Genomic DNA, 115343 nt, shown 5'->3' with positions numbered 1-115343 from the left:
TCGCGCAGGGAGCGCCTGGCTTCCATCTGGCGCACACGACGGCGCTGCTCCCGCAGCTCCTGCTTGCTGGCTGCCACCCGTAACCTCCTGCGGCGCCCGGTGGCGCCGTCGTCCGTCTGACTGAAAGTCGCGCGTTCGCCGCGCACGCCAGCCGCGGCTTAAACTGGCTGACGCACCTAGTTTAGGCACGGCTTCCCCCGCAACAGGCGAAAAGCCGCACGTCAAAGGAGTTTCACAGCATGGCACGCACCCCCTCCCTGTCCGGATTCCCCGAGTGGCTCCCACAGGAACGCGTGGTGGAACAGCATGTGCTGGACACTCTGCGCCGCGTTTTCGAACTGCACGGCTTCGGTTCCATCGAGACCCGTGCGGTCGAGACGGTGGGTCAGCTGCTGCGCAAGGGCGAGATCGACAAGGAGGTGTACGGCCTCAGCCGCCTCCAGGATGACGAGGACGCCACCGGCAAGCAGGACCCCAACGCCCTGGCCCTGCACTTCGATCTGACGGTGCCGTTCGCCCGGTACGTCGTGGAGAACGCCGGCTACCTGGCCTTCCCGTTCCGCCGGTACCAGATGCAGAAGGTGTGGCGCGGCGAGCGTCCGCAGGAGGGCCGTGCGCGCGAATTCACGCAGGCGGACATCGATGTGGTGGGCGACGGCGAACTGCCGTTCCGCTACGACGTGGAGATCGTGCTGGTCATCGCGGAGGCGCTCTCCGCCCTGCCGATCCCGGAATTCCGCCTGCGGGTCAACAACCGCAAGCTGTCCGAGGGCTTCTACCGGGGGATCGGGCTGGAGGACACCGCCGGGGTGCTCCGCAGCATCGACAAGCTCGAGAAGATCGGCGCCGCGAAGGTGGCCGAGCTGCTCCAGAGCGAGCTCGGCGCCACCCCCGAGCAGGCCGAGGCGGCGCTCAAGCTCGCCACCATCCAGACCATGGACACCTCCTTCGTCGAGCAGGTCCGGGCGCTCGGCGTCGAGCACCCGTTGCTGGAGGAGGGCCTCACCGAACTGGAGCAGGTGGTGGCCGCCGCGTCGCTGCGCGCGCCGGGCAAGGTGCTGGCCGATCTCAGCATCGCCCGCGGACTCGACTACTACACCGGCACGGTCGTCGAAACGGTGCTGGTCGGGCACGAGCAGCTCGGCTCGATCTGCTCGGGCGGCCGCTACGAGTCCCTGGCCACCAAGGGCAACCGGACCTTCCCCGGCGTCGGCCTGTCCATCGGCGTGACCCGCCTGGTGTCCCGCATCCTGTCCCAGGAGTTCGCGACCGCCAGCCGCAGCGTGCCCACCGCCGTGCTCGTGGCTCTCAACGACGACGAGTCCTGGGCCGGCGCGCAGGATGTCGCCGCACAGCTGCGGAGCCGCGGCATCGCCACCGAGGTGGCCGCCAAGGCCGAGAAGTTCGGCAAGCAGATCAAATACGCGGACCGCCGCGGGATCCCGTTCGTCTGGTTCACCGACGCCGACGGCGCGCACCAGGTCAAGGACATCCGCAGCGGCGATCAGGTCGCGGCCGATCCGGCTCTCTGGTCCCCGGCCGCCGAGGACCTCCGTCCCCAGGTCATCGCCCGCCTCGCGGACTGATCGCCCTCCAGCCCGGTGGGTCCTGCTCCCGCCCGCCACCGCGCGCACGCGCCCGGTGGCGGGCGGGAGCAGGCTCACCGGGTAAAATCGTCTGCGTCGGACCGAGACGTCCTGACGATCCTTGAGTTTTCCCGCCCGGAGCATCTGCAGTATCTCGTCGGCGGCGGGAGGATCCGCCTCACTCGAAAGGAATGCTGTGCTGCGCACACATGACCTCGGCTCACTCCGGGCCGAGAACATCGGACAGACCGTCACCCTGGCAGGCTGGGTGGCCCGCCGTCGTGACCATGGCGGAGTGGCCTTCGTGGACCTCCGCGATGCCTCGGGCGTGGCCCAGGTGGTGGTCCGCGAGGAGGAGGTCTTCCACGGTCTGCGCAATGAGTTCGTGCTGCAGGTGACCGGCACGGTCGAGCGGCGTCCCGAGGGCAACGAGAATCCCGCACTGGCCACCGGCGAGGTGGAGGTCATCGCGGACAAGGTCGTGGTGCTCAACACCTCCGAGCCGCTGCCGTTCCAGATCGACGAGCACGTGGAGGTCGGTGAGGAGGCCCGCCTCAAGCACCGTTACCTGGACATGCGCCGTCCGGTCCTGTCCCGCAACCTGCGCCTGCGCTCCGAGGCGAGCCGCGTGGCCCGCGAGCTGCTGCACTCCGAGGGCTTCCTCGAGATCGAGACCCCGACGCTGACCCGCTCCACTCCTGAAGGCGCCCGCGACTTCCTGGTGCCCGCCCGTCTGGCCCCGGGGTCCTGGTATGCGCTGCCGCAGTCGCCGCAGCTCTTCAAGCAGCTCCTGCAGGTGGGCGGTTTCGAGAAGTACTACCAGATCGCCCGCTGCTACCGCGACGAGGACTTCCGCGCTGACCGTCAGCCCGAGTTCACCCAGCTGGACATCGAAGCCAGCTTCGTGGACCAGGACGACATCATCGCCCTCGGCGAGAAGCTCGTCGTCGCGCTCTGGAAGCTCATCGGCGTGGACATCCCCACCCCGATCCGCCGGATGCCGTACTCCGAGGCCATGGCCAAGTACGGCTCGGACAAGCCGGACCTGCGCTTCGGCCTGGAGCTGACGGATCTGACCGAGTTCTTCAAGGACACCAACTTCGGCGTGTTCAAGGCTCCGTACGTCGGCGCCGTGGTCATGCCGGGCGGGGCCTCGCAGCCGCGCCGCACGCTGGACGCGTGGCAGGAATGGGCCAAGCAGCGCGGCGCCAAGGGCCTCGCGTACGTCCTCATCAAGGAGGACGGCGAGCTCACGGGTCCCGTCGCCAAGAACCTGACGGATGCCGAGCGCGAAGGCCTGGCCGCCGCGGTGGGCGCCTCCAACGGCGACTGCATCTTCTTCGCCGCCGGTGAGAAGACCGCGTCCCGTGCGCTGCTCGGCGCCGCCCGCGTCGAGATCGGGCACCGCACCGGTCTCGTGTCGGAAGGCGACTGGGCGTTCGTGTGGGTCGTGGACGCACCGATGTTCGAGCCGGCCGCCGCAGCCGTCGCCTCGGGTGACGTCGCCGTCGGCGCCGGAAAGTGGACGGCCGTGCACCACGCGTTCACCTCGCCGCGTCCGGAATTCATGGACACGTTCGACACGGATCCCGAGTCCGCCCTGTCCTACGCCTACGACATCGTCTGCAACGGCAGCGAGCTCGGCGGCGGTTCCATCCGTATCCACCAGCGTGATGTCCAGGAGCGCGTGTTCGAGGTCATGGGCCTGAGCAAGGAAGAGGCCGAGAGCAAGTTCGGCTTCCTGCTGGAGGGCTTCAAGTACGGCGCCCCGCCGCACGGCGGCATCGCCCTCGGCTGGGACCGCGTGGTCTCCTTCCTGGCCGGCGCCGAGTCCATCCGCGACGTCATCGCCTTCCCGAAGTCCGGTGGCGGCTACGACCCGCTGACCGCTGCCCCGGCTCCCATCACGCCGCAGCAGCGCAAGGAGGCCGGTGTGGACTTCAAGCCCGCCCCGAAGGCCGCCGCTGAGAAGCCGGCAGGGGAGACCGCGGACGTCTGATCCCGTGGAGTCCCTTTCCTCCGTGTCAGGCCTGGCCGCGCTGCAGAACGCAGCATGGCCGGGCCTGACCACGTTCGACACCGGCGCCTGGCTGCTCCGCAGTGCCTCCGGCGTGACACAGCGGGCGAATTCGGTGTGGCCCTACGCGCCCGTGGATGACGTCGACGCCGCCATCAAGGCCGCCGAGTCCTGGTACCGCACTCAGCGGCTCCCGGGGCTGTTCCAGCTCACCTCGGATCCGGCGGACGCCGCTCTGGACGCCCGGCTCGACGAGCTCGGTTACCGGGCGCAGTCCCACACGGTCTTCATGGTGCGGGAGCCGTCCGCCGAGAAGGTCCCGCAGGCGCCCGGCCATGTCGAGATCCGGCCGGACCTGACCGAGGAGTGGTTCGACGCCTGGTGGCTCACCAGCGGACACGGCGGAGCCGACGCGGCCGGCACCGCACGGGCCATCCAGGAATCCATCCGGTCCACGTACGCGCTCATCCGGGACGACGACGGCGCCCCGGTCGCCGTCGGCCAGGCGATCCACGTGGGCGCGTGCTCGGGGATCTACGGCATGGTCACGCGCGAGGCGCACCGTCGCAAGGGCCATGCCCACGCCATCCTGAGCGCGCTCCTGGCCGAACCGGCCGCACCGCACGGATTCTGGCTGAGCGTGACGCGTTCCAACCAGGGGGCTGTGGCCCTGTACCGGGACCTCGGTTTCGTGGAGGCCGGGTCTTACTGGTACCGCAGTGCGCCATTGCGGCGCGCGCCCGGAGCGTGCTGAGGCAGCGGAGCCTGGTGGCTCGCCGGGCCCCCTCGCCCTGGGCCCACGGCGGCGAGGGGCCCCACCGAGGAACGAAGTTGGGGAGCCGCCGGGGAGAGCGCCTAGCCGGGCTCCCCACCCTCGCTCCGCATCGGCTGGGGCCCCTCGCCCGCTAGGCTGGGGAGCATGGCTGACCTCTTTTCCCAGGATGATTTCTCCCAGAGCGATCCGGGCGATTCCCCCTCGGGTGAGGGAACGTCGTCGTCCGCGTATCCGCTCACGCCGCTGGCCGTGCGGATGCGCCCCCGGACCATTGATGATGTGGTGGGTCAGCAGCATCTGCTGCGGCCCGGCCAGCCGCTCCGGTCGCTCGCGGAGTCGAGCGGCGAACCGTCCGCCGTCGGGCCGTCGAGCATCATCCTCTGGGGTCCGCCGGGAACAGGCAAGACCACTCTGGCGCACGTGATCGCCAACGCGCCGGGACGCAAATTCGTGGAGCTGTCCGCCATCACCGCCGGGGTCAAGGACGTCCGCCGGGTCATGGACGAGGCCTTGCAGCGCCGGGATCTGCACCGGCAGGGGACCGTGCTGTTCCTCGACGAGATCCATCGCTTCAACAAGGCGCAGCAGGACGCCCTTCTGCCGGGCGTGGAGAACCGCTGGGTGATTCTCGTGGCGGCGACCACCGAGAACCCGTCGTTCTCGGTCGTGGCGCCCCTGCTGTCGCGGTCGATCCTGCTCACCCTGAAACCCCTGCAGGACACCGATATCCGCGGACTCCTGGAACGGGCCATCGAGGACGACCGGGGGCTCGGCGGCAAGATCGAGGTCGAGGAGGACGCACTCGACTACCTGGTCCGGGTGTCCACCGGCGACGCCCGGCGCGCGCTGACCTCGCTCGAAGCCGCCGCCGGCGTCGCGCTGGGAGAGCATGCAGGCGGTTCCGGGGAGGACGGCAAGACCAAAGCCGTGCTCCACCTGGCGCAGGCCGAGCAGGCGATCGACAAGGCGTCGGTGCGGTACGACCGCCAGGGGGACCAGCACTATGACGTCATCAGCGCGTTCATCAAGTCGATCCGCGGCTCCGACGTCGACGCCGCGCTGCACTACCTCGCGCGCATGATCGAGGCGGGGGAGGACCCGCGCTTCCTCGCCCGGCGCATCGTGATCTCCGCGGCGGAGGACATCGGAATGGCCGATCCCACGGCGCTCCAGACCGCGGTGGCCGCGGCGCAGGCCGTGCAGCTCATCGGCATGCCGGAGGGCCGGATCATCCTGGCCGAGGCCGTCGTCCATCTCGCAACCGCGCCGAAGTCCAACGCGGCCTATGTGGCGATCGACAAGGCGCTGGCGGACGTCAGAGCGGGGAAGGGCACCGATATCCCTATGCCTCTGCGTGACGCCCACTATCCAGGCGCAAAGGGCCTGGGCCACGGCAAGGGGTATGTCTACGCCCACGACGCGCCTCATTCGATCGCCCGGCAGCAGTATCCGCCGGACGACCTCGTGGGCCGGAACTACTATGAGCCGACCGCTAACGGCTCCGAGCGGGAGATCGCGGCACGCCTGGAGCGGCTGCGGGGCATCGTGCGCGGGGAGCGCTGAGCAGCGCTGAACCAGGCAGGACCACCATGCTAGAATTGAGGTTTGTCTGGCATGATCCCGCCGGCAAGCACCCTTCTCACGGTTCTCCGCGAGGGTGGCGCGCGCCCGGGACCAGTAGCAAAAGGCGGCGGTTTGCCGATGCTCTCCATACGGGAGGCCAGTTAACACCACAAAAACCGCACCATTGGAAGGACACAAGTGGCTAACAGCACTCGTGCTCGCCGTCAGGCCCGCCTTTCGCGGTCCCTCGGCATCGCTCTGACTCCCAAGGCCGCCAAGTACATGGAGCGCCGTCCGTATGGACCCGGCGAACATGGCCGCGCCCGCAAGAAGCAGGATTCCGACTACGCCGTTCGTCTGCGTGAAAAGCAGCGTCTGCGCGCTCAGTACGGCATCCGTGAAGCTCAGATGACCCGCGTCTTCGAGGAAGCTCGTCGCACCAAGGGTCTGACCGGTGAGAACCTGGTCGAGCTGCTTGAAATGCGCCTGGACGCCCTGGTTCTTCGTGCAGGCTTCGCCCGCACGATCGCCCAGGCCCGCCAGCTCGTGGTGCACCGCCACATCATGGTTGACGGACAGCGCGTGGACCGCCCGTCCTTCCGCGTTTCCGAAGGCCAGCTGATCCACGTGCACCCGCGCAGCATCCCGATGGTCCCGCTGCAGCTTGCTGCCGCCGGCGCCCACCGCGATGTCCTGCCGGCCGTCCCGGCTTACCTGGATGTCAAGCTTGAGGCCCTTCAGGCACGCCTGGTGCGTCGCCCGAAGCGTGCTGAGGTTCCCGTGACCTGCGAAGAGCAGCTCGTCGTGGAATTCTACGCTCGCTAAGAGCCTCTGGAAGGAGCCCGTGGCCCTGGCCACGGGCTCTTTCTCTTTCCCGGGCCGTGCCGGCGGTCACGGGCGATAAGGTAGGACACGTGCTTGTCCACGAACCTCAAGGAGAAAAGTCATGAGTGGCGGTGACATTGCCGGTCTCATCGCAGCCGGAGTCTTCCTGCTGTTGGTCCTCTTCCTCGCAGTGCCCATCCTGAAGCTGGGCAAGGTGCTGGACGAGATCAGGGATTCCATCAAGGAGCTGAGCGACGGCGCCCAGCCCCTCATGACGGAGGTGACGGCCACCGTCACCACGACCAATGAGCAGCTCAAGAAGGTGGACGGCATCTCGAACAACGTCGCGGATGCCAGTGCGAACCTTTCGGCGCTCTCCTCCCTCATCTCGGCGACCGTGGGCGGTCCGCTGATCAAGGTGGCTGCTTTCAGCCACGGTGTCCGTTCGGCCCTCTCGGCGCGGAAGCAGGGCGCCCAGCGTCCCGCGGGCCGCCGCAGCCGCTGAACCGCGGAAAGGACAGACGATGAAACGAATTCTCTGGCTGGGAGTCGGCGCCGCGCTCGGCGTGGTGGTCTTCCGCAAGCTCTCCGAGGCCCGCGACGCCGTCGGCCCGGAAGGCCTGAACCGGGCCGTGGGGCGACTGAGCGACAGCATCTATCACTTCGCCGATCAGGTGCGGGACGGCATGCGCGAGCGTGAGGACGAACTCCGGGCGGCCCTCGCCCTGGACGACCAGCGGTCCTGACACGCACGACGGCGGCCGCCTCCCGCCGTCGCACCTCACCGCCGCGCCCCGGAACGGGCGCGGAAACCGGCCGCGGGATTGGCCCCCGGGGCGGCCATGAAGGCACAATTGAACGCGGCGGACAGCTGGTCCGCCACCATGCATCACCGGGCATCGGCCCGAGTCACGCCGAAGGGAACTCACTTCCTCATGAAGTCGCAGGAAATCACCAAGCGCTGGGTGGACTTTTTCGTCTCCAAGGGCCACACCGCGGTGCCGTCCGCCTCGTTGGTCTCGAACGACCCCAGCCTGCTCTTCACCGTGGCCGGCATGGTTCCCTTCATCCCGTACCTGACCGCGCAGGAGACCCCTCCGTACAGCCGCGCCACGAGCGTCCAAAAGTGCATCCGCACCGGTGACATCGAAGAGGTCGGCAAGACGGCCCGCCACGGCACCTTCTTCCAGATGTGCGGCAACTTCTCCTTCGGCGACTACTTCAAGGAAGACGCCATCAAGTTCGCCTACGAGCTGCTGACCAGCCCGGTGGAGGACGGCGGCTACGGCCTGCCCGAGGAGAAGCTCTGGGTCACGGTCTACGAGGACGACGACGAGGCCCGCGACCTCTGGCTCAAGCACACGGCGATCCCGGCCGAGCGCATCCAGCGCATGGGCAAGAGCGACAACTACTGGTCCACCGGCCAGCCCGGCCCCGCCGGCCCCTGCTCGGAGATCTACTACGACCGTGGCCCCGCGTACGGCATCGAAGGTGGCCCCGAGGCCGACGACAACCGCTATGTGGAGATCTGGAACCTGGTCTTCATGCAGTACCAGATCGACAATGTGAAGTCGAAGGTGGACTTCGACATCGTCGGTGAGCTGCCCAAGAAGAACATCGACACCGGCCTCGGCATGGAACGTCTCGCGATGATCCTGCAAGGCGTGGAGAACATGTACGAGACGGACCAGGTCCGCCCCGTGATCGACAAGGCCGCCGAGCTCTCCGGCAAGGAGTACACCTCCGCCGAAAGCCCCGAGGATCCGCACCACACCGACGATGTGCGCATGCGCGTCGTGGCGGACCACGTCCGTTCCGCCCTCATGCTGATCGCCGACGGCGTCACCCCGTCCAACGAAGGCCGTGGCTACGTGCTGCGCCGCCTGATCCGCCGTGCGGTCCGCTCGATGCGCCTGCTGGGCGTCGAGCAGGCCTGCCTGCCGGAGCTCCTGCCCGCCTCCCGCGACGCCATGAAGGGCGTGTACCCGGTGGTCGAGCTCGAGTTCGACCGGATCTCCCGGATCGCTTACGCCGAGGAGCGGGCGTTCCTGCGCACCATCGCCTCCGGCACCGCCCGTCTCGACGAGGCCGTGGACCAGGCGAAGTCCCAGGGCGCCTCGCTGTCCGGCGAGGATGCCTTCGCCCTGCACGACACCTACGGCTTCCCGATCGACCTGACGCTCGAGATGGCCGAGGAGGCCGGCGTCGCCGTCGACGAGAAGCAGTTCCGCGCTCTCATGCAGGAGCAGCGTCAGCGCGCTCAGGCGGACGCCAAGGCCAAGAAGGGCGGCCACGCCGACGTCACGGTCTTCCGCGACATCCTGGCCGACGGCGAGACCGTGTTCACCGGCTACGACGAGCTGGAGACCGAGTCCCGCGTCCGCGCGCTGCTCAGCGGCGGCGCCCGGACGGGGCACGCCTCCACGGGCGATGAGATCGAACTGGTTCTCGCGGAGACCCCGTTCTACGCGGAGGCCGGCGGTCAGGCCGCCGACACCGGTCTGATCACGGGTGACGGCTTCGTGGTCGAGGTGCTGGACGTCCAGCGCCCGGTCAAGGGGCTCTCCGTGCACAAGGCCCTGGTGCGCGAGGGGGAGATCTCCTCGGACGCCATCGTGCGCGCCGCCGTGGACGCCGAGCGTCGTCACGCCGGCGAGCAGGCGCACACCGCCACGCACCTGGTCCACGCCGCCCTGCACCAGATCCTGGGCAAGGAGGCCACTCAGCGCGGCTCCTTCAACAAGGCCGGCTACCTCCGCTTCGACTTCGCCTGGGGCGAGCAGCTCTCCGGCGCCACCAAGAGCGAGATCGAGGAAGTGGCCAACCTCGCCATCCGGAACAACTTCGAGGTGAAGACCTCGGTGATGGGCCTCGAGCAGGCGAAGGCTCTCGGCGCCATGGCCCTCTTCGGCGAGAACTACGGCAGCGAAGTCCGGGTCGTGGAGATCGACGGCGCCTGGTCCCGTGAGCTCTGCGGTGGCACCCACGTGGGCAGCACTTCGCGGATCGGCAGCCTGAACCTGCTGGGCGAGCAGTCCGTCGGCTCGGGCAACCGCCGTGTGGAGGCTTTCGTCGGCATGGAGGCGTTCCGTCACTTCGCCGCCGAGCGCGCCCTGGTCACCGAGCTCAGCGAGATGTTCAAGGTCCCCTCCGGTCAGCTGTCCGAGCGCATCGCCGCCACGCTGAGCAAGCTCAAGGCCGCGGAGAAGGAGCTCGACCGCCTGCGCAAGGAGCAGCTCGCCGCTCAGGCCGCCACGCTGCTGAACAGCGCCAGTGACGCCAACGGCGTCCGCGTGATCGCGCACGACGCCGGCGCGGTGGGCGGCGCAGATGACCTCCGCTCGCTCGTGCTGGACCTCCGTGGCCGCCTGGGCAGCGAAGCGGCCACGGTCGCCGTGGCCGGTGTCGCGAACGGCCGTCCCGTGGTGCTGGTCGCCACGAACGATGAGGCGCGCGCGGCGGGTGTCAAGGCCGGCGCCCTGGTCCGCACGGCCGCCGGGATCCTCGGCGGCGGTGGCGGCGGCAAGGACGACATCGCCCAGGGCGGTGGCACCGACGCCGCGAAGATCCCCGCGGCGCTGACCGCCATCGTCGACGCGATCCGCAACCGCTAGGCAGGGATGGAAGACCATGCACAGACGTCCCCGGCGGACGCTCCTCGGGGCGTCCGTCTGGGGATCGACGTCGGCCTGGTGAGGGTCGGGGTGGCCGTCAGCGATCCGGACGGGATTCTGGCCACCCCCTTCAAGACCTTGCAGCGTGACAGCAAGAAGAACTCGGACATCGCGGTGATCGTCCGGCAGGTCGTCGAGCGCCAGGTGCGCTGGGCCTTCGTCGGCCTGCCGCGCACTCTGCGCGGCGGGGAGAGTCAGTCCACGCAGATGGCGCTGGACTATGCTCAGATCCTCGCCGACCGGCTCCAGGAAGCCTCCGTGGAGTGCTCGGTGGCGATGCTCGATGAGCGTCTGACCACCGTCACGGCGCACCGGACGCTTCGCGAAGCTGGAATGGACGGCCGTGAACATCGTAAAGTGGTGGATCAGGTGGCGGCGGTGAACATCCTCCAGCATGCGCTTGACATGCAGAAACACCAAGGACCTGAAGTGGGGACGCCGGTGCGCGCCCATTCCGCCACCCGCGAGGAAAGTGATGGAGGCACCCGTACGTGAGCACGGACAACAAAGAGCCCGGTGACATGCCGTCCCGGGCTGACGGTCCCATGGCCGCGGAGGGCATGCCGCTGACCCGGCGGGAGCTCCGTGCGCGGGAACGTCTCCTCGCCCAGCGCGAGGAACAGGAGCGTGCCGCGCGAGCCGCTGCTCCTTTCGACCAGGAGCAGGACGAGCTGCCGCGACGACGCGACTCCTCGCCGCGCCAGGACAGCGCGACGGCGGATGACCAGGCCGCCGTCGAGCGTGCAGCAGAACAGGCTGCAGAACAGGCCGCCGCGGAGCGTGCCGCTGCCGAGAAGGCCGCCGCGGAGCAGGCGCGGGCGGAGCGGATCGTGGCCGAGCGTGTCGCCGCCGCAGAGCGAGCCCGGGCCGAGAAGGCTGAGGCCGAACGGGTCGCCGCGGAGCGCGCGGCAGCCGCGAAGGCGCAGGCCGAGAAGGCGCGCCTCGAACGCGCCGCGGAAGAGAAGGCCCAGGCTGAGCGGGCGGCTGCTGAGAAGGCCACGGCCGACCGGATCGCCGCAGCGAAAGCCCAGGCGTCGAAGGCCGCCGAAAAGGCCGCCGCGGAGAAGGCGCGCGCCGAAAAGGCCCAGGCTGACAAGACCGCCGCCGAGAGCGCCCTCGCCGCGAAGACGAAAGCCGCGCTGTCCCGCGACCTCCCGCAGGAGAACGCACGGGCCACGGAGCCGGCGGTCGACGGCGACAGCCGGACGGCGTCGTCGTCCACTGAAGGCGGCCACGGCCGCGCGGAGGCCGCGCCGGGTTCACGGATCGCGCCCGTCCCCGCCACCGCGCATGCCCAGCACTTCTACCCGGAGCCGACGCACACCCGGCTCAACCCGCTGGCTCACGGACACCGGCCCACCGGCACGGCGGCCGGTCGCACGGAAACGCCCGCGGAGACGGTGGACACCCCCTCCGCCGAGGACGCCGAGCCCCAGCACCACGGCCAGCATGAGGCCGCCTCGGCCCACAGTTTTCACTTCATCCACTCGGCGGAGCCGGGCCATGATGAGGAAGAACCCGTCAAGACCGCGTTCCAAGAGGAGGTGGCGAGCCCCCGCAAGCACCGGCGCGTGCGCGGCTGGGTGGCCGTCCTGCTGTCCTTCCTGCTCGTGGCCGGCGGAGCTTTCGCCGCCTTCCAGTTCATCGGGCCCAGCCTCGGCTGGGGCCGCGTGACCGACTACCCGGGCCCCGGAACGGGCTCCGTGTCCGTCGAGGTCGCGCAGGGTTCATCCGTCACCCAGGTGGCCAACTCCCTCAAGGAGGAGGGGGTCGTGGCCGACGCGGGCACGTTCATCAAGGCGTTCGGCGAGTCGGGCGTGACGCTGTCCCCGGGCAAATACACCTTCCGCAAGGAGATGAAGTCCGCGGACGCCGTGGGCGTCTTCGCCGCGAACGGCAATGACAAGGTCTCCTACGTCCCTCTGTCCGCGGGCCTGCGGCTCAACGAGTCCCTCGACGCGATCGCCAAGGGCACCGGGCTGGAGATCGCGGACCTGAAGAAGCTCGCCGACACGCCGGCGCAGTTCGGAGTGTCCTCTAAGGCCAAGAACCTCGAAGGCTACCTCTTCCCGGGGGAATACCGCTTCGCCATGGGCAGCACGGCGAAGCAGGTTCTCGGACAGCTGGTCAAGGCCACGCAGGACGAGCTCAAGGCTCAGGGCGTGACCGACCCGGACGAGCAGTACCGCATGCTGACCATCGCGTCGATCGTCCAGGCCGAGGCCGGCCGCGCCGACTACCCGACGGTGGCCGGGGCCGTGATGAACCGCCTGAAGCACAACGCGCAGACGGTCGGTTTCATCCAGTCGGACGCCACCGTGACTTATGGACTCGGCCGTAAGAGCTATGAGCTCACGCCCGCTGAGAAGGCCGACAAGAGCAACCCGTACAACACCTATGCGAACCCCGGCCTTCCGGTCGGTCCCATCGGTTCCCCGGGCAAGCTGGCCATCGACGCGGCCGCGCATCCGAAGGCCTCCGACTACCTGTTCTGGGTGACCATCAACTTGGACACGGGGGAGACCCGCTTCGCCAAGACCCTGGATGAGCACAACCGCAATGTGGCGCTCTACCAGGAGTGGTGCAGCGCCAACGCAGGACGTTGCCAATGATGCGCAGGGCCGCAGTCCTCGGGCATCCCATCTCCCACTCGAAGTCGCCCGCGCTGCACAACGCGGCGTACCGTGTGCTCGGATTCGATGCCGAATACACCGCGGTGGATGTGGACGAGCCCGAGCTGGCCGCCTTCATGGCCGGAGTTCGCCGCGAGCCGTCCTGGCTCGGGCTCTCGGTCACCATGCCGCTCAAGAGGGCGATGGTCTCCGAGGTCGATGAGTGCGTGGGCGCGGCGGCCGAACTCGGGGTGCTGAACACCGTGGTCATCGAGACCGGCGCCGACGGCTCCGCCCGTCTCACGGGCCACAACACGGATGTCACGGGTATCGTGAACGCCCTCCGGAACGCCGCGGGCCTGCCGACCCTCCACGGCGTGCCCGGCGACGGAGTCACCCTGGGACGCCGCGCGGCGATTCTGGGCGCCGGGGGGACTTCTGCGGCCGCCATCACGGCACTGTCCCGTCTGGGCCACCGGGACGTGGTCCTCTTCGCCCGGGATGAGAGCCGTGCTGCGGAGGCGTTCGGCGCCGCGGACGCGAGCGGGGTGCGGCTCAGCCTGCTGCCCTATGACTCGGCGACCGACAGCCTGGCGGAGTACGACGTCGTGATCTCGACACTGCCGCCGCGCGCCGCGGACGGCCTGGCGGCTCAGCTGGCGGAGCAGGGGAGCGCCGCACCGTCCGGTGACGTGCCGCCCGTCCTGCTGGACGTCGCGTACGAGCCGTGGCCCAGCGCCCTGGCGTCCGCGTGGTCCGCCCGGGGCGGGTCCGTGGTGCCGGGCCTGGAGATGCTGCTCTACCAGGCGGTCGAACAAGTGCTTCTCTTTACCGGAAACGGGCCCGAGAAGGCCCCTCGCGTCATCGACGCGATGTGTGACGCAGTGAACGCACCCCGACGCGGGTGACCGGGCACAAGCATGGCAGGATGGACATATGTTTCGTTGGTTAACCGCTGGTGAGTCTCATGGCCCCGCGCTCGTCGGGATTGTCGAAGGCGTCCCGGCAGGCGTCGAACTGTCGAGTGAGGACGTCCGTGACGCCCTCGCTCGGCGCCGCCTCGGCTATGGCCGCGGCGCCCGGATGAAGTTCGAGCAGGATGAGGTCACCATCATCGGTGGTGTCCGGCACGGCCTGACCCAGGGCGGCCCCGTGGCCATCGAGGTGGGCAACACCGAATGGCCCAAGTGGGAGCGCGTCATGTCCGCGGATCCCGTGGATTCGGAGGAGCTGGCCACCTCGGCCCGCAACGCTCCTCTGACGCGTCCGCGCCCGGGCCATGCCGACTTCACCGGCATGCAGAAGTACGGCTTCCCGGAGGCCCGTCCCGTCCTGGAGCGCGCCAGCGCCCGTGAGACGGCCACCCGCGTCGCCCTCGGCACCGTGGCTGCCAAGTTCCTCCGCCAGCTCGGCGTGGAGCTCATCAGCCACACCACCGCGGTGGGCACCGTCGCCGTCCCGGACGGCACCCCGCTGCCTGCGCCGTCGGACCTGATCGCCCTCGACGCCGACCCGCTGCGCTGCTTCGACCGCGAGACCTCGGACGCCATGGTGGCCGAGGTGGACGCCGCTCACAAGGAGGGTGAGACCCTCGGCGGCGTCGTCGAGGTCCTCGCCTACGGCCTTCCGCCGGGACTCGGCAGCTACGTGCACTGGGACCGCCGCCTGGACGCCCGCCTGGCGTCCGCGCTCATGGGCATCCAGGCCATCAAGGGCGTGGAGGTCGGTGACGGTTTCGCAACGGCGGCCCGACGCGGCTCCGCCGCGCACGACGAGATGGTCAAGGATGAGAACGGCGACATCTCCCGCCTGAGCAACCGCGCCGGCGGCATCGAAGGCGGCATGAGCATCGGCACCGTCCTGCGGGTCCGCGCCGCCATGAAGCCGATCGCCACCGTGCCCCGCGCCCTCCAGACCGTGGACGTCACGACGGGTGAAGCGGCGAAGGCCCACCACCAGCGCTCGGACGTCTGTGCCGTGCCTGCGGCCGGCGTCGTGGCCGAGGCCATGGTGGCGCTCGTCCTCGCCGAGGCCATGCTGGAGAAGTTCGGCGGTGACTCGGTGGCCGAGACGCGCCGCAACCTCCAGAACTACCTGGCGGCCATCCCGGAGGAGCTCAGCTCCTCCGGCCACTGATACGGCAACTGAAACACAGGGAGCCCCACATGCCTTCTGATGAGGCAGCAGACAGCACGGCGATCGTCCTGGTCGGCCCCATGGCGGCCGGGAAGAGCGCCGTGGGACGGGCCCTGGCGGCGTTGCTCCAGGGCGAGTACGTGGACACGGACGAGGTCTTCGTCCTGGAGAACGGCCCGATCACGGAGTACTTCGAGACCCATGGCGAGGACGCGTTCCGCGCCGTGGAAGCCTCGATCGTGGCGCGCGCCGTGGCCGGCGACGTCCCCATGACCCACCCCGAGGCGCCGCGGATCATCTCGCTGGGAGGCGGGTCCGTCGTGGCCGAGGCTTCGCGCGAGGCCATTGCGCCGTGCCGCGTGGTGTACCTCGAGCCGGATCTGGCCACGGTGCTCCCGCGCATCGCCCGGGACACCGGCCGCCCCATGCTCACGGGTGACGCGGCCGAGCGCTGGCTCACCCTCTTCGAACAGCGGCGTCACCTCTACCAAGCGGCAGCCGAGCTGACCGTCGACGTGCGCCATGGAAGCCCGGAGGACTTCGCCCTGGAGATCGCCAGGGCGCTGGACCTCCCCGGAATCACAGCAAAGGACAGCAGCGAGTGACGCATCCCGAGACGGTCATCAAGGTCACCGGCAATCGCCCGGACGAGAACTACGACGTCGTGGTGGGCCGCGGTCTGCTGGCGCAGCTTCCGGACCGCCTGGGGGAGCGCGTCAAGCGAGTCCTGGTGGTCCACCCCCGCGCGCTCCGGCTGACGGGTGACGCCGTGCGCGACGAACTCGCGGCCGCCGGTTTCACCGCCGTCACGGCCGAGATCCCGGACGCCGAAGAAGGCAAGCACATCCAGGTGGCGGCCTTCTGCTGGCAGGTCCTGGGGCAGAACGACTTCACCCGCTCCGATGCCGTCGTGACCGTCGGCGGCGGCGCCGTGAGCGACCTGGGCGGCTTCGTCGCCGCCACCTGGCTGCGCGGCGTCAAGGTCATCCACCTGCCGACGAGCGTGCTCGGCATGGTCGACGCCGCCGTCGGAGGCAAGACCGGCATCAACACGGCCGAAGGCAAGAACCTGGTGGGCGCGTTCCACCCGCCCGCGGCCGTGCTCGCCGATCTGGACACGCTGCGGACCCTGCCCCGCAATGAGCTGGTGTCCGGCCTGGCCGAGGTGATCAAGTGCGGGTTCATCGCCGATCCGACGATCCTGGACCTGCTGGAGGAGCACGGCCAGGACGTGCTGGACCCGGAGTCCCCGGTGCTGCGCGAACTGATCGAGCGGGCCATCGCCGTCAAGGCCAAGGTCGTCTCCGAGGATCTCAAGGAGTCCGGCCTCCGCGAGATCCTGAACTACGGGCACACTCTCGGCCACGCCATCGAGCTGGCCGAGCGGTACTCCTGGCGCCACGGCGCCGCCATCTCCGTGGGCATGGTGTTCGCCGCGGAACTCGCCCGCAGCGTGGGGCGCCTGAGCGACGCCGAGGCCGACCGGCACAAGGCCATCCTGGAGAGCTTCGGGCTCCCCACCACCTACCGCAACGACCGCTGGGCGGCGCTCCTGGACGCGATGCGGCGCGACAAGAAGTCCCGCGGCGACCTGCTGCGCTTCGTGGTCCTGGACGGCGTCGGCAAGCCCGGCGTCCTGGAGGTGCCGGACACGTCCCTGCTCTTCGCCGCCTATCAGGAGGTGGCCGAGGGATGAGCAGCGGCGGAGTCGACCTGGAGACCTCCGAGTGGCCGGAGTCCGGTTTCCCCGGCATCAAGGTCAACCCTCTGACACGCCGGTACGAGATCGTGGACGAGGAACTGGTGCAGGAGAGCCTCGCGGGAGATGACCGCCCGTGGGCAGGCGTCTTCGTCCTGATGGTCCAGGGCAAGACCACCGAGGCCGCCGAGCTGCTGGCCGAAGCGCGCATGGTGGACCCCGAATCTTTCGAGCTGCTGCTCCTGGACACGGAGATCCTCTACACGCGGGGCCGTCTTGAGGCCGCCTACGAACGTCTGCACCGTCTGCTCGCACAGTACCGGGGGACCGGTCACGAGGCTGAAGTGCTGCAGCACCTGGGCAACACCTACTACAGCTCCGGTGATTTCGCCCGCAGTGCCGACGCCTTCCAGGAAGCCCTGGAACTGCGGGTCGCATCGCACGCGAGTCCCGAGCTGATCTACTCCTCCACGATCGCGCTGCAGCAGGCCCGGCACGCGGCGGAGGCCAGCTGACACACGGCCATCCGGTCGTTTTCCGGGCAGTCCGCCGAACGCGGTAGACTGGATCTCGGTTTTTTGACAACTACATGGCTGTTCGCGCCCTCAGGGCCCCGGACAGTCCGCATCGGGAGAGAGGCTGCAGTGGCAACCACGAACGACATCAAGAACGGCACGGTCCTCAAGCTGGAGGGCAACCTCTGGAACGTGATCGAGTTCCAGCACGTGAAGCCGGGCAAGGGCGGCGCGTTCGTGCGCACCAAGCTCCGCAACGTGCTCTCCGGCAAGGTCGTGGACAAGACCTTCAACGCCGGCGCCAAGATCGAGACCGCCACGGTCGATCGCCGCGATTACACCTACCTGTACCAGGACGGTGTGGACTACGTCTTCATGGACGTCCAGGACTACGACCAGCTCACCGTGACCCCCGAGGTCGTCGGCAACGCGAAGAACTTCATGCTGGAGAACCAGCAGGTCATCATCGCCATGCACGATGGTGCGCCGCTCTACCTCGAAATGCCGGCCAGCGTCGTCCTGGAGATCACCTACACCGAGCCCGGCCTGCAGGGTGACCGCTCTTCCGCCGGCACCAAGCCCGCCACCGTGGAGACCGGCTACGAGATCCAGGTCCCGCTGTTCCTCGAGCAGGGCACTCGCGTCAAGGTCGACACCCGTGACGGCGGCTACCTGGGCCGGGTCACCGACTAGTGAGCGCCCGCGGCAAGGCCCGCAACCGGGCACTCGACATCCTGTTCGAAGCCGAGCAGCGTCAGGTCACCCCGTTCTCCGTCATCAAGGAACGGCGTGAGCACACCGACCAGATCATCAACCCCTACACGGTGGAAGTGGTCGAAGGTGTGGTGTCGCTGCAGGAGACCATCGACGAGTTCCTGACCACGTACGCTCAGGGCTGGACCCTGGAGCGCATGCCCAATGTGGACCGGATCATCCTCCGCATCGGGACCTGGGAGCTGCTCTACAACGAGGACGTGCCGGACAGCGTGGCCGTGAGCGAGGCCGTGAGCCTCGCCAAGACCCTGTCCACGGACGACTCACCCGCGTTCATCAATGGCCTGCTCGGCCGGTTGAAGGAGCTCAAGCCCACGCTGCTGGCCTGATCCCCACGAAGGGGTCCAGCGCTCAGCGTGAGCCGGCCAAGCATGGCACGACGACGGCGGCCCGCCCCCTTTCCGGGGCGGGCCGCCGTCGTCGTTCGCGGAGGACTCAGTTCGCGGAGGTTTCAGGCGGTCACCATGGACCGCAATTGGCCGAGGCGCTCGAGCAGCCGGTGCTCGTCCTGCTGAAGGCGGGGGAGGTCCCGCCCGGTGAGGATCCGCTGACGGGTGTAGGCCAAGGCTGTCGCGGTGCGGATGAGTTCGTGCATGGTCTTCTGCCGGCCGAACTGGGAGGCCCAGCGTTTGGCGGCCCGGCGTCCCTGGCCCGTGGCGAAGAGCCCCACCTCCGGCCAGGTGAGCCAGCCGGCCGCGGCGTACTCACTCAGCCGCGCGCGGGTCAGCTTGGCCTCTGCGACCCGCAGGAAGATGAAACCGAGGACCGCCAGGAAGAAGAGCGGCATCTGGATGACGATGTAGAGCCAGAGGAAGTCCTGGCCCATGCTGTTCCACTGGTGGTGCAGGAACATGGCCGGCAGCAGTCCCACGAAGAACGCCCCGACGGTCAGTCCCCGGTTCCAGCGGCGGGCGGCGAAGCCCATGAGAAGGCCGGTGGCTCCCGTGAACAGGGCGTGCGCGAAGGGGGAGAGGATGCCGCGGAGGAAGACGATGGTCCAGAACGTCTGGCCGGCGCCCTCTTCGGCGGAATAGATGCGGCCGAAGTAGAGGATGTTCTCCGTGAAGGCGAAGCCCGCGGCGATGGTGAAGGCGTAGACCAGTCCGTCGACCGGGCCGTCGAAGTACTTCCGCGCCAGGAGCGCCAGCAGGAGCAGGCCGAGGGATTTGGAGAACTCCTCGACGATCGGGGCCTCCACCGTGGCCAGGAAGGTCTGGACCTCCGCCTTGGTCGAATCCGGCGGGGCGAGCTGGAGGAAGAACGGCTGGATCACCACGGTGGTGGCGACGGCGACCGTGGCGCCCCAGAGCAGGGCGAACAGCAGGAGCTTGCGGGGCTCGGGTTCCCAGCGGTCCATGAAGTACACGGCGGTGAGCACGATCGCCAGCGGGATGAGGGAGGCGAAGAAACCGCCGATGAACCCCTGACCGCCGACGTTCGAGAGCAGCAGCGGCAGCACGAGGACGAGGCTGAGGAAGGCGAGGACTCCGCCGATGATCATGAGCGCGAGTGTGGCCGGGTTGATGTTGCGGTGCCGGCGGGGTGGCGTCCAGCCCATCGGCGTCTGCTGCCAGGCGCCCTGGAACTGCTGCGGTCCGGCGGGCCAGGCGGGGGCCGACGCTTGCTGGGCGGGGGCGGGCTGCATCTGGCCCTGCGGCCACGGGTTCTGCTGCCACCCCTGAGGCCCGGGCGCCGGCTGCTGGAAAGGCTCCTGCTGGAAGGGCTGCTGCTGGAACGACTGCGGCTGGCCGCCGAACTGCGTGCCTCCCTGCGGCTGGGCGGGCTGCTGCGCATACTGCTGACCTTGATACTGCTGGCCCTGATACTGCACGGGCGCCGACGGCTGCAGCGGTGGCCGTCCGGCGTAGTTCGCCCCGGGCTGCGTATAGCTCTCGGGATCCACCCGGCCGATCCAGCTCGGATTCAGCTGCTGGTCCTCGGGGACGAAGAAGGGCTCCGGCGCGGGCGCCTGATGCGGCTGCCGGCCGGGGACCTGATGGCCTGATGGGTCGTCGTGACCGTACGGTGGGGCGCTCATGATTCTCCATCGTATTGATTCGGAGGCTCCCCAGCCAGCACGCGGACGCAACGCGCCGGATGCGTCGCGGATCACGCCCGACGGCGGCCGTCACACAGCGGTCCGGCCCGGGCCGTGTGGTAATTTTGGTACGCAATCATCCTTTTTTAATTCCGTCCCGTGAGGCGGGGAAAGGGGAGAGAGGCATGAATGACGCCACCAGTGCATCCTCGGCCGGGCAACCGGCCCAGCGCGTCGTCCTCAGCTCCGACGACATCGATCGCGCGTTGACCCGCATCGCCTTTGAGATCATCGAGGCGAACAAGGGAACCCAGGATCTCGTCCTGCTCGGTATTCCCCGTCGCGGCTACCCCCTCGCTCAGCGCCTGGCGCAGAAGATCGCCGCAGCGCACCCCGGTTTCGACGTCCGGGAATCCCTCGGCCAGCTCGACGTCACCATGTTCCGTGATGATCTGGCTCATCAGCCCACACGTTCACCGCTTCCCACCCAGCTCCCGAAGAGCGGCCTCGACGGCAAGGTCGTGGTCCTGGTGGATGACGTCCTCTATTCCGGCCGCACCATCCGCGCCGCCCTGGACGCCCTGGTGGACCTGGGCCGTCCCCGCATCGTCCGCCTGGCCGTCCTGGTGGACCGCGGGCACCGCGAGCTGCCGATCCGGGCGGACCACGTGGGCAAGAACCTCCCCACCGCGAGCAGCGAGAAGGTCCGCGTGCACCTGAGCGAAGTCGACTCCGGTGACAACGAAGTCGTGATTGAGGCGGGCGCATGAAACACCTTCTCTCCACCCAGGACCTGAGCCGCCGCGACGCCCTGGACATCCTCGACACCGCGGAGGAGATGGCGCGCGTCGGCCAGCGGGAGGTCAAGAAGCTCCCCGCGCTCCGCGGACGCACCGTGGTCAACCTCTTCTTCGAGGACTCGACCCGCACGCGCATCTCCTTCGAGGCCGCAGCCAAGCGTCTCTCCGCCGACGTCATCAATTTCTCCGCGAAGGGCTCCTCGGTGAGCAAGGGGGAGTCCCTCAAGGACACGGCCCAGACCCTCGCGGCGATCGGCGCCGACGCCGTCGTGATCCGGCACTGGGCGAGCGGCGCGCCGCAGCGCCTCGCCAACACGGACTGGATCGACGCGAAGATCCTCAACGCCGGCGACGGCACGCACGAACACCCCACGCAGGCGCTCCTGGACGCCTTCACCATGCGGCGGCACTGGGCGAAGCTCGCGGGGACTGATTCCGCGGGGACCGATCTGTCGGGCATGAGGGTCGCGATCGCCGGGGACGTCCTGCACTCCCGGGTGGCCCGCTCCAACGTGTGGCTGCTGCGGACCCTGGGCGCCAGCGTGACGCTCGTGGCCCCGCCCACCTTGCTGCCGGTCGGCGTCGAGAGCTGGCCGTGTGAGGTCAGCTACGACCTGGACGCCACGCTGGAAGCCGGGGTCGACTCGATGATGATGCTGCGGGTCCAGAAGGAGCGCATGCACGATTCCTTCTTCCCTTCCGCCCGCGAGTACTCGCGCCGCTGGGGCTTTGACGACGCGCGCCTCGAGGCGCTGGACCGTCACGGCCTGAAGGACACGATCATCATGCACCCCGGCCCCATGAACCGCGGTCTGGAGATCTCCTCCGCCGCGGCCGACTCGCCGCGCTCCACCGTCCTGGACCAGGTCAGCAACGGCGTGTCCGTCCGCATGGCAGCGCTCTACCTGCTCCTGGCCGGCGGCCGGGACGCCGAAGACCACAGCAACGAAGCCGTCACGGAGGGAATCCCCGCATGAGTTCCGACAACCACCTCCTCACGGGAGCCTCGCTCCTGGGCGGCGAGCCCACGGACATCCTGATCGCCGGGGGCGTCATCGCAGCGCTCGGCGCCGAGGCCGCGGCCCACCCGGACGCTGAGGGCGCGACGGTGATCGACGCGTCAGGTCTCGTGGCCCTGCCCGGACTCGTGGACGTGCACACCCACCTGCGTGAGCCGGGCCGGGAGGACGCCGAGACCGTCGAGACCGGCACCCGCGCCGCGGCGCTGGGCGGCTACACCGCCGTGCACGCCATGGCGAACAGCTCCCCGGTGGCCGACACGGCCGGCGTCGTCGAGCAGGTCCACAGCCTCGGCCAGGCCTCCGGCTGGGTCGATGTGCGCCCCGTGGGCGCCGTGACCGTCGGCCTGGCCGGCGAGCAGCTCGCCGAGCTGGGCGCCATGGCCGACTCCCGCGCTCAGGTCCGGATGTTCTCGGACGACGGCATCTGCGTCCACGACCCGGTCCTGATGCGCCGCGCCCTCGAATACGTGAAGGCGTTCGACGGCGTCATCGCCCAGCACGCTCAGGAGCCGCGCCTCACGGCGGGCGCCCAGATGAACGAGGGCGAGGTGTCCGCGGTCCTCGGCCTGGCCGGCTGGCCCGCGGTCGCCGAGGAGAGCATCATCGCCCGCGACGTGCTCCTGGCGCAGCACGTCGACTCCCGCCTGCACGTCTGCCACGTTTCCACGGCCGGCAGCGTGGAGATCATCCGCTGGGCCAAGCAGCGCGGCATCCGCGTCACCGCCGAGGTCACCCCGCACCATCTGCTGCTGACGGACGAGCTGGTCCGCAGCTATGACCCTGTTTACAAGGTCAACCCGCCCCTCCGCACCCAGGACGACGTCCTGGCCCTGCGCCAGGCCCTGGCCGAAGGCGTCATCGACGTCATCGGCACGGATCACGCGCCGCACCCGAGCGAGCACAAGGAGTGCGAGTGGGCGCAGGCCGCCATGGGCATGACCGGCCTCGAGACGGCCCTGTCCGTGGTGCAGCACACCATGGTGGACAGCGGGCTCATGAGCTGGGCCGATGTGGCCCGCGTGATGTCCGAGGTCCCGGCCGAGGTCGGCCGCGTGGCCGACCAGGGCCGTCCACTGGCGGTCGGCGAGCCCGCCAACCTCACCCTGGTGGATCCGGCGGCGCGCTGGACCGTGGACGGCAAGGCCATGGCCACCAAGGGCCGGAACACGCCGTTCCAGGGCATGGAGCTGCCGGGCAAGGTCCGGGCCACGTTCTTCCACGGCCATCCCACGGTGCTGGACGGTGCGCTCAACACGCCCCGCACCACCGTCGGGGCCTGAGCCATGGACAAGGTCCTGCCCGGCATCCTCATGCTGGCCCTCGGGGCGGCGGTCATCGTGCTGCTGTACGTGGGCTGGCGCAGCCGCCAGCGGCGCCAGAGCGATCTGGAACCGCTGCCCGCGGTGCCTGAGCTCGGCGAGCCCGGACTCGCCGTCGCAGGCCAGTACGTGGCCACGACGACGGCGGGGGACTGGCTGGACCGCGTGGCGGTCCACAGCCTGGGCATCCGCTCCCGGGCGGACCTGGCCGTCCACCCGGACGGCGTGCTGATCACGCGGCCGGGCTGCGAGGAGCTCTTCATCCCGGCAGCCGACCTCGAGGAGGTCCGGCTGACCAGCGGCATGGCGGGGAAGTTCCTGGGCAAGGAGCAGATCCTCGTCGCCACCTGGAAGCTGGGGGAGCGCAGCCTGGACACGGGTTTCCTGCCCCGGCACGGCGCCGACACCGAACCACTGCGGCAAGCCCTGGAGCGACTTCTGGGCCCCGCACGGGCCTGAGGGCCCTCCGAAACGACATGACAGACCACACGAACGCGAACAAGAGGACACAGTGAGCATTCAAACGCCTGAGGCGAGCACCGGCGCGGCAGTTCTCGTCCTGGAAGACGGACGCATCTTCCGCGGCCAGAGCTACGGTGCCGTCGGCACCACTCTGGGGGAGGCCGTCTTCACCACCGGCATGACCGGCTACCAGGAGACCATCACGGACCCCTCCTACGCCCGTCAGATCGTGGTGCAGACCGCCCCGCACATCGGCAACACCGGCGTGAACGGTGAAGACGCCGAATCCCGCCGCATCTGGGTCGCCGGGTACGTGGTGCGGGACCCCGCCCGACGTCCCTCCAACTGGCGCAGCGAGGCCTCGCTCGACGAGGAGCTCGTCCGCCAGGGCATCGTGGGCATCCAGGGCGTGGACACCCGCGCGCTGACCCGCCACCTCCGCGAGCACAAGACCATGCGCGCCGGCATCTTCTCGGGCGAGGCCGCTCAGGCGAGCGACGCCGAGCTGCTGGCCGCGGTCCGGGCGAGCGAGCCGATGGAAGGCTCCCGCCTGGCCGAGGAGGTCAGCATCGACGAGGCGTACGTCGTCGAGCCGTCCGAGCACGGCTGGGAGGGCGAGCCACGCTTCACCATCGCCGCGATCGACCTCGGCATCAAGGCCATGACCCCGCAGCGTTTCGCCGAGCGCGGCGTGCGCGTGCACGTCCTCCCGGCCACGGCCACGCTGGAGGACGTCAAGGCCGTGAACCCGGACGGGTTCTTCATGTCCAACGGCCCCGGCGACCCCGCGACGGCGGACGCCCAGGTCAGCCTCCTGCGCTCCGTGCTGGACGAGAAGCTGCCGTACTTCGGCATCTGCTTCGGCAACCAGATCCTGGGCCGCGCGCTCGGCTTCGGCACCTATAAGCTGAAGTACGGCCACCGCGGCATCAACCAGCCGGTCCTGGACCGCCGCACCGGCAAGGTGGAGATCACCTCGCAGAATCACGGCTTCGCGGTGGACGCCCCCATGGACGGCGCCACCCAGGCGCCGGAGAGCCGCTTCGGCCGCGTCGAGGTGAGCCACGTGAGCCTCAACGACGACGTGGTCGAGGGCCTCTCCTGCCTCGACATCCCCGCGTTCTCCGTGCAGTACCACCCCGAGGCCGCCTCGGGCCCGCACGACGCCGCTTACCTCTTCGACCGCTTCATCGAGCTCATGGAAGCCGAGAGCGGCCAGACCAACCAGAAGGACAAGGACGCCTAAGCATGCCGAAACGTACAGACCTCAAGAGTGTCCTGGTCATCGGGTCCGGACCGATCGTCATCGGCCAGGCGGCCGAGTTCGACTACTCCGGCACGCAGGCCCTGCGTGTCCTGAAGGAGGAGGGCCTGCGGGTCATCCTGGTCAACTCCAACCCGGCCACCATCATGACCGACCCCGAGTTCGCCGACGCCACCTACGTCGAGCCGATCACCCCCGAGGTGGTCGAGAAGATCATCGCCAAGGAGCGCCCCGACGCTGTCCTGCCGACCCTGGGCGGCCAGACGGCCCTCAACACGGCGATCGCGCTGGACAAGAACGGCGTGCTGGCCAAGTACGACGTCGAGCTGATCGGCGCGAACATCGCCGCGATCGAGCTGGGCGAGGACCGCGAGAAGTTCAAGGGCGTGGTCGAGCGCTGTGGCGCCGAGAGTGCCAAGAGCCACATCATCCACACCATGGACGAGGCCCTGGTAGCGGCCGACGACCTCGGCTACCCCATGGTCGTCCGGCCGTCGTTCACCATGGGTGGCCTGGGCTCCGGCCTGGCGTACAACGAGAGCGATCTGCGCCGCATCGTCGGCCAGGGTCTCCAGTACAGCCCCACCAGCGAGGTGCTGCTCGAAGAGAGCATCCTCGGCTGGAAGGAGTACGAGCTGGAGATGATGCGCGACAAGAACGACAACGTCGTGGTCGTGTGCTCCATCGAGAACTTCGATCCGGTGGGCGTCCACACGGGTGACTCCATCACCGTGGCGCCTGCCCTGACGCTGACCGACCGCGAGTACCAGAAGCTGCGCGACGTCGCGATCGCCGTCATCCGCGAGGTCGGCGTCGACACCGGTGGCTGCAACATCCAGTTCGCCGTGAACCCCGAGACCGGCCGCGTGGTGGTCATCGAGATGAACCCGCGCGTGTCCCGCTCCTCGGCCCTGGCGTCCAAGGCGACCGGCTTCGCGATCGCCAAGATCGCCACGAAGCTCTCGCTCGGCTACACCCTGGATGAGATCCCCAACGACATCACCCAGAAGACCCCGGCCTCCTTCGAGCCGACCCTCGACTACGTCGTGGTCAAGGTCCCGCGCTTCGCCTTCGAGAAGTTCCCGGCGGCGGACCCGACCCTCACCACCACCATGAAGAGCGTCGGCGAGGCCATGGCCCTGGGCCGCAACTTCACCGAGGCCCTCCAGAAGGCGCTCCGCTCGCTCGAGCAGAAGGGCGCCACCCTGGACTTCAGCCACGTCCCCGAGTGGGAGGTGGAGGAGCTCCTCGAGAAGGCCAAGCGCCCCACCACCGAGCGTCTGCACCAGGTGCAGCGCGCCCTCCTGGGCGGCGCGACGGTCGAGCAGGTCTTCGAGGCCACCAAGATCGACCCCTGGTTCCTGGACCAGCTCCAGCTCCTCAACGAGGTCGCCGGCACCATCCGCAGCAGCGAGGCCCTGACACCGGAGATGCTGCGCCTGGCGAAGCGTCACGGTTTCTCGGACGCCCAGATCGGCGCCCTGACCAACAACCCGGAGGCCGTGGTGCGCGGTGTGCGCCAGGCGCTCTCCATCCGCCCGGTCTACAAGACCGTGGACACCTGCGCCGCCGAGTTCGCCGCCTACACCCCGTACCACTATTCGTCCTACGACGAGGAGGACGAGGTGGGCCTGCACTCCAAGCCGTCGGTCATCATCCTGGGCTCCGGCCCGAACCGCATCGGCCAGGGCATCGAGTTCGACTACTCCTGCGTGCACGCCTCCATGGCGCTGCGCAAGGCCGGCTACGAGACCGTCATGGTCAACTGCAACCCGGAGACCGTGTCCACGGACTACGACGTGTCCACCCGCCTGTACTTCGAGCCCCTCACCCTGGAGGACGTGCTCGAGGTCATCGCCGCGGAGGAGCGCACCGGCGGTGTCATGGGCGTCTTCGTGCAGCTGGGCGGTCAGACGCCGCTCAAGCTCGCGCAGGAACTGGCCGACGCCGGCGTCCCGATCCTCGGCACGCAGCCGGAGGCCATCGACCTCGCCGAGCACCGCGGCGAGTTCTCCCGCGTGCTGGACAACGCCGGCCTGATCGCCCCGAAGAACGGCACCGCCGTCTCCTTCGAGGACGCCAAGAAGATCGCCGACGAGATCGGGTACCCGGTCCTGGTGCGCCCGTCCTACGTGCTGGGCGGCCGCGGCATGGAGATCGTCTATGACGAGGCCAATCTGTCCCGCTACATCGCCAACGCCACCGAGATCACCCCGGACCACCCGGTCCTGATCGACCGCTTCCTGGAGGACGCCGTCGAGATCGACGTCGACGCCCTCTTCGACGGCACCGACATGTACCTGGGCGGCATCATGGAGCACATCGAGGAGGCCGGCGTGCACTCCGGTGACTCCGCCTGTGTGCTGCCTCCGATCACGCTCGGCAAGAACGTGATCGAGCGTGTCCGCAACGCCACCCGCGCCATCGCGGAGGGTGTCGGTGTGCGCGGCCTCATCAACATCCAGTTCGCCCTCGCCTCGGACGTCCTGTACGTGCTGGAAGCCAACCCCCGCGCCTCCCGCACCGTGCCGTTCGTCTCCAAGGCCACCGGCGTGCAGATGGCGAAGGCGGCCGCGCTGATCGGCGTCGGCGTCACCATCCACCAGCTCCGCACCGCGTACAAGATGCTCCCCGAGCAGGGCGACGGCGCGAACCTCCCGCTGGAGGCCCCGGTGGCCGTCAAGGAGGCCGTGCTGCCCTTCAGCCGCTTCCGCACCGAGGACGGCCACGTGGTCGACTCCCTGCTCGGCCCGGAGATGCGCTCGACCGGTGAGGTCATGGGCATCGACAAGCACTTCGACACGGCCTTCGCCAAGAGCCAGGCCGGCGCGAACAACCCGCTGCCCCGTGAGGGCCGCGTGTTCGTCTCGGTCGCGAACCGTGACAAGCGCGCCGTGATCCTGGCGGTCAAGCGCCTCTCGGATCTGGGCTACGAGATCGTCTCGACCGGCGGCACCGCCGAGGTGCTCCAGCGCAACGGCATCCAGGCGACGCTGGTCCGCAAGGTCGCCGAGGGCCAGGGCGCCGGCGAGGGCGAGAACACGATCGTGGACCGCATCGTCGCCGGTGAGATCGACATGGTGTTCAACACCCCGTCCGGTGGCGAAGCCCGTGGCGACGGCTACGAGATCCGCGCCGCGGCCACCTCGATCGGCATCCCGTGCATCACCACGGTCGCGGAGTTCAACGTGGCCGTGCAGGCCATGGAGGCCATCCGCACCTACGAATGGGATGTCACCAGCCTGCAGGAGCACGCGGCGAACCTCGCGGCGGTCCGCAATGGCTGACCAGACGACGACGGCGGGCGCCGACTTCGGCGCCCGCCTGGCGGAGGCCATGGCCTCCCTCGGCCCGCTCTGCGTGGGCATCGACCCGCACCCCGGTCTCCTGGAGGCCTGGGGGCTGGACGACTCGGCCGTGGGGCTCAAGGAGTTCTCCGCGCGCGTCCTGGAGGCCGCGTCCGGCCGTGTGGCCGCCATCAAACCCCAGGTCGCCCTGTACGAGCGGCACGGATCTGCCGGTCTGGCCGTTCTGGAGGGTCTGCTCGCGGACGCCGCCTCGGCCGGGGTGCTCACGATCGCCGACGCCAAGCGCGGTGACATCGGCTCCACGATGGCCGCCTATGCGGACGCGTGGCTGTCGCCGTCGTCGCCCCTCGCGGCGGACGCCGTGACGCTCAGCCCGTACCTGGGCTTCGAGTCACTCCGCCCGGCACTGGACCTCGCGGCGGCCCACGGCCGCGGCGTGTTCGTGCTGGCGCTCACCTCCAACCCGGAGGGCGCGAGCGTCCAGCACGTCGGGGGAGAGGCCTCCGTGGCCCGCCGGATCATCGAGGCGGCCGCGGCTGAGAATGCCGGAGTATCCGGCCTCGGTTCCGTGGGTCTCGTCGTCGGGGCGACCGTGGGGGCGGCGATCAGCGACCTGGGTCTCGACCTCGCCTCGCTCAACGGTCCCATCCTGGCTCCCGGCCTCGGGGCCCAGGGCGCCACGGCCGAGGACATGCGCCGCACCTTCGGCGCGGCCTACCCCTTCGTCCTCGGCACCTCCAGCCGCGACATCCTCAAGGACGGCCCGTCCGTCCAGGGGCTCGTGACGGCCATCGAGAGGACCCTCGACGGCCTGCGCTGAGGGTCGCCACGCGCGGTCTGAACGCCCGGACCTGCCGCTCAGCTGGGAGGCCGCCGAAATCGGTGACCTCCCAGCTATGGTGCCGGACGTCACTTTCAGGTAGGTTCGCATCAACCGTCAGTCGCGCCCATAGCCATGGGCGCCCGGAGGTGGGAGATGCCATGAGCCTGCGAGTTCTGACCAGCACGGAACGAAGTGCCGCCCTTGCGAAAGCAGCCGCGGCCCGTCAGGTGCGTGCACGCCTCAAAGAGGCGCTGAAATCCGGGGAACTGACCGTGCCGCAGGTGCTCGCCCAGGCGGAGGATGATCCCGCCATCGCACGGCTCAAGGTCTCCGAACTGCTCGAATCCTTCCCGGGCATCGGCCGCGTCAGGTCGCAGGCGATCATGACGCAATTGCGCATCGCCCCGTCACGCAGGGTCCGGGGCCTCGGCGTCCACCAGCGCAAGGCCCTGATAGATTTTCTGGAAGACAAATAGTTCAGGCGGCCCACGGGCGGCCTATGACCAGAGGACACCGTGAGCTCACTTTCCGGTCTCACCGTGCTCGCCGGACCCACCGCGGTCGGCAAGGGCACGGTCTCCACGTACATCCGTGACAACTACCCGCAGGTCTGGCTGTCGGTCTCCGCGACCACACGGCCCCCGCGGCCCGGAGAGCAGGAAGGCGTCCACTACTTCTTCAAGTCGGCCGAGGAGTTCGACCGGCTGGCCGAGGAGGGCGAATTCCTGGAGTGGGCCGTGGTGCACGGCGTCAACCGGTACGGCACGCTGAGGAGCACCGTGGAGGCCGCTCTGGCCGACGGGAAGCACGTCCTGCTGGAGATCGACCTCCAGGGTGCGCGTCAGGTCAAAGCCAGCGTCCCCGACGCCCGCTTCGTGTTCCTGGCGCCGCCGAGCTGGGATGAAATGGTCCGCCGGCTGGTGGGCCGTGGCACGGAAAGCCCGGAGGAACAGCAGCGCCGCCTGGAAACCGCTAAACTGGAACTTGCTGCCGAGCCGGAGTTCGACCACACCGTGGTCAATGACGACGTCCAGCGCGCAGCCGACGAACTTGTCCAGCTGATGGGTTTGACCCCGAACCCTCGCTGAAAAGCCGCCATGACGCGGCGTCTGCTCACCGGCGGGCGCCATCCCGGACCCTCTCTGAGGAGCCGGGGACTGAACACCGAGAAGATCCTGGAGAACACCGTGTCCACCAACCTTGAGGGCATCATCAACCCGCCGATCGACCAGCTGCTCGAAGCCGCTGACTCGAAGTACGGTCTGGTCATCTTCGGTGCCAAGCGTGCCCGCCAGATCAACGCGTACTACGCCCAGCTGAACGAGGGCCTCTTCGAGTACGTCGGTCCGCTCGTCGAGACCAAGATGAACGAGAAGCCGCTCTCCATCGCCCTGCGCGAGATCAACGAGGGCCTTCTGGAGTGCAAGCCGGTCGAGAGCACCGAAGAAGCCGAGTGATCCGTCGCCGGGTCACCGGCGTCAGAGACTGAAACCAAGGAGACGCGCATGCGGATCGTCCTGGGTGTCGGAGGAGGGATCGCGGCCTTCAAGGTCGCGTCCCTCCTTCGTCTTTTCACCGAACAGGGTCATCAGGTCAACGTTGTGCCCACGGAGGCGGCACTGAACTTCGTGGGGCAGGCCACCTGGGAGGCGCTGTCCGGCCATCCCGTGAGCACCTCCGTGTTCGAGCACGTGGAGCAGGTGAATCACGTCCGGCTCGGCCAGGAGGCCGATCTGGTGGTGGTAGCGCCGGCCACGGCGAACATCCTGGCCCGCTCGGCGCATGGCCTGGCCGACGATCTCCTCGGCAACACGCTCCTCGTCGCCACCTGTCCCGTGCTGTTCGCCCCCGCCATGCACACCGAGATGTGGCGGCACCCCGCGACGCAGGCCAATGTGTCCACCCTCCGTGCTCACGGCGCCCACGTGCTGGACCCCGACGTCGGGCGGCTGACCGGCAAGGACAGCGGCCCGGGACGCCTTCCGGAACCGCAGGCGATCTTCGCAGCCGCGATGGCGCTGGTGTCCGCTCCGGACACGGCGCGCGACGGCGATTCCGCCGGCGCCCTGCTCACCGGGAAGCGCGTGCTCGTCTCCGCCGGCGGGACGCAGGAGCCTCTGGATCCGGTCCGGTTCCTCGGCAACCGGTCGTCCGGCAAGCAGGGCATCGCTCTGGCCGCCGCCGCCCGCGACGCCGGGGCCACGGTGACGCTCGTGGCCGCTCACGTGGAGGTCGCGCTCCCGGCGGGGGTCGACGTCGTGCGCGTAGGCACCGCCGAAGAACTGCGGGAGGTCATGACCCGTGAAGCGGCGTCCGCCGACGTGGTGCTCATGGCAGCTGCCGTGGCTGACTTCCGGCCCGCCGAACGGTCCGGCACCAAGATCAAGAAGCGGGCCGAGGGCACCGATCCGGTGATCGAACTGGTCCGCAATCCGGACATCCTGGCCGAGCTGGTGCGGCTGCGGGCCGACGAGGGCCGGGATCAGCTCATCCTGGGTTTCGCCGCGGAGACGGGAGACGACTCCGGCAGTGTTCTCGAGTACGCCCGGCAGAAGCTGGAGCGGAAGGGCTGCGACCTCCTGGTGGTCAATCACGTGGGGGAGTCCAAGGTCTTCGGTCAGGACGTGAACTCCGTGGAGATCCTGTCCCGGACCGACCGTGAGATGCAGCACGTGGAGGGTTCGAAGAACCTCGTGGCCGAGGCGATCGTGCACCGTGTCGCCGCGGAGTTGCGCGGCTGAACGGGGTGGGTTCACAGGCGTGTCCGGTGCCATCGTCCACATAACGTCATGTGCGCGCCAAAGCTGGTGGAAGTGGCCGGTAGAGTGTACTGGTGACCTTTGCCATGCAGAATTCTTCGCACACCGGCCTCCGGCTGTTCACCTCCGAGTCCGTCACTGAGGGACACCCGGACAAGATCTGTGACCAGATCAGCGACTCCATTCTGGACGCGCTGCTGGCCGCTGACCCCGAGTCGCGGGTCGCCGTGGAGACCATGGCCACGACCGGCCTCGTCCACGTGGCGGGCGAGGTCACCACGGACGCCTATGTCGAGATCCCGCAGATCGTCCGCGAGACCATCCTGGGCATCGGGTACGACTCCTCGGCCAACGGCTTCGACGGCGCCCGCTGCGGCGTGTCCGTCTCCATCGGTCAGCAGTCCAATGACATCGCGGACGGCGTCTTCAACTCCATCGAGGCCCGCGAAGGCCGCACCCAGGACGACTACGATCTCCAGGGCGCCGGAGACCAGGGCATCATGTTCGGCTACGCGAGCGATGAGACCTCCAGCTACATGCCGACCCCCATCTGGCTGGCCCACCGCCTGTCAGAGCGGCTCACGGAAGTCCGCAAGAACGGGGAACTCGCCTATCTCCGTCCCGACGGCAAGACCCAGGTCACCGTGGGGTATGACGGGGACAAGCCCGTCTCGGTCGAGACCATCGTCATCTCCAGCCAGCACGCCGAGGACGCCGGCCTGGAGCAGCTGCGCAGCGATCTTCAGACCCACGTGATCACCCCCGTGCTCGCCACGGCGGAACTGGACACCTCCTCGGTCCGCAGCATCCTGAACCCGGCCGGCAAGTTCATCATCGGTGGCCCCGTGGGCGACGCCGGCCTGACCGGCCGCAAGATCATCGTCGACACGTACGGTGGCTTCGCCCGCCACGGTGGCGGCGCGTTCTCCGGCAAGGACCCGTCCAAGGTGGACCGCTCCGCGGCATACGCCATGCGGTGGGTGGCCAAGAACGTCGTGGCGGCCGGGCTCGCACGCCGTGCGGAGATCCAGATCGGCTACGCGATCGGCCAGGCCCGCCCGGTCGGCATCTACGTCGAGACCTTCGGCACCGAGACCGTGGATCCCGCACGCATCAGTGACGCCATCAACGAGGTCTTCGACCTCCGCCCGCGCGCCATCATCGACGCTCTGGACCTCAAGCGTCCGATCTACGCCAAGACGGCCGCTCATGGCCACTTCGGCCGCGAGGAGCCGGAGTTCACCTGGGAGCGTCTCGACAAGGTCGCGGACCTCAAGGCCTTCTTCAACGCCTGACACCGGTGGTGACACGTGCAGGACGGACTCTTTCCGGTCTCTGACTCCGTGGGACCGTCGGCCTCCGGGCCGGACGCAGGAGGCGGCAAGGGCTGGCTCATGCCCGAGCCGCCGGAGAAGCTGGCCGCCACGAGTCCTGTCGCACGGGTGGTCGTCGAATCGCCGTTGCCCCATCTGGACCGGCCGTTCGACTACCTGGTCCCGGACGCCCTGGACGGCGACGCCGTCGCCGGCGCCCGCGTCAGGGTCCGGTTCGCGGGCCGGGAACTCCACGGGTACATCGTGGAGCGCCGCGAAGACAGCGATTCCGGCACGCGTCTGAGCGTGCTGGACAAGGTGGTCTCCCCGGTCCCGGTGCTCACCCCCGAGGTTCTGGAGCTCTGCCGTCTGGTCGCCGCCCGGTATGCGGGCACCGTGAGCGACGTCCTCCGCCTCGCCATCCCCGGCCGGGTGGCCAGCTGCGAGAAGGACTGGACGCCGCGGGGCGATGTTCCCGAGGACGAGTCGTCCCTGGCGGACGGTCCCGCCCCGGAGGAGGCCTGGACACGGCTCGGCAAGGGCGCGGCGTTCCTCCAGCACGTGCGGACCGGTGGTGACCCGCACGCCGTCGTGACGGTGCCCGAAGGGTACGGCCCGCACGCCTGGCCCGAGCTCTTCGCGGAGGCCGCCGTCGCCACGCTGCACTCCGGACGCAATGCCCTGCTCGTGGTCCCGGACCGCCGGGACCTGGACCGTCTGGCGGCCGCACTGGCTCAGCATGTGCCGCGCGGACTGGTGGCCAGGCTGTCGGCCGAGGACGGTCCGTCGGTACGCTACCGGGAGTATCTCCGGGTGCTGGGTGGCTACGCGCGCGTGGTCATCGGAACCCGTGCGGCATCTTACGCACCCCTCAGGGACCTGGGCCTGGTCGCGCTCTGGGACGACGGGGACGACGTTCACGCCGAACCCCGCGCGCCGTACCCTCACGCCCGTGAGCTCCTGATGATCCGCAGTTCCCAGGGGCAGGGCGCGGCCTGCATCCTGGCCGGACACTCCCGGAGCACCGAGGCTGAACGGCTCGTGGAGAACGGCTGGGCCCAGTCGGTGGAGGCTGACCGCCCCTTGTTGCGCGCCGTCACTCCTCGCGTCGTCAACACGGCGGACTCGTTCCACCAGGAGCGGGATCCGCTGGCGACCGCGGCGCGGCTCCCGCATGCGGCCTGGCAGGCTGCCAAGGACGCTCTGGCGCACGGGCCGGTTCTCATCCAAGTGGCCCGGGGCGGGTACGCGCCCACCCTGCTCTGCGCCGAGTGCAGCAACCCCTTGCGCTGTTCGAAGTGTGAAGGCCCCCTGCACGTTCCGGCCACTGGCGCCGCGCCTGAGTGCCGGTGGTGCGGCACTGTGCACCGGACCGTCACGTGCCGCGTCTGCGGATCACAGCGGTACACGGTGGCGGGCAACGGAGTCCTGCGCACGGCGGAGCAATTGGGCCGTGCCTTCCCGGGAGCGCGGGTGGTGTCGTCGTCGGCCGGTCGCGTGAAGGACGAGGTCTCCGGAGCAGGGACCCTCGTGGTCGCGACGCTGGGCGCCGAGCCCGTCGCGCCTGAGGGGTATGCCGCGGCGCTCCTGCTGGACGGCGATCAGATGCTTCGCCGCGAGAACCTGCGGGCCGCGGAGGAGACCGTGCGGCGCTGGTTCAACGCCGCTTCGCTGGTCCGCCCGGCCCGGGACGGGGGAGTCGTCATGGTCACGGCCGAGCACGAACTCGCCGTGGGCGCTCTGGTGCGCTGGGATCCGGCGTCATTCGCCGCGCGTGAGCTCGCGGAGCGCCGGGAGCTCCACCTACCGCCCGCAGTTCGTGTCGCCGCGATCACCGGGCCCAAGGACGCGGTGGAGAACCTGCAGCAGGCGCTGGCGCCGTTGCAGGAGGGCGAGCACGAGGTGCGGGTGGTGGGTCCTGTCCCGTTCGACGACGGCGACTACCGCACGCTCTGCTTCATCCCCTTCGCGGTGGCGTCGGAAGCCGCGCGGCTCCTGCGGGCCGCGAAGGCCGCGGCCTCGGCGAAGCGCACCCATGCGGCGGCGCAGGTGCGCTTCGACGGCCTGGATCTGCTGTAGCCAGTGAAACTCAGGTCCGTGCCATACTGGCGCAGTGACCTTGACGATCACCCGACGACGGGATCCCGCAGCGGTCCGCCGCATCCTCGAGAGCCTGCCCGACTGGTTCGGCGACCCGGAAGCCGTCACGGCATACGCCGGAGCGGCGGCGGAGGACGAATACCTGAGCTTCTGCGTGGAGCGTGGTGGGGTCGGACAAGATCAGGCGGACCAGGATCAGGCAGGGCCAGTTCGCGAGGTCGTGGGCATCGCGCTGGTCCGGCGGCATTTCCCCGAGAGCGCGGAGCTGCACTTGATCGCGGTCTCTCCTGAAGTCCGGAGCCAGGGGGCTGGCCGGGAGCTCGTGGAGCACATCTCGCGGATGCTCAGTGAGGACGGCTGTCTCATGCTCACGGTGCATACGGTCGGGCCGTCGTTTCCCCACGAACCGTACGCGCAGACCAGGGCCTTCTATCGCCGTCTCGGCTTCATCCCCTTGGAAGAACACGAGAATCTGGACTGGCCGGGCCCGACGCTGATTCTGGTCCGGCCCCTCGGAGCCGCGGGAGCCTGACCCGCAGCGGATCGACCCACAGGAGCCTGCCCCCGGGACAACCTCCCCGGCAGCGTCCGCCACCGATTCACGGGCGGACGCGTAGCCTCCGGGTTTCAGCGGCTCCGCGAACCCCGGAGGCGCAGCACCTCCTCCGCCGCGGACAGGAGCTCCTGCGCCGAGCGGTCCCACGAGAAACGGGCCGCCTGCTCCAGCGAGGCGCGGCTGGCGGCCTGCCAGGCGCCGTCGTCCTCCAATGAGCGCACTGCGGCGGCGAAGGCGGCGGGGTCTTCGGCCGGCACATAGTGCGCGGCGTCCCCGCCGACTTCACGGAAGATCGGGGTGTCGGCGACCACGACGGGCGTTCCCAGCGACATCGCTTCGACCAGCGGGAGGCCGTAGCCCTCGGCCTTGGACAGCGTCACCAGCGCGGTGCAGCGGCGCAACAGGTCCTCGTACTCCTCGTCGGTGACGCCGTTGTGGAACACCACCTGCGCACCTTCCGGGATGAGGGCTTCGAGTTGAGCGCGTCGCTCCGGCTGCACACGGCTCATGAGCCGGAGCGTGTAGTCCGGCAGGGAGGCCATGCCGCGGATGAGCGTCTCGACGTTCTTGTACTCCATGAAGGAGCCCATGTAGACGAGCTCCTTCACGGGCGCGACGCCATCCGGCCGTGTGACCGCACCAGGCTGCGGGGCATTGCCCACGATCCGGATCGGGCGCTTGGTCAGCCGGAACTTCTCCATGAGGGACTCGGTGGTCCGGCTGATGGTCGCGACGACGTCGGCCCGGTTGAGCAGGACCCGCTGCGGCCAGTACGCCTTGTGGTACAGACGCCACAGGAATCGGACGGGTGCCGGAAGGAATCCCGGGGGAGCGGGGTGCTCGTAGTAGATCAGGTCGTGGAGCGTGAGGATGAGCCCGTACTTGCGGCCCCAGGAGCCCATGGTCTGCATGGGGCACACGACCACATCCGCGCCGAGTTTGTTCACCTCACGCGCCACGAAGAGCTCGAGGGGCGAGAGCGGGCTGCCGATCTTCACGTACGGGACGTCCGGGAGGAGCTTGAGCTGCCGTTCGTCACTGATCAGCATGGTCACGTCCGCCACCTTGGAACAGGCCTCGATGAGGCTGGCGCCGTAGCGGCTGATGCCGTCGTGGTGGTCGGTGCGGGTGAACCGGGCGTCGATCACCAGTTTCATGCGGGGTGCTCCTGGAGGAAGAGTTCGATCGAGTGGGCGGCGGCCTGCGGCGTCTCGTAGTGGATCAGATGCCCGACGCCGTCGATCACCACGAGCCGTGAGTCCGGCAGGATGTCGTGCAGTTTCTCCTGGGCGGGCAGCGGGGCGACCTCGTCGGTGGAGCCTGCGATCAGCAGGGTCGGCAGGGTGATCCGGTCCGCCACCTCGGTGACCGTGCCGGACACGGAGGCGCGGAAAGACTCAAGCAGGCTTTCCCGGCTGGCGAAGTCGCTGAAGTACGCGTCGTGCTGGGCGTGGATGAACCGGCGGAGGTCCTTCTGCCTGGTGCGGGCCATCGTGACGCTCATGACGCGGACGATCGCCGGATTGGCCAGCAGGGCCCGCCCGGCCCTCTCGGGCAGGGCGGCGGCGGCGCGGTAGTACGCGATTGCGAGCTTGGTGAGCAGCGCCTTGGGCCCTTCCAGGGCCGGCGCGGCGATGGGATTGATCAGGACCAACGGGGTGACCCTGCCCGGATACAGCGTCACGAAGCGGCTGCACACGAGGGAGCCGAAGGAGTGGCCGAGCAGGACGGTGTCGGGACCCAGATTCAGAGCCTCCATGAACTCCGCCACGAACCGCGCATAGCTCTCCAGTGAGTGCTCGCGGTCCTGGAACGCCTCTGAAGCGCCGAAACCGGGCAGGTCCGGGGTGATGAAGCGGTGGCCCGGCATCAGATCCACCAGACGCAGCAGGCCGTGGTGGTCACCTCGGAACCCGTGGATCACCAGGATGGTGCGGCTCGTGCCGGGGACCGGGTCCACGGCGGAGTGCTCCCAGTAGCGGGCGGGCCCTCCGGGCAGCTCCACGACCGCGGTGCGTTCCCGGTCCGCGAGGGCGGCGGAGATGAAGCCGGTGGTGTCGGGCAGGGGCTGGGTCTGGAGGTTCATCACTTCACCTGATCCGGGTGGGAACCACTGCGGAAGCCGCGGTCGAGACCGGCGATCCGGTCCAGATCCTCCTGGTCCAGGCTGAACCCGAAAAGGTCCGCGTTCTGCCGGATACGCTCGGCAGAGCTCGCCTTGGGGAAGACGACGATCCCTTCCTGGATCTGCCAGCGCAGGGCGATCTGTGCCACGCTCGTGCCATGCTTGCCCGCCAGGTCCACGAGCACGGGATCCTCCAGGAGCGCGCCGCGAGCCAGGGGGCTCCATGCCTCGGTCGTGATGCCGTGCTGGGCGTGGAAAGCCCGGAGTTCCCGCTGCTGGAGCCAGGGGTGCAGTTCCACCTGGTTCACGGCGGGCACGACGTCGCGTTCCTCGAGCACCCGTTCAAGGTGGTCCACCTGGAAGTTGGAGACGCCGATCGCCCGGACCCGGCCCTCGCGGTACAGGGTCTCCAGCGCACGGTAGGTCTCCAGGTACAGACCGCGGCCGGCCACGGGCCAGTGGATCAGGTAGAGGTCCAGAACGTCCAGCCCGAGCGCGATCATCGAGTCGTCGAAGGAGCGCAGCGTGGCGTCGTAGCCCTGCTGGTCGTTCCAGACCTTGCTCGTGATGAAGAAGTCGTCACGGCTCAGGCTGCCGTCCTCCAGCTGCGCGCCCAGGGCCCTGCCCAGGGCCAGCTCATTCCCGTACATCGCCGCGGTGTCGAAATGGCGGTATCCGGCGTCGACGGCGGCGGGAACCAGGTCCGCGACATCCTCCCCGGGGACCTTGTAGAGCCCGAATCCCAGCTGAGGGATCAGGACGCCGTTGTTCAGGGCGACGGAGGGGATGTGACTCATGCTCCTGACTCTACCGAAGGTGTCTCCACGAATCCGGGGGACGCGCGCTCAGCTGCCCACCAGGAGCCGGGCGGTCTTCTCGTCGAGGATGAGTTCGGTGACCAGTCCGGCGGCGAGTGCGCCCTTGAGCCCGTTGATCTTTCCCGGCCCGGAGACGACGCACACGCGGCGGGGCGCCCGGCGCAACTGTTCATGGCTGGGCCCGGTCGACCGGGCGTTGAGAGGGATGCCGTCGGTGGACCCGTCGGCGCGGAAGAACACGGTGGCCACATCGCCCACCACCTGGTGTTCGGCGAGGGATTCGAGGTCCCGGCGCTCCAGGTAGCCGCCGGCGTACACGTGGCTGGGGTATCCGGCGTCGATCCCGCCCACGCCGAACAGCGCCATCGTCATCCGGGACTGGAGGTCGAGCATGCGGGCCACACTGCGTTCCTTCCACATCGCCTCCCGCGTCTCGACGTGGTCGAAGAAGGCCGGCACCGGGAACTGCTCCACCTTGGCGCCGTAGGCACGACCGAAGCGGCGGAGGATCTCGCTCGAGTAGGAGATGCCGGTGGAGTGTGTGTTGCCGGCGCCGTTGAGCTGGACGATGACGCTGTTGTGGGTGGGCCGGCTGGTGAGGTGGCGGCTCACGGCGCTCATGGTCGCGCCCCACGCGACGCCGATGATCGAGTTGGAGTCGACGTGCGGGGTGATCGTCCGTGCGGCGTAGAGGGCGACGCGGTCGAGTGCTTCGGCCTCGCCGACGCTCGACGGGATGGGCACGACGTGGGCGTCCACCCCGAAGTGTTTTTTGATCAATTGTTCAAGCTCGGGCGCCATGTCCAGGCTGGAGCGCACCTGGATCTGCACGAGGCCGGTGTCCCGCGCGGCTGCCAGGAGACGTGAGACCGTGGAACGGGAGGTGCGCAGCTCCCGCGCGATCGCGTCCATGGTCAGGTCCTGCAGGTAGTAGAGCTGCGCGGCCTTCAGCACGTCGCCGTCCTTGCGCATGACACACCCTTCTGCACGTTTGTGCATTTTGCTTGACGGTAATTTTCAGACCTTCCAAGAATAGTGGGGACGACGCCGTCATGGCGTCTGGAACGACGTGAAACCCAGTCCGGAGAAGCAATGTCCACGCAGCAGAACGCATCCGCCAACACCCCCCAGACTCGCCAGGCCGTCGAGGCCATCGCCGCCAGGCCGACAGCGAAGGTGCTGATCGTCGGCGGAGGCATCAACGGTGTGGGCACTTTCCGGGACCTCGCGCTCCAGGGCGTGGACGTGGTCCTGGTGGAGCGCGGCGACTACTGTCAGGGCGCCTCGGGCGCGTCCTCCCACATGATCCACGGCGGCATCCGCTACCTGGAGAACGGCGAATTCCGCCTGGTCCAGGAGTCCGTGGTCGAGCGCAACCGTCTCATGAAGATCGCGCCCCACTATGTGAAGCCGCTCAAGACCACCATCCCGATCTTCAGCACCTTCTCCGGCATCCTCAGCGCCCCGATGCGCTTCCTGACCCACAAGCAGGGCAAGCCGAAGGAGCGCGGCGCCTTCCTCATCAAGCTCGGCCTGAGCCTCTATGACTCCTTCTCCCGCGACGGCGGCACCGTGCCCCGCCACCAGTTCCGCGGCCGCACCAAGGCCCTTGAGGAGCTGCCCCGCCTGAACCCGGGCATCAAGTACGCGGCCAGCTACTTCGACGCCTCCGTGCACAACCCGGAGCGCCTCACCCTGGACGTCCTCAACGACGGCCTCAAGGCCGGCGGTGACAAGGCCCGTGCCGCCAACTACCTCAGCGTCGTCGGCCCGGCGGAGGCCGCTCCCGGCGTCGTGCGTCTGCGTGATGAGCTGACCGGCGAGGAGTTCGACTTCAGCGCCGACATCGTGGTCAACGTCACGGGCGCCTGGGTGGACCAGAGCAACACTGCGCTGGGCGCTCCGACCACCTTCATGGGCGGCACCAAGGGTTCGCACATCGTCCTGGACCACCCGGAGCTGCTCGCCGCCACCGGTGGCCGCGAGATCTTCTTCGAGCACACCGACGGCCGCATCGTTCTGATCTACCCGATGGGCGACCGCGTCCTCGTGGGCACCACGGACATCAACGCGGACATGAACGAGGACGCCGTCTGCACCGACGAGGAGATCGACTACTTCTTCGACCTCGTGGCGCACGTCTTCCCGGACATCGCCGTGAGCCGCGACCAGATCGTCTACACCTTCTCCGGCGTCCGCCCGCTCCCGCGCCACGACGACACCGCACCGGGCTTCGTCTCCCGCGACTACCGCATCGAGAAGCGCGAGCAGGACTTCGGGGCTGTCCGCGCCACCGTGCTCAGCCTCGTGGGCGGCAAGTGGACCACCTTCCGCGCGCTCTCCGAGCACCTGGCCGATGAAGTGCTCGGCCTGATCGGCGTGCAGCGCAAGGTCTCCACGGCGAAGCTCTCCATCGGCGGCGGTGTCGGCTTCCCGGCCGACGACGCCGGTGTGCAGCAGTGGATCAAGCAGCGTCTGAACCCGGCGGCGGGGCTGGACGCGGCGCGCGTCGACGGTCTCCTCACCCGCTACGGCACCCGTGCCGACGACGTCATCGCGCACCTGGGCCAGGGGGAGGACCGCCTCCTGCACTCCACGCACGAACTGAGCGTCCGTGAACTTCACTGGATGGCGGAGCACGAGCAGATCGGCCACCTGGTGGACGTTCTCATCCGCCGCACCTCCCTCGCTTTCCGTGGCCTGGTCACGGGAGAACTCCTCCGCGAAACGGCCGAGGTCTTGTCAGAACCGCTTGGCTGGGACAAGGATCGAATCGTGGCGGAAATCAACCATGCAACCACTGTCCTGGAGCGTATGCACCTGGTCCAGCTGGACAGCCTGGTTGCCTAGCCCTTCGGGGCTACTTATCCACCGGGCGCTGGCCCGGTGTGTTCAGCACCTCTCAAGGAGTCAATGATGTCTCTTGGAATCGTCTTCCTTTCGGAAGTCTTCGGTACCGCAATGCTCACCCTCCTCGGCTGTGGCGTTGTCGCCAATACCGCGCTGAAGGGGACTAAGGGCAACAACACCGGGTTCCTCTTTGTGAACTTCGGCTGGGGCCTCGCGGTCTTCGCCGGCGTCTTCGTGGCAGCCAAGTCCGGCGCTCACCTGAACCCCGCCGTGACGCTCGGTATCGTCGCGTCAGGCAAGAGCGAGTTCGTTCCCGGCATCCCCGTGGACGCAGCATCCATCTTCACCTACCTGGGTGCGGAGCTGCTCGGCGCCTTCATCGGCGCCGTCGTCTGCTGGCTGGCCTACAAGCAGCACTTCGACGTGGAGCCGGACCCGGCCAACAAGCTGGGCACCTTCTCCACCGGGCCCGCGATCCGCAGCTACGGCTGGAACCTGGTCACGGAAATCATCGGCACCTTCGTGCTCGTGTTCGTGATCCTCTGCTTCGGCGGTTCGCCGAACGAACTCGGCCCGCTCGCCGTCGCGATGCTCGTGGTCGGTATCGGCGCCTCCCTCGGTGGCCCCACCGGCTACGCCATCAACCCGGCCCGTGACCTCGGCCCGCGCATCGCTCACGCCGTCCTGCCCATCAAGGGCAAGGGCAGCAGCGACTGGAGCTACGCCTGGGTCCCGATCGCCGGCCCCATCATCGGCGGCCTGCTCGCCGGCTGGGCGGCCCACCTGCCCATCGTGTTCACGGCTGTGGCCAAGTAGCCGGTCGAGAAGGAGAACGAGGAAGTCATGTCTGAATACGTCATCGCGATCGACCAGGGCACCACGAGCTCCCGTGCCATCATCTTCGACCACAGCGGGAACATCGTTTCCAGTGGCCAGATGGAGCACGAGCAGATCTTCCCGCACGCCGGGTGGGTCGAGCACGACGCCAAGGAGATCTGGAACAACACCCGTGAGGTCATCGGGAGCGCGCTGTCCAAGGCGAACCTGACCCGCCACGACATCGCCGCGGTCGGCATCACCAACCAGCGCGAGACCGCCGTGGTCTGGGACAAGAACACCGGCGAGCCCGTCTACAACGCCATCGTGTGGCAGGACACCCGCACCCAGTCGATCGTGGACGAGCTCGCGGCCGACGGCGGCGTCGAGCGCTTCAAGGAGAAGGTGGGCCTGCCCCTGGCGACCTACTTCTCCGGCACCAAGGTCAAGTGGATCCTCGACAACGTCGAGGGCGCCCGCGAGAAGGCCGAAGCAGGGGACCTCCTGTTCGGCACCACCGACTGCTGGGTTCTGTGGAACCTGACGGGCGGCGTCGACGGCGGCGTGCACGCCACGGACGTCACCAACGCCTCCCGCACCATGTTCATGGACCTGCAGACCCTCGAGTGGGATCAGGACATCCTGGACGCCTTCGGCGTTCCGGCCTCCATGCTCCCGGCCATCAAGTCCTCCTCCGAGGTCTACGGCCAGGTGCACACCTCGCAGCTGCTGCGCGAAGTGCCGGTGGCGGGCATCCTGGGCGACCAGCAGGCCGCGACCTTCGGCCAGGCGGCGTTCCAGGCCGGCGAGGCCAAGAACACCTACGGCACGGGCTGCTTCCTGATCTTCAACACGGACACCGAGATCGTGCACTCCAAGAACGGTCTGCTGACCACCCTGGGGTACAAGCTGGGGGACCAGCCGGCGCACTACGCGCTGGAAGGCTCCATCGCCGTCGCGGGTTCGCTGATCCAGTGGCTGCGCGACAACCTCGGGATGATCTCCACCGCTCCCGAGGTGGAGCAGCTGGCGGCTTCGGTCGAGGACAACGGTGGCGCGTACATCGTGCCGGCGTTCTCCGGTCTGTTCGCCCCGTACTGGCGTGCGGACGCCCGCGGTGCGATCGTCGGCCTGACCCGGTACGTCAACAAGGGCCACATCGCCCGCGCCGCGCTGGAGTCCACCGCGTTCCAGACCCGTGAGGTCCTGGACGCGGTCAACGCCGACTCCGGCGTGCCGCTGACGGAGCTCAAGGTCGACGGCGGCATGGTGGCCAACGAGGCCCTCATGCAGTTCCAGGCAGACATCCTCGGCGTGCCCGTGGTCCGTCCGAAGGTCACCGAGACCACCGCGCTGGGCGCCGCCTACGCGGCCGGCCTCGCCGTCGGCTTCTGGAAGGATCTCGGCGAGCTGTCCGCCAACTGGGGCGAGGACAAGCGCTGGGAGCCGCAGATGGACGCCGAAGAGCGCGACCGTCAGCTGCGCCTGTGGAAGAAGGCCGTGACCAAGTCCATGGACTGGGTCGACGAGGACGTCAAGTAAGTCCTCCGCCACGACGGAGAGAGGCCGCGCATCGCCCGCAGGGGCGGTGCGCGGCCTCTTTCGTGGTGCGGACCACCGTGCCGCGCAGCGGGGTGGAACCGTGCGGTAAAGTGGAGGGTATGCACGCAATCCTTCTGCTTAGCTAGCCGTCCCTCGGCGCCGCGTCCGCACACAGTTCCGACGTGGTGTTCCGATGTGGACGGCCGCCCCTTGAACCCTTCCGACAGCCGGGCTGTCGTCGCGGGTTGAGGGGCTTTTGTGTGTGTGGAGTGGATGAGCGTGGCTGGAACGATGCCGGAGCGCCGAAGGTGAGAGAGCAAAGAGTGAGCGTAGAAGCTGAACAGACCGTGGGCGGTGAGTCCGCGCGCGAGCGTGGCTATGACTTCGCCGCCATCGAGGCCGTGTGGGCCAAGGCCTGGGAGGAGAACCCCCAGTTCGCCCCCCTCGACGACGGATCGCGCGAACGCCGCTACGTCCTGGATATGTTCCCGTACCCGTCCGGCGACCTCCACATGGGCCATGCCGAGGCCTTCGCCATGGGTGACGTGGTGTCCCGGTACTGGCGCCTGAAGGGCTACGACGTCCTACACCCCATCGGCTGGGACTCCTTCGGCCTGCCCGCCGAGAACGCTGCGATCAAGCGCAACGCCCACCCGAGCGAGTGGACTTACACCAACATCGACACCCAGGCCGCGTCCTTCAAACGGTACGCCATCTCCGCGGACTGGACCCGTCGTCTGCAGACCTCGGACCCCGAGTACTACCGCTGGACCCAGTGGCTGTTCAAGCGCTTCTACGAGAAGGGCCTGGCCTACCGCAAGGACTCTCCCGTCAACTGGTGCCCGAAGGACCAGACGGTCCTGGCCAACGAACAGGTCATCAACGGCGCCTGCGAGCGGTGCGGCACCCCGGTGACGAAGAAGTCCCTGAACCAGTGGTACTTCAAGATCACCGATTACGCGCAGCGGCTGCTCGATGACATGGACCAGCTGGAGGGCCACTGGCCCGAGCGTGTGCTGGCCATGCAGAAGAACTGGATCGGCCGCTCCGAAGGCGCCCACGTGCGCTTCGTGATCGAAGCAGCGGGGGACAAGCCCGAGCGCGAGACCACCGTCTTCACCACCCGTCCGGACACGCTGTACGGCGCCACGTTCTTCGTCGTGGCCGCGGATTCCGATCTGGCGGTCGAGCTGGTCGCCCCGAAGCACGCGGAGGCCCTGGACGCCTACCGCGAGCAGGTCAAGGCACTCTCCGAGATCGAGCGCCAGTCCACCGAGCGCCCCAAGACCGGTGTGTTCACGGGCCGCTACGCGATCAACCCGCTCAACGGCGAGAAGCTGCCCGTGTGGGCCGCCGACTACGTCCTGGCCGACTACGGCACCGGAGCGATCATGGCCGTTCCCGCGCACGATCAGCGTGACCTGGACTTCGCCAAGGCATTCGGCATCCCCGTCCGCCCCGTGCTGGAGACCGGCGAGGAGAACCCGGCGGAGACCGGCGTCGCGGCCACCGGCGAAGGCACGCTCATCAACTCCGGTGAGCTGGACGGCCTGAGCAAGGCCGAAGCCATTCCGGCCGCCATCGCCATCCTGGAGCGCCTGGGAACCGGTGAGGGCTATGTGAACTTCCGCCTGCGCGACTGGCTGCTGAGCCGTCAGCGCTTCTGGGGCACGCCGATCCCGATCATCCACTGCGAATCCTGCGGTGAGGTGCCCGTGCCGGACGAGGACCTGCCGGTCCGCCTCCCGGACGATCTGCGCGGTGAGGACCTGGCGCCCAAGGGCACGTCGCCGCTGGCCGCGGCCGAGGCATGGGTCAACGTCACCTGCCCTGAGTGCGGGGGACCGGCGCGCCGAGACAGCGACACCATGGACACCTTCGTGGATTCCTCCTGGTACTTCCTGCGGTTCACCTCGCCGGACTACACCGAGGGTCCCTTCGATCCGGAGGCTGTCAACACCTGGATGCCGGTCGGCCAGTACGTGGGCGGCGTCGAGCACGCCATCCTCCACCTGCTGTACTCCCGCTTCTTCACCAAGGTCATCCATGACCTGGGCATGCTGGAGACCACGGAGCCCTTCACCGCGCTCCTGAACCAGGGACAGGTGCTCAACGGCGGCAAAGCCATGAGCAAGTCGCTGGGCAACGGCGTGGACCTGAGTGAGCAGCTGGACAAGTTCGGTGTCGACGCCGTGCGCCTCACCATGGTGTTCGCCTCCCCGCCGGAGGACGACGTCGACTGGGCCGACGTCTCGCCGTCCGGCTCGGCGAAGTTCCTGGCCCGCGCCTGGCGCCTCGCGCAGGACGTCACCAGCGAGCCGGGTGCGGCCCCGGAGCAGGGCGACAAGGCTCTGCGTGCCGTGACGCACCGGACCATCGCCGACGCCGAGGAGCTGCTGGCCGCGAACAAGTTCAACGTGGTGGTGGCCCGCCTCATGGAGCTGGTCAACGCGACCCGCAAGGTGATCGACTCCGGGGCCGGCGCCGCGGATCCCGCGGTGCGGGAGGCCTCCGAGACCGTGGCCGTCATCCTGTCCCTGTTCGCGCCCTACACGGCGGAGGACATGTGGAGCCTGCTGGGCCGTGAGCCGTTCGTGGCGAACGCCGCGTGGCCGTCCTTCGACCCGGCCCTCCTCGTCCAGGACACGGCGACCGCCGTCGTTCAGGTCCAGGGCAAGGTCCGCGACCGCCTCGAGGTGCCCGCCGACATCACCGAGGACGCCCTGCGTGAGCTGGCGCTGGCCTCGGAGAACGTGCAGCGGATCCTCGACGGCCGGGACATCCGGACCGTCATCGTGCGGGCGCCCAAGCTCGTGAACATCGTCCCCGCCTAGGCCGGACGAGATGCCGGAGCCGGGGGCCGGGACCTGGGGACGCTTGCTGGAGCGTCTCGAGGCTCTCCGTGCCCTCGGCTCTTCGGGTTTCAAGGGCGGACGTGCGGAGGGCCGCGCCGGACGCGCCCGGAAGCCCGTCGCGCCGCCGGTGCGGGTCGCCGTCGTGACCGATTCCGCGGCTGCTCTTCCGCAAGCGTGGCTGGACCAGGCGCCGGACTGGTTCCGGCACGTGCCCATGCCGGTGATGGTGGGGGAGGAGATCTACTCTTCCGCGGATCTCGCCGAGGGTGAAGAGCGTGTGGCGGAGCGGCTCAGCCTGGCCCTGGCGATGGGGGAGACGGTCCGCACCTCACGGCCGTCGCCGGCCACGCTGGCCGCGGCCTATCGGGACCTTGAGGCGGCCGGGTACTCGGCCATCCTGTCCGTGCACCTTTCCGCGGAGCTCTCGGGAACCGTTGACGCCGCGCGCATCGCGGCCGCCGAATGCGGGGTCCCGGTGCACGTGCTCGACTCCCGGACCGCCGCCATGTGCCAGGGCTTCGCCGTCCAGACGGCGTGCGGGCTGGCCGGCCAGGGGGCGCCTCTGGAGCTCGTGGCCGCCGGGGCCGAGGCCTCCCTGGCCGGAAGCACCGTCCACTTCTACGTTCCCTCCCTGGAACAGCTCCGCCGGGGCGGAAGGATCGGCAACGCTGCGTCCTGGCTGGGCACTGTGCTGGCCATCAAGCCCATCCTCGGCGTCGCCGGTGGCAAAGTGGTGCCGGTGGAGAGGGTCCGCTCCGCCGCGCGTGCATTGGCCCGGCTGGAGGACGTGGCGGGCGCCGCGGCGAAGAGCATCCCGGAGGAATCGCTCGGACTCGCGGTCCATCACTTCGGCTCACCCCAGGCCGCCTCAGAGCTGGCCGGACGTCTGACTGAGGCTTTCCCGGCCGCGCCTCCCGTGGTGATCAGCACCCTCCCGCCCGTGCTGGCGGCCCATGTGGGACTCGGCGTCCTGGCGATCGTCAGTGCACAACTGCCCCCGCGGGAGTTGTCCGCATAAACCTTCCCGCGCCCGTTCCAGGAGGACGTGCCGCAGTAGCTTCGGGAGATGACCTCGTCCGATGCCCAGGGTCGCCTGGAACGGATCCTCCCGGAGCCGCCCGGCGTCGCCGATCCGGCCTCTCCGGAACCGGCGCTCACTCTCGCCGACCGCCGGCGGCTTCATCGCCGTGGCCGCTTCCGCTGGCGGATCAGTCTCAGGGCCCTGACGACGACGGCGCTGTGCCTCGTCGCGCTGCTGGGCGCCTGGTGGGCGGTCACGGCCTCGGCCCCGGGTCAGTCGGTCCCGGAGCCTCCACCCGCGCCGCACGGCACTGTGGCGCCCCTCCGTTCCACGCCCTCGGCCCGGCCCTCGGGTGCGGAAACCCCCGACTCTGCCGGGACGTCCGCCCCGCTCGTCGTGCACGTCTCCGGCGCCGTGAGGCATCCTGGCATCGTCCGGCTGCCCGCCGGCGCACGGGTGTTTCAGGCCATCGAGAAGGCCGGCGGGGCGTTGGACACCGCGGAGCTGGACGCATTGAACCTGGCAGAACCGCTCCAGGACGGTCACAAGGTCCATGTTCCGCAGCAGGGTGAAAGCGCGGCGGGGCCCGGGGACGGCCAGGCCGGGGGCGCCGGGGTGGCCGGCGAGACCAGAAACTCCGAGCAGCCCCGTGGGAGCCAGGCCGCCCCCGTGCACCTCAACACGGCCTCGGAAGAGCAGCTCATGACCTTGCCACGGGTCGGGAAGGTGCTCGCGGACCGGATCATCGCGTGGCGGGAACAGCACGGATCCTTCACGAAGATCGAGGACCTGGACGCGGTGGACGGCATCGGGCCGCGGCTTCTGGAGCAGCTGACGCCTTTGATCGTGCTCGACGGCTGACCATGGACGTTGCGGATTTCCTGAAGCGTGCCGGGCCGGGCGCGGCACGGTGGCTCGCTGCCGCGCGCGCGGCGTTTCGCGCCCACGACAAGCAGGTGGAAAGGCGTCTCCTGCTCCGGGAGGCGGCTCACGACGTGCGGCTGGTCCCCGCGCTCTGCCTGCTGTGGACGGTGGGCGCGGTGACCGCGGCCCGCAATGATGCACTGTTGCGCCTCCTGGCCGTCATGGGGGCGGTGCTGCTCGGCGCCGTCGGGCTGTGCTGGTTTCTTCTCACTCGGTTTGATTCCTCCCGGCGACGGTGCTCGGCGTCGCCTTCGCCGCGGAGCAGGAGCATCGGGGCGTGCCTGGTTCTCGCGACCGTCGCGGCCCTGGTGGGCTGCGTCCTCGGCCTCGCGCGGATGGCCGACCCTGGTTCTCGTCACGTGTGGGACGAGATGCGGGACCGCCAGGCGATCAGTGTCATCGCCCAGGTCGCAGGGCATCCCGAGGCGCTCCCGCCGGGCTTCGGTCAGGTGCCGGATCCTCGACCGCAAGATGCTGCCGGCGCGCAGGAGGCCTCGCCGTGCAGACAGGGTTGCCGGTTCATCGCGCGGCTCCAGCGGATCCGCCACGGGGCGACGTGGCAGGGCCTGGATCTTCCGGTCGACGTCCAGTGCCAGGGTGTCTGCGCTGCGGTCCGTTACGGGCAGGAACTGGAGCTGACGCTCCGGGTCAAGGAACGGGACGGGCGCCCGGGGTCGCTGTCCGGAACGGCCGTGGGGAGGCCCCGGCTGGTGACGGCCCCGTCGGTCTTCGAAGATGCCGTGTCGCGGCTCCGGCAGGAATTCCTCGAGAGAAGCCGCGCCATTCCGGGTGAGCCGGGCGCCTTGCTCGACGGTATGGTGATCGGTGACCGCGGCCGCCAGACGCCGGAGTCCGCGGCCGTGATGGCCACCACAGGCCTGACACACCTGACCGCGGTCTCCGGCGCGAATTGCAGTGTGGTGTTCGCCTCCGTGGTGCTGATGCTGCGGAGCTTGCGGGTGGGCCGTGCGGTCGTGATGGTGCTGTCCATACTCTCCCTGGCGGCGTTTGGTGCGTTGGTGGGGCCGGACTCGAGTGTCTTGCGGGCGGTGGTGATGTCCGCTGCGGGTCTGACGGTCATGATGAGCGGTCATCAGGGCCGAGGGCTTCCGCTGTTGTGTGTGAGCGCTTCGGGTCTCTTGCTGGCCGAGCCGTGGCTGGCCTGGGACCTGGGGTTCGCGCTGTCGGTGGTGGCGACGGCGGGGATCCTGGTCTCTGCTCAGGGCCTGGCCCGCTGGCTGGCTCGGTGGATGCCGTATGTGGTGGCGCTGGGACTGGCGATTCCCTTGGCCGCGAACCTGGCCTGTGCGCCGCTGCTCGTGCTGATCCAGCCGCAGCTGACGCCGTATTCGATGCTCGCCAACGCGCTGACGGCTCCTTTGGTGGCCCCGGTGACATTGTTGGGCACGGCGGCTCTGGTTCTGGCCGTGGTGCCGGGTCCGGTCAGCGGGATCCTGGTCGGCTGGACCGGGGTGGCGACGCGGGGGATCTGGATGATCGCACAGGGAGTGGGCAGCATGCCTGGAGCTCTCGTGGACTGGCCTCCGGGGGCTCTGGGGCTGATCACGATGACGGCGTTCGGGGCATGTCAGGTGGGGTTGCTGTGGGTGGTCGCCCATCCGCGGGCGGTCCTGGGTTTCTACCGTCGGGTTCATGCATTCCTGCGAGACGGGAGGGCCCGGGCCTCGCCAAAGGTGGATAGGGTGCAATCATGACTCATCGTGACGAGAACAGCCCTCTGCGCGCCGCCCTGAACGCCATCGACGCGGCCCACCCTCTGGTGGCTCCGATGAACGGAAACGTGCAGCTCATCCTTCCTCGGCTTGATCGCATGGAAGCCAAGGACGCCTACGTGATCGAATACCTCGAATATCTGGAGCGGAGGATCGCCGAGCTGGAATCCCGGTTGAGCGACGGCTGAGACAGCACTGGACCGGTTTCGGATCACGGCCGCGAACCCCTCGCCGCGAGGCCTCGCCCGCCCCGGTCACGATACGATGCTGAGGAGCCGACAAGCCGAAAACAGCAGGGAGATCACCTCGATGGCGAAGGCCGCCGCATCCACCGCCTTGAACTGGCGAGACATCCAGCCCGCACCGCTGATCCTCCTCTCCGGCCCCGAGGAGTACTTCGCCCAGCGTGCCCGGGATCTGCTGCGCAGCCAGCTCCGTCAGGTGCACCCGGATCTGGAGCTGACCACCTTCGACGCCTCGGAATACCAGCCCGGGGCGCTCCTGATGGCGTGCAGTCCGTCACTGTTCGGCGAATTCAAACTCATCGAGGTGTCCAGGCTGGAAGCCATGAACGACGCCTTCCTCACCGACGCACTCGAGCTGGCCGTATCAGGGGCGGAGGACGCCGTCGTCGTGCTGCGGCATGGCGGCGGCAACCGGGGCAAGAAGCTGCTGGACGCCGTGAAATCCCGTTGGCCCGTCGTCGATTGCCAGCCGCTGAAGCGTGACACCGACAAGAACGCCTTCGTCACCTCTGAGTTCCGGGCGGCGAGCCGTCGCATTGAAGGTCCCGCCGTGGTGGCACTGGTCAACGCCGTCGGCTCTCAGACGGCCGAACTGGCCGCGGCGTGTGTCCAGCTCATCGAAGACACCACGGGCACGGTCACTGCGGACGACGTGGAGAAGTACTACGGCGGCCGGATCGAGGCGACTTCCTTCAAGGTCGCCGACGCCGCCCTCGCCGGCGATGCGGCCGGGGCCCTCGCGACCCTGCGGTACGCCCTGGACTCCGGCGCGGACCCCGTGCCGCTCGTCGCCGCGCTGGCCGCCAAGCTGCGCACCCTCGCCCGTGTCGCGGGCAGCCGCGGCTCCGCCGCCCAGGTGGCGCGTGATCTGGGAATGCAGCCGTGGCTCGTGGAGCAGGCCCAACGGGATGTCCGCCGCTGGACGCCGGAACAGCTGAGACTCTGTGTCCGCGCGGTGGCCGAGGCCGATGCTCAGGTGAAGGGCCTGTCCCGGGATCCGGTGTACGCCGTCGAGCGCGTGGTGCACTTGGTGGCCTCGTCCGTCCAGAGCCGTTGAGGACGGGGCGTCGCCCGCCGACGGCGGCGTCCCGGATCGTGGGACACAAGAGTCAGAAGTCGTGACGCTTAACGCAAGAGTGGCCGGTCCCTGGGGGACCGGCCACTCCGAAGCAAGTGAGGTGTCAGCCTGTCGCGTCAGCGATCGGCCGCAGCGGTTCTCTTAGAGAGCGCTGACCTTCTTGTTGATCGCGGACTTGCGGTTGGCAGCGTTGTTCTTGTGAATGACGCCCTTGCTGACAGCCTTGTCCAGCTTACGGCTGGCCGCCTTCACGGCGGACTCAGCGGCATCCTTGTTACCAGCCTCAACCGCCTCGTTGACGGTCTTGATGAGGGTCTTGAGCTCAGACTTGACAGCGACGTTGCGCTGGCGAGCCTTCTCGTTGGTGAGGATGCGCTTCTTCTGAGACTTGATGTTAGCCACTTAGTGAACTCTCTTGTAATGACGGATGGGTCTAGAGGGCGTCAGATTGGCCATTGACTGAGCGGCGTGGGGATGCCTATGGCAGCCAATCATCAGTGTCCGTCGACCTGTGCGGACACACAGCAAATGATTTTAGCAGAATCACGGCCTCGATGGCCAAAAACTCAGTGCCCGGCGCGGCGGAGGCCCTCGCTGACCTGGGCGAATCGCCGCCTGTCGAGCACTGCGCCTTCGCGGCGGATCGCGGCAGGATTGACACGCACCACGCGGTTGACCTTGACTTCACTCGGCCGGCCTTCGCGATCCCACGGACCGGATCCGATGTCCACATAGGCCGCGTCACGATGCGTGCCGTTGTTCCGGTCTTTGGACGTCAGCATGAGGCCGAGCAGCCACGGGCCGTCCTCGCCCACCAGGAGAACGGGCCGGTCCTTGCCCTGCCGGTGGTCCTCTTCATAGGGGACCCAGGTCCACACGATCTCGCCCGGATCGGCCCGTTCATCGGCCCGCGGTGAGTAGCGCACCGCGACGACGCCGGGGTAGTCGCCGGGATATCCGGCGGGCGCAGCGCGCCGCACACCGGGTGCGCGGCGCGGCGTGGCGCCGAGCAACCTGAGGATGCGTGAGAAGAAGCCGGCCATGTGGTCCAGCGTACCCAGGAAGACCGGCGCGGCGGTGGGGGAGGACGTGAGGAGAAGTGCTCCGAAACGTGGGACAATGGTGGATCTGACCCCTCGGTCCTGTTCCGCATGCCCGGTTTCGCGCCGGAGCCCCGTCGGAAGGACCGCCCGAAGGCAACAGTAAGGACTCCTGAGTGTCTCCCATGGCCCGCACTGCACCGGTGCCCGCCGCGACTGATCCGTCCGTGATCCGCAACTTCTGCATCATCGCGCACATCGATCACGGCAAGTCGACCCTCGCTGACCGCATGCTGCAGCTGACCGGCGTGGTCCAGCCCCGGGACATGAAGGCCCAGTACCTGGACCGCATGGACATCGAACGCGAGCGTGGCATCACCATCAAGTCCCAGGCCGTCCGCATGCCCTGGGAATTCGACGGCACGAGCTATGCGCTGAACATGATCGACACCCCGGGTCACGTCGACTTCACGTACGAGGTCTCCCGTTCGCTGGCCGCCTGCGAAGGGGCGATCCTTCTGGTGGACGCCGCCCAGGGCATCGAGGCCCAGACGCTGGCGAACCTCTATCTGGCCATGGAGAACGATCTCACGATCATCCCCGTGCTCAACAAGATCGACCTGCCCGCGGCCCAGCCGGAGAAGTACGCAGCGGAACTGGCCAACCTCATCGGCGGCAAGCCCGAGGATGTGCTGATGGTTTCCGGCAAGACCGGCGTCGGCGTCGAGGACCTGCTGGACAAGATCGTGCAGGACCTGCCGGCGCCCGTCGGCAATCCGGACGCGCCTGCCCGTGCCATGATCTTCGACTCCGTGTATGACACCTACCGTGGCGTGGTCACGTATGTCCGTGTCGTGGATGGCAAGCTGTCACCGCGCGAGCGCATTCAGATGATGTCCACCAAGGCGAGCCACGAACTCCTCGAGATCGGCGTGAGCTCCCCGGAGCCGGTGCCGACCAAGGGGCTGGGCGTGGGCGAGGTCGGCTACCTCATCACCGGCGTGAAGGATGTCCGCCAGTCCAAGGTCGGTGACACCGTCACCACGCTGCACAAGCCCGCCTCGGAGTCCCTCGGCGGCTACGAGGACGCCAAGCCCATGGTCTTCTCCGGCCTGTACCCACTGGACGGCACGGACTACCCGGTGCTGCGCGACGCGCTGGAGAAGCTGATGCTCAATGACGCGGCGCTCGTGTACGAGCCGGAGACGTCCGCGGCCCTCGGCTTCGGATTCCGCGTGGGCTTCCTCGGTCTGCTCCACCTGGAGATCACCCGGGAACGTCTGGAGCGCGAGTACAAGCTGGATCTGATCTCGACCGCTCCGAACGTGGAGTACGAGGTGACCCTCGAGGACAAGAAGATCGTCCACGTCACCAACCCGAGCGAGTACCCCGTCGGCAAGGTCGCCGAGGTGCGCGAGCCGATGGTGTCCGCCACGATCCTGGCGCCGAACGAGTTCGTCGGCGCCATCATGGAGCTGTGCCAGTCCCGGCGAGGCATCCTGGGTGGAATGGACTATCTCTCCGAGGACCGTGTCGAGATCCGCTACCGGCTCCCGCTGGCCGAGATCGTCTTCGACTTCTTCGACACCCTGAAGTCCAAGACCCGCGGCTACGGCTCGCTCGACTGGAAGGCCGACGGCGATCAGGTCGCCGACCTGGTCAAGGTCGACATCATGCTTCAGGGCGAAACGGTCGACGCCTTCAGCGCGATCACCCACCGTGACAAGGCCTACTCGTACGGCGTCATGATGACCTCCAAGCTCCGGGAACTGATTCCCCGCCAGCAGTTCGAGGTCCCCATCCAGGCCGCCATCGGCGCGCGCATCATCGCCCGCGAGAACATCCGTGCCATCCGCAAGGACGTGCTCGCCAAGTGCTACGGCGGTGACATCAGCCGTAAGCGCAAGCTGCTGGAGAAGCAGAAGGAAGGCAAGAAGCGCATGAAGATGGTGGGCCGCGTCGAGGTCCCGCAGGAAGCCTTCATCGCCGCGCTGAGCAACGACGAAGGCAACGGCAAGGACAAGGCCAAGAAGTAGCCCATGCCCAGCGCGCTTCCTCTCGGTGACCCGGCTCCCGCGGACGGGCTCCTGGATCCTCAGGCCCGGGAAGGCGCGCGGGAGCGTGCCTTCAGCTTGTACATCCACGTGCCGTACTGCACGGTCCGCTGCGGTTACTGCGACTTCAACACCTACACGGCCACGGAACTCGGCGGCGGCGCGAGCCAGGACGAGTACGCCGGCACCGCCCTGTCCGAGCTGGACTTCGCGGCCGGCGTCCTCGAGCGCTCCGGCATCCCGGCGCGTCCGGTGTCGACCGTGTTCTTCGGGGGCGGCACACCGACCCTGCTGAACCCGGAGGAACTGGGAGGGCTGCTGGGCCGGGCCCGGGATCTCTGGGGACTGGAGCCGGGCGCCGAGGTCACCACCGAGGCCAATCCTGAGACCGTCACCGAACAGTCCCTGGCACGGCTCGCGGAAGCCGGTTTCACCCGGGTGTCCTTCGGCATGCAGTCCGCCGTGCCGCACGTGCTCAAGACCCTGGACAGGGTGCACCGTCCCGAGCGGGTCCCGCAGGTGGTGGAATGGGCCCGTGCCGCGGGTCTCAACGTGAGCCTGGACCTCATCTACGGGACCCCGGGGGAGTCGCTGGCCGACTGGGAACGTTCCCTGGACGCGGCGCTGGCCTGCGAGCCGGATCATCTGAGCGCTTACGCCCTCATCATCGAGGACGGCACGAAGCTTGCGGCGCAGATCCGTCGTGGGGAGGTCCCCGACGTCGACGACGACGACCATGCCGACAAGTACGAACTCGCCGAGCAGCGCCTCGCTGCCGCCGGCTTCGACTGGTACGAGGTCAGCAACTGGGCGCGCGAACCGGGACAGGAATGCCGGCACAATCTCGCTTACTGGCGGGGCGACGACTGGTGGGGGATCGGCCCCGGCGCACATTCGCACGTCGGCGGCGTCCGGTGGTGGAACGTCAAGCACCCCCGTGCCTACGCGCAGCGCCTCGGGGATGGGGTTTCCCCGGCCGCGGGCAAGGAAGTTCTCGACGGCAACACCCGCTATCTCGAGGACGTCCTCCTGCGCGTCCGGCTGGCCGAGGGCCTGCCCACCGCGGCGCTCCAGGCTGAGGGGCGCACCGCCGTCGCGGGCCTGATCGCCGACGGCCTGATCGACCCGCAGGCCGCCTTCAAGGGCGCCGTGCGCCTGAGCCTGCGGGGCCGTCTGCTGGCCGACGCCGTCGTGCGCCGTCTGCTGCCGGACTGACCCCTGCCGTCCAGCACCCGACGGTGTTCAGGGCATGAAAAAGGCGGAACCCCCGTGCCGGGGTTCCGCCATTCGGCTACTTGAGGAGCCGCAGGTTGTACTTGTAGCGGTACGGCTGGCCCCGGTTGACGTGGATGCCGGCGATCACGGAGAACACGGTCAGGGCGATCCAGATCAGGGCCGCGATCACTGCGAAGATCCCGCCGATCCAGGGGATGAGGCTCAGGATGTTCGCCACGACGGCCACCAGCGTGGGCGGCAGGGTGAAGTTGAGGGCTTCCTTCGACTCCTGGGCCGTGAACGGTCCCCGGTCCTTGAAGATCAGGTAGATCAGGAGCGAGGGGATGAAGCCGAGGATCCCGCCGAAATGAGCCAGCATGGCCCACTGCCGGTCCTCGCTGGAGCTCAGCGGCTCCGGGACGGCGCTGGCGCCCGTGTAGGGGTGCTCTCCAGAGGTCTGACCGGGGTTGTTCTGGGCTGGATTGTTCTGGCTTGGGTTGTTCTGGGCCGGGCCGCCGTTCATGCCGGACGCGGAGCGCGGCTGATCGCCCGGGGAGGATGCTCCCTGGGGCTTCGGTCCGGATGCGTCAGACACAGCTCATACTCCTGAGGTAGTTCCGGATCACGGGCAGTGCACGTGACGGCGTTTCCTACTCAGCATAGTGGCTGGGAGGTCAGGCCGTGAGGAAATCGATGACCTCCTCGACACGCCCCAGCAGGCTCGGTTCCAGGTCAGCGTAGCTGCGCACGGTGGAGAGCAGCTTCTGCCAGCCGAGACCGATGTCCTCCGCGGTGGCGTGCGGCCAGCCGAAGGCCTGGAGGATGCCCGTCTTCCAGTCGGTGCCGCGGGGGATCTGCGGCCACGCGGGGATGCCGAGGGTCTGAGGTTTGATGGCCTGCCACACGTCGACGTACGGATGTCCCACCACCAGGACGTTCCCACTGACACCCGGCTTGCGCATCAGGGCGTCGACGATCCGCTGCTCCTTCGAGCCGGGCACCAGGTGATCGACCAGGATGCCCAGCTTGCGGCCGGGACCGGGGCCGAAGGCCGCGACGGCCGCTTCCAGGTCATCAATGCCGTGCAAAGGCTCGACGACGATGCCCTCCACCCGCAGATCGTCGCCCCAGACGCGCTCGACGAGTTCGGCGTCGTGCTTGCCTTCCACCCAGATGCGACTGGCGAGGGCCGTGCGGGCTTTGGTGTCGACGTGGAGCGAGCCGCTCGCGGTGCGCCGGGGACCCTGCTGAGCGGCGGCGGCTCGTGGCGGAACGATCTTGACCGCTTCGCCGTCCAGGAGGAATCCGAAGCCGAGCTGGAAGGAACGCTCCTTGCCCCGGCGGTCCTCCAGACTGAGGATGTGCATCCCGCCCGACTTCTCCACGCGCGTCACGGCGCCGACCCAGCCGGTCTGAACCTCCTCGAGGACCATGCCCCGCTCCACCGGCACCTCGCGCAGCTGCTTCTTGGCGGGTGCGCTGAGGTCCTGAGGTCCCCAGGAATGGATGGACATGATGCCTCCTGCTGTTCTCCGCCTGGCGATGTCCCGGGTCCGGGGCAGGCATACTAGAATTAGCACTTAGAGAGGTAGAGTGCTAAGAGAAACGCCGAAGAGCAAGAGCATGTGGAGGTGGCCGAGTGAGTGATCCTCGTCGTCTCGAAGTCCTGCGCGCCATCGTGGAGGATTACGTCCACTTCCGGGAGCCGGTGGGATCGAAAGTGCTGGTGGAGCGCCATCAGCTGGGCGTGTCCAGCGCGACGATCCGCAACGACATGGCGGCGCTGGAGGAGGAGGGGCTCATCGCGGCCCCCCACACGAGCGCAGGCCGTATTCCGACGGACAAGGGCTACCGGCTCTTCGTGGACCAGCTGGCCTCCGTCAAGCCGCTGTCCGCCGCGGAGCGCCGTGCCATCCACTCCTTCCTGGACAGTGCCTCCGATCTCGATGACGTGCTGGAACGGTCGGCCCGGCTGCTGTCCCAGCTGACACGGCAGGTGGCCGTGGTCCAGTACCCCAAGGCCAGCCAGGCCCGCCTGCGGCATCTCGAAGTGGTGGCGCTCGGAGGTTCTCAGGTGCTGCTCGTGCTGATCACCGACACCGGATCGGTGGACCAGCGGGTGGTGGATCTGGGACAGGTTCTGGCGGAATCCGATGTCGCGGTGCTGAGGACGATGTTCCTGGCGGCCTGCGCGAACCAGCCGCTCGACGCCCTGCGTGAGACCGTCCCCGTCCTGACCGCGACGGTGGCCCCGGGCCTTCAGCAGCCCGCCGCGGCACTCGCGGCCGCGCTCCTGTCGCTCCTCGACTCGAGCGCGGAGGAGCGGATCGTCCTGGCGGGAACCGCGAATCTGGCGCGCGCCACCATGGATTTCCCCCTGAGCATCGGGCCGGTGCTGGAGGCGCTCGAGGAGCAGGTGGTCATGCTGCGGCTCCTGACCGAGATGCACCAGGATCAGCATGGCGTCGCCGTCAGCATCGGACGCGAGAACCCGTTCGACGAACTCGCCGGCACCTCGGTGGTGGCCACCGGCTACGGCAAGGGTTCCGCGTCGAAGGTGGGCGTCCTCGGCCCCACCCGCATGGACTACCCGTCCTCCATGGCGGCGGTGCGCGCCGTCGCGCGCTATCTTTCACGGATTCTGGCGGGGTGACCTCACCGGTCGCCCGACGCCACAGCAAGTCACCCAATAGAGGAAGAGAAGTACACACACGTGAGCAGTCACTATGAAGTCCTCGGAGTCCCGCGCGACGCCAGCGGCGAGGAGATCAAGAAGGCCTACCGCAAGCTCGCGCGGACCCTCCACCCGGACGTGAACTCCGCGGATGACGCCGCCGAGCAGTTCAAGGCCGTGACGCACGCCTACGAGGTCCTCTCGGTTCCCGAGAAGCGCCGGGTCTACGACACCACGGGCAACGAGAACGGCACCGACAACGGTTTCGGCGGTTACTCCGGTTCCGGCTTCGCCTTCCAGGACATCTTCGACACCTTCTTCGGTGGCGGCGGCGCCGCTGGCGGCCCGGCCTCCCGGGTGCGGCGCGGCCAGGACGCCCTGGTCGAGGTCCGCATCGATCTCAAGGACGCCGTGTTCGGCGTGGAGAAGACGCTCGAGCTGGAGACGGCCGTGGTGTGTGAGACCTGCGACGGCAGCTGCTGCCAGCCGGGCACGAGCCCGGAGCGCTGCGACATCTGCCACGGCGCGGGCCAGGTCCAGCGCCCGGTGCGTTCCATCCTGGGCCAGGTCATGACGGCCGCCACGTGCCCCAGCTGCCAGGGCTTCGGCACCGTGATCAAGGACCCGTGCAACGAGTGCAACGGCCAGGGCCGGGTCCGCTCGCACCGTTCCCTCTCCATCAAGATCCCCGCCGGTGTGAGCACCGGAACCCGGATCCAGCTCTCCGGCCACGGTGAAGCCGGCATCGCCGGCGGTCCCTCGGGCGACCTGTACGTCCAGGTCAGAGTGAACGCGGACAAGACCTACACACGCGACGGCGACGATCTGCAAGCCGCGCTGAAGGTCCCCATGACCGCTGCGGCCCTCGGCACCGACGTCGAACTGGAGACCTTCGACGGTCCCCAGACGATCAGCATCAAGCCCGGCACGCAGTCCGGCGAGGTCATCACCCTCCACGAGCTCGGTGTCACCCACCTGCGCGGCTACGGCCGTGGCGATCTCAAGGTCCGCATCCAGGTGGAGACTCCTACGAAGCTCGACGCCGAACAGGAGGAGCTGCTCCGGAAGCTCGCCGGTCTCCGCGACGAGGAGTTCACTGAGGGCAAACTCGCCAGCAGCGGCGGGATGTTCGCCAAGCTCCGCGACAAGTTCGGCAACCTCTGAGCCATGAGCAACCCGGTCTTCTTCGTCCCCGCCGGTTCCCTCGATGAGGTGGAGCCCTCCGGTCTCGTGACCGTCGACGGCGCCGAAGCGCGGCACGCCGTCACGGTCAAGCGGCTGTCGGCCGGCGAGGGCGTCGATCTCGTGGACGAGCAGGGGACGCGCGTCATCGGCACGGTGGACTCGTCCGACGCCGGTGAGCTGGTGGTGCGCGCGCTGGAGATCGTGCGGGAACCGGCGCCGTCACCCCGGCTGATCCTGGTGCAGGCCCTCGCGAAGGGTGACCGTGATGAGCAGGCGATCGAGAGCGCGACGGAACTGGGCATCGACGGCGTGATCCCGTGGCAGTCCGACCGTTCCATCGTGCGCTGGCGCGGGGACCGGGCCGCGAAGGCATTGGCGAAGTGGCGTTCGGTGGTCCGGGCTGCGACGAAGCAGTCGCGGCGCGCCCGCACCCCGGAGGTCGAGGACGTCCTCGACTCGGCAGGGCTCGTCCGCCGCATCTCCCGCTCGGGCGCGGCATTCGTCCTCCATGAGGACGCGAGTGGTTCCTTGTCCTCGCAGCTGGATGCTATCCAAGGTCTTGATGGCGAGGTCCTGCTCATCGTGGGACCGGAGGGCGGGATCTCCCCGTCGGAGGTGGCCGCATTCCAGGCTGCGGGGGCCCGCACCGCATTGCTCGGACCGCACGTGCTGCGGTCGTCCTCGGCCGGTCCGGCGGCGCTGGTCGTCGCGAACACGGTGCTCGGACGCTGGTGAGCCGGTCTCTCAGCGAATGGTGACCGTCTTCGAATCCTGAACCGGCTGCGCCGTGCCGGGGACCGTGGCGGACACGGTCAGTTCGTAGGTGCCCTTCGGCAGGTCGAGCCGGGAGGCGAAACGCCCCACCTTGTCCGCCGTCTGAGCCACCGCGACCTTGTCCGAGGACAGCACGTCCTGGCCCTCGGGGGAGCCGGCCGGAGCGACAGACCAGGTCACGTCTTTCTGGCCGCCGAGCACCACCCCGTTGAAAGCGACCGTGCCCGAGTTGAGCACGGCCTGGTCCTGGGGGACCATGATGCGCACCGGCGAGAGGAACGCCAGGTCCCGGTGGAACGGAAGATTCAAGGGGATCGAGCCGAAGGCCTCGACGTCATTGCGCCCGTCGATCAGGAGCACGACGTCGGGTTCCACCGAAGCGTCGACCATTCCCGAAGCGCGCGCGGCGGACACCGCCGTGAAGACCAGCTGCTGCATGGCCCTCTTGGCCATCGATGGGTCAAGATTCTTGGAGAAGGCATCCGCGCTGACATCCACCGTGATGGTCGACACTCCGGACATCGAGGCGGCCAGACGGTGCGGGGCCTGCCAGGCGGTGAAGTAGTCGGGGTCCTCGGGCTTCTGAGCCATCATGACTTTCAGGGCCGAGGTGACGGGGTCGTCGCCGGCACCGGTCTTACGGGGTTCCGAGAACAGGTAGGCGTTGCCTCCCGTGCGCCCGATCCAGTAGACCTGCACCTGGGTGGCGGTTTCCGCCGTTTCGCTCGGGACCGCCGTGACATCCGGCACGGAGGTGGCCAGCGACTGTGGGTCCGGCAGACCGGAGGAGACGGTCACCGAGGGCGTGGCCGTGCAGGCGGACAGCAGAGCCGCGGCGAGGGGGAGTGCCAGCAGGCGCGCGGGAAGGCACCGTCGTCGTGCGCTGATCGACGTCATGGTGCTCCTTCCTCCTGCCGGTCTGGCTGTTCCTTCGGGTCCGCGGGCGGAGTACGCCCATGCGAAAGGGCCTGCTGATCAGCACGCCCCACATTCCACCTTGCCACACGTCGTCAGGTCCCCATGCCTCTGAGCGGGCAGCCTCCGGAAGTGAAATCCGATTGATACCCCGCTGTGCCCAACCCGTGACCCTCCGGCGTCCTGACGTAGACTTTCAGGAGGCCATGGACTTCATGGCCGCACGACTTCCACGAAAGGGATATCCGGTCACGAGGGCCGGCACCATGAGCGAAGAAACCATGCCATCGGGGGCCCTGTCAGGTCATGCCGACTTCCCGCACAGCACGCCCCTCTCGCGGACCGAGGTCATCCTCTTCGACACGGGCGAGGCCATGGTGCGGGCGCTCGGCGCCCACGACGAATCCCTGCGCGGTCTCGAGTCGGCCTTCCCCGCCGTGACGTTCCACGTGCGCGGGAACGAACTGACCCTGAAGGGCCCCACCGAGAACGTTCAGCTGGCGCACCGTCTGGTCCTGGAACTCAAGTCGCTCTCCCAGCGGGGCACCCCGGTCACCCGTGAGCTCGTGGTCCAGCTCCTCGGCATGCTGAGCGCACGCACCGTGCCGACGCCCACCGAGGTCCTGACGCAGAACATCCTCAGCAGCCGTGGCCGCACGATCCGCCCCAAGACGCTCAATCAGAAGAGCTACGTCGACGCGATCGATCAGAACACGATCGTGTTCGGGCTCGGCCCGGCCGGCACCGGCAAGACTTACCTGGCCATGGCCAAGGCCGTCCAGGCGCTGCAGAACAAGGAAGTCACCAGGATCATCCTGACGCGTCCTGCAGTTGAGGCGGGCGAGCGGCTGGGCTTCCTGCCGGGAACGCTCAACGACAAGATCGACCCTTATCTGCGTCCGTTGTTCGACGCCCTGCACGACATGATGGATCCGGAATCGATCCCGCGCCTGATGGCGGCCGGGACCATCGAGGTGGCGCCGCTCGCGTACATGCGCGGTCGGACCCTCAACGAAGCGTTCATCATCCTGGACGAGGCCCAGAACACCACCCCGGAGCAGATGAAGATGTTCCTCACCCGTCTGGGCTTCGGGTCCAAGATGGTGGTCACGGGTGACACCAGCCAGGTGGATCTGCCGGGCGGAACGACCTCGGGGCTGAAGATCGTCCAGGGCATCCTGGACGGCATCGAAGACATCAATTTCTCCGTCCTCGACGCCAGCGACGTGGTGCGCCACCGCCTCGTGGGGGACATCGTGACCGCGTACAACCATTGGGACGAGGAACAGCTGCGAGGCACGCACCGCCGTCGCACCCCCTCCCGCCAGGCGGCAGGCCTGAACAGCAGCGCGGAAAACAGCAGCGCAGAACACAGCAGCGCAGAACACAGCAGCACGGCGCACATCAGCGCAGAGCACAGCACCACCGAGCCAGGAGCCACCGCATGAGCATCGAGGTCAACAACGAGTCCGGCGTCGACGGCAATGCCGAGGACATCGTCCGCCTGGCGCGGTTCATCTTCGATGAGCTCTACATCCACCCCGAGGCCGAACTGTCCGTGCTCCTGGTGGACGAGCCCACCATGGAGAAGCTCCACATCGAGCTGATGGACGAGCCGGGCGCCACGGACGTGCTCTCCGTCCCCATGGATGAGCTGACCCCGGGCGCCCCCGGACGGATCACGCCGGCGGGCATGCTGGGCGACATCGCCATCTGCCCGCAGGTGGCGGAGATCCAGGCGAAGAACGCCGGCCACAGCACCGAGGAGGAGATGCTCCTGCTCGCCACGCACGGAATCCTGCACCTCCTGGGCTTCGACCACGCCGAGCCGGAGGAGAAGGCCGAGATGTTCGGCCTTCAGCGCCAGCTGCTCTCCTCCTTCCTGGGCAAGGACGCCCCCCTGGAGACCACCGAATGACCCTGGCGGTACTGCTGGTCCTGACGGTCGTCTTCCTGGTCATCGGCGCCATCCTTTCGGCGGCCGAATCGGCCCTCGCCTTCCTGCCCCGTCATGCCCTCGACGATCTGGCCGAATCCCGTCCCGGGCACGCGGCCAACCGGGTGCTCGACGACGCGCAGGCGCATCTGAGGTCTCTGCGTTTCTGGCGGATCTGGTTCGAGATGGCCGGCGCGGTCGCCCTGACGCTCGCGGTGTCAGGACTCATCGAGAACGTGTGGCTCGCCGGCCTCATCGCCACGGTCATCATGGCCCTGGTCGGCTTCGTGCTCGTGGGCGTGTCACCGCGCCGTCTCGGGCGGCTCCACCCGGCCGCGACCGTGCAGTACACGGCGTCCCTGGTCCATGCCCTGCGCCTGGTCCTGGGCCCGATCCCGGAATGGCTTCAGCGTTTCGGCACGGCCGTGCTGCCGTCCTCGCATGGCGCGGACGTGGACACGCATGACGAACTCGGATCGCTGACCAGCGCCGAGGTGCGGGAGCTTTTCGAGCGCTCGAGTGATTCGGAGCTCATCGAAGAGGGCGAAGCCGAGCTGATCCAGAGCGTCTTCGACCTGGAGGACACGTTCGTCCGCGCCGTCATGGTGCCACGGACCGACATCGTCCACATCGGCAGCGAACAGACGCTGGAACAGGCGATGAGCCTCTTCCTCCGCAGCGGCAACTCCCGTGTCCCCGTCGTGGGGGAGAGCGCGGACGACGTGCTGGGCATCCTCTACCTGAAGGACGTGGCGGCAGCGCTGTTCGGCCGCGGCCCGGATTCCTCGATCTCCTTGATCGCTCTCATGCGGCCCGTCCGGTTCGTGCCGGAGTCGAAGCCGGTGGCGGAGCTTCTCAAAGAACTCCAGACCGAGCAGGTCCACATGGCGATCGTGATCGACGAGTACGGCGGCACGGCGGGCCTGGTGACCCTGGAGGATCTCATCGAGGAGATCGTGGGCGAAATCGTGGACGAATACGATTCCGAGGCCGCGGAATTCGTCGAACTGGCGCCTGGCACATTCCGGGTGAACGCCCGCATGCCGATCGACCACCTGGGTGAGCTTTTCGACCGGGAGATCGAGGACGACGACGTGGACTCCGTCGGCGGCCTCCTCGCCAAGGCGCTGGGCAGGGTCCCCATCCTGGGCAGCGTCGCCTTCACCCATGGGCTGCGGCTGGAAGCGCTGAGCATTGAGGGCCGGAGGAATCGTGTGCACCACGTTCTGGCCCAGGAGTCGAACGAAACTGAACGTGGGACCGCAGAGTCCCGGGAGGAAGAGGACTGATGTCGGGACGCAACGACGGGCTGATGCCCACACCGGAGAACAAAGACTACCGGGCAGGTTTCGCCATCCTGGTGGGACGTCCGAACGCGGGAAAGTCGACACTGACCAACGCCCTGGTGGGGCAGAAGGTCGCCATCACCTCCAACAAGCCGCAGACCACTCGCCACACGATCCGTGGCATTCTGCACCGTCCCGACGCCCAGCTGGTTCTCGTCGACACGCCGGGCCTGCACCGGCCTCGCACGCTGCTGGGTCAGCGGCTGAACGATCTCGTGGCGGCCACGCTGTCCGAAGTGGACGCCATCGGATTCTGCCTCCCGGCCAATGAGGCTGTAGGCCCCGGCGACCGCTTCATCGCACAGCAACTGGCGCTCCTCGGGCGGAAGCCCATCATCGCGGTCGTCACGAAGGCCGATCTGGTGAGCAAGGAGGACCTCGGAAAGCAGCTGCTGTCCGTCCACGCCCTGGGCCAGGAGATCCTCGGCGGCGACGGCTTCCGGGACATCGTCCCGGTTTCGGCTCAGGACGGTTTCCAGGTGACCACCTTGGAGGACGTGCTGATCTCCCACCTGCCGAAGTCGCCGCCGCTCTACCCGGACGGAGAGCTGACCGATGAGCCGGAAGCCGTCATGGTGGCCGAGCTGATCCGCGAGGCCGCCTTGGAAGGCGTGCGGGACGAACTGCCGCACTCCCTGGCCGTGGTGGTCGAGGAGATCGTCCCTCGGGAAGGTCGTTCGGAGGACAACCCTCTCCTGGATGTGCGGGTCAACCTGTTCGTGGAGCGGCCCTCGCAGAAGGCGATCATCATCGGTCGCGCGGGCAGCAGGCTCAAAGAGGTCGGCACGCGCGCCCGCAAGGGCATCGAGGCGCTCCTCGGCACCAAGGTGTACCTCGATCTGCACGTGAAGGTGGCCAAAGACTGGCAGCGGGATCCCAAGCAGCTGGGCCGGATGGGCTTCTGAGCAGGACTCTTCGGAGATCTGTCAGCTCAAATGCAGGAATCGGCTCTACGATGGGACGGTTCTGTTTGTTTCGAAAGGCCCCTTGAGTGACCAAGCCACCCCATGCCGCACGACGGGCGGATGACACGCTCCGCAAAGCGCGTGCTCACGCATCTGATGCCAAGGTGCACGAAGCCCGCCACCTGACTCGGCCGTCCGGAGCTCCGCTCTGGGTGAAGGTCACGGCGTGGGTCGTCAGCGTCGCCCTCATCGCGGTCCTCGGGTTCGCCGGGTACTGGTACTTCCGTCTGCAGGGCAATCTGAACACCGCACCCCTGACGGCGTCCGGCAGGGACAAGGGGACTCTCAACGACGCGACCGACCGCCTGCAGATCCTGATCATGGGCACGGACACCCGCGACGGCAAGAACAAGGCGTACGGCACGTCGGACCAGTCGTCGGGTTACGGCAATTCGGACGTGCTGATGCTGCTCGACATCTCCGCGGACAACCAGCGCGTCAGCATGGTGTCCTTCCCGCGCGACCTGGTGGTCTCCATCCCGCAGTGCACCGACCCCAAGACCAAACAAGTGAAGGCGCCCCGGCCGGACTCGCAGATCAACGGCGCGATGTCCGAAGCGGGCCCCGGCTGCACCGTGGACACGATCAACAAGCTGACCGGCCTGGAGATCGACCACTTCATGATGGCGGACTTCAATGCCGTCAAGGAGCTGTCCAACGAGGTGGGTGGCGTGGAGGTCTGCGTCAACGCGCCGATCGACGATCCCGATTCCCGGCTCAAGCTCCCCGCCGGCAAGTCGCTCGTTCAGGGTGATCAGGCCCTGGCCTTCCTGCGCAACCGCCACGGTGTGGGCGATGGCAGTGACATCTCGCGCATCAAGTCGCAGCAGCAGTTCCTGGCCTCCCTGGCCCGGAAGGTGCGGAGTGACGGCACGCTCACCAATCTCCCGAAGCTCCTGGGCATCGCGGACACGGTCACCAAGAACCTCACGGTGGATGAGGGTCTCGCCAATCCGCAGACCCTGATCACCATCGCCCAGCGACTGCAGAAGGTGGATCTCGCCAAGGTCGCCTTCGTGACGGTGCCGTGGGAGCCGTCGGTCGTGAACCCGACGGCGTGGGTCCAGCCGAAGGAGCCGGACGCGGGCCAGCTGTTCAAGGCGATGCGTGAGGGCGTCGACCTCACCAACCCCAACGCGGCCAAGCCGAAGCCCAAGCCCAGCGCGACGCCGTCGTCGACGCCGTCCTCCACCCCCTCCGCCACCACGAACCCCGTTCCGGGTGTCGATCAGTCCACCGCGCCGGTGACCGTGGCGAACGCCACCGGGGTCGAGGGCCGGAGCCAGGAGCTCAACACCTTCCTCCTGGCCAAGGGATTCCTGGTCCAGGCGGCGGTCCCGGCGGAGACGAGCGCCAAGACGGTCGTGTACTACTCGTCCGCTTACCGCGGCGCGGCCGTCAAGGTGGCCACGGCCCTCGGCATCCCGCAGGCGCAGCTGAAGCCCAGCGCGGACATCCTGGGCGTCCAGGTGGCCGTGGGCACGGACTTCGCCTCCGGCACCGCCTACCAGACGGTCCAGCTGCCCAAGGACATCGTCGGCCAGACGGCCGCGGACCAGACCTGCCAGAGCGCTTTCACCGGCTGACGGGCGCCGGCACCACGGGAAACGGCGAGGGCCGTGAAGAGGAATCCTCTTCACAGCCCTCGCCGTTTAACTGGAAGCTGTCACCAGATGCGGACGCGTTCCTCCTCGGGGAGCCACATGGCATCGCCCTCCTGGACGTCGAACGCCTCGTGGAAGGCGTCCAGGTTCCGCACGGTCGCGTTGGCGCGGAATTCATTGGGGGAGTGCGGGTCGATCGTGACGCGGCGGATCGCTTCCTCGCTGCGGATCACCTGGCGCCAGCTGGTGGCCCAGGCGAAGAAGAACCGCTGCGCTCCCGTGAGGCCGTCCAGGACCGGGGCCTCCTCGCCGCCGAGCGTGGCCAGGTAGGCCTTGTACGCGATGCCCAGTCCACCGAGGTCGCCGATGTTCTCGCCGAGGGTGAGCTCGCCGTTCACATGATGGCCCGGAGCCTCCGCCGGTTCCAGGGCGTTGAACTGATCGACGAGGCGCCGGGTGCGGCCCTCGAACGCTTCACGGTCGGCGTCGGTCCACCAGTTGCGGAGCGTGCCGTCGCCGTCGTACTGCGAGCCCTTGTCGTCGAAACCGTGCCCGATTTCGTGGCCGATGACCGCCCCGATCGCACCGTAGTTGACCGCGTCATCGGCATCCGCCTGGAAGAACGGCGGCTGCAGGATAGCGGCCGGGAAGACGATCTCGTTGAGGACCGGGTGGTAGTACGCGTTGACCGTCTGAGGCGTCATGAGCCACTTCTCGTGGTCGACCTCCTTGCCCACCTCGTCCAGGTGGCGGTCGACGTCGGCGCTGTGGGCACGCTCCACATTGCCCAGCAGGTCGGTGGGGTCGATGACCACGGACGAGTAGTCGGTCCACTTGGCGGGGTAGCCGATCTTGGTCCGGAAGGAGTCGAGCTTCGCCAGGGCGCGGATCTTCGTCTCCTCGCCCATCCAGTCGAGCCCGGTGATGCTGCTGCGGTACGCCTCGACGAGGTTCGTGACCAGCTCTTCCATCCGGGCCTTGTGGCTCTCCGGGAAGTGCTTGCGGACGTACAGCTCGCCGATCGCTTCGCCGAGCGCATCCTCGACGACGGCGACGCCGCGCTTCCAGCGCTCCTTCAGTTCGGGGGTGCCGCTGAGCACGGTGCCGTAGAACGAGAAGTTCTCCTGGACGAACGCGGACGAGAGGTACGGTGCCGCGGAGCCGACGATTCTGGCCGCGAGCCAGTCCCTCCAGCTCTGCACGGGTTCGTTGGACAGCAGTTCCAGCAGGGCGGGGAAGTACTCCGGCGTGCTGAGGACCACCTCGCCGTAGACGGTCTCATCGATCCCGGCCGCTTCGAACCAGGGGCGCGCCAAGGGGAAGACCTCGGCGAACTCCGCCGCGGTGCGGAGGTTGTAGGTCTTCTGCGGATCGCGGAGGGTGACCTTGTCCCAGTGCGTCGCGGCGATCCGGCGTTCGAGGGCCATGATGCGCTCCGCGGCGCGCTCGGGATCCTCCCACTCGGCCAGCGCAAGGATCCGGCCGAGGTGCTCCTGGTACTTGGCCACGGTTTCCGCGAACTGCTCCTCGCGGTAGTAGCTCTCGTCCGGCAGGCCGAGGCCGGACTGTCCGAGATACAGCAGGACGCGGGTGGGATCGCCGGCGTCGGGGGAGGGGTAGAGGTAGAAGAGGCCGGGGACGTCGGCGCGGAAGAGCTCACCCACGCGGCGGACCACCGCTTCGGGGCTGTCGAGCCCAGCCAACGATGCGAGGCGTTCGCGGATCGGGTCCAGACCGAGCGCTTCGACACGTTCCTCATCCATGAAGCTGGCGTAGAGCCCGCCGATCTGCGCGGCGATCCCGCCTTCGGCCTGCCCGCGTTCGGCCGCGTCTTCGATCAGAGTGCGCACCGCCTCTTCCGAGGCGTCGCGGAGCGCGGTGAACGTGCCTTCGAGTGAGCGGTCGTCGCGGATCGTGGTGGAGGACAGCCAGGCGCCGTTGACATGGCGGTAGAAGTCATCCTGGGCTCGCGTCCCGGGGTCGACGTGGCCGAGTTCAATACCGGATGGATTCAAAGGGGAATCTCTCCTCTGCAGGATGGCCCCTGGTCGGGCCACATGGTGGACATCGTGGTGATGCGGGACACCCTCATCCTAAGCACGTGCTAACCTGACAACGTGCATGCAGGGTTGCTTCTTCTTAGCTGCCGTGGCGAGGCCTGATTCTTTACCGTTGTGAAGCTGGGCTCCCTCGTCGCGGAGTCTGTTGCGCCCGGCGATCTTGACAGCCCTCACGAGTAAAAGGCACTGAAATCACATGCGAAATGCACAGCAGCCCTCGGGCATGCCCGTCCACCGTTACATCCCGTTCCACGAGCAGATCACCGTCGATCTGCCGGACAGGACCTGGCCGGACAAGCGGATCACCACGGCGCCCCGCTGGTGCGCGGTCGATCTGCGCGATGGGAATCAGGCGCTCATCGACCCCATGAGCCCGGCCCGCAAGATGAAGATGTTCAATCTGCTGGTCGGCATGGGCTACAAGGAGATCGAAGTCGGCTTCCCCTCCGCGTCCCAGACGGACTTCGACTTCGTCCGTCAGCTGATCGAGGGCAACCACATCCCGGACGACGTGACCATCCAGGTCCTGACCCAGGCACGTGAGCACCTGATCGAACGCACCTACGAGGCGATCACCGGCGCGAAGAACGTCATCGTCCACCTCTACAACTCCACCTCCACACTGCAGCGCCGCGTCGTCTTCAAGCAGGACGAGGACGGCATCCTGGACATCGCCCTGCAGGGCGCCCGGCTGTGCAAGAAGTACGAGGAGACGCTGACGGACACCAACGTCACGTACGAGTACTCGCCGGAGTCCTTCACAGGCACGGAGCTCGAATACGCCGTGCGGGTCTGCAACGCCGTCGCGGATATCTTCGAGGCGTCGGCCGACCGCCAGGTGATCATCAACCTGCCCGCCACGGTGGAGATGGCCACCCCGAACGTCTACGCCGACTCGATCGAGTGGATGCACCGGAACCTGCACCCGCGGGAAGGCATCATCCTCTCTCTGCACCCGCACAACGACCGGGGCACCGGCGTCGCGGCCGCGGAGCTGGGTTACCTGGCGGGCGCCGACCGTATCGAGGGCTGCCTGTTCGGCAACGGTGAACGCACCGGCAACGTCGACCTGGTGACGCTGGGCCTGAACATGTTCGTCCAGGGCGTGGACCCGATGATCGATTTCTCGAACATCGACGAGATCCGGCGCACCGTGGAGTACTGCAACCAGCTGCCCGTTCCCGAGCGCTCCCCGTACGGCGGCGATCTGGTCTTCACCGCGTTCTCCGGTTCCCACCAGGACGCGATCAAGAAGGGCCTGGAGGCGCTGGAGCAGGACGCCCAGGCCGCCGGAGTCGAGGTCGACGAGTTCACCTGGCAGGTCCCGTACCTGCCGATCGACCCCAAGGACGTCGGCCGGAGCTATGAGGCGGTCATCCGCGTGAACTCGCAGTCCGGCAAGGGCGGCGTCGCGTACCTGCTGAAGTCCGAGCATCACCTGGACCTGCCTCGCCGTGCCCAGATCGAGTTCTCCGGCGTCATCCAGCGCCGTACGGACACCGTCGGAGGCGAGGTCAGCGCGGACGAACTCTGGAAGGCGTTCCAGGACGAGTACCTGCCCGCGAAGGATGCCGCACAGCAGTGGGGCCGCTACGCCCTCGGCGCCACCCGGACCGAATCCGATGAGGATGGCGCCGTGACCCTCCACGCGGCGATGCGCGTCGACGGCCAGATCGTGGATCGCACAGGGCATGGCAATGGCCCCATCGCCGCGCTGCTGGACATCCTGAGCAAGGACGGCGTCGACGTCCGAGTGCTCGACTACAGCGAGCACGCGCTGAGCGAGGGCGGCAACGCCCTGGCGGCCGCCTACGTCGAGTGCGCGGTGGGGGAGCGTGTCCTGTGGGGCACGGGCATCGACTCGAACACCAGCACGTCCTCCCTGAAGGCCGTGATCTCCGCGGTCAACCGGGCCATCCGGGACCGTTCCATCTGACGGCCGCCGATTGTCTGCCTGATTGAGCCGCCTGGTCAACCGGACAGCGCAGGCTGAATCTCCGCCGGCCCCGGCGGCGCTCCGACTCCCGGAGCGCCGCCGGGGCCTTTCGGCGTCCGGAAGTGGGAGAATGGAACCGTGGCAGAGGCGAGCTTCACATCACGCGCATACCGCGACGACGCCGTCGTGCTGCGCACCCATAAGCTGGGCGAGGCGGACCGGATCCTGACCCTGCTGACCAAGCACCACGGTCAGATCCGAGCCGTGGCCCGAGGGGTCCGGCGGACGAGCAGCCGTTTCGGCTCCCGGCTGGAGCCTTTTATGGTGGCGGACCTGCAGCTGGTCCCGGGGCGGAGCCTCGAGGTCGTCACCCAGGCTCAGAGCAAAGGCTCCTATGGGCATGCGATCGCCTCCGACTACTCGCGGTACACCGTCGCCGCCGCGATGGTGGAGACGGCGGAGAAGCTGACCGACGTCGACGGCGACTCGGGCACCGCGCAGTATCTTCTGCTGGTGGGGGCCCTGGCGGCGCTCAGTCGCGGCGCCCACGCGCCCGGCCTCATCCTCGATTCGTATCTCCTGCGGGCTCTGTCCACCGGCGGCTGGGCCCCGAGCTTCACGTCGTGCGCCCGATGCGACGCCCCGGGCCCGCACAGCGCGTTCAACGCGGCTCTGGGAGGCATGGTGTGCGCGGATTGCCGGCCGCCCGGGTCGCCGGCTCCCGCGCCCGAGACCATCACCTTGCTCGCGGCACTGCTGAGCGGTGACTGGGAGACGGCGGGGGAGTCCCCGGAACGCGCCAGGACCGAAGCCGCAGGGCTCGTGTCCGCCTATCTACAATGGCACCTGGAACGCAGGGTGAAGGCCTTGCAGCATGTCGACCGTTCATCCTGAACTGAGGAATTAACACACGTGTCCTTCTCTGACCCCGCCCAGCTGGGCTACGAATTCCCCTATCCGCACCCGAGCGGCGCCACACCGCCGAGGATTCCTGCGGAACTCGTGCCCGAACACGTCGCGATCGTCATGGATGGCAATGGACGCTGGGCCAACCTCCGGGGACTGCCACGGATCGAGGGCCACAAGGCAGGGGAGCCGGCGCTGCTCGACGTCGTCGCGGGCGCTATTGAGCTGGGTGTGAAGTACGTGACCGTCTACGCGTTCTCCACGGAGAACTGGAAGCGTTCCCCCGAGGAGGTCCGTTTCCTCATGGGATTTAACAAGGATGTACTACGCCGCCAGCGCGACCAGCTCAACCGCTGGGGTGTCCAGGTGCGCTGGTCGGGCCGCCGCCCCCGCCTCTGGGGATCCGTGATCCGGGAGCTCGAGGAAGCCGAAAAGCTCACCCGTGCCAACACGCGCTGCGTGCTGACCATGTGCATCAATTACGGCGGCCGGGCGGAGCTGGTGGACGGCTTCAACCGGATGGCGGAGGAGGTCGCGGCCGGACGGCTCAAGCCCGGCAAGATCACGGAGAAGACCGTGCAGCGGTACCTCTACCAGCCGGACCTGCCCGACGTCGACCTCTTCATGCGGTCCTCCGGCGAGCAGCGCCTGTCCAACTTCCTGCCCTGGCAGTCCGCCTACGCCGAATTCGTCTTCCTCGAGGAACTGTGGCCGGACGTGGACCGCACCACCTTGTATCAGGCGGTCGAGACCTACGCCCGCCGCGATCGCCGCTACGGTGCGGCCGTGGACTCCGCGGCAGTCTGAACGAGCCAGTCCATCGACTCCTTGTAGGCCTGTTCCCGGACCTGCCGTGAGGACATGAAAATGTCGTGGATGGCGCCGCGGTAGCGGAACACGGCCACGCGTCGGCTGATCCCCAGCGCCCGCTTGGCGGTCTCCTGGACGTCGATCACGGCGTCGAGCGTCTTGAGCTCGTCCGTGTAGCCGGTCTGGATCTTGCTCCGCTCGCTCAGCATGATCAGGACCGGCGCGTCGATGTCGAGGCCGTGCTGCACGCGGGCATGGCCGTTCATGACCGCACGGATCCATCCGGCGCGAATGGGGAAGGACTCCCGGGGACGCCACGCGGAGACGATGTGCCATTCGCCGTACGCCTTGTCACTGACGCTCTTCCAGTACGCCGGCATCTCCGGAAGCGGGAACGCGTGTTTGGGATCCGCGCGTGCGAACGGCTCGACCAGCTGGGTGGCGATACTCCGCACCAAGGTGCTGCCCTGCAGCTCGAGCCACGGGGAATTCAGAATCACGCTGGCCAGACGGCCCGGGTGGCGGTCCGCCCACAGTGCGGCGACCAGCCCGCCGAGGGAGTGCCCCATCAAGTGCACCCGGAGGCGTTCCTCCGGGACGCCGCGCACGGCGGCCTCCTCCCTGATGACGGTCAGGGCGGCTTCGATCTCCTCGTCGTAGACATCCAGGTCGTCCGTGTAGCCGGCGGTCTGGTACTCGTGCAGACTGCGGCCGAACTTGCGCAGGTCCAACGCATAGAAACTCGCGCCGTGGTCCTCGAAGTAGTCGGCCAGCTCGGTCTGGAGGAAGTAGTCGGCCCAGCCGTGGAGATACAGCACCACATTGTGATCCTCGTGATCATGGCGGTGCTCTCGTCGCTGCCGGACCGCGGCGAGCCACGACGGCCAGTCGTGATCCCGTGCCGCCGACGACAGCTCGCGCTTCGGCTTCCGGCGGACCAGCGTCGCCGAGACGGCGCCCTCCTCGTCCGGCTCCAGGGGCAGGAGACACTGTTCGAAGTCGTTGAACAGCACGTCCTGCTGCCAGGTGCGGACCCGCAGAGGGGAACGTGTCATCGGGCTTGTCCTTTCGGGGTTGTCGCTGTCAGAAGGTCTTCAGCCAGCGCCGGAGCCGTCCGTAGGCTTCCTCGCGCACGGCGGCGGGGGAGAGGAACACGTCGTGCAGCGCGCCGTCGACCCTTTCGAGGGTGACGGAGGTGCCGAGCTCGAGAGCGCGGACGGCCATGGTGTTGACGTCCAGGACAGCGTCGCTGCGGCGCATGTCCTCTCGCCAGAGGGGTCCGTTCGAGCTCGACGTGGACATGAGCACCACGATGGGCTGGGGAAGCCGCAGGCCCCGGGCCACCTTGCTCTGGCCGCTCAGGATCGCACTGAGCCAGCCCGCACGCACCGGGAAGGCCAGAGGCGGCCGGAACCGGTCATCCAGATCCCACTCACCCTCGGCCTCGGAACTGATGCTGCGCCAGTAGAATCCCCGTTCCGGAAGGCGCAGCACGGTCTGGGGTCGCATGCGGGAGAGGGGCGCCAGCAGGGACCGCGCCGCGTGGCGGATCGCAGGACTGCCGTGCATCTCCAGCCAGGGGCTGTTGAGGATCAAGCCGTCCACGCGGTCAGGATGGCGAGCCGCCCATAGGCTTGCCACCAGCCCGCCGGTCGAATGGCCCATGAGCAGCAGCGGGCGTCCCGACCCCGGGTGGCACGATTCGAGCGCGGCCAGGATGTCCTGGTCGTAGTGGTCGAGATCGGCGACATAGCCCCCGAGCAGGTCCGGGCGCAGGCTCCGCCCGTGATTGTGGAGATCCAGCGCGAAGAAGCTGAAGCCCTGGCCCGCGAAGAATTCGGCCAGTTCCCTGTTGAAGAAGTAGTCGCTCCAGCCATGCAGGAACAGGACGGTGCCCCGTGCCGGCCGTGTGCCATCCGGCGTCGCTCCGAGGTACCGGATGAGCGTGGCGGTCTGCTGGGAACCGTCCCGGGTGGTGTGCAGCTCCAAGGACTCGAAGGACGGGCCGAGGATATCCGGCTGCCACTCCATGTCCCCTCCTCAGCGCCTCGTGTGTCCGCGCTTTCATCCTAAGCCCGGGCCCATGACGTGGGCTCATTTGTGCGGACCGGCCTGAACGGAAAAAATGGAGCCATGCGCATCTATCCCACCGTCTTCCGTGTTGCCTTCTCCTGGATGGATCCAGAGAAGGCTCATCGGATCGGTTACCAGGCCATCCGGTTCTTCAACAAGGCCGGAGCGGCCGGGCTCCTTCACCGGCTCAACGGTCCCGACCCGTCGCTGAGGACCACGGTGTTCGGCATCGACTTCCCGTCCCCGTTCGGTCTCGCCGCGGGATTCGACAAGGAAGGTCTGGCCATCGAGGCGCTGGCCGCCATGGGCTTCGGCCACATCGAGGCGGGGACCATCACCGGTGCTGCTCAGCCGGGCAATGAGAAGCCGCGCCTGTTCCGCCTCGTGGAGGACCGGGCGGTGATCAACCGGATGGGCTTCAACAACGACGGCGCCGAGCACGTCGCGCCGCGCATCGCCGCCGCCCGCGCCGCACTGAGCCGTCGGCACCCGGGCGTGCGCCCCGTCATCGGAGTGAACATCGGCAAGACGAAGCTCGTGGAGCTCGAACACGCCGTCGAGGACTACCTCGTCAGCACGCGCGCGCTGGCCCCTCACGCCGATTACCTCGTGGTGAACGTCAGTTCCCCGAACACCCCAGGGCTCCGCCTGCTGCAGAACGTGGACTCGCTCCGTCCTCTCCTGGAGGCCGTGGGAGCGGAAGCGGACCGCAGCGCGGGACGCCACGTTCCTCTGCTGGTCAAGATCGCCCCCGACCTGAGCGATGAGGACCTTGACGATGTGGCCCGCCTCGCCATCGACCTCGGTCTCGACGGGATCATCGCGACCAACACCACCATCGGCCGTGAGGGGCTGACGGCACCGGCCGCCAAGGTGGAGTCCTGTGGCGCCGGCGGACTGTCCGGGGCGCCCCTCAAGGCCCGATCGCTGGATGTGCTGCGCCGCCTGCGCGCCCAGGTGCCCGCCGAGATGGTCATCATCTCCGTCGGAGGCGTTGAGACCGCGGCCGATGTCCAGGAACGCCTCGACGCCGGCGCGAACCTCGTCCAGGGCTACACGGCCTTCCTGTATGAGGGTCCCTTCTGGGCGGGCCACATCAACAAGGGCCTCGCGAAACTCCGCCGCTGAGTCCGGACACCGCAAGGGCCCCGGTCGTGAGATTCACGGCCGGGGCCCTTGTCTGTGGAAGGAGGAGGCGGCTCGACGGCCGCCCGGATCAGCTGGGACGCTGGCCGCGGGTGACCTGTGGCTTGGGAAGACGCAGCTTGCGGAACTGCAGGGCACGCATGCAGCCATACCAGACGGTGCCACGTTCCACGGAACCGAACTTGGCCGTCAGCGCCTTCTTCAGGCGGCGGCTGAGCAGGAACGTGTCCACGAAGACCACCAGGAACATCACCCAGAACGCGCCCAGGACGATGAACTGGGAATCGCTCCGCTGCGGGATCACGAGCGACGCGACCACGAAGATCAAGGCGCCGAACATGAGGAATTCACCGGCGCTGAAGCGGGAGTCCACGAAGTCACGGGCGAAGCGCTTCTGTGGACCCTTGTCACGCACGGGCAGGAAGCGCTCGTCGCCGGTGTCCATCGCGCTGCGCACCTTGGCGCGCTGCTCGGCGACGGCGAGGCGCTCAGCCTGCTTCGAGGCCTTGCGGTCCTCGGGCACCAGGGGGCGCTTGCGGGCTGCGACCTGGTCCTTCCGCTTCGGGGTCGGGGCACCCTTTCCGATCACGGGAGCATCGGAAGCGGTCTCCGGCTCGGCGGGCAGGGGCTCATCCTTCTTACGTCCAAACACCCCACAAGGATACTCGGTGCCGGTCGCTGGACCTGCACCGTGCTTCGGTAGGCTTTCAGCATGACTTCTCACGAGGAAAACAGCCTGCCCGCAGCCGGTCGCCACAGTGCGGCCCTGCGCGCCGCCATCGATGAATCCTTCGCCTCCACCGTGGCGACTCTCAAGGACCTCGTCGCCATCCCGGGCATCGCCTGGGCGAGCTTCGACGCCGCTCAGCTGGACCGCAGCGCCGAGGCCGTCGCGGCCCTCGCCACCGCCGCCGGATTCCCGGAAGTCGCCGTGCACCGCGCCCTCAAGGCGGACGGCACCCCGGGCGGGCCCGCCGTCGTCGCTCGCCGCGCCGCCGCGGACGGCAAGCCGACCGTGCTGCTGTACGCCCACCACGATGTCCAGCCGCCGGGGGACCCGGCACTGTGGGAATCCGAGCCGTTCGTCGCGGTCGAACGTGACGGCCGGCTCTATGGCCGGGGCGCCGCCGATGACAAGGCGGGCATCATAGTGCACCTCTCTGCCAGCGCCGCCGTCGCGAAGGTCCTCGGGGACGAACTCGGCCTCGGCGTCACACTCTTCATCGAGGGCGAGGAGGAGGCCGGTTCACCGACCTTCCGCACCTTCCTGGAGGAGCACCAGGCGGAGCTCGAGGCCGACGTCATCATCGTGGCCGACTCCAGCAACTGGAAGGTCGGCATCCCGGCCCTGACCACGAGCCTCCGGGGCCTGGTCGACGGGGTGGTCGAGGTCCGCGTGCTGGACCACGCCGTGCACTCCGGAATGTTCGGTGGGCCTGTGCTCGACGCGCCCACCCTGCTGGCGCGCCTCATCAGCACCTTCCATGACGAGCGCGGCAATGTCGCGATCGCTGGACTGGTCGCCGAGGACAACGCCGACGTCGACATGCCCGAAGAGGACTTCCGCGCCGACGCCTCGGTGCTGCCCGGCGTCCAGCTTGCGGGGGAGGGGAGCCTCACCTCCCGCATCTGGACCAAGCCCGCCCTGTCCATCCTCGGGATCGACGCGCCGAGCATCGAGGTGGCCAGCAACACCCTGCTCCCGACGGCGCGTGCGAAGTTCAGCCTGCGGATTGCTCCCGGGCAGGACCCGCAGTCCGCCATGAAGGCGGTCGAGGAGCACGTGAAGGCCCACGCCCCGTTCGGCGCTCAGGTCACCTTCACCCCGGGGGAGATGGGCAATCCGTTCGCCGTGGACATGGAGTCGCCCGCTGCGACCGCCATGATGGCCGCCCTCGCGGAGGCGTGGGGGACCGGATCTGTGGGCACCGGCATCGGTGGGTCGATCCCTTTCATCGCGGAACTCGTCGAGGTCTACCCGAAGGCGCAGATCCTGGTGACCGGCGTCGAGGACCCCGATTCCCGCGCGCACAGCGCCAACGAGTCCCTCGATATCGAGGAGTTCCGCAAGGCCATCCTGGCCGAGGCGCTCCTTCTCGCCGATCTCAACGGCTGAATCGGCGACGTCCGGGAAGATCGCGGGCCGTTCCCGCGTTGACTCCTATTAAGGCTGCTCCGTGTTCGGCCGTAGCATAGTAGGAGAGCCAGCAGTGTCCTGGGGTCATGACAGGCCTTGGGAAAAGTGAAAGAGGAGAGATCCATGAGCACCAGCACCAGCGAGAATGTCGCTGTCACCACGGATGACGAGCTTCCCACCCACGAGGTCCAGCTCAGCGACGTAGCCGCTGGCAAGGTCCGCAGCCTCCTGGAGCAGGAAGGCCGCACGGACCTCCGTCTGCGCGTCGCCGTTCAGCCGGGCGGCTGCTCGGGCCTCATCTACCAGCTCTACTTCGACGAGCGTCTGCTCGACGGCGACGCCGTGCGCGACTTCGACGGTGTGGAGGTCGTGGTGGACAAGATGAGCGTCCCGTACCTGAACGGCGCCTCCATCGACTTCGAGGACACCATCTCCAAGCAGGGCTTCACCATCGACAACCCGAATGCCGGCGGATCCTGCGCCTGTGGTGACTCGTTCCACTAGGAAGTCTCCTTCACAACAGCCGTGTGCCCCGCACTTCTCAAGAATGTGCGGGGCACACGGCTGTTGTGTGAGCAAAACGCGGCCCATCGCGGTAAGCTCTACATCGGGTAGTAAAACTCCACGCAGTGGTGCCAAAAAACGGCGCCACATGCTGAAACAAAGAGGAAGGGCCGTCTGTGAGTTCGCAGAACCGAACCGGCAGCCGACGCGGTAAGATCACGGCGATCACCGGCGTCGCCGTGGCCGGTGCGTTGGCATTGACCGGATGTTCATCGGAGGTAGCCAGGGGGTGGTTGCCGTCTGAGAAGGACGTCACCAATCACACTGGCCGGATCATTGACCTCTGGGTGAACTCGTGGATTGCCGCCATTGCCGTCGGGTTCGTGACCTGGGGCTTGATCATCTGGTGCATCATCGCCTACCGGCGCCGCAAGGGCACCACCGGTTTCCCCAAGCAGCTGAGCTACAACCTGCCGCTCGAGGTCTTCTATTTGACCATCCCGCTGTTCATGGTCCTGGTGTTCTTCTACTTCACCGACCGTGACCAGCAGGCGATCGACGACCGGTCCAAGCCGGCCGACGTCGTGGTGGACGTCCGTGGCAAGCAGTGGGCCTGGGACTTCAACTACAAGCAGGGCAATGTCATCCAGCAGCCCGTGTACGAAGGCGGCGTCCAGGCGCACCTCACCGGTCAGGAAGTGGACAAGGACAAGCTCCCCACGCTGTACCTCCCGGTCAACAAGAGCGTCGAGCTGGAGCTGAACTCCCGTGACGTCATCCACTCCTTCTGGGTTCCCGCCTTCCTGCAGAAGCGCGACATGATCCCCGGTAAGACGAACTACCTGAACTTCACCCCCACCAAGGAAGGCACTTACGACGGTAAGTGCGCCGAACTCTGCGGTGAATACCACTCCGAGATGCTCTTCCGCGTGAAGGTCGTCTCCGAGTCCGAGTTCCAGGCTCACATGGATGACCTCCGCAAGCAGGGCAATACGGGCGAGCTTGGTTCCAAGTACGACCGCAACCCCAATCTGAACGAAAAGAAGTAAGGGACGTCTCGTGGCTACCTACACTCAACCCGCTGGGGTCCTGGAGGCACCGGTCGTGCCGAAATCCAAGGGCCGGATCGTGGTCAACTGGATCACGTCCACCGACCACAAGACGATCGGTTACATGTACCTGATCGCCTCGTTCATCTTCTTCTGCCTGGGTGGCGTCATGGCGCTGCTCATCCGCGCGGAGCTGTTTGAACCCGGTATGCAGATCCTGCAGACCAAGGAGCAGTACAACCAGCTGTTCACGATGCACGGCACCGTGATGCTCCTGATGTTCGCCACCCCGCTGTTCGCGGGCTTCGCCAACGTCATCATGCCGCTCCAGATCGGCGCTCCCGACGTGGCCTTCCCCCGTCTGAACGCCCTGGCCTTCTGGTTCTTCCTGTTCGGCTCCACCATCGCCGTCTCGGGCTTCATCACCCCGCAGGGCGCCGCCTCCTTCGGCTGGTTCGCCTACGCGCCCCTTTCCAACACCACGTTCTCCCCGGGCGTGGGCGGTGACCTCTGGGTCTTCGGTCTGGGTCTGTCCGGCTTCGGCACCATCCTCGGTGCGGTGAACTTCATCACCACGATCATCTGCATGCGTGCCCCGGGCATGACCATGTGGCGCATGCCGATCTTCACCTGGAACACGCTGATCACCGCGATCCTCGTGCTGATGGCCTTCCCGCCGCTGGCCGCCGCTCTGTTCGGCCTGGGCGCCGACCGCCGCTTCGGTGCTCACATCTTCGATCCCGAGAACGGCGGAGCGGTGCTCTGGCAGCACCTGTTCTGGTTCTTCGGTCACCCTGAGGTGTACATCATCGCCCTGCCGTTCTTCGGCATCGTTTCCGAGATCTTCCCGGTGTTCAGCCGCAAGCCGATCTTCGGTTACAAGGGTCTGGTCTACGCGACCATCTCCATCGCCGCCCTGTCCGTGACCGTGTGGGCCCACCACATGTACGTGACCGGCTCCGTGCTGCTGCCGTTCTTCTCCTTCATGACGATGCTGATCGCGGTCCCGACCGGTGTGAAGTTCTTCAACTGGATCGGAACGCTCTGGGGTGGGTCCATCACTTTCGAGACGCCCATGCTGTGGAGCCTCGGCTTCATGGTCACCTTCCTCTTCGGTGGTCTGACCGGCATCATCCTGGCCTCGCCGCCGCTGGACTTCCACCTCTCGGACAGTTACTTCGTGGTCGCTCACTTCCACTACGTGGTGTTCGGCACGGTGGTGTTCGCGATGTTCGCGGGCTTCTACTTCTGGTGGCCGAAGTGGACCGGCAAGATGCTCAACGAACGTCTCGGCAAGATCCACTTCTGGCTCCTGTTCCTGGGCTTCCACGGCACCTTCCTGATCCAGCACTGGCTGGGTGTGCTCGGCATGCCGCGTCGTTACGCGGACTACATGCCGCAGGACGGCTTCACCGCGATGAACCAGTTCTCCACGATCTCCTCCTTCGTGCTCGGCGCCTCGCTGATCCCGTTCTTCTGGAACGTGTACATCACTTGGCGCAGTGACAAGAAGGTCACCGTTGATGACCCGTGGGGCTTCGGCGCTTCGCTCGAGTGGGCCACGTCCTGCCCGCCGCCGCGTCACAACTTCACGTCCATCCCGCGCATCCGGTCCGAGCGTCCCGCGCTTGACCTGCACCACCCGGAGCTGGCCCCCGCGCACACCTCCGCAGTCCCGAACGGAGTCGCCAAGTGAAAATCGAGTCCTGGCTCTTCGGAACCGGCGTCTTCTTCTTCGTCCCGGTCTCCATCGTCTACGGTTTCCTGACCAACTGGACCGAGTGGGTCGGCGTCCTGGGCATCCTCCTGGTGGGTGGCCTGGCCGGCATGATCGGCTTCTACCTCGGGTTCACCGGCAAGCGCGTCGGCATGCGTCCCGAGGACCGCGAGGACGCCGAGATCCACGAAGGCGCCGGCGAGCAGGGGCACTTCAGCCCCTGGAGCTGGTGGCCGCTGGTCCTCGGCCTGGCCTGCGCCGGTGGTTTCCTCGGCCTGGCCGTCGGTTGGTGGATCCTGTTCATCGCAGCCGGCCTCGCGGTCGTGGCCCTGGTCGGCTGGGTGTTCGAGTACAGCCGCGGTGATCACGCTCACTGACCGGCCGGCTCACGCCGACTGACTGCATCAACGACGACGGCGGCGGCCTCCTTCGGGAGGCCGCCGCCGTCGTCGTTTTCGTCTCTGGAGATCTACTCACCAGTGGGGGAGCCGTGACAGCCCCGTCAGTCGCCGCGCAGCGACGTCGCCTACTCCTGGGACTCGAGCAGGTCCCGGAGGCTCTCCAGGATGCTCTGGGCCTCCGGCGTGCCGTACCGCTCGTCGTCGAGGCCCAGTGTCACTTCGGTGCCCTGCGTGAAGTCCGCCGTCATGACCTCCAGGAGGGAACGGGCATCCACCGGATCCTGACCCTGCTGGGTGATGGTCACCGGCAGCAGCGTCTCGGCGACGGCGCGGACGAACTGGGCGGCCGGGCGCGCGTGCAGGCCGATGGCGGCAGCGATTCGGGCGCGGACAACGGGCACAGGGACTCCTCGAATGTTCATTAGACCGGTACAGCTATCTGAACAAGAATAGTAGCTGTCCAGTGATCCACTTTTCGTGCGGAGAACAGCATGCCCCCCAGTGCGTCGGCCATCAGCGGAGAGATCGACAGGGAAAGCCCTGTGCCGCTCTATGAGCAGCTCAAGTCGCTCCTGCTGGTCTTCATCGACACCAAGTGCCAGCCTGGCACGGAGCTGCCTTCTGAGCGCGCCCTGTGCGAACGTTTCGGGCTCGCGCGCATGACCGTGCGGCAAGCTCTTGATTCCCTGGCCCGCGACAACGTGGTGGACCGCATGGTGGGGGTGGGGACGTTCGTGCACCGCCCGAAGATGGATCTGCAGCTCAAACTCACGTCGTACAGCGAGGAGATGCAGCGCCGCGGCATGGTGCCGACGTCGCGGGTCCTCAGCTTCGAGGAGATCCATTCGAACGCTCATCTGGCGCGCGAGCTGGAGGTCCCCGAGGGAACCGCCGTGGTGCGCTTCAGGCGCCTCCTGCTCGCGGACAATGAGCCCATGAGCGTCGACGAGAACTTCATCGTCTCGTCACGGGCGCCCGGGATCACGGCGGGGAAGGCCCCGGTCTCGCTCTACGGCGAACTGGAGCAGAACTACGGCCTGGTGATGGACTGGGGGGAGGACATCGTCGAGGCCACCGCCGCCAGCCCGTCCGTGGCCACTCTTCTCAAGGTGGACATCGGCTCACCCTTGCTCAAGATCCAGCGTCATGCCTATGTGGCGGACACGGTCGTGGACTACTCGGTCTCGTACTACCGGGCCGACCGCTACTCGCTCAGAGTGCCGCTGCAGCGCCAGGGCAAGAAGTCGCCCCGCAACTACCGGGCCGCCCCGCCGCCTCGCCACTGAGGGTCGCCACAGAGCGCCGTCACAGGGCGCTGAAGCAAGCCATCGGGCATAACGCGACCGACAGTGTGCCGGCGGACGTGCCGTGACAACGAAAGGGCCCCCTCCAGTTTCCTGGAGGGGGCCCTTTCGGCTGTGTGCCGCTGAATCAGTGGCTCAGGCTCTTGCTGTCCTCGCCGGACTCAACCTCGGCGTGGTGGCCGTGGCCGTGAGCCGATTCGAGCTCGGCCGGAGTCACAGGCGCCACGCGGTCCTCGAAGAACCACTTCGAGAACTTCGCACGGCGGCGTTCCTTGCGGTCCACCACACCCTGCGCGTTCGGCTGTGCCGGGAGCGGCTTCGGGGACTCGAAGGCCACCAGGCGGTAGCGCTTGTAGTCGTTCAGCGGCTCGTGGACCTCGATGAACTCACCGTGCGGCAGGCGCACGATGCGTCCGGTCTCGCGACCGTGCAGAGCGATCTCGCGATCCTTGCGCTGCAGGGCGAGAGCCACACGCTTGGCCACGAAGAAGCCGATGATCGGGCCGATGAAGAACAGGGCGCGGAGCCAGTAGGTCACGTCGTTCAGCGACACCTTGAAGTGGGTGGCGATGAGGTCGGAGCTGGCTGCCGCCCACATGACGCAGTAGAACACGATGCCTGCGACGCCGATGGCGGTGCGGGTCGGAGCGTTGCGCGGGCGGTCCAGCACGTGGTGCTCGCGGTTGTCCTTGGTGATCCAGCGCTCGATCCACGGGTAGGTGAACAGCACCGTGAACACGATGCCTGCGGGCACGAGGGCCGGCAGCAGCACGTTCAGGGTCAGCGTGTGATCGAAGATGATGAACTCGAAGTGCTGACGGTAGCTGCCGATCGCGCCGATGACACCCGGCATCAGACGCAGTGCGCCGTCGACCCAGCCGATGTACCAGTCAGGCTGGGTGCCTGCGGACACGGGGGAGGGGTCATACGGACCGTAGTTCCAGATCGGGTTGATCGTGAAGAAGCCGGCCATCAGCGCGATGACACCGAAGACGATGAAGAAGAAGCCACCGGCCTTCGCAGCGTAGACCGGGCCGAGCGGGTAGCCGACAACGTTGCGGTCGTTGCGGCCAGGGCCGGGGTACTGGGTGTGCTTGTGAACCACGACCATGAACAGGTGGATGGCGACCATCAGAAGGATGAGTGCCGGGACCAGCAGGATGTGGAGCACGTACAGGCGCCCGATGATCGCGGTGCCGGGGAACTCTCCGCCGAAGAGGAAGAAGGAGATCCAGGTGCCGATCACGGGGATCGACTTGATGACGCCGTCGATGATGCGCAGGCCGTTGCCGGAGAGCAGGTCATCGGGGAGCGAGTAACCGGTGAAGCCGGCGGCCATGGCCAGGATCAGCAGGACACCGCCCACCACCCAGTTGAGCTCACGGGGCTTGCGGAACGCGCCGGTGAAGAACACACGGAGCATGTGCACGGACACGGAGGCCACGAAGAGCAGTGCGGCCCAGTGGTGGACCTGACGCATGAACAGACCGCCGCGCACCTCGAAGGAGATGTTGAGCGACGAGTTGTAGGCGACGGACATCTCCACGTTGTAGAGCGGCGAGTAGCTGCCCTGGTAGTGGGTCTCCGCCATGGACGGGTCGAAGAAGAACGTCAGGAACGTTCCCGACATCAGCAGGATGACGAAGGAGTACAGTGCCACCTCGCCAAACATGAAGGACCAGTGGTCCGGGAAGACCTTGCGGCCGAACTCCTTCAGGATGCCGGAACCACCGACACGCTGATCGACGAAGTCAGTGAAGCGGCCGAACTTGGTCTCCGCCTGATAGGTGGATTGCTCAGCTGTTGAGGCGGCGCTCATGCTCGTCACGCTCCCAGTAACTCGGTCCGACAGGTTCATGGAAATCGCTCGTGGCGACGAGGTAGCCCTCTTCGTCGACGGCGATCGGCAGCTGCGGCAGCGGACGGCTGGCCGGGCCGAAGATGACTTCACACTCGTGCGTCAGGTCGAAGGTCGACTGGTGGCACGGGCACAGCAGGTGGTGCGTCTGCTGCTCGTACAGAGCGACAGGGCAACCGACGTGCGTGCAGATCTTGGAGTAGGCGACGATGCCGTTGTAAGCCCAGTTCTCGCGTCCGGGGGAGGGGTGAAGCTCATCCGGGTTCAGACGCATCAGGAGAACGACGGCCTTGGCCTTCTCGTTCAGCTTGCCGTGCTCCAGCTCGTTCAGGCCTTCCGGGATCACGTGGAACGCGGAGCCGATGGTGACATCCGAAGCCTTGATGGGGGTGCCATCAGGGTCACGGGTGAGGCGCTTGAGCTTGCCGTCCTTCGGAGCCCACATGGTGTGTGCGAGCTTGTCGTCCGGACGCGGTCCCAGATCTCCGAAGACGGCCAGTGCGGGCAGGGGAGCCAGCGCGACCGCACCCAGCAGGGTGTTCCGGATGAGGGGGCGGCGCTTGATGCCGGATTCCTCGATGATCGTGTCCGCGATGGCCACGGCTGCCACACGGTCGTCCTCGGACCGCAGCTCATGCCGCTCCTCGGAGACTTCGTGATCGGGCATCAGGGTCTTCGCCCAGTGCACGATGCCCGTGCCGATGCCAAGCATGGCGAACGCGGTGCCAAGCCCGAGCAGCATGTTCTGCAGGCTGATGTCACGAGTCGTGGACTTGTTGGTCAGATCGATGGCGAAGTACGCCACCAGGAAGACCAAGGTGCCGATCACGGACACGATGAACAGGATGGCGACCTGCCGCTCCGCCCGCTTGGCGGCCTTGGGGTCTTTGTCGGCGAGTCGAGGACGGTGAGGAGGAATTCCAGGATCCTGGAATGCTCCCTCATCGTGCTGACCAGCCGTAGCTACGGTGCCCGAGCCTGTCGAGCTGCCGTCACTATGGTTGCCCATGGTTCCCCTTTTTCCCTCTCTGAGTTCGGCTGTTGCCGAAGATCTTCAATTTCAACGCCGCCGTCGTCGCAGCGGCAAAGTGTTCGCCCGCGCTGTCAGCTAGCTGCTACGCGAGGTCAGCCAGATGGTGAAGCCGATGATGACGGCCAGACCTGCAGTCCACACGAAGAGGCCTTCGGAGACCGGACCCAGGGCGCCGAGGTCGGCGCCGCCCGGGGACGGGTTGTTCTCGATGGTCTTCAGGAAGGTGATGATGTCGCGCTTGCCCTCGGGGGAGATGTTCGCGTCACTGAAGACAGGCATGTTCTGCGGGCCGGTGACCATGGCCTCGTAGATGTGCTTGCTCTCAACACCGTGCAGGGTTGGGGCGAACTTGCCCCGGGTCAGCGCACCACCGGCGGCGGCGGCGTTGTGGCACATGGCGCAGTTCACGCGGAAGAGCTCGCCACCCTTGGCGGCGTCACCCTTCTCATCGAGGATGTGTGCGTCGGGAACGCTCGGACCCGGTGCCAGGGACGCGACATAGGCGGCCAGCTGGCGGGTCTGCTCCTCGTTGAACTGCTTCGGCTTGATCTGGGCCTGCGGGCCGTTCATCTGCATGGGCATGCGGCCCGTGCCGACCTGGAAGTCGACGGCGGCAGCGCCGACGCCGACCAGGGACGGACCGTCCTTGGTGCCTGCGGCGCCCATGCCGTGACAGGTGGAGCAGTTAGCCACGAACAGCTTCTTGCCCTCAGCGGCATCGCTGGCGCTGTAGCTCTGGGTCTCGGCCTTGGCCTGGTTGGCCGTGGAAGCCGCCGCGTAGAGGCCACCAGTGAAGAGCAGACCCAACAACAGCAAGGCGATTGCCGCGAGCGGATGACGTCGCTTCAGGGAGAGTGCCTTCACTTGGTGGTTCCTTTGATCGATCGTGCACTTGCCAGCCAGGCAGGTGCGTAGTTTTCTTTGCCGTGTTCCGTGCTCAAGGCACCGGTCACTTCAGGACGTAGATGACCAGGAAGAGGCCGATCCACACGACGTCGACGAAGTGCCAGTAGTAGGAGGTCACGATCGCCGAAGTCGCTTCGAAGTGGCCGAACTTCTTGGCCGCGTACGAACGTCCGAGGATGAAGAGGAACGCGATGAGGCCGCCGATGACGTGCAGGCCGTGGAAGCCCGTGGTCATGTAGAAGGCCGAGCCGTAGGCGTTCGCGTTCAGGGTCACGTGCTCGCTGGTCAGCATCGCGTACTCGGTGGCCTGACCGGCCACGAAGAAGGCACCCATGAGGAACGTCAGGATGAACCATTCGTTCATCCCCCAGCGGGTGAACTGGAAGATGCTGCCGGTGCGGCGGGGCTGCAGACGCTCTGCGGCGAAGACGCCCATCTGGCAGGCGAAGGAGGAGAGCACCAGAACAATGGTGTTCACCAGGGCGAAGGGGAAGTTCAGCTTCGCAGTCTCTTCGGCCCAGAGCTCACCGGAAGTGGAGCGCAGGGTGAAGTACATGGCAAAAAGGCCGGCGAAGAACATCAGCTCGCTGGACAGCCACACCACGGTCCCAACGGAAACCATGTTTGGCCTGTTCAGCGTGGGATGCGCCGGGGTACTGGGGGCATGAGTCGCTGTGGTCACATAGACATTATGTCTGCAAAACCTCGCAGTGCCCAACGCAAAGCGCCGTTTCGGCAGACTTTTTCTACAGAGCTGCGAAAACTACCGTGGTTTTCCGCACCAGGGGAGGTGCTGCAGTTCACATTGCGGGTCCGGCGGCGGAGCCTCGATAGGATCTACACGTGAGTAACGACGTTCAGACCCCGCGAGTTCCCTGGACCTGGCCGCTCCTGATCAGCGCACTCGTCCGCGGCGAAGATCTGCCGTCCGAGGCCACGGCCTGGGCCATGGCCGAGGTGATGGACGGGGCCGCGAACCCGGCGCAGCTCGCCGGGTTCCTGGTGGGCCTGCGCGCCAAGGGCGAGACCGTGGAGGAGATCGACGGGCTGGCCGGCACGATGCTGGCGCGGGCCGAGCGCATCTCCGTCCCCGGCGAGACCCTGGACATCGTCGGCACGGGCGGTGACGGCCTGGACACGGTGAACATCTCGACGATGTCCTCCCTGGTCGTGGTCGGCGCCGGCCGCACCGTGGTCAAGCACGGCAATCGTGGGGCGTCGACGAAGGCGGGGTCCGCCGACGTGATCGAGGCACTCGGCGTGCGTCTTGATCTGCCGGCTCAGCGAGTCGCGGAGATCGCGGCCGAGGTCGGGATCACCCTGTGTTTCGCCCAGGTCTTCCACCCCTCCTTCCGGCATGCCGGGGGCGTGCGCCGGGATCTCGGCATCCCGACGGCGTTCAACGTCCTCGGTCCTCTGACCAACCCTGCTGGTGTCACGGCCCAGGCGCTCGGCGTCGCGAACGAGCGGATGGCGCCGCTCATGGCCGGAGTGCTCGCGCGCCGTGGAACCCGCGCCCTGGTGTTCCGCGGGGACGACGGCCGCGACAAGATCACGACCTCGGGCCTGTCGACCGTCTGGGAGGTGCGTGACGGCGAGGTCCAGGTCCACCGCCTGGACCCCCGGGACTTCGGCGTCGATCTGGTGCCTGTCGAAGCGCTCAAGGGGTCGGACGCGGACAGCAACGCCGACCTGGTGCGCCGTTTCCTGGCGGGGGAGAAGGGGCCGGTGAGGGACGCCGTCGTGCTCAATGCCGCGGCCGGTCTCGTCGCCGCCGACGCCGCTCACGATGCTCCGCTGACGGAGCGGCTGAAGAACGCCCAGCTGGCGGCCGAGGAATCGATCGACTCCGGTGCGGCCGCCGACGTGCTGGAGCGCTGGGTTCAGGCCAGCCGACGCTGAGCGGTTCAGCTCACGGATGGTGGGGCGGGGCAGAGAAGCTCCCGGAGACCAGCAGAGGGCTCCCGGATGATCCGGGAGCCTTCTGCTTTAAGCAAGGTGCGCGTTTAAGAAGAGTCCGCGAAGCTCAGCCGTCGATGCCCATGGAGAAAGCCTCGTCGAGGTCCTCCTTGGAGTAAGACCGGAAAGCGATGTGGGTCGTGGTGTGGACGACGGCGGGGACCTTGGACAGGCGGTCGGCGATGACGTCTGCCAGATCCTCATGCTTGCTCACCTTGGCGATGGCGATGAGATCCCAATCGCCGGTGACCGAGTAGACCTCGGAGATGCCCTCGATGGCCGCGATCTGCTGCGCGGATTCCGGGATGGAGGAGGTGTCCGTCTTGATGTGGACGAATGCGGTGATCACGGTGGGCCTTCCTGGTGTCACTGACCGGTGCTTGCTCTAGGGGAACTCTATTACAGGGCCCGGCGCTTTGATCCGCGTCGCGCGACCAGAAGCCCCAGGGCGCGCCAGCCGAGCAGGACCAGCGCCAGGAAGAGGGTGGCCACGATGATGAACGGGAGCACCACCACCTGACCGGTGAGAGCACGCAGCGCCATTCCGCCGACGAGGGCGCCCAACCAGACGGAGACGCCCGCGGGCCACAGGCGTAGGGGGGCTCGCCAGACACGTCCGGCGAGCCAGCCGATTGCGGCGCCGGCCAGGAACGGCCAGGCTGTGACGAAGACTCCGAGAACGCCTTGATCGCGGTGGTGAGCGTCGCGCCCGATCCCTGCGAACACGAGGATCAGCACGACGTCCAGGACGATCGCAGCGGTCAGGAGGGGTTTGCTGGGGGAGTTCATCGCGGTCTTCCGGCTCGGGGGTGATCAGGCGGCGCGGCGCTCAAGCAGCACCATGGTCTCGTAGTGGTGGCTCTGGGGGAACATGTCCATGAGCCGGGCCTTCACCGGAGCGAGGCTGGGCATCCGGGTCAGATCCTTGCCCAGGCTCACCGCATTGCAGCTGGAGTACAGGACGTGGCGCACCTCGGAGTGCTCGAGCAGGGAGGCGAGTTCCGCCCCCAGCCCGCGACGCGGCGGATTGACGATCACGAGCTCGGGAAGCTCCACGGCGTCCCGGACGAAGGCCGTGGCATCTGCTGCGACGAACCCTGTGTGGGGAAGGCCTGCGTCCGACGCACTGAGGCGGGCGCTGGCCACGGCCTCCGCGCTCACTTCGATGCCCGTGACCTCACGGTCGGGGCGTGCCGCGTGGAGGGCGAAGCCGCCCACGCCGCAGTAGAGGTCCCAGAGCGTCGAGGGGCCGACCTCGTCCACCCATGCCGTGCCTTGGCGGTAGAGCTCTCGGGCCACCGCGGTGTTGGTCTGGAAGAAGCTCCGGGTGCGCAGGTGGAGCGTCAGGGTATCCAGCCGCATAGGCAACGACTCCTGAGCGGTGAGGATGATCTCCTCGTCGCCTTCGAGGGTCGCCTTGTGTTCGGGGTGGATGTTCGCGGACACGACGACGGCGGCCGGAAGCGCCGCCTGAAGCCGCGGCAGAGCGTCGCGCAATTGAGCGAGCTGCCGGGTGCTGCGGAGGACGAACCGGACCATGAGCTCGCCGTCGGGCGATTCCGTGACGATGAGGTACTTCACCTCGCCTTGGCGGCGCGGCACGTTGTATGGGATCAGGCCTGTGGCGCTGATGAAGTCCGCCAGGACCGGGAAGGCGGCCGTCAGGCCGGGGGAGCACAGCCCGCAGGCGCGCAGGTCAACGCCCAGGCCGTCGGTGTCGAGGATGCCCAGGGTTGGCGAGGCGGGGTCGCCGGAGATGACCATCTTGGCCTTGTTCCGGAAACCGGATTCCGCCGCGGTGAACGAGGGGAGCCACTGGACGCCGGGGAAAGCGCCCAGCTGGCGGCGCAGATGCTCTTCCTTCCGGGCCACCTGGGTGGGGTACGGCACGCCCATCTCCGTGCAGGAGCGGCACGTCCCGGCGTCAAAGTAGTCACACTGCATAGCCCCTCCAGTCTAGGTGGACCGGGCCGCGCGGGCGGACACGCCGGAGGCCGGGGCGCGGTGCCCCGGCCTCCGCGGTGTGGTCGATTCAGTGACTGGTGCGATGACCGGCACCGCGGCCGCTGTGGCTGAAGAGCCCGAAGACGAAGAGGACGACAGCCGATCCGACGATGGCGAGGATCCACGTCTGGAGGCTCCAGAAGCCGGCGAGGCCGACGTTGAAGACGACGCCGCCGATCCAGCCACCGAGAAGTGCGCCGACGACCCCGAGGATCAGGGTGGAGATCCACCCTCCACCGTGCTCACCGGGCATGATCATCTTGGCGATCGCACCGCAAATGAGACCCAGAATAAGGAATGCCACAAAGCCCATGACGTTTCCCCTTTTCCCTTGTTCTTGCTGGTACGTGGCGGGTGCCATGACCTGATTCCATTATCCGCCGATCCAGCCGCTTATACCAGGGTGTGTCAAGGCCTTCGGGCGGTGGGCTTCCTGGGCGCTTGACCAGGATTGTCAGTGACGCTTGGCATAATGACGCTCGTGGGGAAATCAACGAAAACACTCAGTGTCCTGGCCGCGTCCGTCATCCTGCTCGGTTCGCTGTCGGCGTGCGACGACGGGCGGAAGGGCGCCGAGTCGTACGTCCAGCAACTCGCCGGCGGCCTTTCCGGGCTCAACGTCGGTTCAGTGCGCTTCGACGGCGTCAATGGCACGGACGCGGATAAGAAACTGAAGGCCATCGTGAAGGGCCTGCCGGACAGCAAGCCCACCGTCAAGGTCGATTCCGTGACGGTGGAGGGGGAGACGGGGACGGCGAAGCTCTCCTTCGACTGGACGCTGTCCGGAGCCCACTGGAGCTATTCCACCCAGGCCGGGCTGAAGAAGACCAATGGTGAGTGGGCTGCTCAGTGGAGCCCCGGGCTCATCGCGCCCGATCTGAAGGACGATGAGGTCCTGGAGACGGCCGGCCAGTCGGCGCCCCGCGCGGACATCCTGGGCGCCGGCGGCAAGGTTCTCGTCACCAACCGGCCCGTCCTTGATCTCGGCATCGACAAATCGCGGCTCAACGGCAAGGATGCCGGTGCGGCCGCGGAGCAGGTGGCCCGCCTGGCCGATGTGGATCCCGCCGGATTCGCGGCACAGGTCAAAGCCTCCGGGCCTCAGGCCTTCGTCAAGGCGATCACCCTCCGCGCGGACTCGCCGGAGGCCAAAGCGCTGACCGCCGAGAAGCTCGCTCAGATCCCCGGTGCGAGGACCGTGCCGGGCACGTTGCCGCTCGCGCCGAGCCGGGGCTTCGCTCGCGCAGTCCTGGGCACGGTGGGTGAAGCTACTGCGGAGCAGGTGGAGAAGTCCAAGGGTGAGCTCAAAGCCGGTGATATGACCGGCCTCGGCGGTCTCCAAGCCCGGTATGACTCGCAGCTGCGTGGTCAGGAGGGCGTGGTCGTCCGGGCCAAGTCCACCGCCCCGGCCGATGCGCCGACGACCGACGGCGCCACCCAGGATGCGGGCCGGGTGCTGTTCCAGGTGGAAGCCAAAGCTGGAACCCCCCTCAAGACGACCCTCGATCCACGCCTCCAGACGCTTGCGGAGGACACGCTCAAGGACATCGGGCCAGCCTCGGCGATCGTCGCCCTGCGGCCGTCTGATGGGGCCGTGCTTGCTGCGGCCTCGGGACCCGGTAGCAATGGCTACAACACGGCCATGATCGGTCAGTATGCGCCGGGTTCGACGTTCAAGATCGTGGACTCACTGGCGATGATCCGCAACGGCATGACCCCGGACAGCACGGTTTCCTGCACGGCCACCGCCTCCGTGGATGGCCGGACCTTCAAGAACGCTCCTCTGTATCCCGCCTCGGAAGTGGGGACGATCCCGCTGAGGGAGGCGTTCGCCCACTCGTGCAACACAGCGTTCATCAACGCCCGGGACAAGGTCTCCCAGGCCCAGGTGAGCGCGGCCGCTCAGTCTCTGGGTGTCGGGCTTCCCTCTGACGCGCTGAACTACGACGGCTTCCTCGGATCGATTCCCGCCGCGGCGGAGGGCACGGAGCACGCCGCCTCCATGATCGGGCAGGGCAAGGTCCTGATGTCGCCGCTGGCGGCAGCGGTCATGGCCGGATCGGTCGGCAAGGGCGCGCCGGTCACGCCGAAGCTGGTGCTCGGGGAGGAGGCCGCGGTCACCCCCGGGGCCACTGCGAGCGGTTCGCCGTCACCCTCGACGACGGCGGCGCCGATCGAGAAGCCGATTACGTCGGCGGAGTCGGTGAAGCTCAAGGACCTCATGCGGGCCGTCGTGACGTCGGGCCACGCGGGATTCCTGTCTGACGTCCCTGGCGCTCCTGTCGGGGCGAAGACCGGCACGGCCGAGTTCGGCACGGACAACCCGCCCAAAACTCACGCCTGGATCGTGGCGACGCACGGCGATCTCGCCGTCGCCGTCTTCGTCGAGGACGGCGGACTGGGCGCCGACACCAGTGGCCCGCTGCTGAAGAAGTTCCTGGTGGGAGCCGCCGGCTAGAACGCGGGTTCAGTCCAGGTCGAGCTTCATGCCGACGTGGCTCGCCACGAATCCCAGCCGAGTGTAGAAGCGCTGGGCGTCGGTCCTGCGGGCGTCCGTCGTGAGCTGGACGAGCCCGGCTCCGTTCCGGCGTCCGTACTTGACGGCCCAGGAGATCATGGCGGAGCCCACTCCTTGTCCGCGCAGCGTCGACGCGATGCGGACGCCTTCGATGTTGAGCCGGAGGCGCCCGCCCCGGGAAATCCCCGGGATCAGGCTGAGCTGCATCAACCCGACGAGGGCGCCGTCGGAATCTTCGACGACCGCGAGGAACTGCGCCGGATCTGAGTCGACCGCTTCGAAACCGCGGAGGTAGGCGCCGTCGTCGTGCCGTTCGCGGGTCTGACCGAGCATGTCGTCGTGCAGCAGCTCGATGAGAAACGGCAGGTCGTTGCGGACGGCCTTGCGGACGACGAAGCCCGGCGCGATGTCGACGGGCGGCAAGGATGGGGGAGTTGGGCTCATGCCCCCAGGCTACTGGGCCGTGGCCGAGCGGAGTGGTGCCGCCGGGGCATCACAGACCGGGGGAAGGGCTCGTGGCCATCAGCACCGCGTAGACGGCGACGGCGATGAATGTCGCGCTGCACAGCCCGATGAGCGGCAGCCAGGTCGCTGCGCGCCGTGGGCTTTTCCGGTTGATGATGGCCAGCACGAGCGTCGCGACGAAGAACGGCACGAAAACCAGCGCGAGGAGGACGCCGCTGAGCTCGAGTTCACCCTCGTAGCACCCCGAGCCAAGCGTCTCGAGGGTGCATTCCATCCGGAAGGGATAGGCGCCCAGCGCCAAGCCGAACAGTAGGGCCGCAGGGAAGCAGACCACCGTGCCCGCGATCGCGAGCACCACGGAGGTTCTCTGACCTGCCGTCAGGCGGTCTCCTGGGAGGGTCTGTGATGCCATCCCGTCATGGTCCATCTGACCTGCCCTTTCGCTGTTCCGAAGCTCTGACGGTATCAGGGACGTCCGGAACGGCTCATCGGACCGGTGAGGTTCGGTGGCCGGCTGCCACCGAAACTCAAGTGGAGGCCAGGACTGCTGCTGCCACCAGCGGAGCAGCGGTGACCACCACGATGAAGAGGCGTTCGCTGAGACCGAAGAACCGGCGTCGTAGAGGCCGGATGAGCAAGGCGAGGACAAGCGCTGTCAACGAGATCGCCGCGATCAGATCCAGTGCGTTCACCACGGCGACGGCGCCCGCTGGGCCGGCGATCAATCTGCTCAAGGGGGTGATGGTCGCGTAGGCGAGGGTGAACCAGGCGATCGCGAACAGCAGGTGGATCCTGCCACGCGTGGTCGTGGTGGTGCCGCTGCGATCGGTCGGCACGAAGGGCATGACCGCCAGGAGCACGCCGAGGCCGAGCAGCCAGCCACCCAGCGTGGTGTCCGATCGGGAGGTGCTGGACATGACGGCGAAGCCGAGCGAAAGCCAGGCCAAGGACGCCGTCCACGATGCGGCGGAAGCGACTGCCCTGGTCCGTTTCGCCGGAGATGCGGCGTAATCGCTGACGGTGTCGTGGACAGGGTGGATGCCGCCGGGCAGCACGTGCAGGAGGACGAACAGCAGGAGCCGCAGGGAGAACAGAGCAACCGCTGTGCCGGCGAGGAAGTGCGTCATGGGGAATTCCTTGAGTCATGGACTGGGTTGTCGGAATCGACGCTAAACTTTCAAGTTACTTGAAGGTCAAGGGGGGATGATGAGGATCAGCGAACTGGCTCGCCGCACGGGTGTGACGCCGTCGGCGATCAGGTTCTACGAGGATCGGGACATGTTCAGCCCGGGTCAGGTGAGGCGATTGCCGAACGGCTATCGGGACTACACGCCGGAAGCTCAGCGCCGAGTGGAACTGATTCTTGCGGGACGGGCGGCCGGCTTCTCCCTGACGGGGATGCGGGAGCGCATGACGCATTGGGACGGCATGAGCGAGGGGGAGAAGGCGGCGCTCCTGGCGGAGCAGCTCGACGTCATCGACGGGCGGATTGCCGAACTCGCACATGCCCGGGACACCGTCAGGGCCGCGCTGGTGGCGTTGCGAGGGAGCCGCGCTGTTGGAGAGTTGGACCGGCAATGACCTGGGAACGGCCTGAGGGCTCGTGAGAGGATCGATGGTGTGACGGACAGTACTTCGCTGGAACTACCGCCCCTCCATGACTCCCTGACGTGGCTGACTCCGCTCTCGGAGGAACGCGCCGCGCATCTGGTGACCTTCTTATCCGACCCTGCGCCGACGGACGTTCTGGACATGGGATGCGGGTGGGGTGAGCTGCTGCTCCGCGTCGTGGAGTCGGTTCCGAACGCGAGAGGCAGGGGAGTGGACCGGTCTCCGGCGTTCATCGAGCGGGCACGCCAGCAAGCGCAGAGTCGCGGGCTGGGTGAACGGGTGGCTTTTGATCTCATGTCTGGCTTGGAGGCCCGGAACACGGCGGCCGATGCGGTCATCTGCATCGGTGCGAGCCAGATCTGGGGGCCGCCGGTGGAGGATGCCCAGCCCCTGGACTACGGCGCGGCCCTGAGGGCGCTGCGTGGCCTGGTCCGTCCAGGTGGGCGGCTCGTCTACGGTGAGGCGATCTGGATGGCGCCGCCCCATCCGGCGGCCACTGCGACTCTGTCGGGGCGAGACGACGAATTCCTCACTCAGGACGCGGTGCGCGAGCAGATCCTTGCCGCCGGTTTCGAGGTGGTTGACGACGACGAGACGAGCCTCGAGGAGTGGGACGTTTTCGAGGCTGGGTTCCGTGCGAGATACTCCCGGTGGCTCGAAGCCCACGATGCCGGCCATCCCGCCGCGGCGCAGGTCCGTCAGGACCTCGAGGATCAACGGGCTGCTTATGAGGATGGGTACCGTGGAGTGCTGGGGATGGCGTATTTCTGCCTGCAGGGGTGAAGCGCTGTAGTCGGTTCCCTGACCGACGGGCGCAAGGTTCGCGGCGAAGCGCACACGTTCCCCTGTCCGAGATCAGATGGCTCCTCCGGAGTCCTCGAAGCTAGGGTGCCGCTTCCCGCGGTGCAGTTGAAGATTCGCTGGTCCAACTGAGGGTGAGCGGCAGCCAAGCTGTTACCCACCCTCAGTTCACTTCCGCTGGAAGCAGCGTCTGCCCTAGAGGGTGCTGATTCCCTGGGTGGTCGGTGGCCTTGCCTGACCTTCACACCCAGGAGCACCCCAAGGGACGAGACTCAGCGTCCGGTAAGTTCCTTGGCTTTGGCTTCCAGGACGGAGTCCGTTGCGGCTGACAGGTCGATCTGCGCGGTCGCGGCGAGTTGTTTGGCGACGTCCGGGTGATGCGCGGTAGCGCGTTCCATGAAGGCGGCAGCCGTGTTGGCTTTGCCTTCGCCATGGCCGAACAGCACGAAGGTCTGCGACGCGACCAGCGGCCGGAGCGTCTCGGCCAATTCGTCGAAGAACGCCTTGAGATCAGCCTCATCGTCACGGCCAGTGTGCCGTTCCACCGTGCGCATGTGGTGTGCCACAGGGCTGGAATCCTTCACATCGTGTTCGGTCTCCACCACCTTGGGCGTGGCAAGGTCGAAGTCCAGGATCCGCGCTGCGCGTTCGTCGATGGTCACCACCAGGAGATGTCCGCTGCCCTTGTCATCAGGGGTTTTGGCGAGGATGCGCCGCGCAAGCTCGATGTCCTCGATCGACACGCGGCCGTCGTGCTGCCTGCGGAACACCTCACGGTGGCCATTGATGTCCACGGCGAGCCTGGCGCCGGGATCCTCGGTCACCTTGTCTGCGATGTCCTTCCACAGCGTGACGAATCGATCCCAGTCGAGATCTCGAGGTGCCGGTTGAGAGAGGATCGCGTCGTATGTTGCGCGGATGTGGTGGTCCACGATTCCTACCTTCTGTAGATTCGCGCGGCACTATGCGCCGCGCTGGATGAAGCCAAGACAGTGCTGTGGCAGCCGATGCTGCCAGATTACCCGGAATGGCCTAATGTCTGACATTTCGCCCCGCTTCGGGCCGCGGGCGGCTTAGAGTCGCGGATCTCGGGGAGCAGATTGATCTTGACGTGAGCCCTCACCATCGAGACCGCCACGATGAAGACGATCTATTGGCGCTTCAGCAGGGGGTTCGGTGCCGAAATCGGCCCTGTGCGCCTGCAGCACCTCCACGACAATCACCGTGAGCATGGAGAGCAGCGCGACCCAACCGGCGCCGATTGCCAGAAGTTCCTTAGTCCGGAGCGCGCAGCCGCCCGTTCCTTCCGTGTCTGATGAGAGCCCGCTAAGATCGAGGCCGGTTCTTTGCCGCCCGGACCTTGCTCCAGACAAAGTACAGAACAGAAAACACCACGACATCAACAACGATGTAGACCGGCAGATGCTGTGGCAAGTGGTCGGCATCTCGTATCAGTGAACCTGCTTCCACTCCGATCAGTGGGAACAGGATGATTGCAGCGAATGGCAATGGTTTTACGGGTTGTTTCAATTCTCTCACCCCGTGACGTTGACGACCCGCAACTCCAAGAAGGGTCAGGGCGGGCCGCAGGGCTCGTTTGCTTACGGCGACAGGTCTACTGACCTGAGTTTCACAAAAATCAGAGCGGCGAATGCACTTAGTCCGGCAAAGTTCCCCGAGATTCTCAGTACGGGCCCTGCATCTCTGCTCCATAGCGGCGTTGCGAGGGAGATGCCAGTTAGCACCACCGCTGCCGAGAGAAAGAAGCTGATCGTTGGCAAATACTTCTGACGCGATTCGGGTATTTTGCGCATCAATTCTCTGATAAATAGCGCAAGAACACAGATCGTGACCATGGAGATGCTGGCAACCCATGCAATGGTTGGCACTTCCACGGATATGATCGAGGTCGATCCGTTTGGATTGACGAATAGAGCCGCCCATGCGGTTGCGCAGAGGACCAAAGCAATAGAGCTGAGTGCGGCAGACGAGATCAGATACCGCTTTCGGAGCTGAGGAGGCGTCGACTCATCTTCAGGCCCATCCTCCGGCAGCTCTTCTCGTTCCATCAAGTTCTCCCTTCCACAATGGTTATAGCCCGTACTTTTTCTAAGAACGGCGATACCCGAGAGATAGTTGCATACGGTAAGTATCTAAAGTCAACACACTGGCGTTCTTGTCCTACATTTGCACACGAGCTATTATCGCATGGTCAGCAACACCATCGTGCTGATTAATCCGTTTTGCTACCACTCGGAGCGAACCATGTTCAAGGAAATACTTGCCGCGTCGGTCATCGGGGCCGTGGGCTTGACCGCTTCAGGCGCCCACGCTGTAGCGGCGGATGATCGTCCAGCAGCGGCAACAGGTACCCAGAAGGTAGAGACAACGAACCTGCGGTATAGCGACCAGGACGTCATCTCCTTCTTCGTCTTGCATGCGGGACCCGTTTTTGATGCACGACCTGACCTTGCCACGCAGCTCGGCTACGTCAGGACTCATCCGAGCGCCGAGACGGTGTCTGCCGTGATGAAGTTGTTCCGTCAAGCTGATCCCCAGTTGCACGAAAGAGTGACGGAAGCCGTGCAGTCGGGGGATCCGGTCCGGGCCGAAGCGGGACTTAGAGTTCTCACGGACGACTTCAACAAGGTGGTCGAGCACATCAAGGAGTCGAGGTCGCAAAAGGGCACGCTGAGCCCCTTGGACTACAACAACGGCCCTGTCAGCAACTTCGTCGACACCATCACCTTCGTCGCCGCGGCCGCCGTCGTTCTGGGGGCGGTTGCCGCTGTCGCCGGCGCGGTTGTCTTCGTGCTCTACACCCCCGACAGCACCGCGACAGCGTATGACCGGCAACTGAACGCACTCGCCGTTGCAAAGTCGTTGGGCTGATTCAGGGGGCTGCTGGTGAAACCCTCGCGGATCGTTGCACTCTCCGGCGTGGCGATGGCCACGATCATCATCGCCACGCTCGTCGTTGGAGTATTGGGAGCGATGCCAACCACAGTCCTCAGCCAAGATAAGACCTGGAAAGTCACGGCGGTCGCGTTCGTGCCTGAATCCTGGTCGTTCTTCACCAAGGAGCCTGACTCAACCGCGCTGATTGCCCTCCGCCCAACGGCCGAGGGGCTGGATCAGGACGATCGGCTGGATCCGCTTCCACAGTCATTGGCGGCCAACGGGTTCGGGATCTCTCGCATACAACGGTCCTACGACACGGAGAAAGCTCTCTATGCCGGCAAGATCCAGAACTGGATCGACTGCGGAGGGACGACGAATAGTGAGTGCGTATCGGCGGCTAAGGCGGGAGAGGCGCAGGTTTTGGACTCAGCCAAGGGAGCCCCGAACCTATGCAGGCAATGGCTCTTGGTTCAAGTTCACGTTGTCCCCTATGCGTACCGTGAATTAACTCCCTACGAGCGGAAGGCTGACAAGGCAGCGAAGGTGAGCGTCAGGTGCTGATGAACGTCGTGGATCGTATGGGTGCGCAGATTCTGCGGTTCAGATCAGCATCCATTCCAGTTCAATCCGCCAGGGCACTCCTAGCCGCCGCCACCCTGTCCGTCGTCTTGTTCACTCCATGGGAACAGCTCACTCCTGAGATCGCCGGAATCGGGCGCCCCACATACTGCAAGCCGCCAGTGAACCTCGGACTGTACTGCCTTGACTCCACCCCCGATAAGTCATTCGCGCCGTGGATTGCGTCAGGCGTGCTCATCTTGGTGACTTTGGGTGTGGTCCCCGCGCTCAGCAGCCTGTTACATGCGTGGGTCGCGTTTTCCATCTCAGTGGGAATCGGGCTACCTGATGGCGGAGAGCAAGTAGCCCAGTTGGTTTCGGGCCTGGTGTTCTTGATGTCCATCGACGATTGGGCGTGGTGTGCATGGGTGCCGAACAGGGGAGAGGTCTTCAACACCGCCCGGCTGTCGCGCTACAGCGCCGGGATCCGCTGGGCAGGCTGGCTCGGACTACGGCTGCAGATGGCATACATCTATCTGGATAGCGGCATCTCAAAACTCTCTCATGAAGATTGGCTGAACGGCTCAGCCATGTATTACTTCGTGCGAGATCCCTCCTTTGGCGGCTCAGGCATCGTGGGAGAAGTAGCCCGATGGGCCAGCAGCTTTGACTTAGGAGTTGCCGTCCTCACCTGGGCCCCTATTCTCATCGAGATCATGATCGCCGTGTTTCTCCTCGGAGGGCCGCAGCGCAGGAAAGCAGCATTCGTCACCTCAGTCCTCCTGCATGCTGGCATCATCGCGGTCATCGGGCTGTGGTCATTTTCCCTGATCATGATCGCGGCAGTTGCACTGGCTGCATTCCCGGGATTTCGGCCTACCCCCGTAAGCGATACACAGGAATTGGAGAGGAAGGAGTATGCCGCGATAGCTTGAATGGTGCAGACGAAAGAGTGTGAACTTTAATCAAGGCAGGTAGAGACATGTCCTCAAGCGAAACGGCCACTCTAGTGACGATTCTTTCCGTTCTCGGCGCAATATTTATCATCTGCGGGATCCTGGCATTGGCAGCGCGATTGCCGATGAACCCCATCGTCGGGATCCGCATTCCATCAACCATGATGTCTGACGCAGCATGGAAAGCAGGTCATCGCGCAGCAGGCCCGTACCTCATCGTCGGAGGTTTGTGTGCTTTTGCCGGCGGGGCTCTCGCCCTGGCGGCACCTTCAATCGGCACCCTCGCCTTGACCCTCATCCCCACTGCCGCGGTGTTGGTGTTCCTGACGATCGCGGTGATCCTTGCCTCACGCGCCGCAACACGAGCCTCCATTGAGTGAGTGTTCAGTCGACCTAATGAGGCCTATGCGCCAGAGTCGCGCAACGAGCTCCAGGGGATTCGGGTGACCTCGTCACGCGCAACGGCGTCGTGTATCCGATGCCCGGGTGTCGCGTCTGGACACATGGGCGAACGTTGCGTCGTGCCGTAGGGATGGGGGAGTGCGGGCCCCTGCGGTCGCTCTAGTTCAGCGGCGGTGAGTATCTCAGTACGTTCGTTTCACGGGGCCGGAACCCTACTGATTCATAGAGTCTCAGTGCAGATTCGCGCGATGGGCGGGATGTGAGATCCAGGGTGCGGAGGCGCTTTCTGGAAGCCTCCGCAGTGATCTCAGTAAGCAGCAACCGGGCGATACCGCGTCCACGTGCCTGGTCGCTGACGACGACGTCCTCGACGATCCCGCGCCAACCGGTCACCAGGGGAAAAGTCACCAGGGTCGCCATGCCGACGATCCGACCGCCGTCGCGCGCGGCGAAGAGGTCGACGCCTGGCGTGTCGACCATCGACTGCACCCGCTCACGGACGAACGTCGCGCCGGTGGACAGCTGGGGGAGAAGCGCTTCCACTTGCTGAAGATCGTTGTCAGTGAGACTTTCGACGATCGCGACCTCGATATGATCGGCCATGAGCACAGCCTAGTCCGCGACGGCGGAGACCGACCGCTGCGCCCTCGTGAACTGTGTTCAGCGGTCTCAGCCTCACTGAAGGGGGAGCAGGGTGCCTTCGCCAGGAGCAAGTCTCGCAGTATTCGGAGCGATATGTCTCCTGATGGGCTCAGGCGTAGCCCTCTGCCGAGTGCCAGTTTCCCGGAGGCATCGTCAGTGGATGGAGATGTTCATCAGGCGGCTCCGTGCCATGGGCATACGGCCCAGACATTCAATCGAGGATGCCACGTCTCCAGGCACCTGGCTGACGGTCGGGGTCTTATCGGCTCTTGTGGGCGCCGCGTTTCTTTTCGCTGGCCTGAATCTGCTGCTCCGGCCGTGAGCGCGGCCGGCCGCACGGTGCCGGTGTCGGCCCGGCAGTTCTCACAGTTATCCTGGGGGAGTGACGAAGACCGTGGGGCTGCTCGCCACGCCCATTGATCCACGCATCCAAAACCGCAGCTCAGAAGTGCGGCGAATGCCTCAGGCGACGTTGAGGGTGGCCGTCGCCCAACCGGTGATTCGTCTGAACGACCTCAGGGCGAACGTCGCATCACACGTCGACTCCATCCGGGCTGCGGACAGCCGGATCGTGATCTTTCCCGAGCTGTCTCTCACCGGCTATGACCTCGGCGCGCCCGTCATTGAACTGGACGACCCGCTTCTCCAGGAACTTGTCGATGTCTGCGCGGAGACGGGGAGTGTTGCGCTCGTCGGTGCGCCCGTGGGGGAGGGCGACCGCCTGTCCATCGCCACGCTCAGGGTTGACGCGGAGGGGGTATCGGTCGTGTATCGAAAGACCTGGCTGCACGGCGAGGAATTCACACGGTTCACTCCCGGCGCCGGCCCGTCGACCATCGACGTCGACGGCTGGGTCGTCGGGTTGGCCATCTGCCGCGATACCGGGCAGAGCCAGCACACCGCGCAGATGGCGGCGCATGGCGTCGACCTCTATGCTGCCGGCGTCGTTGATGTCGCCGCTGACGTCGTCGAATGTCAGGCACGCGCCTTCGTCATCAGCCGGGCGCTGGCAGCGCCGGTCGCGATCGCCAGCTTCGCGGGGCCGACGGGCGGGGGCTTTGACGAGACCGCCGGTCACTCTGCGGTCTTTGCTGCTGACGGAACCAAGCTCGCCGAAGCCGATGGGCGGCCGGGCGGCATGGTGCGCGCTGAACTGACGCGTCGAACTCGCTGAACAGTGAGAGCGTCGCGTGGAGGGCGTGTCTCAGCGCACCGCGAACGAGGGGGACGTGTCGCGTCAGGGAGGAGCGAGATGATCAGCCCAGGGCAGCGTCCGGATTATTAGTTGACATAATGTAGATTATCGGCGCATTACGGGGCTGACGAGGTCAGTGCGGGAGCATGTTTTGCAGCGTTCCTTCACACTCTGCCTTTGAGTCGCAGTGCGGGTATCCCTGCGCCCACCGCCCCACTCCTGATGTCTGCGCAACTCTCAGGCCGGGCTCACTGGGCACAAGCCTCTGCGAAGGGATCCGAATCAAACCGTACTAGTTTGCATCCGAGGTAAGGAATGTTCTGGGCCCGTATGGCGAGAGTTTCCACTGGCCAGGCTCGTCCTCCAGCACTACCTGACCGTCCGGGCCAATTCGGACCCAGCGCAGCACTGCCCTCTGGTGCACGCCATTGACACGTAGTTCGACATCAATTTCAGCAACAGCTGCTGAGACGTGGCGGACCAGAAGAACGTTCCATTCCTCTAGGTTCTCACTTTGGTATAGCCACTTAGCCTCTTCTGCCAGTTTGCCCAAGCTCGCTTTGGTGCTTCCGAATTCGATGAAAGTGGCTCCCACAGGCGCCCATTGCCGGCGGTGCCACTTCGTCAAATAGTTTGTGCATGCCAAGAGGACCTCGGATTCTTCGTTCACTTCGGGCGAGAATTCGCGTGGTTCCCATGCCTGAAGTAGCTGCTGCTGTTGCTGCTGGCGGCGAAGCTGCGCGAGAACATCTTTGCAGGTCGGTGGGACCTGCTCAGGTTCTTGCTCTCGTTGCCGCGCATCTGCCCAGTCGGCGACGGCGAAGAGCCTGTTCCAGGCTTTGGTGGCGATGATCTCGTTGTCGAAGTTGACCAAGGTTCCGTGCATGATTCCGTTGCGATACAGCTCCGTGGTTTCAGCCAGGTCGGTCTTGAAGACGCTCTTCCGGAACGACTTGTGCGCGTGGCCCAGGCCCATGTGGTGGCCGGCGACGCTGTCCCAGGCCACCATGTCCTCTTCGGAGCGGGCGTGCAAGCCCTTGCGGACGGAAGTTTCGAATTCACCTACAAAGCCATCCATGACCGCCAAGATCACGAACACGGTGCTGTAGTAGCGGCCTGCTTCGTAATCGGACAAGGCCTTCCTCAGCAGCACCATACGATCTCTCATTGCCGGGAACCGGTTCAGCCGACCCAGTGGAGATGAAATGTGATCCTCGGCCTTGTAGTACGCAATGAGCCGGGCCTCGATGCCTGCCGGGTCGGCTGCCTGCTCCCGATCGAGAACTTTCTCAATCTCGGAGGGGATTAGGTCGCCGGTGAAGACCCAGTTCCGCTCCCCCACAGCCTCGTAGAAGGAGTCAACCAAAGCTGTGAGCTGTCTATGCTGTTCCTGCAGAGCCCTCAACTCGCGCCGGTGCTCACGAGGAACGACAAAGCTCAGAACCCTCAGTTGACGGATCTGTTCGGCCATCTTCCTAATCGATGGGACATCAGCGGCGGAACCATAGGGACCGGCTGAGGGTTTGGAGCTCATAATCAGGACAATACCTGAGTTCAGTGACTGGCTTTGGGGAGCTATCGCGAGCGTTCCATGGCGTAGGCGCGCACGGTCTCTATGAGCTTTCTCTGATTCCGGCCCGCGGTTCTTCGATGGCCGCAAACCGCGCGGGCACGGATCCAGCTAGTTGGTACTTGCTCGTTCAACAGGCTTATCCCGGGTCCTCGAACCGGGTTACTGATCCTGACGCTTGTTCCCAGGCCAAGGTCGGCCGGAAGCACGTCGTCCGCACGCCATCGTTCAGTATGAGCGAAGGTGCCACCGTCGGGTAGCTCGAGCGTGAGCTGTGAGACCTGGGTGGTGGCGGTGCGGCTCTTGTTGGTAACTGTCACGTAGATTCGCGCGGACCCCTCGGCATTGCGTCCAAGGCCAACGGGGATCGCCCGGTTTGTCATGGCAGATAAACGGGGCCGGTCTCGACGCCGAAATATCAGGGTCAAGGCAACTGAGAATACCGACACGGCGATCGACACAATGGGCAGCAATTGGCCCGGCCCGTCTTTGACCAGCTGCACCCGAATCACGTAGACGGGGCTGTTCATGCACCGAGAATATCGGTTGATCTCCGGCCTGTTCGGACCAATGTCCAGCTTTCGGCTTCTCCGGGGTTTGCGCAACTGACGCTACGCGTGGTGTAGGCCACATTATTCGGGTATGTTTCGCTCCTCCTGACGACTTGACTGGAAACTCGCATCGGGCCCACGTAGCCTCCGGCAAGGTTCTGGCAGATGCCGGGCGTTTTTCAAACATTGGGGAATGTTGTGCGTGTACTTGTCATTGATCCGCTCTCCAGCGGTCCAGAGCTCGTCTCTCACCTTGAGAAACAAGGGCATGATGTCTTGTCGTACTTCCAAGATGAACCCGCCGCGGCGGCGGAGGCCTGGACGGAGACCGTGGTCGAAACCGCCCTTCAGGGACTGGCTCTCACCAGTGGCTTTGATCACATTATTGCTGGGAGCGACTACGGGGTCGTGGCGGCTGAGGTGCTGGCTGCGCGAGCGGGGCTGCCGTGCAACGATCCTGAGCTGATCTGGGCGCGCCGGGACAAGGACGCGATGGTGTTGGCCTGCGGTCAGGCTGGCCTTCGGGTACCGCAGTCATGGCGGATCACTTCGGTCGATCAGATTGAGGCTATCCGGCCCGAAGTGGCGCGCCTGGCTAATGGAGTGGTCGTCAAACCGGCCTCCAGCGCCGGCAGCGATTCGTGCATCATCTGCCACTCTGAGGAGGAGATCCGTGAGGTCGTTTCCGGCCTGCTGGGCAAGGTAAACCTCCTGGGTGTTCGGAACACGAGCTGCATTGTCCAAGAACGGATTGTTGGGGAACAGTACTTCGTCAACACGGTCACCACCGATGCCGAACACCTCGTCACCGAGTTCTTCGTCTACGGCCTGCTGGAGCAGGACGGCCGGCCCCACATCTACAATGCGATCACCTTGCCGGAGTCCGGCGAGCTGTTCGAAACGGCGAGAGATTTCGCGTTCGCGGTCAACGACGCCCTCGGGGTGCGTTTCGGAGCCTCGCATACTGAAATGCGTCTGACTCCAGAGGGTTGGGTTCTGATCGAGTACAACGGCCGATCCATGGGCCCGGTGGTCCCGGACGAGGTCTACCTTCCGGCGCGCGGGTTCAGTCAGATATCGCTGTGGGCCGACTGCATCGCCGGTGGTGTTCGGAAGGCCGCCGCTGTCAAGGATCGTGGCCAGGCAGAGCACTGCGTGGCCTGGCACATGCCCCAGCCCACCCATTCCGGGGTCCTGGTCAGCACGCACTGGGAGCTGCTGGAACAGCTCCCCTCCTTCTCGCTGGTGGCCCGACAGCCGGCGCCGGGCGAGATCGTCGATCTCTACAACCGGGTCACCACGGCATCCCACGGGCTGGTCTTCTTCTCCGGCCCCAGCACGGAGGAAGTGGTTCAGGATCTGCAGCAGGCCCGATTGATGGAACTTGACGGGGCTCTTTTCACGATGGCGCCGGCCACTCCCGCTCACGTCTGAGGGAGAACTGTTATGCATATCGCACTCATCGGTGCCGGAGTGGCTGGCACTGCGGTCTTTCACCAGTTGCTCACAGCAAACCCGACCGAGATTTCGATCATCAGTCAGGACGTCCCTGGCTGTTCCGAAGCCTTCACCGGGGCAGCCCAGTGGCATCTGGCCAACACCAGCAACGACACGATGTCACTCATTCCTGGCGACCCGCAGCACTACACGAGCTGGCTCGCCCGCCGAGGTATCGACACATCCGCGACCTTCACCGGTCGCAGTGTCTTCGGCAGCTACCTCGCGGAGACTTTCGATGCTGCTCTTCGCCGCTTCGACGAACGCGGAACTGTAGTGAACAACATCCGGGATACGGTGACCGGCATCACCCAGGAACCGCTCGGCCGGCCGCGAATCGCCCTCGCCTCCGACGCAGTCATAGAAGCTGATCACGTGATCCTGTGCACTGGCCCGGGCCGGCCCCGGACGCTGTCTGCGCTACCGTCAGAACCTTCCGAGGGATACTTCACCACTCCGTACTCCACCGAGTTCACTCAGGTGCTCACCGCCAACCCCGGTGCCCGTGTTTTGATCTTGGGCTCGAAGCTTTCCGCTGTGGATGCCGTCAAGACATGCCTGAAGAATCAGGCCTCCACGATGATGGTGAGCCGATCGGGGCAGCTTCCCTCTGTCAGGACAGACCTTGCGCTCCACTGGGCTGGGACGAGTGCGCCCGATACTGAGCACAGTGCATTCATCGATTTTCTGTGCGCCTCGGAACACCCCGAGAAGTTCCTGCGTCACATTCTCAGTTCACTCCCCCGAGCTATAGATCCGGGAGAATCCCTCTCGCAGGACCCGCTGTCCCTGCTTCGCCAGGAGTTGGACGCGGCCCGTACGGGGCGGAGTGAGTGGCAAGACTTGGTGGGTCCGATGATCGAACAGGCGAACCTTCTCTGGCCGGCACTGCCTGAAGCCACAGTCAAGCGCCTCAAGGCGATCACTGCCCGCTACCTGAACCGGTACGTTTCGGCCATCCCGGCTGAAAGCGCCCAAGCGTTGCTCACAGGCGCCGAACAGGGCTTGATCAGTGTTCGTGGAACGCCTCACTCGCTACGCCGTGAGGACAGGCGCTGGATAGCAAGCTGGGGCCCCGGGAGAGATGAATCGTTCGATGCCGTCGTCAGCGCGCTCGGCCATCAAGGATCGCCTTGGACGCTGACCGATGATGGCATCACCGCCACCTCCTCAGCCGGCGTCCTGCCAATCGCGGTGGACCTGAGTGTTCGTATGCCCGGCGCCGCCAGGAACCGGGTGTGGGCAGTCGGAGCTCCCACTGGCTCGCGGTTCCCGGTGGTCAACTATGTCCGGACGGCGGTCGTTCAAGCCGAACGCGTCATCAATCAGCTCAACACCCCTCGTCAGACCCGGCACGCCCACCGGCAGCCGGCTCACACCTAGGCCTTACAAGGACCACCTTCATGTCATCACCTGCATCAACGACCACCACCCCCAAACAACGAATGCGAACCACTTCTGCCAGCGCGGGCGCCGCCGTGGTCGCCGTCGCCGTCATCTGGCAAGGCATTGGAACCGCCTTGGTCTCACACACCATCTCCCCGGCACTCGGGACATACTCCACCTTCACCGCATTCCTCCTCGCCGCCCTCATCGGCGTGATAGCAAAGGTCACCTCCGCCAAGCGGACCCCGTCCGGCGCCGGGGAAGCCCTCCGGATGAGCCGTGCCGAGGTCATTGTGTTGAATCTGGTCACCGCCGGGGCATTCGCCTGCTTCTACGTCGCCGCCACACTCATCCCGGCAACCGCCGCGAGCGTCATCGAAACCGGCCTCGGCCCTATCGCGGTCGCCATGGCGCTCCTGGGCACCACTCGGAAGCCCCGCACACTCCTACACCCGACCATCGTGCTCCTCGCGGCTGCAGCCGTCGCTGTCGCTGTCTTCGGCGTCGCCACCGTTGACCCGGGCCTGAAAATCGCCGGGATTTTGCTCAGCACGATAGCCGGAGCCTGCGCAGCTGGCGTGCTATTGATCTCCCGTCGCCTGGCCGGCCGAGGAATCGACGCCCTGAGCATCAGCGCCGCACGGTTCCACCTGGCCTGGGTCCTCTGCGGCGCCATCGCCTTACCCACCATCATCGACACCCACCAACGCCTGGAGACGCTCATCGGCGCCGCCGGCATTTCCGTGATCGGCATCAGCCTCCCGATCCTGCTCTTGCAGTGGGGCATCACCAAGGCCAAGCCATTGGCGTCGGCTTTCATCATCTCCGCCCTGCCCGCAATCGTTCTCGCCGCCGACACTCTTCTCGGTGCACCTCTCACCCCCATGATCGCGTGCACCATGGGCATCCTCGTCCTGGTCTTGCTGGCCGGACTCCGCCAGCCCCGGAAAGCTCAAACTGCATAGAGCCGACACGTCTATCCGGCTCCAGCCAACAGGTGCTGCAGTACACCGTTGTGGTTCAATGCGCCCGAAGCCGTCACGACCTGTGCGCATGCGCGGTTCTAACAGCATGCTCAATCCACTCTTGGCTCGCCAGCACACGACCGCACGGCGCAAGAAAGTTCATTTTGCCTCCCCGAGGCGGAAGGTCAGAGTGACGTTGAGGCCTGTCTGATATGTAAACCAGACCTCACGTAGGCGGTCAATCGAGCAGCCACGCACACAGGCTATTCAGTGCGCTCATGCACCGTCTGGATTGGACCTCCCGAGGGTGCTCTGTCGAGCCCGCGGAACGACACCATTGACCCGGTTCAATCGACTGCTACGGAATCACCATATATCTTGCTACAAATCGAGAATTTCCTCTCAATTTAGTTGGCGTATTTAATAGGTGACATACACCAACTAAATCGAGAACGGACAGTCGTGTAGCTGCTGCGGCGACGTCGGCATCTCCACAGCAGTAGCCGACCAAGCTCTGGTCGCGCGCGGCATTCTCGCTTAGCCTGACTCCACGACTGCTCATGGAACGCCGCGGCAGAGATGTGGAGAGTTCTTCGATGACCGCCGACCGAGACATCACGCTTGACACGTCCGTCGGTGTCAGCTGGATCGCTCTCGTCTGTGTGCTCGTGATCATCGGCGGATCACTTGTCGCGGTGCATGCGCTCTGGCCTGACACATTCTTCGACGTCGCCGTATGGGTGGTCGTCGCTGAGGTGATCGGACTCCTGGCTGCGGTGTTCATCCGCCAGGCGAGGCGCCGCCGTCGGGTTCAGCGTTCCGGACGTGAGGCGATCGGCGTCGTCGAGAGCTCGGAGCCATGGCTGAGGCAGGGCCAGGAAGGCTCAGAGGACACGATCGGTGCTGTGGTGACCGTCGTCTTCGCCGATCATGAGGGGCGGATGCGCCGGACGATCCAGTCCATTGAGGGCAGCCTCTCCGTCGGGCAGCGCGTGGTGCTGCGCTACCTTCCGGACCGGATCGATCACCGCGACGGCGTCGTCCTCGTCAGCACCCGAACGGTGTCCTGAACGCGTTGAGAGGCCCCGCCTGTGCCCACCACGCCCCTCCCCTGCGCCTTTCTGATCATTCGGCGCTCACCTGGATCGTTACATGACAGCCGCCCGAAATATTCTCGACAGACACTTTCGCGGACACCTGCGTCCTATAGCGTCGTGCCATGTCTGACACTCCTGTTTCTCACCCGCTCGCACTCGGGCCGGTGGCCCCACCCGCCAGCACCGTGGACGGGTTCGTCCAAGAATTCCTCAACAACCTGAACTTCCGTCAGGGCGTGGCGCTGTCGACGTCGAGCGATAACGACCGCTACTTGGCGCTGGCGCAGACCGTGCGGGACTACCTCATGGCCCGCTGGCTGGAGGACCAGCGACGCCAGCATGAGCGCCAGGCCAAGGGCGTCTGCTATCTCTCCGCCGAGTACCTCCTGGGCCGGCAGCTCGACAACAACCTCCTGGCCAGCGGCCTCAATGAGATCGCGACCGAAGCCCTCGCCTCCTGCGGCATCGACATCGATGAGCTCCGCCGCCTTGAGGTCGAACCGGGCCTCGGCAATGGCGGTCTCGGCCGCCTCGCGGCCTGTTTCGTCGATTCCCTTGCCACGATGAGCGTCCCGTCCATCGGGTACGGCATCCGCTACGAATTCGGCATCTTCCGTCAGACGTTCGTCGAGGGCCAGCAGGCTGAACAACCGGATCAGTGGCTGGCCATGGGCTCCCCCTGGGAATTCCCGCACCCCGAAGCCGCTCAGACCATCTCGTTCGGCGGCCACACCGAAACCTACGAGGACAACGGCACTCAGAAAACCCGCTGGATCCCGGCGTGGGACGTCCAGGCTGTCCCCTACAACTACATGGTGCCCGGATACCGCAACGGCCGCGTCAACACCCTGCGCCTCTGGAGTGCGGAAGCCACCAACGCTTTCGATCTGCGCACCTTCAACTCCGGCGAGTACTCGGAGGCCGTGCGCGCCCAGACGTTCGCGTCCAACATCTCCAAGGTGCTGTACCCGGAGGACTCGACCCCGCAGGGCAAGGAGTTGCGCCTTCAGCAGCAGTACTTCTTCGTGGCCGCCTCGATCCGGGACTTCCTGGACCGCCAGCTCGCCAAGGGTTTCGACCTGAAGAACCTGCCCGAGCGCGTGATCTTCCAGCTCAACGACACCCACCCGGTGATCGCGGTACCCGAACTCATGCGCGTCCTGGTGGACGAGCGGGGCCTCGAATGGGCCGAAGCCTGGGAGATCACCCGCCAGTGCTTCGCCTACACCTGTCACACCCTCCTGCCGGAGGCCCTGGAAGTCTGGTCGGTGGACCTGCTCGGGCGCCTGCTCCCCCGCCATCTGGAGATCATCTACCGCATCAACGAGGAGTTCCTCCTAGCGGTGCGGGAACAGTTCGGCGACGACGAGCTGCGGATCCGCAACATGTCGATCATCGGCGAGCACCCGGAACGCTCCGTCCGCATGGCCTACCTGGCCACCGTCGCCGGATCCAAGGTCAACGGCGTCGCCGAGCTGCACTCCCAGCTGCTCCGCGACAAGGTGCTGCCCGACTTCGCGGCGTTCTTCCCCGGCAAGTTCACCAACGTCACGAATGGCGTGACGCCGCGCCGCTTCCTCCGCCTGGCGAACCCGGGGCTCTCCTCCCTCATCTCGGACACGATCGGCTCCGGCTGGGAGACGGACCTGGACCGCCTCAGAGAGCTTGAGCCGCACGCGGAGGATCCCGCGTTCCGCGCGGCATTCGCCGAGGTCAAGGCCCATAACAAGGACCGGCTCCGCGATGAGCTGATGCTCCGTGACGGCCTGGTGGTGGGTGAGGGCCACCTGCTCGATGTGATGGTGAAGCGTCTGCACGAATACAAGCGGCAGATGCTCCAGGTGCTGCATATCGTCACGCTGTACGAGGGCGTGCAGTCCGGCCGGGTCAAGGCATCCGACATCACCCCACGCACGTTCATTTTCGGGGCGAAGGCCGCCCCGGGATACGCGATGGCGAAGCGGATCATCCACCTCATCAACGCGGTCGGATCCGTCGTGAACGAGGATCCGCGCGTCGAGGGCCGGCTCAAGGTGCTGTTCCCACCCAACTACAACGTCACCCTCGCCGAGCGCGTGATCCCTGCTGCCGACCTCTCGGAGCAGATCTCGCTGGCCGGCAAGGAGGCCTCGGGCACCGGCAACATGAAGTTCGCCCTGAACGGCGCCCTCACCATCGGCACGGACGACGGCGCGAACGTCGAGATCCGTGAACTCGTGGGCGATGACAACTTCTTCCTCTTCGGCATGACCGAACCGGAAGTCGCGGCGCTGTGGGCCAAGGGATACCGGCCCAGTGAGTTCTACCAGGGCAATGAGGATCTCCGCCGCGCGATGGACCTCATCGCGTCCGGCGCGTTCTCCGGCGGTGACCGCTCGACCTTCGAACCGATCGTCTCCAATCTGCTCTACGACGACCGTTTCATGGTGCTGGCGGACTACGGTTCCTACCTCCAAGCTCAGCGCACCGTGGATGCCGCGTACGCCGACCAGGACGCCTGGACCCGTTCCGCCATCCTCAATGTCGCGCGCTGCGGCTTCTTCTCCTCCGATCGCTCGATGCGGGATTACATCGACCGGATCTGGCACACGCCGCCGTCGCTCTAGACCGGTCGCCATCACCCCTGACAGAGCCCCGGACACCACCTTGGTGTCCGGGGCTCCGTGGTGCCCGCCCCTCTCCCCCGGCTCGCCTCTTGCGGCAAAATAGTTCAGATGCAAAACTATCTTCATCACCCGTGGTGCAGATCACAGACGAAGGAGTCTTCATGCGCATCGCCATTGCAGGGGCCGGCATCGGCGGCCTGGCCCTCGCCCTCAGTCTCGAGGCGGCAGGCCTCCGGGACGTCGTTCTCTACGAACGCAGCCGTGAGATCCGGCCCTTGGGAGTCGGCATCAATCTGCTGCCCCATGCCGTGCGGGAGCTGGACGAACTGGGCCTGAGCGCGCGGATCCGTAGCCTCGGCGTAGGACCGGAGGCGCTGAGCTACTTCAACCGGCATGGCCAACTGATCTGGTCCGAGCCGCGCGGGCTGGCCGCCGGATACCGCTGGCCCCAACTGTCCGTGCACCGCGGTCGCCTGCAGCTCGCTCTCTACGAAGCGGTCCGGGAGCGGCTGGGTGACGTGGTTTGGACGGGGCACCGACTCTCTGCGCTCCAGGACCGACCCGACGGCGTCACCGCCACCTTTGACACCGCGGACGGTCCGGTGGACGTGGACGCCGACGTGCTGATCGGCGCGGACGGCATCCACTCGGCCCTGCGCGCCCTCCGTTATCCCGAAGACGGCGCGCCCGTCTGGAGCGGCCTCACGCTCTGGCGCGGAACGGCGCGAGTCGCCCCTTTCCTGGACGGCCGCACCATGATCATGGCGGGCGACGGCGAGCAGAAGTTCGTCGCCTACCCTCTCGAACCACTCGACCCGGCGACCGGCACTCAACGCGTGAACTTCATCGCCGAGCGCCGCGTGGCCGGCTCGGCGGACGCCGACTGGAACCGCGCCGTCGACCCCGCTCCCATCGCCGAGCTGTTCCGCGGCTGGTCCTTCGACTGGCTCGACGTGCCGGGTGTCATCGCCGGTGCCGAGGAGATCCTCGAGTACCCCATGGTGGACCGCAATACACTTCCCCGCTGGAGCATCGGCAGGACCACGCTCCTCGCGGACGCCGCCCATGCCATGTACCCGAACGGGTCCAACGGGGGTTCCCAGGCCATCCTCGACGCCCGCACGCTGGCCCATCACCTCGCGACTGCGGCGACGATCGAGGATGCCTTGCAGCGCTACGAGGAGGATCGCCGCCCCGTCACGGCGAAACTTCTGGAGATGACCCGGCAGACCGGTCCGGAACGTGTCATGCATCTGGCCTACGAGCGGGCTCCCGACGGCTTTGAGGACATCCATGACGTGATCCCGGCCGAGGAGCTCGAGGAGATCGCGGCGTCCTACAAGCGTGCCGCAGGTTTCCACCCGGAGCAGCTCAATGCGCGGTCTTCGCTGAGTGTGGGAGCCGGGGCATGATCGTCGACGCCGCACGACTGGCCGCCGTCGTCTCGCCGCTCCGCCGGACCCTGCTCACCGTGACCCGCGCCCGTGCCGATCTGCCCGACATCCCGGATGCCCAGGTTGAGATCCTGCGCGCCCTGCCGCGCGGAACCGCGATATCGCCCGGGGAACTCGCCACGACACTGGGCCTCAGCAAGTCCAGCGTCAGCAACCTTCTCGCCACCATGGAGCGGGCGGGACTGATCAGCCGGCGCCCGAGCCCCGAGGACGGACGCGGAGTTCAGGTCCGTGCCTCCGAGGACGCACTCCTCCACTTCGAGTCCTTTGACGCCACGTCCACGACCGTGATCCTGGAGGCGGTCGCGCGTTTGACCCCCGAGGATCAGCAAGTCCTCGTCGCGGCGGTTCCGGTGCTGGAGACGCTGCGGGACCTGGTCGCCGCGGGTGGCCGTGCGCCGGACTCCGGGGTCACATCATGACAGTGCTGTCTCCCGTACCCGGCCTGGAAGCGGCCTTCGATGTCGAAGTGAGGGTCGGCGCACCGGCCGACTATGGCGTCACCCGCGCCGGTCACCGCCGCGTGGTGCCGATCCTCGGTGGGAAAATCTCCGGTGAGCTGGTGGCGGAGATCCTTGAAGGTGGCGCGGACTGGCAGCGCATCCGTCCGGACGGCGGCTGCGAGATCGATGCCCGCTACAGCGCCCGGACCGAGGACGGCGACCTCTTGTATCTCCACGCCGAAGGTCTCCGTATCCCCAGTCCTCAAG

The 115343-nt window shown here is 67.0% G+C and carries 109 protein-coding genes (2 of these 109 running past the window's edge); 77 read left to right on the top strand and 32 right to left on the bottom strand.

The annotated features are described in order from the left end of the window. Positions 1 to 77: the 5' end (the start) of a peptidylprolyl isomerase gene (locus tag AB6732_RS07265; protein WP_370959312.1), read on the bottom strand. 718 nt of this gene lie to the left of the window's left edge; only the first 77 of its 795 coding nucleotides appear in the window; the start codon lies at positions 75 to 77; its stop codon lies off the left edge, out of view. Positions 78 to 239: 162 nt separating this feature from the next. Between AB6732_RS07265 and hisS the strand changes: the two genes are divergently transcribed. The 17 genes from hisS (at position 240) to nusB (ending at position 18505) form a co-directional block, all read left to right on the top strand. Then, positions 240 to 1586: a histidine--tRNA ligase gene (gene hisS / locus AB6732_RS07260; RefSeq protein WP_370959311.1), complete on the top strand. Its 1347-nt coding sequence runs from the start codon at positions 240 to 242 to the stop codon at positions 1584 to 1586. Between the two features lie 196 nt (positions 1587 to 1782). After that, positions 1783 to 3585: an aspartate--tRNA ligase gene (gene aspS / locus AB6732_RS07255; RefSeq protein ID WP_370959310.1), complete on the top strand. Its 1803-nt coding sequence runs from the start codon at positions 1783 to 1785 to the stop codon at positions 3583 to 3585. 4 nt (positions 3586 to 3589) lie between these two features. Then, positions 3590 to 4357, top strand: coding sequence for a GNAT family N-acetyltransferase (locus AB6732_RS07250; RefSeq protein WP_370959309.1), 768 nt, complete (start codon positions 3590 to 3592; stop codon positions 4355 to 4357). Positions 4358 to 4522: 165 nt separating this feature from the next. Further along, positions 4523 to 5941, top strand: a complete 1419-nt coding sequence (locus AB6732_RS07245) for a replication-associated recombination protein A (RefSeq protein WP_370959308.1) — start codon at positions 4523 to 4525, stop codon at positions 5939 to 5941. Between the two features lie 198 nt (positions 5942 to 6139). Beyond that, on the top strand, positions 6140 to 6766 hold the full coding sequence (rpsD, locus tag AB6732_RS07240; RefSeq protein ID WP_066212716.1) for a 30S ribosomal protein S4: 627 nt from the start codon (positions 6140 to 6142) through the stop codon (positions 6764 to 6766). A gap of 121 nt (positions 6767 to 6887) precedes the next feature. Further along, positions 6888 to 7271, top strand: coding sequence for a DUF948 domain-containing protein (locus tag AB6732_RS07235; protein ID WP_370959307.1), 384 nt, complete (start codon positions 6888 to 6890; stop codon positions 7269 to 7271). A 19-nt stretch (positions 7272 to 7290) separates the two neighbouring features. Next, positions 7291 to 7512 (top strand): DUF6167 family protein, encoded by a 222-nt coding sequence (locus tag AB6732_RS07230; protein WP_370959306.1) that lies wholly within the window; start codon positions 7291 to 7293, stop codon positions 7510 to 7512. Between the two features lie 189 nt (positions 7513 to 7701). Beyond that, a complete protein-coding gene (gene alaS, locus AB6732_RS07225; protein WP_370959305.1) occupies positions 7702 to 10380 on the top strand; it encodes an alanine--tRNA ligase in 2679 nt (892 codons plus the stop codon). A 6-nt stretch (positions 10381 to 10386) separates the two neighbouring features. Then, a complete protein-coding gene (ruvX, locus tag AB6732_RS07220) occupies positions 10387 to 10935 on the top strand; it encodes a Holliday junction resolvase RuvX (protein ID WP_370959304.1) in 549 nt (182 codons plus the stop codon). Beyond that, positions 10932 to 13052, top strand: coding sequence for an endolytic transglycosylase MltG (gene mltG, locus AB6732_RS07215; RefSeq protein ID WP_370959303.1), 2121 nt, complete (start codon positions 10932 to 10934; stop codon positions 13050 to 13052). The genes ruvX and mltG overlap by 4 nt, the downstream gene beginning before the upstream one ends. Then, positions 13049 to 13960, top strand: coding sequence for a shikimate dehydrogenase (locus AB6732_RS07210; protein WP_370959302.1), 912 nt, complete (start codon positions 13049 to 13051; stop codon positions 13958 to 13960). Before mltG ends, AB6732_RS07210 begins: the two co-directional genes overlap by 4 nt. A gap of 28 nt (positions 13961 to 13988) precedes the next feature. Continuing rightward, positions 13989 to 15188 (top strand): chorismate synthase, encoded by a 1200-nt coding sequence (gene aroC / locus AB6732_RS07205; protein WP_370959301.1) that lies wholly within the window; start codon positions 13989 to 13991, stop codon positions 15186 to 15188. 29 nt (positions 15189 to 15217) lie between these two features. Next, positions 15218 to 15793 (top strand): shikimate kinase, encoded by a 576-nt coding sequence (locus AB6732_RS07200; protein ID WP_370959300.1) that lies wholly within the window; start codon positions 15218 to 15220, stop codon positions 15791 to 15793. Then, a complete protein-coding gene (gene aroB, locus AB6732_RS07195; protein ID WP_370959299.1) occupies positions 15790 to 16884 on the top strand; it encodes a 3-dehydroquinate synthase in 1095 nt (364 codons plus the stop codon). The genes AB6732_RS07200 and aroB overlap by 4 nt, the downstream gene beginning before the upstream one ends. Next, a complete protein-coding gene (locus tag AB6732_RS07190) occupies positions 16881 to 17402 on the top strand; it encodes a tetratricopeptide repeat protein (protein ID WP_370959298.1) in 522 nt (173 codons plus the stop codon). Before aroB ends, AB6732_RS07190 begins: the two co-directional genes overlap by 4 nt. A 129-nt stretch (positions 17403 to 17531) precedes the next feature. Continuing rightward, a complete protein-coding gene (gene efp / locus AB6732_RS07185) occupies positions 17532 to 18095 on the top strand; it encodes an elongation factor P (RefSeq protein ID WP_370959297.1) in 564 nt (187 codons plus the stop codon). Further along, positions 18095 to 18505: a transcription antitermination factor NusB gene (nusB, locus tag AB6732_RS07180; protein WP_066212693.1), complete on the top strand. Its 411-nt coding sequence runs from the start codon at positions 18095 to 18097 to the stop codon at positions 18503 to 18505. Before efp ends, nusB begins: the two co-directional genes overlap by 1 nt. Positions 18506 to 18627: 122 nt before the next feature. Here nusB and AB6732_RS07175 read toward each other — a convergent pair whose 3' ends face one another. Further along, positions 18628 to 20214 (bottom strand): PrsW family intramembrane metalloprotease, encoded by a 1587-nt coding sequence (locus AB6732_RS07175; RefSeq protein ID WP_370959296.1) that lies wholly within the window; start codon positions 20212 to 20214, stop codon positions 18628 to 18630. A 185-nt stretch (positions 20215 to 20399) separates the two neighbouring features. Here AB6732_RS07175 and pyrR point away from each other — a divergent pair, with 185 nt between their 5' ends. From pyrR to AB6732_RS07105, 14 genes are all read left to right on the top strand, one after another. Further along, positions 20400 to 20984, top strand: coding sequence for a bifunctional pyr operon transcriptional regulator/uracil phosphoribosyltransferase PyrR (gene pyrR, locus AB6732_RS07170; protein ID WP_278268990.1), 585 nt, complete (start codon positions 20400 to 20402; stop codon positions 20982 to 20984). Next, on the top strand, positions 20981 to 21991 hold the full coding sequence (locus AB6732_RS07165) for an aspartate carbamoyltransferase catalytic subunit (RefSeq protein ID WP_370959295.1): 1011 nt from the start codon (positions 20981 to 20983) through the stop codon (positions 21989 to 21991). Before pyrR ends, AB6732_RS07165 begins: the two co-directional genes overlap by 4 nt. Beyond that, positions 21988 to 23316, top strand: a complete 1329-nt coding sequence (locus tag AB6732_RS07160) for a dihydroorotase (protein ID WP_370959294.1) — start codon at positions 21988 to 21990, stop codon at positions 23314 to 23316. Before AB6732_RS07165 ends, AB6732_RS07160 begins: the two co-directional genes overlap by 4 nt. Before the next feature lie 3 nt (positions 23317 to 23319). Then, entirely contained in the window at positions 23320 to 23814 is a 495-nt protein-coding gene (locus AB6732_RS07155) for a hypothetical protein (RefSeq protein ID WP_208188776.1), read from the top strand. A gap of 52 nt (positions 23815 to 23866) precedes the next feature. Then, positions 23867 to 25063 (top strand): glutamine-hydrolyzing carbamoyl-phosphate synthase small subunit, encoded by a 1197-nt coding sequence (carA, locus tag AB6732_RS07150; protein ID WP_243874798.1) that lies wholly within the window; start codon positions 23867 to 23869, stop codon positions 25061 to 25063. Between the two features lie 2 nt (positions 25064 to 25065). Beyond that, positions 25066 to 28368 carry a carbamoyl-phosphate synthase large subunit gene (carB, locus tag AB6732_RS07145; RefSeq protein ID WP_370959293.1) on the top strand — a complete coding sequence of 1101 codons (3303 nt, stop codon included), beginning with the start codon at positions 25066 to 25068 and terminating at the stop codon, positions 28366 to 28368. Beyond that, positions 28361 to 29209 carry an orotidine-5'-phosphate decarboxylase gene (gene pyrF, locus AB6732_RS07140; protein WP_370959292.1) on the top strand — a complete coding sequence of 283 codons (849 nt, stop codon included), beginning with the start codon at positions 28361 to 28363 and terminating at the stop codon, positions 29207 to 29209. The genes carB and pyrF overlap by 8 nt, the downstream gene beginning before the upstream one ends. Before the next feature lie 161 nt (positions 29210 to 29370). Continuing rightward, entirely contained in the window at positions 29371 to 29688 is a 318-nt protein-coding gene (gene mihF, locus AB6732_RS07135) for an integration host factor, actinobacterial type (RefSeq protein ID WP_066212666.1), read from the top strand. 39 nt (positions 29689 to 29727) lie between these two features. Further along, entirely contained in the window at positions 29728 to 30300 is a 573-nt protein-coding gene (gmk, locus tag AB6732_RS07130) for a guanylate kinase (RefSeq protein WP_066212664.1), read from the top strand. A 99-nt stretch (positions 30301 to 30399) separates the two neighbouring features. Continuing rightward, positions 30400 to 30669, top strand: a complete 270-nt coding sequence (gene rpoZ / locus AB6732_RS07125) for a DNA-directed RNA polymerase subunit omega (protein ID WP_066213096.1) — start codon at positions 30400 to 30402, stop codon at positions 30667 to 30669. A gap of 48 nt (positions 30670 to 30717) precedes the next feature. Beyond that, positions 30718 to 31953 (top strand): bifunctional phosphopantothenoylcysteine decarboxylase/phosphopantothenate--cysteine ligase CoaBC, encoded by a 1236-nt coding sequence (coaBC, locus tag AB6732_RS07120; RefSeq protein WP_370959291.1) that lies wholly within the window; start codon positions 30718 to 30720, stop codon positions 31951 to 31953. A gap of 104 nt (positions 31954 to 32057) precedes the next feature. Next, positions 32058 to 33266, top strand: coding sequence for a methionine adenosyltransferase (gene metK, locus AB6732_RS07115; RefSeq protein ID WP_066212661.1), 1209 nt, complete (start codon positions 32058 to 32060; stop codon positions 33264 to 33266). Between the two features lie 99 nt (positions 33267 to 33365). Continuing rightward, positions 33366 to 35363, top strand: coding sequence for a primosomal protein N' (locus AB6732_RS07110; protein ID WP_370959290.1), 1998 nt, complete (start codon positions 33366 to 33368; stop codon positions 35361 to 35363). A gap of 34 nt (positions 35364 to 35397) precedes the next feature. Further along, a complete protein-coding gene (locus AB6732_RS07105) occupies positions 35398 to 35916 on the top strand; it encodes a GNAT family N-acetyltransferase (protein WP_370959289.1) in 519 nt (172 codons plus the stop codon). Positions 35917 to 36011: 95 nt separating this feature from the next. Here the strand turns inward: AB6732_RS07105 and AB6732_RS07100 are convergent, their stop codons facing one another. Genes AB6732_RS07100 through AB6732_RS07085 form a run of 4 tightly spaced genes read right to left on the bottom strand, consistent with a single transcriptional unit; the run spans position 36012 to position 39855 of the window. Continuing rightward, on the bottom strand, positions 36012 to 37097 hold the full coding sequence (locus AB6732_RS07100) for a glycosyltransferase family 4 protein (protein ID WP_370959288.1): 1086 nt from the start codon (positions 37095 to 37097) through the stop codon (positions 36012 to 36014). Then, on the bottom strand, positions 37094 to 38026 hold the full coding sequence (locus tag AB6732_RS07095) for an alpha/beta fold hydrolase (protein WP_370959287.1): 933 nt from the start codon (positions 38024 to 38026) through the stop codon (positions 37094 to 37096). Before AB6732_RS07095 ends, AB6732_RS07100 begins: the two co-directional genes overlap by 4 nt. Beyond that, positions 38026 to 38862 (bottom strand): aldo/keto reductase, encoded by an 837-nt coding sequence (locus tag AB6732_RS07090; RefSeq protein WP_370959286.1) that lies wholly within the window; start codon positions 38860 to 38862, stop codon positions 38026 to 38028. The genes AB6732_RS07095 and AB6732_RS07090 overlap by 1 nt, the downstream gene beginning before the upstream one ends. A 48-nt stretch (positions 38863 to 38910) precedes the next feature. Beyond that, positions 38911 to 39855, bottom strand: coding sequence for a sugar-binding transcriptional regulator (locus AB6732_RS07085; protein ID WP_278269005.1), 945 nt, complete (start codon positions 39853 to 39855; stop codon positions 38911 to 38913). A 120-nt stretch (positions 39856 to 39975) separates the two neighbouring features. Between AB6732_RS07085 and AB6732_RS07080 the strand changes: the two genes are divergently transcribed. The 9 genes from AB6732_RS07080 (at position 39976) to holA (ending at position 51926) form a co-directional block, all read left to right on the top strand. Then, positions 39976 to 41733, top strand: a complete 1758-nt coding sequence (locus AB6732_RS07080) for a glycerol-3-phosphate dehydrogenase/oxidase (RefSeq protein WP_370959285.1) — start codon at positions 39976 to 39978, stop codon at positions 41731 to 41733. A gap of 66 nt (positions 41734 to 41799) precedes the next feature. Further along, positions 41800 to 42549, top strand: coding sequence for an MIP/aquaporin family protein (locus AB6732_RS07075; RefSeq protein ID WP_370959284.1), 750 nt, complete (start codon positions 41800 to 41802; stop codon positions 42547 to 42549). 27 nt (positions 42550 to 42576) lie between these two features. Then, positions 42577 to 44091: a glycerol kinase GlpK gene (glpK, locus tag AB6732_RS07070; protein WP_307496842.1), complete on the top strand. Its 1515-nt coding sequence runs from the start codon at positions 42577 to 42579 to the stop codon at positions 44089 to 44091. A 323-nt stretch (positions 44092 to 44414) separates the two neighbouring features. After that, complete coding sequence (gene leuS, locus AB6732_RS07065) at positions 44415 to 46925, top strand: leucine--tRNA ligase (protein ID WP_370959283.1); 2511 nt, start codon at positions 44415 to 44417, stop codon at positions 46923 to 46925. A gap of 10 nt (positions 46926 to 46935) precedes the next feature. Then, entirely contained in the window at positions 46936 to 47964 is a 1029-nt protein-coding gene (locus tag AB6732_RS07060; RefSeq protein ID WP_370959282.1) for a DegV family protein, read from the top strand. Positions 47965 to 48012: 48 nt separating this feature from the next. Continuing rightward, positions 48013 to 48828: a helix-hairpin-helix domain-containing protein gene (locus tag AB6732_RS07055; RefSeq protein WP_370959281.1), complete on the top strand. Its 816-nt coding sequence runs from the start codon at positions 48013 to 48015 to the stop codon at positions 48826 to 48828. Positions 48829 to 48830: 2 nt separating this feature from the next. Then, positions 48831 to 50606, top strand: coding sequence for a ComEC/Rec2 family competence protein (locus AB6732_RS07050; RefSeq protein WP_370959280.1), 1776 nt, complete (start codon positions 48831 to 48833; stop codon positions 50604 to 50606). Next, complete coding sequence (locus tag AB6732_RS07045) at positions 50603 to 50812, top strand: hypothetical protein (RefSeq protein WP_370959279.1); 210 nt, start codon at positions 50603 to 50605, stop codon at positions 50810 to 50812. Before AB6732_RS07050 ends, AB6732_RS07045 begins: the two co-directional genes overlap by 4 nt. A gap of 121 nt (positions 50813 to 50933) precedes the next feature. After that, positions 50934 to 51926 (top strand): DNA polymerase III subunit delta, encoded by a 993-nt coding sequence (gene holA, locus AB6732_RS07040; RefSeq protein ID WP_370959278.1) that lies wholly within the window; start codon positions 50934 to 50936, stop codon positions 51924 to 51926. 162 nt (positions 51927 to 52088) lie between these two features. On the opposite strand, the gene rpsT is transcribed toward holA, so the two are convergent. Next, positions 52089 to 52349 carry a 30S ribosomal protein S20 gene (rpsT, locus tag AB6732_RS07035; RefSeq protein ID WP_307496850.1) on the bottom strand — a complete coding sequence of 87 codons (261 nt, stop codon included), beginning with the start codon at positions 52347 to 52349 and terminating at the stop codon, positions 52089 to 52091. Between the two features lie 164 nt (positions 52350 to 52513). Next, positions 52514 to 52990 (bottom strand): type II toxin-antitoxin system PemK/MazF family toxin, encoded by a 477-nt coding sequence (locus AB6732_RS07030; protein WP_370959277.1) that lies wholly within the window; start codon positions 52988 to 52990, stop codon positions 52514 to 52516. A gap of 173 nt (positions 52991 to 53163) precedes the next feature. Here AB6732_RS07030 and lepA point away from each other — a divergent pair, with 173 nt between their 5' ends. Both lepA and hemW read left to right on the top strand, forming a co-directional pair. Then, complete coding sequence (lepA, locus tag AB6732_RS07025) at positions 53164 to 55023, top strand: translation elongation factor 4 (protein WP_370959276.1); 1860 nt, start codon at positions 53164 to 53166, stop codon at positions 55021 to 55023. A 3-nt stretch (positions 55024 to 55026) separates the two neighbouring features. Then, complete coding sequence (gene hemW, locus AB6732_RS07020) at positions 55027 to 56256, top strand: radical SAM family heme chaperone HemW (protein ID WP_370959275.1); 1230 nt, start codon at positions 55027 to 55029, stop codon at positions 56254 to 56256. A gap of 76 nt (positions 56257 to 56332) precedes the next feature. Here hemW and AB6732_RS07015 read toward each other — a convergent pair whose 3' ends face one another. Further along, positions 56333 to 56779: a DUF4870 domain-containing protein gene (locus AB6732_RS07015; protein ID WP_370959612.1), complete on the bottom strand. Its 447-nt coding sequence runs from the start codon at positions 56777 to 56779 to the stop codon at positions 56333 to 56335. A 151-nt stretch (positions 56780 to 56930) separates the two neighbouring features. Then, positions 56931 to 57770, bottom strand: coding sequence for a DUF3097 domain-containing protein (locus AB6732_RS07010; RefSeq protein WP_370959274.1), 840 nt, complete (start codon positions 57768 to 57770; stop codon positions 56931 to 56933). Between the two features lie 125 nt (positions 57771 to 57895). Here AB6732_RS07010 and hrcA point away from each other — a divergent pair, with 125 nt between their 5' ends. The 3 genes from hrcA to AB6732_RS06995 are packed head-to-tail and all read left to right on the top strand — an operon-like array spanning position 57896 to position 60850. Then, positions 57896 to 58909 (top strand): heat-inducible transcriptional repressor HrcA, encoded by a 1014-nt coding sequence (gene hrcA / locus AB6732_RS07005; protein WP_370959273.1) that lies wholly within the window; start codon positions 57896 to 57898, stop codon positions 58907 to 58909. A gap of 60 nt (positions 58910 to 58969) precedes the next feature. After that, positions 58970 to 60094 (top strand): molecular chaperone DnaJ, encoded by a 1125-nt coding sequence (gene dnaJ, locus AB6732_RS07000; RefSeq protein ID WP_370959272.1) that lies wholly within the window; start codon positions 58970 to 58972, stop codon positions 60092 to 60094. Positions 60095 to 60097: 3 nt separating this feature from the next. Next, entirely contained in the window at positions 60098 to 60850 is a 753-nt protein-coding gene (locus AB6732_RS06995) for a 16S rRNA (uracil(1498)-N(3))-methyltransferase (RefSeq protein WP_370959271.1), read from the top strand. 9 nt (positions 60851 to 60859) lie between these two features. Here AB6732_RS06995 and AB6732_RS06990 read toward each other — a convergent pair whose 3' ends face one another. Next, complete coding sequence (locus tag AB6732_RS06990) at positions 60860 to 61786, bottom strand: GerMN domain-containing protein (RefSeq protein ID WP_370959270.1); 927 nt, start codon at positions 61784 to 61786, stop codon at positions 60860 to 60862. A gap of 284 nt (positions 61787 to 62070) precedes the next feature. Here AB6732_RS06990 and AB6732_RS06985 point away from each other — a divergent pair, with 284 nt between their 5' ends. From AB6732_RS06985 to AB6732_RS06965, 5 genes are all read left to right on the top strand, one after another. After that, positions 62071 to 63252, top strand: a complete 1182-nt coding sequence (locus tag AB6732_RS06985) for a PhoH family protein (RefSeq protein ID WP_370959269.1) — start codon at positions 62071 to 62073, stop codon at positions 63250 to 63252. Continuing rightward, positions 63249 to 63722: an rRNA maturation RNase YbeY gene (ybeY, locus tag AB6732_RS06980; protein ID WP_370959268.1), complete on the top strand. Its 474-nt coding sequence runs from the start codon at positions 63249 to 63251 to the stop codon at positions 63720 to 63722. The genes AB6732_RS06985 and ybeY overlap by 4 nt, the downstream gene beginning before the upstream one ends. Beyond that, positions 63719 to 65029 carry a hemolysin family protein gene (locus AB6732_RS06975; RefSeq protein ID WP_370959267.1) on the top strand — a complete coding sequence of 437 codons (1311 nt, stop codon included), beginning with the start codon at positions 63719 to 63721 and terminating at the stop codon, positions 65027 to 65029. Before ybeY ends, AB6732_RS06975 begins: the two co-directional genes overlap by 4 nt. Continuing rightward, complete coding sequence (gene era, locus AB6732_RS06970; RefSeq protein WP_370959266.1) at positions 65029 to 65991, top strand: GTPase Era; 963 nt, start codon at positions 65029 to 65031, stop codon at positions 65989 to 65991. Before AB6732_RS06975 ends, era begins: the two co-directional genes overlap by 1 nt. Before the next feature lie 86 nt (positions 65992 to 66077). Next, positions 66078 to 67637, top strand: coding sequence for an LCP family protein (locus AB6732_RS06965; RefSeq protein ID WP_370959265.1), 1560 nt, complete (start codon positions 66078 to 66080; stop codon positions 67635 to 67637). A gap of 80 nt (positions 67638 to 67717) precedes the next feature. Here AB6732_RS06965 and AB6732_RS06960 read toward each other — a convergent pair whose 3' ends face one another. Further along, positions 67718 to 69670, bottom strand: coding sequence for a M13 family metallopeptidase (locus AB6732_RS06960; protein WP_370959264.1), 1953 nt, complete (start codon positions 69668 to 69670; stop codon positions 67718 to 67720). Positions 69671 to 69911: 241 nt separating this feature from the next. On the opposite strand from AB6732_RS06960, the gene leuA reads away from it, so the two are divergent. The 3 genes from leuA to AB6732_RS06945 all read left to right on the top strand — a co-directional run bounded on the left by leuA (position 69912) and on the right by AB6732_RS06945 (position 73364). After that, positions 69912 to 71651, top strand: a complete 1740-nt coding sequence (gene leuA / locus AB6732_RS06955) for a 2-isopropylmalate synthase (RefSeq protein WP_370959263.1) — start codon at positions 69912 to 69914, stop codon at positions 71649 to 71651. Between the two features lie 138 nt (positions 71652 to 71789). Continuing rightward, positions 71790 to 72545, top strand: a complete 756-nt coding sequence (gene recO / locus AB6732_RS06950) for a DNA repair protein RecO (protein ID WP_370959262.1) — start codon at positions 71790 to 71792, stop codon at positions 72543 to 72545. A gap of 18 nt (positions 72546 to 72563) precedes the next feature. Continuing rightward, positions 72564 to 73364: an isoprenyl transferase gene (locus AB6732_RS06945; RefSeq protein ID WP_370959261.1), complete on the top strand. Its 801-nt coding sequence runs from the start codon at positions 72564 to 72566 to the stop codon at positions 73362 to 73364. Here AB6732_RS06945 and AB6732_RS06940 read toward each other — a convergent pair. Beyond that, positions 73331 to 74422: an alpha/beta hydrolase gene (locus AB6732_RS06940; protein WP_370959260.1), complete on the bottom strand. Its 1092-nt coding sequence runs from the start codon at positions 74420 to 74422 to the stop codon at positions 73331 to 73333. The two genes, AB6732_RS06945 and AB6732_RS06940, sit on opposite strands and share 34 nt — an antisense overlap. A 28-nt stretch (positions 74423 to 74450) precedes the next feature. Then, on the bottom strand, positions 74451 to 75398 hold the full coding sequence (locus AB6732_RS06935; RefSeq protein ID WP_370959259.1) for an alpha/beta hydrolase: 948 nt from the start codon (positions 75396 to 75398) through the stop codon (positions 74451 to 74453). Between the two features lie 102 nt (positions 75399 to 75500). On the opposite strand from AB6732_RS06935, the gene AB6732_RS06930 reads away from it, so the two are divergent. Then, a complete protein-coding gene (locus AB6732_RS06930) occupies positions 75501 to 76568 on the top strand; it encodes a quinone-dependent dihydroorotate dehydrogenase (protein ID WP_144628608.1) in 1068 nt (355 codons plus the stop codon). A gap of 88 nt (positions 76569 to 76656) precedes the next feature. On the opposite strand, the gene AB6732_RS06925 is transcribed toward AB6732_RS06930, so the two are convergent. Then, positions 76657 to 77238: a DUF3043 domain-containing protein gene (locus AB6732_RS06925; RefSeq protein WP_066212567.1), complete on the bottom strand. Its 582-nt coding sequence runs from the start codon at positions 77236 to 77238 to the stop codon at positions 76657 to 76659. 60 nt (positions 77239 to 77298) lie between these two features. Between AB6732_RS06925 and AB6732_RS06920 the strand changes: the two genes are divergently transcribed. The 5 genes from AB6732_RS06920 (at position 77299) to AB6732_RS06900 (ending at position 82370) form a co-directional block, all read left to right on the top strand. Beyond that, positions 77299 to 78702, top strand: coding sequence for a M20/M25/M40 family metallo-hydrolase (locus AB6732_RS06920; RefSeq protein WP_370959258.1), 1404 nt, complete (start codon positions 77299 to 77301; stop codon positions 78700 to 78702). A gap of 144 nt (positions 78703 to 78846) precedes the next feature. Further along, positions 78847 to 79227 (top strand): iron-sulfur cluster assembly accessory protein, encoded by a 381-nt coding sequence (locus tag AB6732_RS06915; RefSeq protein WP_066212558.1) that lies wholly within the window; start codon positions 78847 to 78849, stop codon positions 79225 to 79227. A gap of 176 nt (positions 79228 to 79403) precedes the next feature. Next, complete coding sequence (gene coxB / locus AB6732_RS06910) at positions 79404 to 80276, top strand: cytochrome c oxidase subunit II (RefSeq protein WP_066212556.1); 873 nt, start codon at positions 79404 to 79406, stop codon at positions 80274 to 80276. 10 nt (positions 80277 to 80286) lie between these two features. Next, positions 80287 to 81972 (top strand): cytochrome c oxidase subunit I, encoded by a 1686-nt coding sequence (gene ctaD / locus AB6732_RS06905; protein ID WP_066212554.1) that lies wholly within the window; start codon positions 80287 to 80289, stop codon positions 81970 to 81972. Continuing rightward, a complete protein-coding gene (locus AB6732_RS06900) occupies positions 81969 to 82370 on the top strand; it encodes a cytochrome c oxidase subunit 4 (protein WP_066212551.1) in 402 nt (133 codons plus the stop codon). The genes ctaD and AB6732_RS06900 overlap by 4 nt, the downstream gene beginning before the upstream one ends. A gap of 149 nt (positions 82371 to 82519) precedes the next feature. On the opposite strand, the gene AB6732_RS06895 is transcribed toward AB6732_RS06900, so the two are convergent. Further along, entirely contained in the window at positions 82520 to 82795 is a 276-nt protein-coding gene (locus AB6732_RS06895; protein WP_066212549.1) for an HPr family phosphocarrier protein, read from the bottom strand. A 90-nt stretch (positions 82796 to 82885) separates the two neighbouring features. Between AB6732_RS06895 and AB6732_RS06890 the strand changes: the two genes are divergently transcribed. Beyond that, positions 82886 to 83680, top strand: coding sequence for a GntR family transcriptional regulator (locus tag AB6732_RS06890; RefSeq protein ID WP_370959257.1), 795 nt, complete (start codon positions 82886 to 82888; stop codon positions 83678 to 83680). Between the two features lie 145 nt (positions 83681 to 83825). Here AB6732_RS06890 and AB6732_RS06885 read toward each other — a convergent pair whose 3' ends face one another. The 4 genes from AB6732_RS06885 to AB6732_RS06870 all read right to left on the bottom strand — a co-directional run bounded on the left by AB6732_RS06885 (position 83826) and on the right by AB6732_RS06870 (position 88117). Then, complete coding sequence (locus AB6732_RS06885; RefSeq protein WP_370959256.1) at positions 83826 to 85517, bottom strand: cytochrome bc complex cytochrome b subunit; 1692 nt, start codon at positions 85515 to 85517, stop codon at positions 83826 to 83828. Continuing rightward, a complete protein-coding gene (locus tag AB6732_RS06880; protein WP_066212542.1) occupies positions 85495 to 86565 on the bottom strand; it encodes a ubiquinol-cytochrome c reductase iron-sulfur subunit in 1071 nt (356 codons plus the stop codon). The genes AB6732_RS06885 and AB6732_RS06880 overlap by 23 nt, the downstream gene beginning before the upstream one ends. A gap of 99 nt (positions 86566 to 86664) precedes the next feature. Further along, entirely contained in the window at positions 86665 to 87453 is a 789-nt protein-coding gene (locus AB6732_RS06875) for a c-type cytochrome (protein WP_066212540.1), read from the bottom strand. 85 nt (positions 87454 to 87538) lie between these two features. Beyond that, positions 87539 to 88117, bottom strand: a complete 579-nt coding sequence (locus tag AB6732_RS06870; protein WP_243874803.1) for a heme-copper oxidase subunit III — start codon at positions 88115 to 88117, stop codon at positions 87539 to 87541. 221 nt (positions 88118 to 88338) lie between these two features. Here AB6732_RS06870 and trpD point away from each other — a divergent pair, with 221 nt between their 5' ends. Beyond that, a complete protein-coding gene (trpD, locus tag AB6732_RS06865) occupies positions 88339 to 89397 on the top strand; it encodes an anthranilate phosphoribosyltransferase (RefSeq protein WP_370959255.1) in 1059 nt (352 codons plus the stop codon). A 124-nt stretch (positions 89398 to 89521) separates the two neighbouring features. On the opposite strand, the gene AB6732_RS06860 is transcribed toward trpD, so the two are convergent. From AB6732_RS06860 to AB6732_RS06845, 4 genes are all read right to left on the bottom strand, one after another. Further along, a complete protein-coding gene (locus AB6732_RS06860; RefSeq protein ID WP_370959254.1) occupies positions 89522 to 89803 on the bottom strand; it encodes an Lrp/AsnC family transcriptional regulator in 282 nt (93 codons plus the stop codon). A 50-nt stretch (positions 89804 to 89853) separates the two neighbouring features. Further along, positions 89854 to 90243: a DUF3054 domain-containing protein gene (locus AB6732_RS06855; RefSeq protein WP_370959253.1), complete on the bottom strand. Its 390-nt coding sequence runs from the start codon at positions 90241 to 90243 to the stop codon at positions 89854 to 89856. Between the two features lie 24 nt (positions 90244 to 90267). Further along, positions 90268 to 91398 (bottom strand): 23S rRNA (uracil(747)-C(5))-methyltransferase RlmC, encoded by a 1131-nt coding sequence (gene rlmC, locus AB6732_RS06850; RefSeq protein WP_370959252.1) that lies wholly within the window; start codon positions 91396 to 91398, stop codon positions 90268 to 90270. Positions 91399 to 91486: 88 nt separating this feature from the next. Beyond that, positions 91487 to 91771 (bottom strand): GlsB/YeaQ/YmgE family stress response membrane protein, encoded by a 285-nt coding sequence (locus AB6732_RS06845; protein WP_370959251.1) that lies wholly within the window; start codon positions 91769 to 91771, stop codon positions 91487 to 91489. A gap of 159 nt (positions 91772 to 91930) precedes the next feature. On the opposite strand from AB6732_RS06845, the gene AB6732_RS06840 reads away from it, so the two are divergent. Next, positions 91931 to 93916, top strand: a complete 1986-nt coding sequence (locus AB6732_RS06840; protein WP_370959611.1) for a penicillin-binding transpeptidase domain-containing protein — start codon at positions 91931 to 91933, stop codon at positions 93914 to 93916. 9 nt (positions 93917 to 93925) lie between these two features. Here AB6732_RS06840 and AB6732_RS06835 read toward each other — a convergent pair whose 3' ends face one another. From AB6732_RS06835 to AB6732_RS06825, 3 genes are all read right to left on the bottom strand, one after another. Then, positions 93926 to 94420: a GNAT family N-acetyltransferase gene (locus AB6732_RS06835; protein WP_370959250.1), complete on the bottom strand. Its 495-nt coding sequence runs from the start codon at positions 94418 to 94420 to the stop codon at positions 93926 to 93928. A 49-nt stretch (positions 94421 to 94469) separates the two neighbouring features. Beyond that, complete coding sequence (locus AB6732_RS06830; RefSeq protein WP_370959249.1) at positions 94470 to 94853, bottom strand: hypothetical protein; 384 nt, start codon at positions 94851 to 94853, stop codon at positions 94470 to 94472. A gap of 115 nt (positions 94854 to 94968) precedes the next feature. Beyond that, a complete protein-coding gene (locus AB6732_RS06825) occupies positions 94969 to 95568 on the bottom strand; it encodes a DUF998 domain-containing protein (RefSeq protein WP_370959248.1) in 600 nt (199 codons plus the stop codon). Positions 95569 to 95647: 79 nt separating this feature from the next. Between AB6732_RS06825 and AB6732_RS06820 the strand changes: the two genes are divergently transcribed. Beyond that, positions 95648 to 96022 (top strand): MerR family transcriptional regulator, encoded by a 375-nt coding sequence (locus tag AB6732_RS06820; RefSeq protein WP_370959247.1) that lies wholly within the window; start codon positions 95648 to 95650, stop codon positions 96020 to 96022. 39 nt (positions 96023 to 96061) lie between these two features. Further along, positions 96062 to 96835, top strand: coding sequence for a methyltransferase domain-containing protein (locus AB6732_RS06815; RefSeq protein WP_370959246.1), 774 nt, complete (start codon positions 96062 to 96064; stop codon positions 96833 to 96835). Between the two features lie 290 nt (positions 96836 to 97125). Here the strand turns inward: AB6732_RS06815 and AB6732_RS06810 are convergent, their stop codons facing one another. Together AB6732_RS06810 and AB6732_RS06805 are read right to left on the bottom strand one after the other, a co-directional pair. Beyond that, the gene (locus AB6732_RS06810; RefSeq protein ID WP_370959245.1) at positions 97126 to 97785 is read right to left on the bottom strand and encodes a hypothetical protein; all 660 of its coding nucleotides are present in this window, start codon (positions 97783 to 97785) and stop codon (positions 97126 to 97128) included. Between the two features lie 669 nt (positions 97786 to 98454). Then, the gene (locus AB6732_RS06805) at positions 98455 to 98922 is read right to left on the bottom strand and encodes a hypothetical protein (RefSeq protein ID WP_370959244.1); all 468 of its coding nucleotides are present in this window, start codon (positions 98920 to 98922) and stop codon (positions 98455 to 98457) included. A 139-nt stretch (positions 98923 to 99061) separates the two neighbouring features. On the opposite strand from AB6732_RS06805, the gene AB6732_RS06800 reads away from it, so the two are divergent. The 4 genes from AB6732_RS06800 to AB6732_RS06785 are packed head-to-tail and all read left to right on the top strand — an operon-like array spanning position 99062 to position 101648. After that, positions 99062 to 99745, top strand: coding sequence for a hypothetical protein (locus AB6732_RS06800; RefSeq protein WP_370959243.1), 684 nt, complete (start codon positions 99062 to 99064; stop codon positions 99743 to 99745). Positions 99746 to 99760: 15 nt separating this feature from the next. Next, entirely contained in the window at positions 99761 to 100315 is a 555-nt protein-coding gene (locus AB6732_RS06795; protein ID WP_370959242.1) for an SdpA family antimicrobial peptide system protein, read from the top strand. Beyond that, a complete protein-coding gene (locus AB6732_RS06790) occupies positions 100309 to 101247 on the top strand; it encodes a hypothetical protein (protein WP_370959241.1) in 939 nt (312 codons plus the stop codon). The genes AB6732_RS06795 and AB6732_RS06790 overlap by 7 nt, the downstream gene beginning before the upstream one ends. 47 nt (positions 101248 to 101294) lie before the next feature. After that, complete coding sequence (locus AB6732_RS06785; protein WP_370959240.1) at positions 101295 to 101648, top strand: SdpI family protein; 354 nt, start codon at positions 101295 to 101297, stop codon at positions 101646 to 101648. Between the two features lie 181 nt (positions 101649 to 101829). Here AB6732_RS06785 and AB6732_RS06780 read toward each other — a convergent pair whose 3' ends face one another. Then, complete coding sequence (locus AB6732_RS06780) at positions 101830 to 102273, bottom strand: N-acetyltransferase family protein (protein WP_370959239.1); 444 nt, start codon at positions 102271 to 102273, stop codon at positions 101830 to 101832. Positions 102274 to 102694: 421 nt separating this feature from the next. Between AB6732_RS06780 and AB6732_RS06775 the strand changes: the two genes are divergently transcribed. Beyond that, positions 102695 to 103486, top strand: coding sequence for a carbon-nitrogen hydrolase family protein (locus AB6732_RS06775; protein ID WP_370959238.1), 792 nt, complete (start codon positions 102695 to 102697; stop codon positions 103484 to 103486). A 313-nt stretch (positions 103487 to 103799) separates the two neighbouring features. Here the strand turns inward: AB6732_RS06775 and AB6732_RS06770 are convergent, their stop codons facing one another. Then, the gene (locus AB6732_RS06770) at positions 103800 to 104978 is read right to left on the bottom strand and encodes a hypothetical protein (RefSeq protein ID WP_370959237.1); all 1179 of its coding nucleotides are present in this window, start codon (positions 104976 to 104978) and stop codon (positions 103800 to 103802) included. 104 nt (positions 104979 to 105082) lie between these two features. Beyond that, entirely contained in the window at positions 105083 to 105607 is a 525-nt protein-coding gene (locus AB6732_RS06765; protein ID WP_370959236.1) for a hypothetical protein, read from the bottom strand. Positions 105608 to 105793: 186 nt separating this feature from the next. Here AB6732_RS06765 and AB6732_RS06760 point away from each other — a divergent pair, with 186 nt between their 5' ends. The 8 genes from AB6732_RS06760 to AB6732_RS06725 form a co-directional block, all read left to right on the top strand. Beyond that, positions 105794 to 107062: an ATP-grasp domain-containing protein gene (locus AB6732_RS06760; RefSeq protein ID WP_370959235.1), complete on the top strand. Its 1269-nt coding sequence runs from the start codon at positions 105794 to 105796 to the stop codon at positions 107060 to 107062. A 12-nt stretch (positions 107063 to 107074) separates the two neighbouring features. Further along, complete coding sequence (locus AB6732_RS06755; protein ID WP_370959234.1) at positions 107075 to 108508, top strand: FAD/NAD(P)-binding protein; 1434 nt, start codon at positions 107075 to 107077, stop codon at positions 108506 to 108508. Positions 108509 to 108570: 62 nt separating this feature from the next. Continuing rightward, entirely contained in the window at positions 108571 to 109476 is a 906-nt protein-coding gene (locus tag AB6732_RS06750) for an EamA family transporter (protein WP_370959233.1), read from the top strand. Between the two features lie 596 nt (positions 109477 to 110072). Next, the gene (locus tag AB6732_RS06745) at positions 110073 to 110546 is read left to right on the top strand and encodes a hypothetical protein (RefSeq protein WP_370959232.1); all 474 of its coding nucleotides are present in this window, start codon (positions 110073 to 110075) and stop codon (positions 110544 to 110546) included. Between the two features lie 149 nt (positions 110547 to 110695). Beyond that, on the top strand, positions 110696 to 113179 hold the full coding sequence (locus AB6732_RS06740; protein WP_370959231.1) for a glycogen/starch/alpha-glucan phosphorylase: 2484 nt from the start codon (positions 110696 to 110698) through the stop codon (positions 113177 to 113179). Positions 113180 to 113340: 161 nt separating this feature from the next. After that, on the top strand, positions 113341 to 114591 hold the full coding sequence (locus AB6732_RS06735) for a flavin-dependent oxidoreductase (protein WP_370959230.1): 1251 nt from the start codon (positions 113341 to 113343) through the stop codon (positions 114589 to 114591). Next, positions 114588 to 115055: a MarR family winged helix-turn-helix transcriptional regulator gene (locus AB6732_RS06730; RefSeq protein WP_370959229.1), complete on the top strand. Its 468-nt coding sequence runs from the start codon at positions 114588 to 114590 to the stop codon at positions 115053 to 115055. Before AB6732_RS06735 ends, AB6732_RS06730 begins: the two co-directional genes overlap by 4 nt. Then, on the top strand, positions 115052 to 115343 hold the 5' portion of the coding sequence (locus tag AB6732_RS06725; protein ID WP_370959228.1) for a DUF3237 domain-containing protein. 176 nt of this gene lie beyond the right edge of the window; only the first 292 of its 468 coding nucleotides appear in the window; its start codon is at positions 115052 to 115054; the stop codon falls past the right edge of the window. The genes AB6732_RS06730 and AB6732_RS06725 overlap by 4 nt, the downstream gene beginning before the upstream one ends.

The sequence above is a fragment of the Arthrobacter sp. RCC_34 genome (assembly GCF_041360795.1).
Taxonomy (GTDB): Bacteria; Actinomycetota; Actinomycetes; order Actinomycetales; family Micrococcaceae; genus Arthrobacter_E.
The sequence above is the reverse complement of the archived record's forward strand: the minus strand, read 5'-3'. Positions and strand labels throughout refer to the sequence as shown.

Bases quoted from the DNA above. Each gene is read 5' to 3' on its own strand.
- hisS (WP_370959311.1), top strand. From the start codon at position 240: ATGGCACGCACCCCCTCCCTGTCCGGATTCCCCGAGTGGCTCCCACAG.
- AB6732_RS07245 (WP_370959308.1), top strand. From the start codon at position 4,523: ATGGCTGACCTCTTTTCCCAGGATGATTTCTCCCAGAGCGATCCGGGC.
- AB6732_RS07235 (WP_370959307.1), top strand. From the start codon at position 6,888: ATGAGTGGCGGTGACATTGCCGGTCTCATCGCAGCCGGAGTCTTCCTG.
- AB6732_RS07230 (WP_370959306.1), top strand. From the start codon at position 7,291: ATGAAACGAATTCTCTGGCTGGGAGTCGGCGCCGCGCTCGGCGTGGTG.
- alaS (WP_370959305.1), top strand. From the start codon at position 7,702: ATGAAGTCGCAGGAAATCACCAAGCGCTGGGTGGACTTTTTCGTCTCC.
- ruvX (WP_370959304.1), top strand. From the start codon at position 10,387: ATGGAAGACCATGCACAGACGTCCCCGGCGGACGCTCCTCGGGGCGTC.
- AB6732_RS07210 (WP_370959302.1), top strand. From the start codon at position 13,049: ATGATGCGCAGGGCCGCAGTCCTCGGGCATCCCATCTCCCACTCGAAG.
- aroC (WP_370959301.1), top strand. From the start codon at position 13,989: ATGTTTCGTTGGTTAACCGCTGGTGAGTCTCATGGCCCCGCGCTCGTC.
- AB6732_RS07200 (WP_370959300.1), top strand. From the start codon at position 15,218: ATGCCTTCTGATGAGGCAGCAGACAGCACGGCGATCGTCCTGGTCGGC.
- AB6732_RS07190 (WP_370959298.1), top strand. From the start codon at position 16,881: ATGAGCAGCGGCGGAGTCGACCTGGAGACCTCCGAGTGGCCGGAGTCC.
- AB6732_RS07175 (WP_370959296.1), bottom strand. From the start codon at position 20,214: ATGAGCGCCCCACCGTACGGTCACGACGACCCATCAGGCCATCAGGTC.
- pyrR (WP_278268990.1), top strand. From the start codon at position 20,400: ATGAATGACGCCACCAGTGCATCCTCGGCCGGGCAACCGGCCCAGCGC.
- AB6732_RS07165 (WP_370959295.1), top strand. From the start codon at position 20,981: ATGAAACACCTTCTCTCCACCCAGGACCTGAGCCGCCGCGACGCCCTG.
- AB6732_RS07160 (WP_370959294.1), top strand. From the start codon at position 21,988: ATGAGTTCCGACAACCACCTCCTCACGGGAGCCTCGCTCCTGGGCGGC.
- AB6732_RS07155 (WP_208188776.1), top strand. From the start codon at position 23,320: ATGGACAAGGTCCTGCCCGGCATCCTCATGCTGGCCCTCGGGGCGGCG.
- carB (WP_370959293.1), top strand. From the start codon at position 25,066: ATGCCGAAACGTACAGACCTCAAGAGTGTCCTGGTCATCGGGTCCGGA.
- pyrF (WP_370959292.1), top strand. From the start codon at position 28,361: ATGGCTGACCAGACGACGACGGCGGGCGCCGACTTCGGCGCCCGCCTG.
- mihF (WP_066212666.1), top strand. From the start codon at position 29,371: ATGAGCCTGCGAGTTCTGACCAGCACGGAACGAAGTGCCGCCCTTGCG.
- coaBC (WP_370959291.1), top strand. From the start codon at position 30,718: ATGCGGATCGTCCTGGGTGTCGGAGGAGGGATCGCGGCCTTCAAGGTC.
- metK (WP_066212661.1), top strand. From the start codon at position 32,058: ATGCAGAATTCTTCGCACACCGGCCTCCGGCTGTTCACCTCCGAGTCC.
- AB6732_RS07110 (WP_370959290.1), top strand. From the start codon at position 33,366: ATGCCCGAGCCGCCGGAGAAGCTGGCCGCCACGAGTCCTGTCGCACGG.
- AB6732_RS07100 (WP_370959288.1), bottom strand. From the start codon at position 37,097: ATGAAACTGGTGATCGACGCCCGGTTCACCCGCACCGACCACCACGAC.
- AB6732_RS07095 (WP_370959287.1), bottom strand. From the start codon at position 38,026: ATGAACCTCCAGACCCAGCCCCTGCCCGACACCACCGGCTTCATCTCC.
- AB6732_RS07090 (WP_370959286.1), bottom strand. From the start codon at position 38,862: ATGAGTCACATCCCCTCCGTCGCCCTGAACAACGGCGTCCTGATCCCT.
- AB6732_RS07085 (WP_278269005.1), bottom strand. From the start codon at position 39,855: ATGCGCAAGGACGGCGACGTGCTGAAGGCCGCGCAGCTCTACTACCTG.
- AB6732_RS07080 (WP_370959285.1), top strand. From the start codon at position 39,976: ATGTCCACGCAGCAGAACGCATCCGCCAACACCCCCCAGACTCGCCAG.
- AB6732_RS07075 (WP_370959284.1), top strand. From the start codon at position 41,800: ATGTCTCTTGGAATCGTCTTCCTTTCGGAAGTCTTCGGTACCGCAATG.
- glpK (WP_307496842.1), top strand. From the start codon at position 42,577: ATGTCTGAATACGTCATCGCGATCGACCAGGGCACCACGAGCTCCCGT.
- AB6732_RS07060 (WP_370959282.1), top strand. From the start codon at position 46,936: ATGCCGGAGCCGGGGGCCGGGACCTGGGGACGCTTGCTGGAGCGTCTC.
- AB6732_RS07055 (WP_370959281.1), top strand. From the start codon at position 48,013: ATGACCTCGTCCGATGCCCAGGGTCGCCTGGAACGGATCCTCCCGGAG.
- AB6732_RS07050 (WP_370959280.1), top strand. From the start codon at position 48,831: ATGGACGTTGCGGATTTCCTGAAGCGTGCCGGGCCGGGCGCGGCACGG.
- AB6732_RS07045 (WP_370959279.1), top strand. From the start codon at position 50,603: ATGACTCATCGTGACGAGAACAGCCCTCTGCGCGCCGCCCTGAACGCC.
- holA (WP_370959278.1), top strand. From the start codon at position 50,934: ATGGCGAAGGCCGCCGCATCCACCGCCTTGAACTGGCGAGACATCCAG.
- AB6732_RS07030 (WP_370959277.1), bottom strand. From the start codon at position 52,990: ATGGCCGGCTTCTTCTCACGCATCCTCAGGTTGCTCGGCGCCACGCCG.
- hemW (WP_370959275.1), top strand. From the start codon at position 55,027: ATGCCCAGCGCGCTTCCTCTCGGTGACCCGGCTCCCGCGGACGGGCTC.
- AB6732_RS07015 (WP_370959612.1), bottom strand. From the start codon at position 56,779: ATGAACGGCGGCCCGGCCCAGAACAACCCAAGCCAGAACAATCCAGCC.
- AB6732_RS07010 (WP_370959274.1), bottom strand. From the start codon at position 57,770: ATGTCCATCCATTCCTGGGGACCTCAGGACCTCAGCGCACCCGCCAAG.
- AB6732_RS06995 (WP_370959271.1), top strand. From the start codon at position 60,098: ATGAGCAACCCGGTCTTCTTCGTCCCCGCCGGTTCCCTCGATGAGGTG.
- AB6732_RS06990 (WP_370959270.1), bottom strand. From the start codon at position 61,786: ATGACGTCGATCAGCGCACGACGACGGTGCCTTCCCGCGCGCCTGCTG.
- AB6732_RS06985 (WP_370959269.1), top strand. From the start codon at position 62,071: ATGAGCGAAGAAACCATGCCATCGGGGGCCCTGTCAGGTCATGCCGAC.
- ybeY (WP_370959268.1), top strand. From the start codon at position 63,249: ATGAGCATCGAGGTCAACAACGAGTCCGGCGTCGACGGCAATGCCGAG.
- AB6732_RS06975 (WP_370959267.1), top strand. From the start codon at position 63,719: ATGACCCTGGCGGTACTGCTGGTCCTGACGGTCGTCTTCCTGGTCATC.
- era (WP_370959266.1), top strand. From the start codon at position 65,029: ATGTCGGGACGCAACGACGGGCTGATGCCCACACCGGAGAACAAAGAC.
- leuA (WP_370959263.1), top strand. From the start codon at position 69,912: ATGCGAAATGCACAGCAGCCCTCGGGCATGCCCGTCCACCGTTACATC.
- AB6732_RS06940 (WP_370959260.1), bottom strand. From the start codon at position 74,422: ATGACACGTTCCCCTCTGCGGGTCCGCACCTGGCAGCAGGACGTGCTG.
- AB6732_RS06935 (WP_370959259.1), bottom strand. From the start codon at position 75,398: ATGGAGTGGCAGCCGGATATCCTCGGCCCGTCCTTCGAGTCCTTGGAG.
- AB6732_RS06930 (WP_144628608.1), top strand. From the start codon at position 75,501: ATGCGCATCTATCCCACCGTCTTCCGTGTTGCCTTCTCCTGGATGGAT.
- AB6732_RS06920 (WP_370959258.1), top strand. From the start codon at position 77,299: ATGACTTCTCACGAGGAAAACAGCCTGCCCGCAGCCGGTCGCCACAGT.
- AB6732_RS06915 (WP_066212558.1), top strand. From the start codon at position 78,847: ATGAGCACCAGCACCAGCGAGAATGTCGCTGTCACCACGGATGACGAG.
- AB6732_RS06890 (WP_370959257.1), top strand. From the start codon at position 82,886: ATGCCCCCCAGTGCGTCGGCCATCAGCGGAGAGATCGACAGGGAAAGC.
- AB6732_RS06885 (WP_370959256.1), bottom strand. From the start codon at position 85,517: ATGAGCGCCGCCTCAACAGCTGAGCAATCCACCTATCAGGCGGAGACC.
- AB6732_RS06880 (WP_066212542.1), bottom strand. From the start codon at position 86,565: ATGGGCAACCATAGTGACGGCAGCTCGACAGGCTCGGGCACCGTAGCT.
- AB6732_RS06870 (WP_243874803.1), bottom strand. From the start codon at position 88,117: ATGGTTTCCGTTGGGACCGTGGTGTGGCTGTCCAGCGAGCTGATGTTC.
- AB6732_RS06855 (WP_370959253.1), bottom strand. From the start codon at position 90,243: ATGAACTCCCCCAGCAAACCCCTCCTGACCGCTGCGATCGTCCTGGAC.
- rlmC (WP_370959252.1), bottom strand. From the start codon at position 91,398: ATGCAGTGTGACTACTTTGACGCCGGGACGTGCCGCTCCTGCACGGAG.
- AB6732_RS06845 (WP_370959251.1), bottom strand. From the start codon at position 91,771: ATGGGCTTTGTGGCATTCCTTATTCTGGGTCTCATTTGCGGTGCGATC.
- AB6732_RS06840 (WP_370959611.1), top strand. From the start codon at position 91,931: ATGACGCTCGTGGGGAAATCAACGAAAACACTCAGTGTCCTGGCCGCG.
- AB6732_RS06835 (WP_370959250.1), bottom strand. From the start codon at position 94,420: ATGAGCCCAACTCCCCCATCCTTGCCGCCCGTCGACATCGCGCCGGGC.
- AB6732_RS06830 (WP_370959249.1), bottom strand. From the start codon at position 94,853: ATGGCATCACAGACCCTCCCAGGAGACCGCCTGACGGCAGGTCAGAGA.
- AB6732_RS06825 (WP_370959248.1), bottom strand. From the start codon at position 95,568: ATGACGCACTTCCTCGCCGGCACAGCGGTTGCTCTGTTCTCCCTGCGG.
- AB6732_RS06820 (WP_370959247.1), top strand. From the start codon at position 95,648: ATGAGGATCAGCGAACTGGCTCGCCGCACGGGTGTGACGCCGTCGGCG.
- AB6732_RS06805 (WP_370959244.1), bottom strand. From the start codon at position 98,922: ATGGAACGAGAAGAGCTGCCGGAGGATGGGCCTGAAGATGAGTCGACG.
- AB6732_RS06800 (WP_370959243.1), top strand. From the start codon at position 99,062: ATGGTCAGCAACACCATCGTGCTGATTAATCCGTTTTGCTACCACTCG.
- AB6732_RS06785 (WP_370959240.1), top strand. From the start codon at position 101,295: ATGTCCTCAAGCGAAACGGCCACTCTAGTGACGATTCTTTCCGTTCTC.
- AB6732_RS06780 (WP_370959239.1), bottom strand. From the start codon at position 102,273: ATGGCCGATCATATCGAGGTCGCGATCGTCGAAAGTCTCACTGACAAC.
- AB6732_RS06770 (WP_370959237.1), bottom strand. From the start codon at position 104,978: ATGGCCGAACAGATCCGTCAACTGAGGGTTCTGAGCTTTGTCGTTCCT.
- AB6732_RS06765 (WP_370959236.1), bottom strand. From the start codon at position 105,607: ATGAACAGCCCCGTCTACGTGATTCGGGTGCAGCTGGTCAAAGACGGG.
- AB6732_RS06760 (WP_370959235.1), top strand. From the start codon at position 105,794: ATGCCGGGCGTTTTTCAAACATTGGGGAATGTTGTGCGTGTACTTGTC.
- AB6732_RS06755 (WP_370959234.1), top strand. From the start codon at position 107,075: ATGCATATCGCACTCATCGGTGCCGGAGTGGCTGGCACTGCGGTCTTT.
- AB6732_RS06750 (WP_370959233.1), top strand. From the start codon at position 108,571: ATGCGAACCACTTCTGCCAGCGCGGGCGCCGCCGTGGTCGCCGTCGCC.
- AB6732_RS06745 (WP_370959232.1), top strand. From the start codon at position 110,073: ATGACCGCCGACCGAGACATCACGCTTGACACGTCCGTCGGTGTCAGC.
- AB6732_RS06740 (WP_370959231.1), top strand. From the start codon at position 110,696: ATGTCTGACACTCCTGTTTCTCACCCGCTCGCACTCGGGCCGGTGGCC.
- AB6732_RS06735 (WP_370959230.1), top strand. From the start codon at position 113,341: ATGCGCATCGCCATTGCAGGGGCCGGCATCGGCGGCCTGGCCCTCGCC.
- AB6732_RS06730 (WP_370959229.1), top strand. From the start codon at position 114,588: ATGATCGTCGACGCCGCACGACTGGCCGCCGTCGTCTCGCCGCTCCGC.